The 115,343-nt window shown below is 42.7% G+C and carries 105 protein-coding genes, 5 tRNA genes, 1 pseudogene and 1 riboswitch (2 of these 112 cut by a window edge); of the genes and pseudogenes, 77 read left to right on the top strand and 34 right to left on the bottom strand.

What is annotated here, in order from left to right:
• The 4 genes from CDG62_RS18310 to CDG62_RS18295 all read left to right on the top strand — a co-directional run.
• A protein-coding gene (locus CDG62_RS18310; RefSeq protein WP_087528380.1) for a trimeric intracellular cation channel family protein crosses the window boundary here: on the top strand, positions 1-231 show its final stretch. Its footprint begins 414 nt before the window's first position; only the last 231 of its 645 coding nucleotides appear in the window; the start codon falls outside the window, past its left edge; it ends in the stop codon at positions 229-231.
• A 104-nt stretch (positions 232-335) separates the two neighbouring features.
• Positions 336-1,655, top strand: coding sequence for an MFS transporter (locus CDG62_RS18305; protein WP_087528379.1), 1,320 nt, complete (start codon positions 336-338; stop codon positions 1,653-1,655).
• Positions 1,656-2,177: 522 nt separating this feature from the next.
• On the top strand, positions 2,178-4,397 hold the full coding sequence (gene parC / locus CDG62_RS18300) for a DNA topoisomerase IV subunit A (RefSeq protein WP_087528377.1): 2,220 nt from the start codon (positions 2,178-2,180) through the stop codon (positions 4,395-4,397).
• 148 nt (positions 4,398-4,545) lie between these two features.
• A complete protein-coding gene (locus CDG62_RS18295) occupies positions 4,546-6,225 on the top strand; it encodes an AMP-binding protein (RefSeq protein WP_087528376.1) in 1,680 nt (559 codons plus the stop codon).
• Between the two features lie 47 nt (positions 6,226-6,272).
• On the opposite strand, the gene CDG62_RS18290 is transcribed toward CDG62_RS18295, so the two are convergent.
• On the bottom strand, positions 6,273-6,653 hold the full coding sequence (locus tag CDG62_RS18290) for a hypothetical protein (RefSeq protein ID WP_062033321.1): 381 nt from the start codon (positions 6,651-6,653) through the stop codon (positions 6,273-6,275).
• Between the two features lie 107 nt (positions 6,654-6,760).
• Here CDG62_RS18290 and CDG62_RS18285 point away from each other — a divergent pair, with 107 nt between their 5' ends.
• Both CDG62_RS18285 and ppa read left to right on the top strand, forming a co-directional pair.
• Positions 6,761-7,165, top strand: coding sequence for an MAPEG family protein (locus tag CDG62_RS18285; protein ID WP_005401007.1), 405 nt, complete (start codon positions 6,761-6,763; stop codon positions 7,163-7,165).
• 117 nt (positions 7,166-7,282) lie between these two features.
• Entirely contained in the window at positions 7,283-7,807 is a 525-nt protein-coding gene (ppa, locus tag CDG62_RS18280; RefSeq protein WP_004692877.1) for an inorganic diphosphatase, read from the top strand.
• A gap of 104 nt (positions 7,808-7,911) precedes the next feature.
• Here ppa and CDG62_RS18275 read toward each other — a convergent pair whose 3' ends face one another.
• Positions 7,912-9,258 carry an OprD family outer membrane porin gene (locus CDG62_RS18275; protein ID WP_087528398.1) on the bottom strand — a complete coding sequence of 449 codons (1,347 nt, stop codon included), beginning with the start codon at positions 9,256-9,258 and terminating at the stop codon, positions 7,912-7,914.
• A 459-nt stretch (positions 9,259-9,717) separates the two neighbouring features.
• Between CDG62_RS18275 and CDG62_RS18270 the strand changes: the two genes are divergently transcribed.
• Entirely contained in the window at positions 9,718-10,488 is a 771-nt protein-coding gene (locus CDG62_RS18270) for a TorF family putative porin (protein WP_087528375.1), read from the top strand.
• Positions 10,489-10,833: 345 nt separating this feature from the next.
• Positions 10,834-11,577: a TorF family putative porin gene (locus CDG62_RS18265; RefSeq protein WP_087528397.1), complete on the top strand. Its 744-nt coding sequence runs from the start codon at positions 10,834-10,836 to the stop codon at positions 11,575-11,577.
• Positions 11,578-11,648: 71 nt separating this feature from the next.
• On the opposite strand, the gene CDG62_RS18260 is transcribed toward CDG62_RS18265, so the two are convergent.
• Positions 11,649-13,136, bottom strand: a complete 1,488-nt coding sequence (locus CDG62_RS18260; protein WP_087528374.1) for a YifB family Mg chelatase-like AAA ATPase — start codon at positions 13,134-13,136, stop codon at positions 11,649-11,651.
• Between the two features lie 65 nt (positions 13,137-13,201).
• Positions 13,202-13,429: an accessory factor UbiK family protein gene (locus CDG62_RS18255; protein WP_087528396.1), complete on the bottom strand. Its 228-nt coding sequence runs from the start codon at positions 13,427-13,429 to the stop codon at positions 13,202-13,204.
• Positions 13,430-13,703: 274 nt separating this feature from the next.
• On the opposite strand from CDG62_RS18255, the gene glnK reads away from it, so the two are divergent.
• The 7 genes from glnK to CDG62_RS18220 all read left to right on the top strand — a co-directional run bounded on the left by glnK (position 13,704) and on the right by CDG62_RS18220 (position 19,905).
• Positions 13,704-14,042 carry a P-II family nitrogen regulator gene (gene glnK / locus CDG62_RS18250; RefSeq protein ID WP_004281042.1) on the top strand — a complete coding sequence of 113 codons (339 nt, stop codon included), beginning with the start codon at positions 13,704-13,706 and terminating at the stop codon, positions 14,040-14,042.
• A 59-nt stretch (positions 14,043-14,101) separates the two neighbouring features.
• Positions 14,102-15,505, top strand: coding sequence for an ammonium transporter (locus tag CDG62_RS18245; RefSeq protein ID WP_010325684.1), 1,404 nt, complete (start codon positions 14,102-14,104; stop codon positions 15,503-15,505).
• Between the two features lie 151 nt (positions 15,506-15,656).
• Positions 15,657-16,115 carry a transcriptional regulator NrdR gene (nrdR, locus tag CDG62_RS18240; RefSeq protein ID WP_004692852.1) on the top strand — a complete coding sequence of 153 codons (459 nt, stop codon included), beginning with the start codon at positions 15,657-15,659 and terminating at the stop codon, positions 16,113-16,115.
• Between the two features lie 14 nt (positions 16,116-16,129).
• The gene (gene ribD, locus CDG62_RS18235; protein ID WP_087528372.1) at positions 16,130-17,233 is read left to right on the top strand and encodes a bifunctional diaminohydroxyphosphoribosylaminopyrimidine deaminase/5-amino-6-(5-phosphoribosylamino)uracil reductase RibD; all 1,104 of its coding nucleotides are present in this window, start codon (positions 16,130-16,132) and stop codon (positions 17,231-17,233) included.
• Positions 17,230-18,528 (top strand): DNA adenine methylase, encoded by a 1,299-nt coding sequence (locus tag CDG62_RS18230; protein ID WP_087528371.1) that lies wholly within the window; start codon positions 17,230-17,232, stop codon positions 18,526-18,528. Before ribD ends, CDG62_RS18230 begins: the two co-directional genes overlap by 4 nt.
• 23 nt (positions 18,529-18,551) lie before the next feature.
• The gene (locus CDG62_RS18225; protein WP_087528370.1) at positions 18,552-19,211 is read left to right on the top strand and encodes a riboflavin synthase; all 660 of its coding nucleotides are present in this window, start codon (positions 18,552-18,554) and stop codon (positions 19,209-19,211) included.
• Positions 19,212-19,356: 145 nt separating this feature from the next.
• Positions 19,357-19,905 (top strand): VTT domain-containing protein, encoded by a 549-nt coding sequence (locus CDG62_RS18220; protein ID WP_087528369.1) that lies wholly within the window; start codon positions 19,357-19,359, stop codon positions 19,903-19,905.
• 85 nt (positions 19,906-19,990) lie between these two features.
• On the opposite strand, the gene CDG62_RS18215 is transcribed toward CDG62_RS18220, so the two are convergent.
• From CDG62_RS18215 to CDG62_RS18205, 3 genes are read right to left on the bottom strand one after another with little or no spacing between them, the layout of a single operon-like run.
• Entirely contained in the window at positions 19,991-20,626 is a 636-nt protein-coding gene (locus tag CDG62_RS18215; protein WP_087528368.1) for a hypothetical protein, read from the bottom strand.
• 31 nt (positions 20,627-20,657) lie between these two features.
• Entirely contained in the window at positions 20,658-21,065 is a 408-nt protein-coding gene (locus tag CDG62_RS18210; protein ID WP_087528367.1) for a DNA polymerase III subunit chi, read from the bottom strand.
• A complete protein-coding gene (locus tag CDG62_RS18205; protein WP_087528366.1) occupies positions 21,058-22,506 on the bottom strand; it encodes a leucyl aminopeptidase in 1,449 nt (482 codons plus the stop codon). The genes CDG62_RS18210 and CDG62_RS18205 overlap by 8 nt, the downstream gene beginning before the upstream one ends.
• Before the next feature lie 158 nt (positions 22,507-22,664).
• Between CDG62_RS18205 and lptF the strand changes: the two genes are divergently transcribed.
• The 4 genes from lptF (at position 22,665) to CDG62_RS18185 (ending at position 27,703) form a co-directional block, all read left to right on the top strand.
• The gene (gene lptF / locus CDG62_RS18200) at positions 22,665-23,765 is read left to right on the top strand and encodes an LPS export ABC transporter permease LptF (RefSeq protein WP_087528365.1); all 1,101 of its coding nucleotides are present in this window, start codon (positions 22,665-22,667) and stop codon (positions 23,763-23,765) included.
• A gap of 2 nt (positions 23,766-23,767) precedes the next feature.
• Positions 23,768-24,838, top strand: a complete 1,071-nt coding sequence (lptG, locus tag CDG62_RS18195; protein ID WP_087528364.1) for an LPS export ABC transporter permease LptG — start codon at positions 23,768-23,770, stop codon at positions 24,836-24,838.
• 123 nt (positions 24,839-24,961) lie between these two features.
• A complete protein-coding gene (gene gpmI, locus CDG62_RS18190; RefSeq protein WP_087528363.1) occupies positions 24,962-26,509 on the top strand; it encodes a 2,3-bisphosphoglycerate-independent phosphoglycerate mutase in 1,548 nt (515 codons plus the stop codon).
• Positions 26,510-26,527: 18 nt separating this feature from the next.
• Positions 26,528-27,703: a S41 family peptidase gene (locus tag CDG62_RS18185; RefSeq protein WP_087528362.1), complete on the top strand. Its 1,176-nt coding sequence runs from the start codon at positions 26,528-26,530 to the stop codon at positions 27,701-27,703.
• Positions 27,704-27,707: 4 nt separating this feature from the next.
• Here the strand turns inward: CDG62_RS18185 and CDG62_RS18180 are convergent, their stop codons facing one another.
• The 3 genes from CDG62_RS18180 to CDG62_RS18170 all read right to left on the bottom strand — a co-directional run bounded on the left by CDG62_RS18180 (position 27,708) and on the right by CDG62_RS18170 (position 31,370).
• Positions 27,708-29,072 (bottom strand): sigma-54-dependent transcriptional regulator, encoded by a 1,365-nt coding sequence (locus CDG62_RS18180; protein ID WP_265936539.1) that lies wholly within the window; start codon positions 29,070-29,072, stop codon positions 27,708-27,710.
• 72 nt (positions 29,073-29,144) lie between these two features.
• Positions 29,145-30,713, bottom strand: a complete 1,569-nt coding sequence (locus CDG62_RS18175; protein WP_087528360.1) for a sensor histidine kinase — start codon at positions 30,711-30,713, stop codon at positions 29,145-29,147.
• A 21-nt stretch (positions 30,714-30,734) separates the two neighbouring features.
• Positions 30,735-31,370, bottom strand: coding sequence for a response regulator (locus CDG62_RS18170; RefSeq protein WP_004692836.1), 636 nt, complete (start codon positions 31,368-31,370; stop codon positions 30,735-30,737).
• Positions 31,371-31,585: 215 nt separating this feature from the next.
• Here CDG62_RS18170 and CDG62_RS18165 point away from each other — a divergent pair, with 215 nt between their 5' ends.
• On the top strand, positions 31,586-32,641 hold the full coding sequence (locus tag CDG62_RS18165; RefSeq protein ID WP_162904050.1) for a serine hydrolase: 1,056 nt from the start codon (positions 31,586-31,588) through the stop codon (positions 32,639-32,641).
• 85 nt (positions 32,642-32,726) lie between these two features.
• Here the strand turns inward: CDG62_RS18165 and thrC are convergent, their stop codons facing one another.
• Together thrC and CDG62_RS18155 are read right to left on the bottom strand one after the other, a co-directional pair.
• Entirely contained in the window at positions 32,727-33,866 is a 1,140-nt protein-coding gene (gene thrC, locus CDG62_RS18160; RefSeq protein WP_004692833.1) for a threonine synthase, read from the bottom strand.
• 65 nt (positions 33,867-33,931) lie between these two features.
• Entirely contained in the window at positions 33,932-35,236 is a 1,305-nt protein-coding gene (locus CDG62_RS18155; protein ID WP_086209769.1) for a homoserine dehydrogenase, read from the bottom strand.
• A 178-nt stretch (positions 35,237-35,414) separates the two neighbouring features.
• Between CDG62_RS18155 and CDG62_RS18150 the strand changes: the two genes are divergently transcribed.
• Positions 35,415-36,505 (top strand): IS4-like element ISAba1 family transposase gene (locus CDG62_RS18150; protein WP_085940648.1). Its coding sequence is split into 2 segments (ribosomal slippage): positions 35,415-35,955 and positions 35,955-36,505, totalling 1,092 coding nucleotides; the frame shifts between segments, so codons are not numbered across the junction.
• Positions 36,506-36,554: 49 nt separating this feature from the next.
• Here the strand turns inward: CDG62_RS18150 and CDG62_RS18145 are convergent.
• The gene (locus CDG62_RS18145) at positions 36,555-37,364 is read right to left on the bottom strand and encodes a DsbC family protein (protein WP_087528571.1); all 810 of its coding nucleotides are present in this window, start codon (positions 37,362-37,364) and stop codon (positions 36,555-36,557) included.
• A 126-nt stretch (positions 37,365-37,490) separates the two neighbouring features.
• The gene (gene xerD / locus CDG62_RS18140; protein WP_087528572.1) at positions 37,491-38,408 is read right to left on the bottom strand and encodes a site-specific tyrosine recombinase XerD; all 918 of its coding nucleotides are present in this window, start codon (positions 38,406-38,408) and stop codon (positions 37,491-37,493) included.
• A gap of 180 nt (positions 38,409-38,588) precedes the next feature.
• Between xerD and CDG62_RS18135 the strand changes: the two genes are divergently transcribed.
• The 5 genes from CDG62_RS18135 to ftsW all read left to right on the top strand — a co-directional run bounded on the left by CDG62_RS18135 (position 38,589) and on the right by ftsW (position 43,706).
• Positions 38,589-38,849 (top strand): FeoA family protein, encoded by a 261-nt coding sequence (locus CDG62_RS18135; RefSeq protein WP_010325703.1) that lies wholly within the window; start codon positions 38,589-38,591, stop codon positions 38,847-38,849.
• Positions 38,846-40,705, top strand: a complete 1,860-nt coding sequence (gene feoB / locus CDG62_RS18130; protein WP_087528573.1) for a ferrous iron transporter B — start codon at positions 38,846-38,848, stop codon at positions 40,703-40,705. Before CDG62_RS18135 ends, feoB begins: the two co-directional genes overlap by 4 nt.
• A 27-nt stretch (positions 40,706-40,732) precedes the next feature.
• Positions 40,733-40,984, top strand: a complete 252-nt coding sequence (locus CDG62_RS18125; protein ID WP_087528574.1) for a DUF6587 family protein — start codon at positions 40,733-40,735, stop codon at positions 40,982-40,984.
• Positions 40,985-41,143: 159 nt separating this feature from the next.
• The gene (murD, locus tag CDG62_RS18120) at positions 41,144-42,490 is read left to right on the top strand and encodes a UDP-N-acetylmuramoyl-L-alanine--D-glutamate ligase (RefSeq protein WP_087528575.1); all 1,347 of its coding nucleotides are present in this window, start codon (positions 41,144-41,146) and stop codon (positions 42,488-42,490) included.
• A gap of 19 nt (positions 42,491-42,509) precedes the next feature.
• Complete coding sequence (ftsW, locus tag CDG62_RS18115; protein ID WP_087528576.1) at positions 42,510-43,706, top strand: putative lipid II flippase FtsW; 1,197 nt, start codon at positions 42,510-42,512, stop codon at positions 43,704-43,706.
• A gap of 216 nt (positions 43,707-43,922) precedes the next feature.
• On the opposite strand, the gene gluQRS is transcribed toward ftsW, so the two are convergent.
• The 6 genes from gluQRS to CDG62_RS18085 all read right to left on the bottom strand — a co-directional run bounded on the left by gluQRS (position 43,923) and on the right by CDG62_RS18085 (position 50,372).
• On the bottom strand, positions 43,923-44,843 hold the full coding sequence (gene gluQRS / locus CDG62_RS18110; RefSeq protein WP_228254413.1) for a tRNA glutamyl-Q(34) synthetase GluQRS: 921 nt from the start codon (positions 44,841-44,843) through the stop codon (positions 43,923-43,925).
• 2 nt (positions 44,844-44,845) lie between these two features.
• Entirely contained in the window at positions 44,846-45,373 is a 528-nt protein-coding gene (dksA, locus tag CDG62_RS18105) for an RNA polymerase-binding protein DksA (protein WP_004692816.1), read from the bottom strand.
• A 209-nt stretch (positions 45,374-45,582) separates the two neighbouring features.
• A complete protein-coding gene (gene cpdA, locus CDG62_RS18100; protein ID WP_087528578.1) occupies positions 45,583-46,380 on the bottom strand; it encodes a 3',5'-cyclic-AMP phosphodiesterase in 798 nt (265 codons plus the stop codon).
• Positions 46,381-46,390: 10 nt separating this feature from the next.
• Positions 46,391-47,011, bottom strand: a complete 621-nt coding sequence (locus CDG62_RS18095; protein WP_087528579.1) for an NUDIX domain-containing protein — start codon at positions 47,009-47,011, stop codon at positions 46,391-46,393.
• A 75-nt stretch (positions 47,012-47,086) separates the two neighbouring features.
• Complete coding sequence (gene thiC, locus CDG62_RS18090; RefSeq protein WP_087528580.1) at positions 47,087-48,979, bottom strand: phosphomethylpyrimidine synthase ThiC; 1,893 nt, start codon at positions 48,977-48,979, stop codon at positions 47,087-47,089.
• Between the two features lie 144 nt (positions 48,980-49,123).
• Positions 49,124-49,251, bottom strand: a riboswitch (TPP riboswitch).
• A gap of 68 nt (positions 49,252-49,319) precedes the next feature.
• Entirely contained in the window at positions 49,320-50,372 is a 1,053-nt protein-coding gene (locus CDG62_RS18085; protein WP_213070684.1) for a hypothetical protein, read from the bottom strand.
• 279 nt (positions 50,373-50,651) lie between these two features.
• Here CDG62_RS18085 and CDG62_RS18080 point away from each other — a divergent pair, with 279 nt between their 5' ends.
• Positions 50,652-51,980, top strand: a complete 1,329-nt coding sequence (locus CDG62_RS18080) for a TolC family outer membrane protein (RefSeq protein ID WP_087528581.1) — start codon at positions 50,652-50,654, stop codon at positions 51,978-51,980.
• 89 nt (positions 51,981-52,069) lie between these two features.
• The gene (gene phoU, locus CDG62_RS18075) at positions 52,070-52,786 is read left to right on the top strand and encodes a phosphate signaling complex protein PhoU (protein WP_004692799.1); all 717 of its coding nucleotides are present in this window, start codon (positions 52,070-52,072) and stop codon (positions 52,784-52,786) included.
• A gap of 500 nt (positions 52,787-53,286) precedes the next feature.
• Here phoU and CDG62_RS18070 read toward each other — a convergent pair whose 3' ends face one another.
• Positions 53,287-53,559 (bottom strand): oxidative damage protection protein, encoded by a 273-nt coding sequence (locus tag CDG62_RS18070; RefSeq protein WP_087528582.1) that lies wholly within the window; start codon positions 53,557-53,559, stop codon positions 53,287-53,289.
• Positions 53,560-53,571: 12 nt separating this feature from the next.
• A complete protein-coding gene (argH, locus tag CDG62_RS18065) occupies positions 53,572-55,005 on the bottom strand; it encodes an argininosuccinate lyase (protein ID WP_004692796.1) in 1,434 nt (477 codons plus the stop codon).
• Here argH and CDG62_RS18060 point away from each other — a divergent pair.
• The 30 genes from CDG62_RS18060 (at position 54,996) to CDG62_RS17910 (ending at position 84,504) form a co-directional block, all read left to right on the top strand.
• Positions 54,996-56,150, top strand: a complete 1,155-nt coding sequence (locus CDG62_RS18060) for a sensor histidine kinase (RefSeq protein ID WP_162904049.1) — start codon at positions 54,996-54,998, stop codon at positions 56,148-56,150. The two genes, argH and CDG62_RS18060, sit on opposite strands and share 10 nt — an antisense overlap.
• A 51-nt stretch (positions 56,151-56,201) precedes the next feature.
• Positions 56,202-56,942 (top strand): LytR/AlgR family response regulator transcription factor, encoded by a 741-nt coding sequence (locus tag CDG62_RS18055; protein WP_078390091.1) that lies wholly within the window; start codon positions 56,202-56,204, stop codon positions 56,940-56,942.
• 120 nt (positions 56,943-57,062) lie between these two features.
• Positions 57,063-57,983, top strand: a complete 921-nt coding sequence (gene hemC, locus CDG62_RS18050; protein ID WP_087528584.1) for a hydroxymethylbilane synthase — start codon at positions 57,063-57,065, stop codon at positions 57,981-57,983.
• Between the two features lie 12 nt (positions 57,984-57,995).
• The gene (locus tag CDG62_RS18045) at positions 57,996-58,775 is read left to right on the top strand and encodes a uroporphyrinogen-III synthase (RefSeq protein ID WP_087528585.1); all 780 of its coding nucleotides are present in this window, start codon (positions 57,996-57,998) and stop codon (positions 58,773-58,775) included.
• Positions 58,772-59,614, top strand: coding sequence for a hypothetical protein (locus CDG62_RS18040; RefSeq protein ID WP_087528586.1), 843 nt, complete (start codon positions 58,772-58,774; stop codon positions 59,612-59,614). The genes CDG62_RS18045 and CDG62_RS18040 overlap by 4 nt, the downstream gene beginning before the upstream one ends.
• A 4-nt stretch (positions 59,615-59,618) precedes the next feature.
• Entirely contained in the window at positions 59,619-60,812 is a 1,194-nt protein-coding gene (locus CDG62_RS18035) for a heme biosynthesis protein HemY (protein WP_087528587.1), read from the top strand.
• Positions 60,813-60,819: 7 nt separating this feature from the next.
• Entirely contained in the window at positions 60,820-61,248 is a 429-nt protein-coding gene (locus tag CDG62_RS18030; RefSeq protein WP_087528588.1) for an acyl-CoA thioesterase, read from the top strand.
• A gap of 152 nt (positions 61,249-61,400) precedes the next feature.
• The gene (locus CDG62_RS18025) at positions 61,401-61,724 is read left to right on the top strand and encodes an H-NS family nucleoid-associated regulatory protein (protein WP_004692786.1); all 324 of its coding nucleotides are present in this window, start codon (positions 61,401-61,403) and stop codon (positions 61,722-61,724) included.
• A 197-nt stretch (positions 61,725-61,921) separates the two neighbouring features.
• Positions 61,922-62,632 (top strand): type II secretion system protein N, encoded by a 711-nt coding sequence (gspN, locus tag CDG62_RS18020; RefSeq protein WP_087528589.1) that lies wholly within the window; start codon positions 61,922-61,924, stop codon positions 62,630-62,632.
• Positions 62,632-63,456 carry a type II secretion system protein N gene (locus CDG62_RS18015; RefSeq protein ID WP_087528590.1) on the top strand — a complete coding sequence of 275 codons (825 nt, stop codon included), beginning with the start codon at positions 62,632-62,634 and terminating at the stop codon, positions 63,454-63,456. Before gspN ends, CDG62_RS18015 begins: the two co-directional genes overlap by 1 nt.
• A gap of 39 nt (positions 63,457-63,495) precedes the next feature.
• Entirely contained in the window at positions 63,496-65,847 is a 2,352-nt protein-coding gene (gene gspD / locus CDG62_RS18010) for a type II secretion system secretin GspD (RefSeq protein ID WP_087528591.1), read from the top strand.
• Positions 65,848-65,934: 87 nt separating this feature from the next.
• The gene (locus CDG62_RS18005; RefSeq protein ID WP_087528592.1) at positions 65,935-66,678 is read left to right on the top strand and encodes an FHA domain-containing protein; all 744 of its coding nucleotides are present in this window, start codon (positions 65,935-65,937) and stop codon (positions 66,676-66,678) included.
• An 85-nt stretch (positions 66,679-66,763) separates the two neighbouring features.
• On the top strand, positions 66,764-67,432 hold the full coding sequence (locus CDG62_RS18000) for an HAD-IA family hydrolase (protein WP_087528593.1): 669 nt from the start codon (positions 66,764-66,766) through the stop codon (positions 67,430-67,432).
• A 111-nt stretch (positions 67,433-67,543) separates the two neighbouring features.
• Complete coding sequence (trpE, locus tag CDG62_RS17995; RefSeq protein ID WP_087528594.1) at positions 67,544-69,037, top strand: anthranilate synthase component I; 1,494 nt, start codon at positions 67,544-67,546, stop codon at positions 69,035-69,037.
• 98 nt (positions 69,038-69,135) lie between these two features.
• Positions 69,136-69,211, top strand: a tRNA-Thr gene (locus CDG62_RS17990).
• A 53-nt stretch (positions 69,212-69,264) separates the two neighbouring features.
• Positions 69,265-69,348 (top strand) — tRNA-Tyr (locus CDG62_RS17985).
• A gap of 41 nt (positions 69,349-69,389) precedes the next feature.
• A tRNA-Gly gene (locus tag CDG62_RS17980) sits at positions 69,390-69,465 on the top strand.
• 17 nt (positions 69,466-69,482) lie between these two features.
• Positions 69,483-69,557: transfer RNA gene (locus tag CDG62_RS17975), tRNA-Thr, on the top strand.
• Positions 69,558-69,703: 146 nt separating this feature from the next.
• Complete coding sequence (gene tuf, locus CDG62_RS17970) at positions 69,704-70,894, top strand: elongation factor Tu (RefSeq protein WP_010325730.1); 1,191 nt, start codon at positions 69,704-69,706, stop codon at positions 70,892-70,894.
• A 48-nt stretch (positions 70,895-70,942) separates the two neighbouring features.
• Positions 70,943-71,018 (top strand) — tRNA-Trp (locus tag CDG62_RS17965).
• A gap of 76 nt (positions 71,019-71,094) precedes the next feature.
• The gene (gene secE / locus CDG62_RS17960) at positions 71,095-71,535 is read left to right on the top strand and encodes a preprotein translocase subunit SecE (protein WP_004692774.1); all 441 of its coding nucleotides are present in this window, start codon (positions 71,095-71,097) and stop codon (positions 71,533-71,535) included.
• Positions 71,536-71,542: 7 nt separating this feature from the next.
• On the top strand, positions 71,543-72,076 hold the full coding sequence (gene nusG, locus CDG62_RS17955) for a transcription termination/antitermination protein NusG (RefSeq protein ID WP_004692772.1): 534 nt from the start codon (positions 71,543-71,545) through the stop codon (positions 72,074-72,076).
• 118 nt (positions 72,077-72,194) lie between these two features.
• On the top strand, positions 72,195-72,623 hold the full coding sequence (gene rplK, locus CDG62_RS17950; RefSeq protein WP_004668262.1) for a 50S ribosomal protein L11: 429 nt from the start codon (positions 72,195-72,197) through the stop codon (positions 72,621-72,623).
• 3 nt (positions 72,624-72,626) lie between these two features.
• Positions 72,627-73,322, top strand: a complete 696-nt coding sequence (gene rplA / locus CDG62_RS17945) for a 50S ribosomal protein L1 (RefSeq protein ID WP_010325731.1) — start codon at positions 72,627-72,629, stop codon at positions 73,320-73,322.
• A gap of 301 nt (positions 73,323-73,623) precedes the next feature.
• On the top strand, positions 73,624-74,130 hold the full coding sequence (rplJ, locus tag CDG62_RS17940; RefSeq protein ID WP_087528632.1) for a 50S ribosomal protein L10: 507 nt from the start codon (positions 73,624-73,626) through the stop codon (positions 74,128-74,130).
• Between the two features lie 48 nt (positions 74,131-74,178).
• The gene (gene rplL, locus CDG62_RS17935; protein WP_004692767.1) at positions 74,179-74,544 is read left to right on the top strand and encodes a 50S ribosomal protein L7/L12; all 366 of its coding nucleotides are present in this window, start codon (positions 74,179-74,181) and stop codon (positions 74,542-74,544) included.
• 302 nt (positions 74,545-74,846) lie between these two features.
• Positions 74,847-78,935 (top strand): DNA-directed RNA polymerase subunit beta, encoded by a 4,089-nt coding sequence (gene rpoB / locus CDG62_RS17930; RefSeq protein WP_087528631.1) that lies wholly within the window; start codon positions 74,847-74,849, stop codon positions 78,933-78,935.
• A gap of 156 nt (positions 78,936-79,091) precedes the next feature.
• Positions 79,092-83,291 carry a DNA-directed RNA polymerase subunit beta' gene (gene rpoC / locus CDG62_RS17920; RefSeq protein WP_087528629.1) on the top strand — a complete coding sequence of 1,400 codons (4,200 nt, stop codon included), beginning with the start codon at positions 79,092-79,094 and terminating at the stop codon, positions 83,289-83,291.
• Between the two features lie 167 nt (positions 83,292-83,458).
• Positions 83,459-83,998: a hypothetical protein gene (locus CDG62_RS17915; protein WP_087528628.1), complete on the top strand. Its 540-nt coding sequence runs from the start codon at positions 83,459-83,461 to the stop codon at positions 83,996-83,998.
• 149 nt (positions 83,999-84,147) lie between these two features.
• Positions 84,148-84,504 (top strand): hypothetical protein, encoded by a 357-nt coding sequence (locus CDG62_RS17910; protein WP_004692761.1) that lies wholly within the window; start codon positions 84,148-84,150, stop codon positions 84,502-84,504.
• Positions 84,505-84,552: 48 nt separating this feature from the next.
• On the opposite strand, the gene CDG62_RS17905 is transcribed toward CDG62_RS17910, so the two are convergent.
• A complete protein-coding gene (locus tag CDG62_RS17905; protein WP_087528627.1) occupies positions 84,553-85,038 on the bottom strand; it encodes a DUF4442 domain-containing protein in 486 nt (161 codons plus the stop codon).
• Between the two features lie 116 nt (positions 85,039-85,154).
• Between CDG62_RS17905 and CDG62_RS17900 the strand changes: the two genes are divergently transcribed.
• The 5 genes from CDG62_RS17900 (at position 85,155) to htpG (ending at position 90,942) form a co-directional block, all read left to right on the top strand.
• Entirely contained in the window at positions 85,155-86,039 is an 885-nt protein-coding gene (locus tag CDG62_RS17900) for an alpha/beta fold hydrolase (protein ID WP_087528626.1), read from the top strand.
• A gap of 101 nt (positions 86,040-86,140) precedes the next feature.
• Positions 86,141-87,511: a Na+/H+ antiporter family protein gene (locus CDG62_RS17895; RefSeq protein ID WP_087528625.1), complete on the top strand. Its 1,371-nt coding sequence runs from the start codon at positions 86,141-86,143 to the stop codon at positions 87,509-87,511.
• Positions 87,512-87,828: 317 nt separating this feature from the next.
• The gene (locus tag CDG62_RS17890) at positions 87,829-88,416 is read left to right on the top strand and encodes an OmpW/AlkL family protein (RefSeq protein ID WP_087528624.1); all 588 of its coding nucleotides are present in this window, start codon (positions 87,829-87,831) and stop codon (positions 88,414-88,416) included.
• A 163-nt stretch (positions 88,417-88,579) separates the two neighbouring features.
• Positions 88,580-88,924, top strand: coding sequence for a lysozyme inhibitor LprI family protein (locus CDG62_RS17885; protein ID WP_087528623.1), 345 nt, complete (start codon positions 88,580-88,582; stop codon positions 88,922-88,924).
• A 98-nt stretch (positions 88,925-89,022) separates the two neighbouring features.
• A complete protein-coding gene (gene htpG / locus CDG62_RS17880) occupies positions 89,023-90,942 on the top strand; it encodes a molecular chaperone HtpG (protein WP_087528622.1) in 1,920 nt (639 codons plus the stop codon).
• A 180-nt stretch (positions 90,943-91,122) separates the two neighbouring features.
• Here the strand turns inward: htpG and CDG62_RS17875 are convergent, their stop codons facing one another.
• The 4 genes from CDG62_RS17875 to CDG62_RS19400 form a co-directional block, all read right to left on the bottom strand.
• Positions 91,123-92,274, bottom strand: coding sequence for a hypothetical protein (locus tag CDG62_RS17875; RefSeq protein WP_087528621.1), 1,152 nt, complete (start codon positions 92,272-92,274; stop codon positions 91,123-91,125).
• Between the two features lie 77 nt (positions 92,275-92,351).
• The gene (locus CDG62_RS17870; RefSeq protein WP_119496098.1) at positions 92,352-94,469 is read right to left on the bottom strand and encodes a hypothetical protein; all 2,118 of its coding nucleotides are present in this window, start codon (positions 94,467-94,469) and stop codon (positions 92,352-92,354) included.
• Between the two features lie 10 nt (positions 94,470-94,479).
• The gene (locus tag CDG62_RS17865) at positions 94,480-94,659 is read right to left on the bottom strand and encodes a hypothetical protein (protein ID WP_159152926.1); all 180 of its coding nucleotides are present in this window, start codon (positions 94,657-94,659) and stop codon (positions 94,480-94,482) included.
• Positions 94,660-94,934: 275 nt separating this feature from the next.
• Positions 94,935-95,093 (bottom strand): hypothetical protein, encoded by a 159-nt coding sequence (locus CDG62_RS19400; RefSeq protein ID WP_162904048.1) that lies wholly within the window; start codon positions 95,091-95,093, stop codon positions 94,935-94,937.
• Positions 95,094-95,545: 452 nt separating this feature from the next.
• On the opposite strand from CDG62_RS19400, the pseudogene CDG62_RS17860 reads away from it, so the two are divergent.
• Positions 95,546-95,746, top strand: a pseudogene (locus tag CDG62_RS17860) (dodecin family protein).
• A gap of 97 nt (positions 95,747-95,843) precedes the next feature.
• On the opposite strand, the gene CDG62_RS17855 reads toward CDG62_RS17860, so the two are convergent.
• Positions 95,844-96,533, bottom strand: coding sequence for a DsbA family oxidoreductase (locus CDG62_RS17855; protein WP_087528618.1), 690 nt, complete (start codon positions 96,531-96,533; stop codon positions 95,844-95,846).
• Positions 96,534-96,769: 236 nt separating this feature from the next.
• Between CDG62_RS17855 and CDG62_RS17850 the strand changes: the two genes are divergently transcribed.
• The 3 genes from CDG62_RS17850 (at position 96,770) to CDG62_RS17840 (ending at position 98,567) form a co-directional block, all read left to right on the top strand.
• Positions 96,770-97,285 (top strand): hypothetical protein, encoded by a 516-nt coding sequence (locus CDG62_RS17850; RefSeq protein ID WP_087528617.1) that lies wholly within the window; start codon positions 96,770-96,772, stop codon positions 97,283-97,285.
• A gap of 147 nt (positions 97,286-97,432) precedes the next feature.
• Entirely contained in the window at positions 97,433-98,182 is a 750-nt protein-coding gene (locus tag CDG62_RS17845; protein WP_087528616.1) for a hypothetical protein, read from the top strand.
• 112 nt (positions 98,183-98,294) lie between these two features.
• Positions 98,295-98,567: a hypothetical protein gene (locus CDG62_RS17840; RefSeq protein ID WP_087528615.1), complete on the top strand. Its 273-nt coding sequence runs from the start codon at positions 98,295-98,297 to the stop codon at positions 98,565-98,567.
• Positions 98,568-98,624: 57 nt separating this feature from the next.
• Here the strand turns inward: CDG62_RS17840 and CDG62_RS17835 are convergent, their stop codons facing one another.
• Positions 98,625-99,323, bottom strand: coding sequence for a hypothetical protein (locus CDG62_RS17835; RefSeq protein ID WP_087528614.1), 699 nt, complete (start codon positions 99,321-99,323; stop codon positions 98,625-98,627).
• 284 nt (positions 99,324-99,607) lie between these two features.
• Here CDG62_RS17835 and tehB point away from each other — a divergent pair, with 284 nt between their 5' ends.
• Positions 99,608-100,480 carry an SAM-dependent methyltransferase TehB gene (gene tehB / locus CDG62_RS17830; protein ID WP_087528613.1) on the top strand — a complete coding sequence of 291 codons (873 nt, stop codon included), beginning with the start codon at positions 99,608-99,610 and terminating at the stop codon, positions 100,478-100,480.
• A 24-nt stretch (positions 100,481-100,504) separates the two neighbouring features.
• The gene (locus CDG62_RS17825) at positions 100,505-100,837 is read left to right on the top strand and encodes a hypothetical protein (protein WP_228254412.1); all 333 of its coding nucleotides are present in this window, start codon (positions 100,505-100,507) and stop codon (positions 100,835-100,837) included.
• Here CDG62_RS17825 and CDG62_RS17820 read toward each other — a convergent pair.
• Complete coding sequence (locus CDG62_RS17820; protein ID WP_087528927.1) at positions 100,805-101,737, bottom strand: IS5 family transposase; 933 nt, start codon at positions 101,735-101,737, stop codon at positions 100,805-100,807. The two genes, CDG62_RS17825 and CDG62_RS17820, sit on opposite strands and share 33 nt — an antisense overlap.
• A 109-nt stretch (positions 101,738-101,846) precedes the next feature.
• On the opposite strand from CDG62_RS17820, the gene CDG62_RS19715 reads away from it, so the two are divergent.
• On the top strand, positions 101,847-102,686 hold the full coding sequence (locus tag CDG62_RS19715; protein WP_228254411.1) for a hypothetical protein: 840 nt from the start codon (positions 101,847-101,849) through the stop codon (positions 102,684-102,686).
• A 50-nt stretch (positions 102,687-102,736) separates the two neighbouring features.
• Here the strand turns inward: CDG62_RS19715 and fadA are convergent, their stop codons facing one another.
• Together fadA and fadB are read right to left on the bottom strand one after the other, a co-directional pair.
• Positions 102,737-103,909, bottom strand: a complete 1,173-nt coding sequence (fadA, locus tag CDG62_RS17810; protein ID WP_086209718.1) for an acetyl-CoA C-acyltransferase FadA — start codon at positions 103,907-103,909, stop codon at positions 102,737-102,739.
• Positions 103,910-103,921: 12 nt separating this feature from the next.
• Positions 103,922-106,075 carry a fatty acid oxidation complex subunit alpha FadB gene (gene fadB, locus CDG62_RS17805; protein ID WP_087527071.1) on the bottom strand — a complete coding sequence of 718 codons (2,154 nt, stop codon included), beginning with the start codon at positions 106,073-106,075 and terminating at the stop codon, positions 103,922-103,924.
• A 478-nt stretch (positions 106,076-106,553) separates the two neighbouring features.
• On the opposite strand from fadB, the gene lpxO reads away from it, so the two are divergent.
• From lpxO to pgsA, 6 genes are all read left to right on the top strand, one after another.
• Positions 106,554-107,468: a lipid A hydroxylase LpxO gene (gene lpxO, locus CDG62_RS17800; protein WP_087527070.1), complete on the top strand. Its 915-nt coding sequence runs from the start codon at positions 106,554-106,556 to the stop codon at positions 107,466-107,468.
• 220 nt (positions 107,469-107,688) lie between these two features.
• Positions 107,689-108,096, top strand: a complete 408-nt coding sequence (locus tag CDG62_RS17795) for a PH domain-containing protein (RefSeq protein WP_087527074.1) — start codon at positions 107,689-107,691, stop codon at positions 108,094-108,096.
• A 142-nt stretch (positions 108,097-108,238) separates the two neighbouring features.
• Positions 108,239-108,583: a DUF2185 domain-containing protein gene (locus CDG62_RS17790; RefSeq protein ID WP_087527069.1), complete on the top strand. Its 345-nt coding sequence runs from the start codon at positions 108,239-108,241 to the stop codon at positions 108,581-108,583.
• 161 nt (positions 108,584-108,744) lie between these two features.
• Positions 108,745-110,544, top strand: a complete 1,800-nt coding sequence (uvrC, locus tag CDG62_RS17785; protein WP_087527068.1) for an excinuclease ABC subunit UvrC — start codon at positions 108,745-108,747, stop codon at positions 110,542-110,544.
• A 113-nt stretch (positions 110,545-110,657) separates the two neighbouring features.
• Positions 110,658-111,452 (top strand): thioesterase family protein, encoded by a 795-nt coding sequence (locus CDG62_RS17780; protein ID WP_087527067.1) that lies wholly within the window; start codon positions 110,658-110,660, stop codon positions 111,450-111,452.
• Between the two features lie 108 nt (positions 111,453-111,560).
• A complete protein-coding gene (gene pgsA / locus CDG62_RS17775; protein WP_086209710.1) occupies positions 111,561-112,148 on the top strand; it encodes a CDP-diacylglycerol--glycerol-3-phosphate 3-phosphatidyltransferase in 588 nt (195 codons plus the stop codon).
• Between the two features lie 50 nt (positions 112,149-112,198).
• Here the strand turns inward: pgsA and CDG62_RS17770 are convergent, their stop codons facing one another.
• Positions 112,199-114,001, bottom strand: coding sequence for an ABC transporter ATP-binding protein (locus CDG62_RS17770; protein WP_087527066.1), 1,803 nt, complete (start codon positions 113,999-114,001; stop codon positions 112,199-112,201).
• A gap of 128 nt (positions 114,002-114,129) precedes the next feature.
• On the opposite strand from CDG62_RS17770, the gene CDG62_RS17765 reads away from it, so the two are divergent.
• On the top strand, positions 114,130-114,762 hold the full coding sequence (locus tag CDG62_RS17765) for an alpha-ketoglutarate-dependent dioxygenase AlkB family protein (protein WP_087527065.1): 633 nt from the start codon (positions 114,130-114,132) through the stop codon (positions 114,760-114,762).
• A gap of 7 nt (positions 114,763-114,769) precedes the next feature.
• On the opposite strand, the gene CDG62_RS17760 is transcribed toward CDG62_RS17765, so the two are convergent.
• Positions 114,770-115,343: the 3' portion of an IclR family transcriptional regulator gene (locus tag CDG62_RS17760; RefSeq protein WP_087527064.1), read on the bottom strand. The gene runs 197 nt beyond the window's last position; only the last 574 of its 771 coding nucleotides appear in the window; the start codon falls outside the window, past its right edge; the stop codon is at positions 114,770-114,772.

The raw sequence follows: 115,343 nt of genomic DNA, 5'->3' as shown, positions 1-115,343 counted from the left end.
GACGTCCCTTTGGTGTTCCGCCGTGAACTGTATGCCAGTATTTCTTTTGTCGCGGTGATTTTCTATTGGGGCTGTATTCAGCTCGGTTTGTCACTTGAGCTGACCGTGATTTCGACTTTGATCTTTGGTTTTAGCTTACGTTTAATCGCGATTTACTTCGGCTTAGAAATGCCGAAATTCATTTATAAAGACGACGATGAGCAATCTGCTTCCTCGAAAGATGCGAGCTAAAATAGCAGTGATTTGACTGCCTTATTTGTATAAAAAAAGCACATAATGATAAAGCCTGTTGAGAAAGCAGCCTGCTATCTTTTTCCCGCTTTAGAGGCCGAGCTATGGATTTAGTTTCTCGCATACAACGCTTACCGATTGGTAAATTTCACTACACACTATTGTGGGTCATTGGCTTGGGCTGGATGTTCGATGCCATGGATACGGGGCTGATTTCTTTTATTTTGGCAAAAATGGCCGAAGACTGGCACATGAGCCCAACCGAGAAAGGTTGGGTGGTCTCAATTGGCTTTGTCGGAATGGCGATTGGTGCAGTGTGCTCGGGCGGTTTAGCCGACCGTATCGGACGTAAAACAGTTTTTGCTGCAACATTAGTGATTTATAGTTTGGCGACTGCGGCCTGTGCCTTTGCCCCAAACTTAACGTGGTTATTGGTGTTTCGTTTCATTGTGGGTCTCGGTTTGGGTGGACAGTTGCCAGTAGCAGTGACCTTGGTCAGTGAATATATTCCTGCACAGGTGCGTGGGCGTTTTATCGTACTGTTAGAAAGTTTTTGGGGCTTAGGTTGGTTGTGTGCTGCCTTAGTGGCGTATTTTGTGATTCCAAAGTTTGGCTGGCATATGGCTTTTTTGATGGGCGGGATTCCCGCACTGTATGCTATTGTCATTTGGTTAAAAGTGCCCGAGTCAATTCCTTATCTCATCAACCGTGGTCGAATTGTAGAAGCGCACGCTTTGGTGCAGCAGATTGAACGTCAATGTGGCGTTGAAGTCGTTGAACATATCATTGTCAAACCTGTGGCAGAAAAAAAGAATGTGTCTTTTACTCAGCTTTGGTCGGGTGCATTTGCACGTAGAACTTTGATGTTATGGCTGATTTGGTTTGGCATTGTGTACTCTTATTATGGCATTTTTACGTGGTTGCCAAGTTTACTGGTGAAGCAGGGGTATAGCATTGTTCAGTCTTTTGAATATGTACTGGTGATGATTTTGGCACAGCTTCCAGGCTATGTGGCCGCAGCATGGCTGGTCGAAAAACTTGGACGTAAAGCAACCTTAGCTGGTTTTATTGGCATGTGTGCAGTTTCGGCCTATTTCTTTGGTCAAGCTGACACTGTGAGCATGATCATGTTCTGGGGTTGTTTGATGTCATTCTTTAATCTCGGTGCATGGGGTGTGTTGTATACCTATACCCCAGAGCAATATCCAACCAATATCCGAGCTTTTGGCTCGGGCTGGGCATCGGCCATTGGTCGTATGGGCGGTATTGTCGCACCGATGGTGGTGACGCATATGATGGTACAGAGTAATGGATTTAGTGCGATTTTCATGATGTTTACCGCGGTATTGCTTGCGGTGGCAGCAGTGATTTTAATTTTGGGTGAAGAGACCAAAGGCAAAACATTGGAAGAAATTGGACTGTAATTTAGTTCATGCTGAAGATTGAGGGGCAGATGTGCTGAGACTCTTAGTCTTCAACAAAATTCAAGATAAAATCTAGATAATGGATCTGACCAATAACCAGATCCAACTGAACAATAAAGAAATTGAATCTGCTTAACCAATATGTGGCCTATCAACGTTGCATTTTGATAAATGAAGATCTTGTTAATGATGAGACCTTTTAAATATTCACTGCTTGATTGATGCAATATACCTGATTCGTTGTATCGCTGAGGATGATAGGATTTTTTGTCGATCGTATCGATCAAGTTAAGTGGGCTAAAGTTGCTTAACCATTATCATTGATGCGCAGAGATGAACACGGCTACTGAACTTAAAAATAATTAGTTGCTCATTTTAAAAAAAATGGATAATTTTACGACACTAGGAACATCTAAAGACGCAATTTGTCGTAGTGGTGTACGCTTTCACTTGTATAGGCAGAGCCTGCGACATAGCATAAGAACTTAAACAAAAAACGATTAATTAGGATGACAGGTTGTTATGACGAACCTTGCGCATCAAGCGACAGAAAACCGTTCCGTAGCAGAATTTACTGAACAAGCATATCTCAATTACGCCATGTACGTGATCATGGATCGTGCCTTACCGCATATCAGCGATGGTTTAAAACCTGTACAACGCCGTATTGTGTATGCCATGAGTGAATTGGGGCTGAAACACAGCGGTAAACCCAAGAAATCTGCGCGTACCGTCGGCGATGTGCTCGGTAAGTATCATCCACATGGTGATTTGGCCTGCTATGAAGCGATGGTACTGATGGCACAGCCTTTTAGTTATCGTTATCCGTTTATTGAAGGTCAAGGTAACTGGGGGTCGCCCGATGATCCGAAATCGTTCGCGGCAATGCGTTATACCGAAGCCAAACTTTCACAGTATAGCGAAGTGCTTTTGTCTGAACTGGGACAGGGGACTTGTGATTGGCAGGACAACTTTGATGGTTCCTTAAAAGAGCCAGTGACTTTACCTGCACGTATTCCGAATATTTTGTTAAATGGCACCACAGGCATTGCAGTTGGTATGGCTACGGACATTCCTCCGCACAACCTGCGTGAAGTCGTGAAAGGCACTATTGCCTTAATTCGTAATCCAAATTTAAGCGATGAAAAAGTTGCAGAATACATTCCTGCACCCGATTTGCCGACCAAAGCAGAAATTATTACGTCACCTGAAGAGCTGTTAAAAATACAAAGTACAGGTCGGGGCAGTTACCGTATGCGTTCGGTGTATCACATTGAAAAAAATGAAATTGTGATCACGGACTTGCCTTATCAAGTGTCAGGTTCGAAAGTTATTTCGCAAATTGCAGATCAAATGCAGGCGAAAAAACTGCCTTTGGTGAGCGATGTACGAGATGAATCGGATCATCAAAACCCAACCCGTTTGGTGATTGTACTGCGCTCAAATCGGATTGATGCTGAAGCGGTGATGAGTCACCTTTTTGCAACAACCGATTTAGAGTCGAGCTATCGTGTCAATATGAACATGATTGGTGCGGATGGCCGTCCACAAGTGAAATCAATTCGTCGTATTTTGTTGGAATGGATTGAAATTCGAAAGGAAACGGTTACCCGTCGCCTACAATATCACCTGAATAAAATTGAAAAACGCTTACATATTTTGGGCGGTTTGATTATTGCCTATTTAAATATTGATGAAGTGATTCGTATTATTCGTGAAGAAGAACAGCCCAAAGCGGAGTTGATGTCACGTTTTAATATTGATGATATTCAGGCCGAAGCCATTTTAGAACTCAAGTTACGTCATTTGGCCCGACTTGAAGAAATGGAAATGCGCCGTGAGCAAGAAGATTTAGAAGCCAAAGCTGCACTGATTCGTGAACAGTTGGCCAATCCTGAGTCTTTAAAAGCTTTGATCATCAATGAACTCAAAGATGATGCGAAAAAATATGGTGATGACCGTCGTTCACCAATCGTACATCGTGCAGAAGCGACGGCGATGAGTGAGCAAGATTTCATGCCTGCTGATCCTGTGACTGTGGTGTTGTCTGAAGCAGGGTGGATTCGTTCAGCCAAAGGTCATGAAGTTGATGCTGAAAACTTGAATTTCCGTGCAGGCGATCAATACCTCAGTCATGCACAAGGCAAATCGAATCAGCGCGTGTATGTGCTAGATGAGTCAGGGCGTAGTTATGCCCTAGCCATTAATAGCCTGCCTTCCGCGCGTGGTCTGGGCGAACCGTTGAGTTCAAAATTATCTCCAGCCAGTGGCGTTGGATTTAAACAAGTCTTCATTGCTGATGATGAAGCCGAAGTCATAGCGCTGAGCAGTAAAGGGTACGGTTTTAAAACACAGGCAAAACAGTTAGATACCAATGCAAAAGCAGGTAAAGCGTTCCTGACCTTACCTGAAAAAGCTACAGTTATGCCGTTAACCAGTGTTGATCAGGCCACCCATTTGGCGTTATTGACCTCAACGGGTCGTTTGTTGATTTTAGAGTTGTCAGAGTTGCCTATTTTGAATAAAGGTAAAGGTAATAAATTGATACAACTTGAAGAGAAAGATCAAATTGTATTCATGACAAGATTAACGCTAGATGAAATACTGCAAGTCGTTGCAGGACAGCAGCAATTAAAATTGAAGGGTGATGACTTGCAAAAATACATAGGTAAAAGAGCATCAAAAGGGCAGTTATTACCACGTGGTTATCAAAAAGCAAATAAACTGTTAGTTCAGAGATAAAACTAGCATCCATCGATCAAAATACGTTATATATGGTATGTATGTGGGAAATGGATGCAGTATTAAGCAACAGAAGTTAAATAAAGAGCGCTTAATATTGAGAACAATAGTTGAAATTTAAGGATTACTGATAGGAGAATCGGGCGATATGGAAAAAATTTGGTTCGCAGAATACCAAAAAACGGGGATTCCAGAGACTGTAGAATTGCCACCAGAAAACACATCATTAGTCGATGTTTTTGAACGAAATTTCCAAAAATTTGGCTCTCGTGATGCTTTTATCTTTATGGATAAAGTGCTCACTTTTAATGAGTTAGAAGAAGCAAGCCGTAAATTTGCAACGTATTTACAAAGTTTGGGTCTAGCAAAAGGCTCACGTGTCGCTGTGATGATGCCGAACGTTCTTCAGTATCCTATCGTTGCTTTGGGTGTATTCCGTGCAGGTTTAGTACTTGTTAACGTCAATCCACTGTATACCGCGCGCGAACTTGAACATCAGTTAAATGACTCGGGTTCAGAAGTTTTGGTGATCATTGAAAACTTTGCCTCTGTTTATCAAGCGATTAATGGTAAAACGCCAGTTAAACATGTCGTGATTGCCTCTGTAGGTGACATGTTAGGTGCATTAAAAGGCACACTGGTGAACTTCGTATTACGTTCTGTGCGTAAGCAAATTCCAGCATGGAATATTCCTGGCCATATTCGCTTTAACGCAGCCATGTCGAAAGTCAGCGCGAGTAACTATAAGCGCCCGAACTTAACGTTAAGTGACACAGCAGTGCTTCAGTATACTGGCGGCACTACAGGGGTATCTAAAGGTGCAGAACTGACGCATCGCAACCTTGTGGCGAACATGTTGCAGTGTGATGGTATTTTCCAAAGTAAATTTGGTGCACAAGATGGTCAGCCTGATGACCGCATTTTCTGTGCATTACCGCTATATCATATCTTTGCATTCATGGTTTGTGCGATGTACGGCATGTACAAAGGCCAAGCCAACGTTTTGATTCCAAACCCGCGTGACTTACCTGCGGTGATGAAAGAATTACGTAAATATCAACCGTCATTCTTCCCAGCAGTGAATACACTATTTAATGCTTTAGTGAACAATGAAGAGTTTAAGCAACTCGACCACAGCAAATTGAAAATGGCGATGGGCGGTGGTATGGCTGTGCTTCCTTCTACAGCAGAAGCGTGGAAGCGAATTACTGGAACCAACATCATTGAAGGTTACGGCCTATCTGAAACTTCACCTGTGGCAACAGCAAATCCGCCAGCGTCAGAAGAGTTCAGTGGCACGATTGGTATCCCATTGCCACTAACTGAAGTTGCAATTTTGGATGATGACGGCAAGGAAGTTGCACTGGGTGAACAAGGTGAGATTTCAATCCGTGGTCCACAAGTGATGCGTGGCTATTGGAACCGTCCAGATGAAACAGCTAAAGTGATGACTGAAGATGGTTTCTTCCGTACGGGTGACATTGGGATCATGGACCCTCGCGGCTATGTAAAAATTGTAGACCGTAAGAAAGACATGATTTTAGTGTCAGGCTTTAACGTTTACCCTTCAGAAATTGAAGAAGTGGTTTCAAAGCATCCTAAAGTATTGGAAGTGGCTGCTATTGGTGTACCTGATGAAAAATCAGGTGAGGTACCAAAACTATTTGTGGTGAAGAAAGATCCATCTTTAACTACAGAAGAAGTATTAGCATTTGCGAAAGAAAACTTAACGGGTTACAAACGTCCGCGTTATGTTGAATTCATGGATGAGTTACCGAAATCAAACGTAGGTAAAATCCTGCGTAAAGATTTACGTAAAACAGCTTAAGTTCAAATAAAAAAAGCGCCGTCAGGCGCTTTTTTTTATGTTCGCATTTAATTCTTCATTAACCAGCGGTCGATATAGGGACGGCCAATGCCCAAAATGCCAACAAAGGTCAGCATCGTACCGCACTGACGACTAAAAGCTGGAAAAGCAAAACTACCAAAGCTCAGTATATTATCGATCAGACAATAGACGGTCACTGCAAGTAACCAAGACCATAGGTTTTGACGTTTAATCCCGACCATCCAAAATGCAATGATCAGCATGACCAGTGTGCCAAGGGTCGAACCAATATTCATATTGGCACAAATGACCGCCAATAAAAATGCCGTAACAGGAAGCACAATTTTTAAAACACGATCCACTTGGCGTTGATGTTGACGCTGAATTTCGAGCACGTCGAACATTTCTTTTTGATCAGGGCTAGCCATGCTGGAGTCTCATCGGGAAATTATAAAAACACTATAATTTAACCAAATTTATCCTCCGAATGCCATGCTATGATAGCTTTTGAAATGATCTTGATGAGAAAAAACCAATGCAAAGCATTAGCGGGATTATTTATCTCATTTTAATTGCTTGTTTACTGCCTTACGTATTTACAATCATTGCTAAAAAAACAGCAGGATTTCGCGCCAAGGATAATCAACATCCGCGTGAATTTCTCGCCAAGACGACTGGTCTGGCAGCACGTGCTAATGCAGCACAGCAAAATAGCTTTGAGAGTTTACCGTTATTTATTGCAGCCATCTTAATGGCTGAGTATATGGTGATTCCGCAAGTAGTCACCATGACTTTTGGTATTGCCTATCTTGTCTTTCGAGTGGTGTATGGTATTTGCTATTTAGCCAACTGGTCAACGCTTCGTTCGATCGTTTGGCTCTTATCACTATTGTGTCCTATTTGTTTATTATTGTTGGTCATTCGACTGACGATGGGCTAAGTGCGAAACATACATATTTTCACCCAGTGGATGTATAATCGCAGAAATATTTTTTCTCAAAAACCGTTATAATCGATGCGGTTTTTTAAAAGATTTAACTTGTTAAAGAGTGATGTTATGAGCTACAGCAATATCCCTGCGGGTAAAGATGCACCGAACGATATCTACGTGATCATCGAAATTCCTGCAAATGCAGCACCAATTAAATATGAAATTGATAAAGATTCGGATGCACTTTTTGTAGATCGTTTCATGGGTACTGCAATGTTCTACCCAGCAAACTATGGTTATGTGCCAAACACCTTGTCTGAAGATGGTGACCCATTAGACGTGCTTGTAGTAACGCCACATCCAGTTGAACCAGGTTCAGTGATTCGTTGCCGTCCTGTAGGTAAATTGAACATGGAAGATGATGGTGGTATCGATGCGAAATTGATCGCAGTACCACACGACAAATTAACACCAATTTATAAAGACGTGAAAGAATATACCGATCTTCCACCTTTACTGATTCAACAAGTTGAACACTTCTTCGCGCACTATAAAGACTTAGAGCCAGGGAAGTGGGTTAAATTAACAGGTTGGGAAGGTTCTGAAGTTGCGAAGCAAGAAGTGCTTAAAGCAATCGAAGCAGCAAAATAACCCCGTCTGTGAAGCCTCAATTGAACTGTGTTTGATTGAAGGCTTCAATAAAAAACCTGCACAATGTGCAGGTTTTTTTTATTAGATTAGTTTTTCCGTAGAAATTAGAAGAATTTCACAGGAATGTCTAACCAAATACGCCATTCGTTGGTGTCACCGATGTAATTGCCTGCTTGGTACTCATCGCTTGCACGGTAGTAAGAGTGACGTAAACGTAAGCTCGCATCTTTGGCAAAACCAGACTGGACTGTATATTTTACTTGGTTAAAGAATTCACGCTCTGTAGCATTGTCTACAATCAATTGTGAACGGTTGCTTAAGTCTGCAACATCAATATCCCAACCATAAACATATGCAGTCGTCCAGCTTAAACCAGGAACATTCAAACCTGCGAAGTCATAAGTATATTGAAGTTGTACTGATTTTTCATCGTTACCAATGAAGTCTGAAAGGTAAGAGTTTGGTAAGTAAATAGTCTGATGACCGTCACCCACACCTTTACCTAAACCATAGTCATAACCAGTATTACCCGTGTTTTGTTGGTAAGCCATCATGACATTATGGTTACCTGTGTTATAGGTTCCAGAAATAGCCCAAATATTGTTGCTTAAGTCGGTTAGATCACTGGTCGTATGTGAGTATGTATACGCACTACCATCAGCTTTAGTATCCCATTTTGTATGGTAACCACTGAAGTCATAGGTCAATGAGCTATTGTTCGCAAGCGCTTGTTTATAGTTGGCATTCACATAATGACGATCTAAACGATCCTTGATATCAGTACCAAAATAAGATGCATTGAGTGCATCATTAAATTTATATTTTGCACCCCAAACGACAGCACGATCTAATTCATTGCCATCACTTTTGATTTGGTCTGAATATTGGTTCTTGGTAAATTTACCCGCAGTTAACTCAAGACCGTTAATTTCACGGCTTGTTGCTAATACACCTTCAAAGTATTCAGGGACTAAACGTGCAGTGTTACTTGCTAATACAGGTAGGTCGAGTACTTGAGTACCATAACGCACTTCAGTATTTGAAATACGAGCTTTGACGATACCACCACCACGAGCCCAGTGGTCATATGCAGAGCCATCTGGGTGCTGAGGAATCATGCCATTACCAGCATTATCGTTATCACCAAGTTTGAATGAAGCATCTCCGATGATACCAACACCAAAACCAACAATACCTTTGGTATAACCAGACTCAATTTTAACCATTGCTGTTTGAGCTGCAGAACTTGTGTCGTCTACTTGCTTTTCTAAGCCAGTAGTATTGTCACGGTAGTTGGTTTTATCACGACTTAAATAACCAGTACGGAATAACACTGATCCTTCAGCGTCCTCAACGAAACCTTTAGATTCACTTTGCTCACTCGCAAAAGCTGTTGAGATGAGGGCAGTTTGTACTAAAACTGCTAATGCTAATTTTTTTGTGTTTTGCATTGGGGAGCGAACCTTATACAAATTGCATGGAAAGAGAGCAGCAATTGTATAAGTAATCGCTAAAAAATTGTCATTTTTATTTAACATATTCAACTAAAGTAATGCATTTTTTTGTAAGTGATGTGTTTGAAATATTTTAATTTTGGTTAAAATGTTCGGTTTACTAAAATAAATCTTTATAAAACATTGAATTATTTTTCTATTCTTAATTCTATTTTTTAATATGTATCGCAAAATATAATATATAGGTTGTGAGGTTTTTTCCGCCTATGAATCAAAGCGTTCGACTACTTCTTGGCTTCTGGGATCAGTTCAAAAGATCCAATAGTGAGATTGGCAAACGATGAATTACACAGCAGTTGCCTAATTAAAATTGACCTATTGTTAAAAAATAGCTTTAAAATTTATGTGTATGGAGTCAGTAAATGATTCATGTCTAAAGAAATTTTGAGAGCTTAAATGCATAAGAATTCACATAAAATTGCACTATTTTTAATTTTTTTCACTGGCAGTATTTCGGCCAACGCAACTGAGCCACAGCAACAAAGCTCACAAGGAGGACTCAGTGGGAGCCTTGCTGTGCTCAGTCAGTATATCTATCGTGGCGGTATTGAAAATGACCAGCCGACCCTGCAAGCAGGGCTTGAGTATGAACATACATCGGGGTTATATGCTGGTTATTGGGGTTCGACATTAAATTATGATGCAGCGGATGTCAGTAAAGATCACGGTGTTGAGCATGATTTTTATGTGGGTTATGCAGGTACACTCAGTCCCGATTTAAGCTACCGTTCGCATATTGTGACTTATTTATATAATGATGGCGGCTCGGTTTATAGTGAAGATCGAACAGAACGGCGAAGTACAACTGGAGCGGAATTTGTAAATAGTTTGAGCTATAAAGACTTTGATGTAGGCGTCACTGTGGCTTTAGTGGATGTGAGCTATGCCAATGCAGGCGATACCTATTTAAGCCTTGCACATCATTATGCACTTCCCCAAAACTTTCAATTCAATAGTTCAATTGGTGCATCGGTTTATCGTCAGCATGATGATGCCATACTCACTACAGAGAAGAATTTTACTGTTAATGAACTTCGTTTAGGCCTAAGTAGACCCTTTGCAGAGACAGGTATAGAGATGTCTGTAGATTACATTTATGGCGTACATAATCGTATGGCAGAGGATTTGGATGACCATCTGGTGCTGGGTTTAACTTATAACTTCTAAATGTTGTAGATATGAAAAGTGCGTCCGGATTGATTGGGGTGCACTTTTTTTATGCACTAAAAAACGTGCGCACTAAAGATGAGTCTCAAAATAGCGCATATTGTAAACAATTATGTTTGCTTGATGAGCTTGACTTCAATTCTTATTGAAGATGTTTAACGATCAAGCTGAGGGTGAGATTTATTTTTTATTTTTTATATAAATTAAATAAAAACAATAATTTAAATTTATATCGCGAATAGTGTATTTGATATTGAATTGAATGTGGCATAGCTATTGCTAATACCTACATGAGTTTATCGAAATAACCAAAAAACGTCGGATACGATGTGGGGGAATCAAACAATGAAATTTGCACTTAAAGCATTATCTCTAGCTGTGGTGGCTTCAGCTTCTACATTCACTTTCGCAGATGAAACAACTTCAGCACATTCTGTTTCGGGGAATATTGGCGTTTTTTCAAGCTATAACCTACGTGGTATTACCAATACGCCTGAAAATGAAGATGCAACTATTCAAGGTGGTTTGGACTATAGCCATGCATCGGGCTTTTATGCGGGTTGGTGGGGATCAACACTCGGTTATTCATTGGTAGAAGAAGGGCGTGATGCATTTGAAAATGACTTCTATGCAGGTTACAACGGTTCGATAAATGCTGATTTAGGCTATACCATTGGTACAACGTATTATTATTACTATGAAACTGATAATACGGATACCAATGGTTTTGAAACCATGTTGGGTTTGAAATACAAAGATTTTGGCGTAACGGCACAAACTTTACTTGAAGATACAACATGGGGAAATGCGGGTGATACATATATTAAAGCAACTTATAGTTACCCACTGCCAAATGACTTCAGTTTAGATACAGCTTTAGGTTTATATGCTTATCAAGATTCTGGTGATTATGAGGAAGCTTTGGGTACAACAGAAAGTTTTGGTTTCCGTCATTTTGACATAGGTGTTAGTAAGCCATTGGCAGATACAGGTCTAACGGCAAGTATGAATTACACATTAGGTGGATATGACCGTGCAGACGTGAAACAAAAGAACAAAGTTGTATTTGGTTTGAAGTATGCATTCTAAGTTTCACTGAGTTTCAAAATAAAAAACCCAATCAAATAGATTGGGTTTTTTATTGTATAGCTATTGGGTACTTAGTTGCTTTGTCCCCGATAGGACAGTGCCTCGGTCAAATGTCCCGTGTGGATATGCTCTGACTGGGCCAAATCTGCAATGGTTCTAGCCACCCTTAAAATACGATGATAACCCCGAGCAGACAAATTTAAACGCTGCTGTGCTTTTTCAAAGATTAAAGCTGCTTGCCCATCTAGCGGTGCGAATTGTTCGAGTTGTTTGGGTGATAAAGCCATATTGAGACAAGCTTGGCGTTGCATTTGCCATTGATACGCTTGAATCACGCGTTCACGTACAGTTGCTGAGTCTTCTACGGCTTGTGTGTCTTGCAACTCAGAAGCATGTAAGGGTGGTACATCGATATGTAAATCAATTCGATCCAGCAAAGGCCCAGAAATACGGTTCTGGTAGCGCTTAATTGCCTCAGTTGAGCATTGGCAACGGCTATCTTGATTAAAAGCATAACCGCAGGGGCAAGGGTTCATTGCAGCAATCAGTTGAAAATTTGCAGGAAAGGTGATCTGCCGTGAAGCACGTGAAATCACAATCTCTTTAGCTTCAATGGGTTGTCTTAAAACCTCCAAAACCTTGCGGTCAAACTCTGGTAGTTCATCTAAAAACAGCACGCCTTTATGTGCCAAAGTAATTTCACCAGGTTTGGGTTGTGACCCACCACCGACTAAGGCAACCGCAGAAGCTGTATGGTGCGGTGCACGAAATGGCCGCTGCCCAAAAGGATGTTGATGATTGGCCACCGAGTAAATACTCGCCACTTCCAAATTCTCATGTGTGTTCAAGGGCGGTAAAATACTGGCTAAACGTGAAGCCAATAGAGTTTTACCTGTCCCTGGCGGTCCTTTAAACAGTAAAGAATGACCACCTGCTGCCGCAATCTCTAAGGCACGTCTTGGGCGCAGCTGTCCTTTAACATCGGCCAAATCAAATTTGTAGTGCTGAGAGGCTTGTAGAGCCGTGGGCTGAAACTGTTGGATGAGATGGTTTTGCGACAGATGCTCACAGACTTGTTTTAAATGTTGCGCTGCAAACACTTGAAAGTTGGGCAGTTGAGAGGCTTCTTGTGCATTGGCCTCAGGTAAAATCAGTTGATGTCCAGCTTGCTGGCAGGCAATCGCAATACTTAAAGTGCCCGAAATCGGTCGCAGTTGCCCATCAAGTGCCAATTCACCTATAAATTCAAAATTTTCAGTTCCTTGCTCAGGAAGTTGACCAGAGGCAATTAAAATACCCAGTGCAATAGGCAAATCCAACCGTGAACTGTCTTTGGGCAGGTCGGCAGGTGCTAGATTGATGGTGAGGCGTTTGGTCGGAAACTGAAAGCCACTATTGATAATGGCGGAGCGCACCCGATCTTTGCTTTCCCGAACGGCTGCTTCAGGAAGCCCCACAATGGTTAAAGAGGGTAATCCTTGGCTTAGATGAACTTCAACTTCAACCGAAGGTGCGTGTAAACCGAGCAAAGCTCGAGTGTAAATTTTGGCAAAAGACATCTTTTGTTCCATTATAGTGCATTATTTTAATTCGTTATGCGTCTTTTGTTGCACCAAACAAGTGCTCATTTTTTGTTCTGAATGCGTAACTCTAAAGCTTCCACTTGTTTCAATAAGTTATTTAAACGCAAATTGGCATTATTCAGTGCAGTGCGTTGACGTTCAATTTCATCTTTGGAAACCAAATCCATTTTGGTGACTGCTTCATTGAGCAGTGCGCGTAAATTATGTTCTAAGTCTTGTTTAGGTTGTTCGACTTGTTCCAGTATGGCTTGTAATAAAGTTTCAATCATTTCTATATCCAACAGTTGGAGAAGTGACAGCAGTGTACCATTGCTGCTTCGGACTCTATAGCCTTTCAGATGAAATATGATTTCATGGATTGTAAAAAATTCTAAATCTTCGACTAAAAAACCTGAATTTTGAAGCTCAAAACGCATTTAAATGTATAGAATAGGGTATAAAGAAAACTCATGTCAGACTTTCTTTTCCCCCCAACCTAAGAATTTTTGGCATGAAATTTGAACATAAAACCTTACTGGTGAAATAAGCCGAAGGAAAACAAACATGAAGCTCGTAACTGCAATTGTAAAACCGTTTAAATTGGATGATGTGCGTGAAGCACTGTCTGAAATTGGTGTTCAAGGGATCACGGTAACTGAAGTCAAAGGCTTTGGTCGTCAAAAAGGTCATACTGAACTTTATCGTGGCGCTGAATATGTTGTTGATTTCTTACCAAAAGTAAAAATCGAAATTGCGATCAGTGATGAAATGGTCGACGCGGTGATTGAGTCAATTACACGTGTTGCTAGCACAGGAAAAATTGGCGACGGTAAAATTTTCGTCACAAATTTAGAGCAAGTCATCCGTATCCGTACAGGTGAAACAGGTGCTGATGCCGTTTAATTTGGCATGAAGTTTGCTGAGTAACACATAACTCGCACAAATTAGGTTGGGGGATACGAATGAAAAAGATGTTATTCGCGCTGAGCTTATCTGGCGCACTTTTAGGGGGTTCTGTTGCTTGGGCTGAAGAAGCGGCAACAGCGCCAACTCCATCAGAACAAGTCACAGTGGTTGAAACAACTGATGTGGCTGCTCCAGCAGTACAAGCGGTTGAAGCCGTCGCTGCTCCAGTAGAAGCACCCGCACCTGCAGAAGAAGAACCAACATTAGACACAGGTGATACGGCGTGGATTTTAGTCTCCACAGCACTGGTTTTATTGATGACCATTCCAGGTTTAGCGTTATTCTACGGCGGTATGGTTCGTAAGAAAAACGTCTTAAGCACCATGGCGCATAGCTTTGTTGCTGCGGCAGTGGTGAGTATTGCATGGGTCATTATTGGTTATACATTGGCCTTTGGTGAGGGTAATGCCTTTATCGGTGGCTTAGATAAGTTCATGTTGACTGGGATTACCACAGACGCACTCACAGGTACGATTCCTGAAGTTCTATTCGTTATTTTCCAAATGACCTTTGCCATCATTACGGTTGCCATTATTAGTGGCTCAATTGCAGAACGGATGAAATTCGGCGCATTTATCGCTTTCATCTCGATTTGGGTTGTCGTGGTCTATGCACCAATTACTCACTGGGTATGGGGCGGTGGCTGGTTAGCAAATGATGGCGCACTCGACTTTGCCGGCGGTACCGTTGTACACATCAACTCAGGGGTGGCAGGTTTGGTTGCTGCATACATGCTTGGCAAACGTATGGGCTTAGGCCGTGAATCAATGGCTCCACATAACTTGGCATTAACTGTTGTGGGTGCAAGCTTGCTGTGGGTTGGCTGGTTTGGTTTCAACGGTGGTTCTGCATTGGGCGCAAACGGCTCAGCAGGTTATGCATTACTTGTGACTCAAGTAGCAGCAGCTGCAGCTGCAATTTCTTGGCTAATTACTGAAAAAGTTGCACGTGGTAAAGGTTCAGTACTTGGTGCTGCATCTGGCGCGGTTGCTGGTCTTGTAGTGATTACACCAGCAGCAGGTTTTGTAACTGTAGGCGGCGCGCTGGCGATGGGTTTAATCGGTGGTGTGGTGTGCTTCTGGGGTATCAGTGCATTGAAACGTGCTTTAAAAGCCGATGACTCTTTAGATGCGTTTGGTTTACATGGTGTGGGCGGTATCGTGGGTGCAATCTTAACAGCATTCTTTGCAAGCGATTTCATCATGGGTGACAAAGCACCAAGTGATGTGATGCATCAGCTTTGGGTTCAAGTTGAAGGGGTATTGGCAACGATCGCATACTCAGCAGTATTAACCTTCATTATCTTAAAAGTGATTGATTTGGTGATTGGTATTCGCGTTGAATCTGATGATGAACGTATGGGTCTGGACTTAAGCCAACATGGCGAACGCGTGGACTAATCAATAGAATAATAAATCAACAGTATAATCAATATATTGTGTGAAACAGCCCGAAAGGGCTGTTTTTTTTCTATATCTAGCGTAAAACTCTACAAAACACTGAATTTTTGCTACACTCTAAAACCATTCAAATTTGTTCAATTTAACCACTATGCATTGTCCATTTTGCAACGCCGAAGACAGTAAAGTGATCGACTCACGTTTGGCCGCTGAAGGTTGTCAAATTCGTCGTCGTCGTGAATGTATTAGTTGTGGTGAACGATTCACAACCTTTGAAAGTTACGAGGTGGTCATGCCTCGTGTAATCAAGTCGGATGGCAAAAGTGAACCTTTTGATGAAGCAAAATTGCGTCGTTCTTTGATGCATGCTTTACAAAAACGTCCAGTGACGCAAGAGCAAATTGAAACCGTCTTGAGCGATATTCAACTGCAAATTCGCCGTCTAGGTGAACGTGATGTGAAATCACGTACAATTGGTGAAATTGTTATGCAATCTTTATTTTCGTTGGATCATGTTGCGTATGTACGTTTTGCATCGGTCTATCAAGACTTTCAAGATGTCGATGCCTTTCGTCACCAAATTGAACAAATGCAACAACGTGAACATTAAGCGAGTTGGCATTCATGTCTGAATTACAGTCTAGTGCTTTACACGCCGACCAAGCTTGGATGAAACAAGCGATTGCTTTAGCTTTACAAGGTCAATATAGCACCAAGCCAAATCCAAATGTAGGCTGTGTCATTGTCAAAGATGGGCAGTTGCTGGGGACAGGTTATCACCCTAAAGCGGGTCAGCCCCATGCAGAAGTTTTTGCGATGCGCGAAGCAGGCAAGCAGACCCAAGGCGCAACGGCTTATGTCACTTTAGAACCTTGTGCGCATTATGGGCGTACACCGCCGTGTGCCAAAGGTTTGGTTGAGGCAGGTGTAGCGCGGGTTGTGATTGCCTGTCCAGATCCCAACCCCTTGGTGGCTGGTAAAGGGGTACAGATTTTAAAAGAAGCAGGCATTGAGGTCGATGTTGGCATTTGCCAAGCCGAAGCGCATCAACTGAATGCGGGCTTTTTAAAAGCCATGGCCACAGGTAGGCCTTATGTGCGTTTAAAAGTTGCCTCTAGTTTAGATGGTCGAACGGCGATGGCTTCGGGTGAGTCGAAATGGATTACTGGCCCAGCAGCACGGTTAGATGTTCAGCATTTTCGAGCCATTTCTGGTGTCGTGATCACAGGGATTGAAACCGTATTGGCCGATGATCCTCAGCTCAATGTTAGGCAGCTTCCGAGTGTTGCGGATCTGACAATGGTAGTACAACCGAAACGTCTGGTGTTAGACCGTCAAGGACGTTTGCCTTTGACGGCCCAAATTTTACAACAGCCTGATACCGTGATGGTAATGGGGCCTTATCGTCAAGTATTGGCTGATTTAGGCGTGCTACAGTTTGCTGTACAGCCTTTAGATCAGTTATTAAAGCAGTTGGTTCAATCACATCAAATTTATGATGTCATGGTTGAAGCGGGTGCAACGTTATCGACTGCTTTTTTACAAGAAAAGTTGGTCGATGAAATGATTAGTTATGTGGCACCGACCTTATTGGGTCAGTCTGCACGTGCAATGTTCAATGCTGAGTTTTCTCAGATGGCAGAGCAACTCCGCTTTAAGCTTATGGATGTCACACAATTGGGTGATGATGTGCGCTTAACGCTTATCCCTTCTCAAGAGTCATTATGAGTTCAGAGTCTACGGTTTATCATAAACGTCGTCACGCGGCACGTACCACCGATGAATATCTATTTCATCAACTTGTTCCTTATTTGGGGAATAAGCGCCGTCTGTTGCATCTGATTTTAGAAGCGCTTGAGAGTACAGGGACTTTAAACCGAGCAGATGGTCGTGCGCCCATTTTTGCTGACTTTTTTGCTGGTTCAGGCGTGGTCTCGCGTTTGGCGCGTCAAAATGGTTATCGCGTGATTGCCAATGACTGGGAACCGTATAGCCATGCCCTGAACCATGCTGTTTTGGCTTGTACCGAAGCGCCTGCATTTAAAGAGTTGGGTGGTTATCAAAAAGCCATTGATTATTTAAACCGTTTGCCTGAAGTGAAGGGGTGGGTGACGCATAATCTGTGCCCGCGAAATGATGAGATCTATGATCCAAGCCGAGATCGTTTGTTCTTCAAACGCCGCAATGGCATGCGCATCGATGCGATTCGTCAGCAAATTGCCACATGGCAGGCACAAGGTGCAATCGATGATGTGGAGATGTCTGCTTTATTAGCTCCTTTGCTTTATTCAGCCAGTTTTGTCAGCAATACTTCAGGTGTCTTTAAAAGTTTCCACCACGGCTGGGGGGGAAAAACACAAACCGCGCTAGAACGAATTGAATCTTTGCTGTGGTTAACGCCAAGTCGTTTTAGTGAAGTGGGTGATAATAAACAAAAGAACCCAATGGCTGAGATGTGGTGTGTCGATGCGCAGCATTTGGCAAATCAAATGAGTAGTTTTGAGGTTGATGTCGCTTATCTAGATCCACCTTATAATCAGCATGCTTACAGCAGTAATTATCATGTCTTAAATGCTTTAACCTTATGGGATCAGGTGGATTTACCGACACCAGACACCAAAGGCTTTAAAAGCGGAATTGACCGTGCATGGCGTAAAGAGCGTCCGAGTCCTTATAACTCGTCAAAGTATGCCAAAGAGGCATATGAAAAATTACTGTCTACCATTAATGCACGTTATATTCTGACCAGTTATTCAACCGATGGTAATATTGAAGCAGGGGACTTGCTCAAAGCCAATTTGGAGCGGGGGCGTGTGACCTTATTAACACAGGATGTACCGCGTTATCGTGTGAGTAAGCAGCGTCAGTCTGAGCGTGCGCGTGTGTTAGAGTTTATTGTGATCACTGATACGCATGCCAAGTCAGGCCCGCCAATTCGTCAATTGCTTGGACAGTTGTACCATTATGCCGAATTGGGTGGGGTGGATACATCTGGGGTCACGACACAGTTGGCGCTGTGGTAAAAATATAGAGGTAGAAATAAGCAATGTTTACAGGGATCATCGAAAGTCTAGGCACAGTTGAAAGCGTACAAAATGTCGGTGGTGATGTGCGTTTGCGCATTGGTACAAATCTTGATATGTCAGATGTACATTTGGGTGACTCGATTGCCACCAATGGCATTTGCCTCACGGTGATTGACTGGGGTGAGCACTGGTATGCGGCCGATGTCTCACGTGAAAGTTTGAACCGGACCACACTAGCCCACTGGAAAGTGGGGCAACGTGTTAATGTGGAAAAGGCCATGTTGCCCACTACACGTTTTGGTGGACACATTGTGTCTGGTCATGTCGATGCTGTGGGAGAAATCACCGTTGTACGTGAGGATGCACGCTCGCTTTACTTTGAAGTGACTGCGCCAGCTGAGATTGCACGTTACTTAGCAGAAAAAGGCTCGATCACAGTCGATGGGATCAGTTTAACCATTAATCATTTGCGTGGGTGTATTTTAAGCCTCAATTTAATTCCGCATACGGCTGAACGAACCAACATTGGAACGTGGAAGGCAGGTAGTCAAGTGAACCTTGAAGTAGATGTGTTAGCACGCTACATTGAACGTTTGATGATGGGTGATAAAGCTGCAGAAACTCCCTCACAATCTAAAATTAGTTTAGACTTTTTGGCACAAAATGGTTTCTTGAAATAGAAAAATCGTTTAGATTGCAGCAAGAATAGACAAAAGATGAGCTCCCTATTTGCCCAAAATGAGGGAGTTTTTCTTTTGAAATGAATAGGTAAGCAATTGAGTATGATGAAAGATAGTACGCAGTTCATTGCACGGATCGGTGACAATGATTGATTTTTTTCTCCATCTAGAACAATTATTGCCCGTACTGCTTGCAGAATACGGCCTTTGGATTTATGCGATTCTTTTTCTGATTATTTTTGCAGAAACGGGTTTCGTTTTTATGTTCTTTTTGCCAGGCGATAGTTTACTGATTGCTATTGGTGCCTTATGTTCTAGCTCGGATTTAATTCATATCCATACCATGGGTATTTTGATGATGATTGCTGCGGTATTGGGTTATATCGTCAATTATTATACTGGTCAGAAGCTGGGCTTTAAATTTGCCCATCAGCATTCGCGTTGGTTGAAACCCGAATATATGATGAAGACCAATCAATATTTCTTAAAGCATGGCGGTAAAACCATTTTAGTGGCACGTTTTATTCCTTTTGTACGTTCTTTCGCGCCTTTTGCTGCGGGTGCAGGGCATATGAGTGTGGCGACTTTTATGTGGTACAACGTGACCGGTGGCCTGATTTGGATTGGTAGTTTGTTGGCGATTGGCTATGGTGTGGGCAATACCTTATCGTTTATGGTTGATGTGTTGGTTTGAGCTTGAGACAGACCACGTCAGCCGAGCAAAGTAGGGGGGCATAAAAAAACTCACCGAAGTGAGTTCAAGTGGAAGCCAAGGCTTGTTAAGCAGAGTTGGATACCACTCCATCAGAAAAGTCTGAATTTTTCAAAATATAGTCAATTTCTTCTTGAGCCGCGGCTTGCAGCTTACTGCGGTAGCTGGCTACGGACTCTTCAATTAAGGTTTCCGCTTCAAGCTCTAAACGTAAACGCACACTTTCTAACTCCGACAAAATTTGTGAGTCATCAATGCCAAATTTACCTTTGGCATAGTCCAGAGCTTGTTCAGGTGTTTTCTCGTAGCGTGCGGTGTAGCTCGAAATTTCCTGATCGACACTTTGACGCATCACATTTAAAGCTTGGGTTTGCTCATTGAACTGACGGATTTCGTCTTTTTTGAGGCTTTCTGCATAAGCTTCCTGCGCTGCGCGTTTGTCTGCCAGTGATTTTTCCAACGCTTGTTGTTTACGAATTCGCGCTTCTTCAATCAGTTGTGCTTTCAGATCAGCATACGCTTGTTCAATTTTTTGGGTCGAGACGGCTTGAGCGCGTTGGTCTTGTTCAATCCAACTGTGTAAACCTGTTTCAGGTTTGAGTACATCGCAGACGCGACTCAGGTCATCAATAAAGGCCTGACGAACAGCATCAGGTACATTTAACCAGCGCTGTTTAAAATCTGGACCAACATTCAATGCCACTACGCATCTCCTTATTTAGACGGGGAATCAATTAAAGCTTGAAGGTTCGTGCTTCAACCCCGAGACGTCTATATTGTTTAAATTTTTCACGACCTTGTTGTTTGGCCGATTCGTTATTTTCAATAATTTCTATAATGTGGCTAAATTTTTCGAACTGTTCAAGAGCTTGATCGTTAAAATTGAACACAATCCAGTCGGATTGCTCAGGCAACTGGGCTGAGATACAAATGCACGCATCGATTTGATCAATACCATGCGGAATAAAGCTGGTGTCATCAAAACTCCACAAACGTTCATCCAATTGCTGTTGTAGTTCAGGGTCGCTTGCATACAGCCAGATTCGCTCTGGCTGACGCAAGATTTTTCGACATAAACGACAAGCACTTTCGACTTGTCGTTCAGGACTTTGTTCAAACAGGTAAAAGCTAATATTAGCCATTAGATTGCGCACGGTTGGCTAAGAATTGCATCAATAAGGGTACTGGGCGGCCGGTTGCCCCTTTGTTGGCGCCCGAGTTCCATGCTGTACCTGCAATGTCTAAGTGCGCCCAACGGTAATCACGGGTGAAGCGTTGCAAGAAGCACGCTGCAGTTATGGCACCAGCTTTAGGCCCGCCAATGTTGGCAATATCTGCAAATGGAGAGTCTAACTGTTCTTGATAGTCATCAATCACAGGCATGCGCCAGACGCGGTCAAAGCTATTTTGACCAGCTTCAGACAGTTCGGCCGCCAGTTTATCGTCTGGAGTAAACATACCAGTTAAGACTGAACCAAGTGCCACGACACAGGCACCTGTTAAGGTTGCAATATCAATGACCAGTTCAGGGTTAAAGCGTTTTACATAGGTTAATGTGTCGCACAGCACCAAACGACCTTCTGCATCGGTATTTAAAATTTCAACGGTTTGACCGCTCATGGTGCTCACGATGTCACCCGGACGTGTAGCTTTGCCTGACGGCATATTTTCAGCTGCAGCAATCGTACCTACGACATGAATGGCTAAACGTGATTCACATAGAGCACGGAGTGTCCCCAGAACCGATGCTGCACCACACATGTCATATTTCATTTCATCCATACCAGCACCCGGTTTCAATGAAATGCCACCAGTATCAAAGGTGATTCCTTTACCGACCAAGACCACTGGGGCTTCAGTACGTTCAGCTTGATACTCAAGTGTAATGATACGGCCTGGGCGGTCTGAACCTTTGCTCACAGCAAGGAAGGAATGCATGCCCAGATCTGCCATTTGCTGCTCATCAAGGACATTAACACGGAGTAGGTCAGGATATTGGGCTGCCAGTTCTAAGGCTTGCTCTGCCAAATATTCAGGGAAGCAGATATTGCCCGGACGGTTGCCTAAGTCACGAGCAAAGCTTTGACCAGATTGCACGGCTTCAATCAATTTAAGTTGTGCAGCATTCAGCGGCGACTCGGCGGCAATCAGACTGATCTGTTCAAGTACGTTGTCGGCCTTTTTCGATTTGAATTCATCAAAAGCATATGCCGCTTGCGTCAAACTGAGGGCAAACAAATAATGGAGTTCGGCTGGAAGGGCTGAAAGGTCAAGGCTGATATGTTTGAATTTTTTTTGTGAAGCTTTGATAATGGTTTGAGCAATTTTCGCCAGCTTTGCCGTTTGTAATTCAGTGGCTTTACCAACACCGACCAAGGCTGCATTGGGGTTTGTAGGAATTTGACCAATCAGGCTCAAGGTTTCATTGAGAGCAGCTTTAAACTGAGTCGCCTCAAATAAGTTGTTTAAATCATTAATTTGATAAGTATTTGCAAGGTATTGCGTGTTTTCAGAATCTACTAATATCAACAAAAATTGGCTAGACGTATTCTCTGTGAATGACGTATTAATAGAGAGTTTCATAAGTTTTATTTAAGCCTTATAAAGTTTGAAAATGATTAAACCACTGAAACATTAACATGAATAGAGTTGCAAAGTGCAACAAGAGTACAGGTTTTATATTTTCACTATTCGGGTAAACTAGCGCTAGTTTTTATTCACCTATTTTTGGAAGAATTAATTTGATTATTCGGCGTTATCTGGTCAAACAAGTGGTGTCGACATCCTTGGTTGTGATCGCCTTATTGACCTTGATCATGATGGGCGGTCGTTTGATCAAGTATTTTGGCGTAGCCGCGCAGGGTCGCTTAGATGCAGGTATTTTATTTAGCATTATTGGCTATCGTTTGCCTGAATTTTTAACGCTGATTCTTCCTCTAGGCTTTTTTATTGGGCTGATGCTGGTTTTTGGTCGTTTGTATGTCGATCATGAAATGGCGGTACTCAATGGTAGTGGCGTCAGCCGTAACCAATTGGGTCGACTGCTGATTCCTATGACTGTAGTGTTTCTCGCTGTTCAGGCCATGCTGATGCTATGGATGGCGCCGTGGGGTGTTCGTCAGTTTGAACAACTTACCACCAGTCAGGCGGTGCGTACCGGTTTTGATTTGGTTCGACCCAAAGAGTTTATTTCATCAGGACCTTATACCATTTATGCGGGTGACTTATCCGAAGACCGTAAAAACCTTAAAGACATCTTCTTCTATCAACGCGCTGAAGCAGAAGGTAAGCCTGATGTGATGATTTTGGCCAAAGAAGCCACGCGTGTTGAAATTGAAAATGATCCAGCCAATGTAGTGGATTTGGTGCAAGGTCGCCGTTATGAAATCTATCCAGGGCAGCCACGTTATAGCCAAGCCGAGTTTCAGTCCTATCGGCTACGCTTAGAAAATGATAAAGAAGCAAAGTTTGAAAGTGCCGATGTTGAAGCATTGTCCACCATGAAACTTTGGGATAATCGTCATGATCCTGTTGTGGCGAGTGAATTGGGCTGGCGTATTTTTGTACCATTTGCCATTGTAGTGGCGTTACTCCTCGCTGTGGCTTTATCTGAAGTGAGCCCACGCCAAGGCCGTTACTTAAAGCTGTTTCCTGCATTGCTTATTTTTGCCAGTTTAATCGTGGCGCTGATGGCCATTAAAACCCGAGTCAGTAAAGAAGAAATGGGGATTTGGGCTTATCCATTGATCTTGGTGATCTATGCGATAGCAGCGGCTTTGTTTTCTCGTAAACAAAAGCTGGGCCCGAAAATTAAGAAAACATTACAACGAGCGGGGTCTTAATCATGTTCGCACGTCGTATAGTCGCAAAACATGTGACCAAAACCACCGCGATGGCGATGCTGGGTGCTACCGCTATTTTATCGGTCTTGCAAATTCTATTTACCTATTTGGGTGAGCTAGGCTCCCTTAAAGAAGGTTATGGTGCTTGGGATGCTTTACGTTATGTACTGTGGGGAGCACCGCAATATCTCTATGAGATTCTACCGATTGCTGCGCTAATTGGCTCGGTACTGGGCCTCGGCACTTTGGCTTCAAACAGCGAACTGATAGTGATGCGCTCGGTGGGGGTGAGTCTCTGGCGAATCGTCGGCTGGGTGATTCGTTCAGCTTTAATTTTGGTGGTGCTGTCATTTGCTTTAAGTGAATGGGTGATTCCATATACCAATGAGCAAGCCAAAGGTGTGAAAAGCCATCGAACAGCGGCTGAGCTTGGTGAAGTACGTGGTTACTGGACACGAGAAGGGCAGCGTTTTATTTATGTCGATTATGCCAACTCTCAAGGTCAGCTGAAAAATGTGCAAGTGGTCGACTTTGACAATAATGCTCGTTTGAAAGGCGTTTTAAATGCTGAGCAAGGTCAGTTTGTACAAGATGGCCATTGGATCTTAGAAAATACTGCCCAAGTTGATTTACTACCGACAGGTAACGCCACGGCACAAAAGTCCGCTGAAACGCCTTTGGCACTTGCACTGCAACCGAAATATGTGCACATGGTGACGATTGATCCAGAAGACCTTTCACCCAGTCAATTGGTCAGTTTCATGAGCTATATGCATGAATACAGCCAAGTGCCTAAAACTTATCAGTTGGCTTTTTGGCAGAAAGTGGCGTCTCCATTTGCCTTGATTGCTTTGGTGTTGATTGCCTGTTCCTTTATTTTTGGCCCACTGCGCCAACAATCGATGGGCTTTCGTTTGGTCATTGCATTGTTTACAGGCTTAGGTTTCTTTTACCTGCAAGACTTCTTGGGGTATGCAAGTTTGGTTTATTCACCTTCACCCGCATGGTTTGTTTTTGTGCCTATTTTACTGATGTTTGTCGCAGGTGGTTATTTATTACAACGTGCGCGATAACTGTACGATATTGAAGAAAACAATGCGGATGATGGTGTTAAACCATCATGCCTGCATAGAGTCTTGACCGAAAATTCGGTAAGATAGAGCGATGAATTTGTAGACAAAAAAAGAGTGTTTATTATGGCGGATGCAACTGCTGGCAAAATCCCTCACGTACTGGTCATTATGGATGGTGTGGGACACCGTGAAGCGATCGAAGACAATGCTTTTTTAGCAGCAAATCGACCGAATTTAACAGCGATTGAAGCAAAGCATCCGCATAGCTTAATTTCAGGTTCTGGTGAAGACGTGGGTCTGCCAGATGGCCAAATGGGCAACTCTGAAGTGGGTCATATGAACTTGGGTGCAGGGCGTGTGCTTTATCAAGACTTTACCCGAATTACCAAAGACATTCGTACGGGTGCTTTTTTCGAACATGAAGTTTTGGTTGATGCTGTTGAAAAAGCCAAAGCAGCGGGTGGTGTGGTACACATCATGGGCTTGTTGTCTGAAGGTGGGGTACATTCACACGAAGATCATATTGTGGCTATGGCTGAACTTGCGTTAAAACGTGGTGCAACCGTGTACCTTCATGCCTTCTTAGATGGTCGTGATACGCCGCCACGCAGTGCTCAACCCTCTTTAGAAAAATTAGATGCATTGTTTGCTCAATATCCAAATCAAGGACGTATTGTCAGCTTGATTGGTCGTTATTTTGCGATGGATCGTGACAATCGTTGGGACCGTGTAGAGCAAGCTTATCGTTTACTCACAGAGTCTGAAGCTACACGTACTGCGGCTACGGCAGTTGAAGGTTTGGAACTGGCTTATGCAGCAGATGAGTCTGATGAATTTGTCAAAGCAACACGCATTGGCGATGCCGTAAAAGTTCAAGACGGTGACAGCATTGTCTTTATGAATTTCCGTGCGGATCGTGCGCGTGAAATTACCAAAGCGTTTGTTGAAAAAGATTTTGCAGGCTTTGAGCGTAAAGTTGTACCCAACTTATCGAAATTTGTGATGTTGACACGTTACCAAGCCAGTATTGATGCGCCTGTGGCATATATGCCTGAAGCATTAAAAAACTCGATTGGTGAATATCTTTCAGACCTTGGTAAAACCCAATTGCGTATTGCTGAAACTGAGAAATACGCACATGTGACGTTCTTCTTCAGCGGTGGTCGTGAAGATGAATATCCAGGTGAAAAACGTATTTTGATTCCTTCACCGAATGTTGCGACTTATGACCTCAAGCCAGAAATGAGCGCATATGAAGTAACCGATGAATTGGTGGCTGCGATTAACTCAGGCGAGTTTGATCTGTTGGTGGTGAACTATGCCAACGGCGACATGGTTGGCCATACGGGCGTGTTTAATGCTGCGGTGAAAGCAGTGGAAGCCGTTGATTTATGCCTAGGCCGTGTCTATGAAGCGGTGATGGCACAAAAAGGTCATATGTTAATTACGGCTGACCATGGTAATGTTGAACAAATGCAGGATTATCATAGCGGTCAGGTACATACTCAGCATACCACAGAGCTCGTGCCGTTCATTTATGTAGGACCAACGCAAGCAACCATCGCTGAAGGTGGCGTATTGGCTGATGTCGCACCAACGCTACTCAGCTTAATGCGCATTCCTGTTCCTACAGAAATGCAAGGTCGTAACTTAATTACATTAGACGTATAAATCAATTTGGGTGGGTAAATGGCGAAAGCATCGTGGACTTCAATAGGTGTAGTGATTGCTTTAGGTCTGAGTCTGATCCACCCGATGGGTGCTGTTGCAAAAACAGCGGCAGCACCCGCTTTTGATGATGAATTGGAACAGGGCTATGTTGAGGTTCCAATAGAATCCATTCAACAATTTGTGCAAATTTATGGTTTAGTCAAAGATAATTATGTGGCTGAACGCAGTGATGAAGCACTCTTTCAACAAGCAATTAAAGGTTTAGTCAGTGGCCTAGACCGTTATTCTCGTTATTTATCTCCTCAAGAATATAAACAACTAGTGCAATATACCGAAGGGGACCTGGCTTCAGTTGACTTCAGTTTAGAGTTCGATACTCGTTTACAGCAATGGCAAATTCGTGGATTAAAAGCTGATTCAGATTCCAGCAAATTGGGCTTAAGAAATGCTGATGCCGTTTTTAAAATAGATGATCAAGAATTACGTAAACTCAATCAGTCACAAGTCAATGATTTACTCAGTGGGGCGATTGGTAGTACCGTTAGTCTACAATTAAAAGCCAATGCCACGCCAATCAATGTAGTCAGAACCCGAAAAGTTGAAACCGATATTCAGGCGCAACTGTTGAATAACCAAGTTTTGGTGCTCAAGGTGCGGGTGTTCCAACAAGATACAGCCAATGAAATTCAGCAACTGATTGAAGAGCATCAGTCTTCGCGTTTAAAAGCGGTCTTGATTGACCTCAGAAATAATCCCGGCGGGTTGTTGTCTGCCGCAGTTGAATCTGCTGATCTATTTTTAAATCAAGGCGTCATTGTTTCAACGAAAAGCCGCTCTGAGGGTGATCAGCAGTTTCAGGCCTTACCAAGCTTTGAGTTTCAAAACTTGAAAGTAGGAATTTTAATTAATGATCGCTCTGCATCAGCGGCAGAAGTATTTACTGCAGCGCTCAAGGAACATGGGCGAGCATGGGTGATTGGTGAGAAAAGTTATGGCAAAGGGGTCGTACAGAAACTTTTTCCACTGTCCAATGGTGCAGCTTTGCAAATGACCGTGTCTCACTATTACACGCCAACTGGTCAGATGATTGAAGGGGTGGGAATTGCGCCAAATCAGTTTTATCGAATGCCACACGAACTCAAAGACGAAAGCTATGTTGAACATGTGGCAGAGATTTTGATTAACCGTCGTTAAGTCTTTAAACGGAATCGTCTTCGCCATCGAGTCCGAATTTTTTCAAGCGATAACGTAAAGAACGGAAAGACATGCCGAGCTTTTTAGCCGCCAGTGTTCGGTTCCAGTGGGTGAGATTGAGTGCATTCATCAAAATTTCTTTTTCAATTTTTTCTAAATACAGCTCTAAACCTTCTTCAGGTAATTTGCGTGAAGGCACAGGGCTAAGTTGATCAGTACCAATCGCACCCTGTTGTGTGGCATTAGTATAGCTGGCTTGTGCTATTGGTCGCAGAGGGGCGGTTTGCAAGTGCGTTAAGTCAATACTGCTTTCATCACTTAAAGTGATGGCACGTTCCATCATATTGCGCAGTTCACGCACATTACCCGGATAATATTGGGCCAATAAAAACTCACGTGCACGTTCACTTAGGGTTTTGACCGGGATGTCCCACTCTTGACAGATTTTTTGAATGAAATGCTGTGCCAAAAGAATAATGTCATTGCCGCGCTCACGTAGGGCAGGCAGTACAATGTCCATAACATGGATGCGGAAATATAAGTCCTGACGGAATTTACCTTGTTGTACAAGTGCTTCTAAGTCTTGATGGCTGGCACTAATCACACGGAAATCAACATCAATTTCGGTGTCACTACCAATGGGACGAATACGCTTTTCTTGTACTGCACGTAAGAGTTTAACTTGCATGGTTAGTGGCAGTTCTGCAATTTCATCTAAAAATAGACTGCCACCATGTGCAGAGAGAATCAGCCCTTGTTTGTCTTGGGTTGCCCCTGTAAAACTACCTTTACGATGTCCAAATAGTTCACTTTCCATCAGTTCTGTCGGGATAGCACCACAATTAATGGCAATAAACGGCCCTTCATTACGGTTGCTCAGGCGATGTACCAGATTCGCCACCACTTCTTTGCCAGTCCCCGATTCACCTGTAATAAAGACAGGGGCTTGTGAGCGGGCAATTTTTTTCAAGGTCACACGAAGCTGTTGAATAGGAAGGGATTGACCAATTAACAGTTTGTGTTCAAGCGTATCTTCTTGAATATGTAGCTGGCTGATAGGCTGGTTAAAGGCTTTTTGTAAAAGTTGTTCTAAATGCTTTTGGTTGATCGGTTTGCTGACAAAATCAAAAGCTCCGGCTTTAAGTGCGGCAATCGCGACATCCATGTTGCCATAAGCAGTTAATACAGCTACAGGTAGATTAGGATAATTTTGAGCAATAAAATCGACCAAGCTCAGGCCATTACCATCAGGTAAATTAAGATCGGTTAGACAGGCATCGTATTGATGCGTTTTCAGGGCTTGAACCGCCTCTTGTAAACGATAGGCAATATGTGTATCAATCCCCATTCGACTTAAAGACATTTGCATTAGGGTACATAAGTCTTGTTCATCATCCACCAATAAAACAAGTGGTTTTTTTTCCACGTTTAACCCCAAAAATTACACGTCATTGTTTATACGAGGGCATTCAATCCGAAAGCATGCCCCTATTTTTTGTTCTACATAGTATAGCTTAGCTTGGTTGGCTTCGCAGAAACTATGGGATAAATATAATCCTAACCCAGTTCCATTGATTGAGGTACTAAAAAACGGTTGAAATAGGCTGGTTTGGTCCTGAGTGGCGACCCCTTCACCAAAATCGCAGACCTCAATATGGACGAGGTTTTTGTAGCTATAGACACGAATTTGAATGTGATCGGCTTCATCTGCATTGTGTCGAATAGCATTTCGAATGAGGTTAATCAGCACTTGCCTCAGTTGTTGTTCATCAAACTGAATCTGAGCTTGATCGGAAATGCGGTAATCAATTTGATCTTTGACATCGGGCAAATCTTCAACGATAAAACGTTCTAAAAAAGCGGCAACATCAATCAGGGTCGGATAGGTTTCTTTACTGCGTGCCATGCTCAGTGTATCACCAATAATTTTATCAATCCGTGAGGCTTGTTTGGTAATCATGTTCTGCAACAGTTCTTGTTGTGGATTATTCGCTTGCATTAGTTCATTGGCTTGCGTGATGGCTGCCAGTGGATTGCGAATTTCATGTGCAATGCTGGCAGAAAGTTGACCCAGTGCAGCCAGCTTGAGTTGTTGTACACGTTGATTAATTTTTTGTGCATCTTGTAGGACGAATAAGGTTAGTGTCTGATTCGGTATTTGTAGTTTTTGAATTTCGATCTGAATTTGAAAGCGACTCAGTTGCGATGTGAATTGGAACTTTTCTCCATTCTTAAGTTGGTCGAATTTGAGGAGTTCAAATAAATCAGGTTGCGCTTTGTATAAGGGGTATTTGTCGTAGGCATAAATTGGTGAGATGCCCAATAATGTACATGCGGCAGGATTACTCAGCACCATGTGGCAGTTTTCATCGAGCACCAAATAGCCGAGCTCGGTTTGCTCTAAAATATAACGGTTAATGTTTTGCAGTTGGTCCAGTTCTTGGGATTGATAGAAGTTTAAGTTTTCAAGGACTTGAAAGCGTCGTACTGCAATTTGTCCAGACCCATAAACCACAAAGAACAAAAAGGCGAGCACGGCACTATTGCCGATGGTATTCAGTGAACTAATTGAAAATAGCGTTCCAATAAAGTGCTGATAAACTAGTGTTATTACAGCAATCAACGTAATGACGAGCGCTTTTTGTTTATCGACCAATACACAAGAAGCAAAGATCGTGATCACAAACAATAAGCTTAACTGTAAGTTCGGACCATCGGTGGCAAAAGTGAGTAAGCTAAGGCTAATAACATCGATGATAAACAGCAAGGTGAGCTGAAGTGATATGCGTTTGCGCACATTCTTGAGGCCCAATAGCTGAAAGGCACTGATAAAAATAAAGCCAATCAGGACAGAACGATACAGTATGGGATACTGATAAGTTGAAAATAGCTGTTCGTAAGTCAGCAGATAAACCAACAACAAACAACAGCCAATAAACAGTCGATAAGATGCATACCAAACACCTAGACGGTATTGATTTAACTGAATATTGGTTGAGTATTTCAGCATGCGGGTATTAGTCTGCGTGCATTAAGGTTTGATTAAACCATAACGAATAGCGAGGTGGGTCAGTTTCACATCACTGTCGATGTTGAGCTTTTCAAAAATTCGGTAACGGTAGGTATTGACTGTTTTTACGCTGACAAAAAGCTTGTCAGAAATTTCCTGTGCACTGATGCAATTCACGACCATCATCGCCACCTGCATTTCACGTTCAGATAAAGCATCAAAAGGCGAGGTTTGAGTATCAGACAAATAAGAGCTGGCCAGTTGTTCAGCAATGTCAGCGCTGAAATATTTGCCGCCTTGCATGACTTTATTGATGGCGCGTACCATTTCAGTCACAGGTGCACCCTTGGTAATGTAGCCTTTGGCGCCAGCTTTGAGTAACAGGGAAGGATAAGGTTCTTCTGCTAGGCCACTAACCGCCAATACTTTGGTTTCGGGTGCGGTTTGCAGTAAGCGGCGTGTGGTTTCAACTCCACCAATGCCTGGCATGTTGACGTCTAACAGAACCACATTTGGGTGATGTTGACGGACGAGGTTAATTGCTTCTTCACCAGATTCAGCTTGGCCAATGACTTGAACATCGGCATGGTCCTCGAGCATTCGACAAATCCCTGTACGTACTAACTCATGGTCATCTACCACTAAAACTGTGATCACCTAGCTCTTCCTCACTATAAAAAACATATTTTTTGTTACATAAAGCAAAATAAGCTTGCAATGAAACGACAAAATTAGCAATCCTATTCTTAGGCTTATTTGAAAAGATATGCACGCTGTCGACAGCAATGCTGTTCGCATTGTGTACAAATGTAAGGCATATTGGCGTGAATACGCAAATGTATCTTATGGGTTATGAAGTTGAGTGAAGAAAAGTGAAAAAATCAAATAAATTTTTAATGCATCTATTGGGATGGTCGATTGTAACGACGGTCAGTACCCATAGTTTTGCAGATTTGGTGATGAACCCGGACTCGGGGTCTAGTCAAGCAAGCATGAGCTGGTCTGCTGCAGATGCAGAACAGCTTCTGAATGATCAGATGATGGAAGATCCTGAAGAGTACGCTCCTCAGGGTTCAACAAAAGTCACCACCAGTATTCGTAGTTCCAACGGTGTGGTGACGAACAACAGTACCTCGAAAACGGTACAAATTTTCGATACGTCGAAATATTCCAACCAACCTAGTGTGAATGCTCGTGCAGCTCTGGTGATGGATGGCAATACAGGTGAAGTGCTGTACAGTAAAAACAGTAATACCGCGCTACCGATTGCTTCGATTACTAAACTGATGACGGCAGTGGTGATTTCAGATGCGCGTTTAAATATGTCTGAAAACATTACTTTACAGCAAGCAGACTTTTCGTGTTCAGGCTGTAAAAGTTCAAGCTCGTCACTGCGTGCAGGGGATAGTATGAACCGTGCAGAGGCGTTGTTATTTGCATTAATGAAGTCAGAAAACCCAGCAGCGGCTGCGCTTGCACGGACGTATCCGGGTGGACGTTCAGCTTTTGTCGCTGCGATGAATGCCAAAGCAAAATCTTTGGGCATGAGTTCAACGCATTATATGGAGTCAACAGGTTTACATCCGGGTAATGTCGCTTCAGCACGTGATTTGGGTATTTTGGTCAATGCCGCATCTCAGTATGGTCTGATTCGTCAGTTCTCAACCACCGCAAGCTATGACTTTAACTTGGGTTATCGTGTATTGAAGTCAAACAATACCAATGCCTTGGTTCGTAATGGTGGTTGGAATATTAATATTTCAAAAACAGGTTTCATTAATGAAGCCGGTCGTTGTGTGGTCATGCATACCACTTTAAATAACCGTCCAGCAGTGGTGGTATTATTGGGCGCAGATTCATCTGCAGCACGCACCAATGATGCAACGCGCCTAATGAACTGGGCAAGCCAATTACCAAAACGTATTTAACCCGACTTTGTTTTTGTTCACTCAACAACAAAAATTGAGTCATAAAAAAGCCCTGCATCTGCAGGGCTTTTTTTTCTTCTTTCAATTACATGTTTGAAAGAATTGAATCGCGAACTTGTTCTAAAGTTGCATCGATTGAAAGCATGACCGCATCAGAACATTGTTTGATCGCAGTATCAGGGTCTTTTAGACCATTACCTGTCACGGTACAGACAATCACAGAACCTTCCGCAATTTTACCTGCTTTGATGTCACGGATTGCACCGCCAATCGATGCTGCAGAAGCAGGTTCTACAAAGACACCTTCATACATTGAAAGTAAACGCTGTGCTTCTAAAATTTCTGCATCAGTCAGTTCATCGAACCAACCTTGAGAGTCACGAACCACCGCTTTAGCATGGTTCCAGCTTTGTGGATTACCAATACGAATTGCTGTTGCAACTGTTTCAGGGTTCTCAACGGGTGCACCACGTAAGAATGGTGCAGCACCAGCTGCCTGATAACCGACCATGGTTGGTAAGCCTTCAGGTTTTGGGCCTGTGAATTGATCAGTTTCAGCATCGTAAATCACTTGCTCAAATTGATCTGCAGGTTGATTGGCAACTGCTTCGGTATAACCCATCCAGTGTGCAGTAATGTTTCCTGCGTTACCTACTGGTAGGCAGTGGTAATCTGGTGCACGACCTAACTCATCGACGATTTCATAAGCAATGGTTTTTTGACCTTGCAAACGGTATGGGTTGATAGAGTTTACGATCGTTACAGGTGCTTTATCGGCAATTTCTTTGACCAAACGCATACCGTCATCAAAGTTACCGCGGATTTGCATAGTAATCGCACCATACATCATCGCTTGTGCCATTTTACCCATGGCAATTTTGCCTTCAGGGATTAAAACGAATGCTTTGATGCCAGCACGTGCAGCATAAGCTGCTGCCGCTGCAGAGGTATTCCCTGTAGATGCACAAATAATCGCTTTTGAGCCTTCTTCAACGGCTTTAGTGACTGCCATGGTCATACCACGGTCTTTAAATGAACCAGTCGGGTTTAAGCCCTCGTACTTCACATAAATTTCAACATTTTTGCCAATTAAACGTGGAATGTTCTCAAGTTTAATCAGTGGCGTATTACCTTCACCCAAAGAAATAGCGCGAGTAGTTGCAGACACTGGTAAACGGTCGCGATAACGGTCAACTAAACCAGTATAACGATTGGCATTCGACATGATGATGTTCCAATTGTGTGTAGAGCTTGGTGAGGGGGAGAACAAGTGTCTTTCCCTCAACCCGATTAATTATCAAGCGATTCTAAACGAATTCGCACGATTTCGCCATGAATGACGGGTAAGGCTTGAATTTGAGCAAGAGCCTCATCCATTTTTGATTCTTTGACTGGATCAGTCAAAATCACGATTGGAATCAGGTCTTTTAAGCGAGATTGCTGCATGATGGCATCAATACTAATACCAGCACGGCTTAGAATTGTGGTGACATCGGCCAAAACACCTGTTTGATCTTCAGCATTAATACGGATGTAATAGCCTGTGGTCATTTCTTCACGTGGCAGAATAGGTAAGTCTGCTAATGCTTCAAAAGCCAATTGCGGAATTGTTCCTGCACCATCTTCGGTATAAGAAATGTCACGGACAATATCAATCACGTCTGCAACCACGGCAGAAGCGGTTGGACCTGCACCTGCACCTGCACCGTAATACAATGTTGGGCCGACAGCATGTGCTTGAACCAATACGGCATTCTTCACACCGTTCACATTGGCAATCAATTGCTCTTCAGGAATCAACGTTGGATGTACACGGAGTTCAATGCCGTTTTCAGCACGACGGGCAATACCCAAGTGTTTGATACGGAAACCCAGTTCTTCAGCATATTTTACATCTTGCGCAGTGACCTTGCTGATGCCTTCTGTAAAGACTTTATCGAATTGAAGCGGGATACCAAAGGCAATAGATGCCAATAGTGTCAGTTTGTGTGCAGCATCAATGCCTTCAACGTCAAAGGTTGGATCTGCTTCGGCATAGCCGAGTTCCTGCGCTTCTTTGAGCACATCTGCAAAAGCACGACCTTTTTCACGCATTTCAGTCAGGATGAAGTTTCCTGTCCCGTTGATAATACCTGCTAACCAGTCTATACGGTTGGCAGCTAAACCTTCACGCATGACTTTAATAATCGGAATACCACCTGCAACCGCAGCTTCATAGGCGATTTGCACCGCATTGTCATCCGCTAGTTTGAACAGCTCATTACCATGTTCAGCCAGTAAGGCTTTGTTTGCTGTAACGACTTGCTTACCGTGAAGAATGGCTTCCTTAATCACTTCATAAGCAGGGTGGATGCCACCCATAACTTCAACCACAACGTCGACATCAGGCTGACGCACAATATCTAACAAATCTGAGCTTTGTTTAATACTTGGATCAAGCTCTAAATCTGGACGTGGACGACGTGTGCCGACATAAGTAATTTGAATTTCTCGACCGGTGCGACGTTTAATCTCAGCAGCATTTTCTTTTAGTAGTTTAAGGGCACCACCACCCACAGTACCAAGACCGAGGATTGCCAGACGAACTGGTTTCACGTCACACTCCAATTTACTTATAAATATTAAATCAAGCTTAGATCATAGCTAAAAAAACTGTGAGACTCTAGGAAAGAAATAACTTTATGTTTAACTATAAATATTAGCTCTGTACACGACAAAAATAGATAACTCATTGAAATAATGTCACAATAATTGTTTTCTAACGACGAATACTATGACACATCTCAATGAGTTATATCTTATCTTAAACAAATCTCTAAAATGGAACAAGTCACATTTAAAGTGCTTTGCGCTCATCATGCTTGTGATTATTTTAAAGCAAACATGTAATCTTTCTTCTGCATCTAAAGCCTTGCCCATCAAGTGTTTACCACAATCATTTTATCGACGTATGCAGCGCTTCTTTGCAGGTCAGTATTTTGATTATCGTCAAATTTCTCAGTTGATTTTCAATATGTTTTCATTCGACCAAGTGCAACTGACTTTAGATAGAACCAATTGGAAATGGGGAAAACGAAATATTAATATCCTGATGCTCGCAATCGTTTATCGTGGAATAGCGATACCTATCCTTTGGACATTGCTTAATAAACGTGGAAATTCAGATACGAAAGAGCGTATTGCTTTGATTCAACGCTTTATAGCCATTTTTGGTAAAGACCGTATTGTGAATGTGTTCGCAGACAGAGAGTTTATCGGTGAGCAGTGGTTTACATGGTTAATTGAACAAGACATCAACTTCTGCATTCGTGTTAAAAAAACTTCATTGTCACCAATCATTTAGGAAAGAATCATAAAATTAGTGATTTATTTCGCCATCTTAAAGTTGGTCAAATTGAATGTCGTAAACGACGGATTTTGGTTGGTCGGGTGAAACTATATATAAGTGCACTACAGTTAGAAAATGGAGAGCTTTTACTCGTCGTTTCTCCTCAGTTTAATGCCAATGCTATTCAGGATTATGCATTACGCTGGGAAATTGAAACCTTATTCAGTTGTCTCAAAGGACGCGGGTTTAATCTTGAAAATACGCGCTTGACAGACCCTAGACGAGTGAAAAAATTGATTGCGGTGTTAGCTATAAGCTTCTGTTGGTGTTACTTAACGGGTGAATGGCAACATAATCAAAAAAAAGCGATAAAAATAAAGAAGCATGGACGACTCTCAATGAGTTTATTTCGCTATGGTTTAGACTATGTTCAAATGGCGATTCAGCGTTTAATTGGTTTTGGGAAAAAAGAAGAGTTTAAGGAAATTTTGGCAATTTTAAGAAAGCAGAATCCTGATAGGATAAGGGTTCTGTGAAATTTGTCGTGTACAGAGAAATATTAGTTAAATAACAAATAAAAATTAGTTATTTAAGTCGATTTAATAATTCACTTGGTGTCAAATAGCCACCGAGATATTCACCATCTTCGTTATAAATCGCAGGCGTACCATTTACGCCCATGTTTAGACCTAATTGGTATTGATCCCGCACTGGATTTTTACAGGTTGCAGGTGGCAGTTGAACACCTGAAATGGCTTGATCAAACGCAGCTTGACGGTCTGCACTACACCACACGCTTTCCATAGCAGGCATGAACTGCTCGCCACGTGGCCATGCAATGTAACGCACCTCGACACCTTGAGCTGTGATTTCAGGAATGTGCTCATGCAGTTTATGGCAGTAAGGGCAGCTGGCATCGGTAAAGACATAAACCACATGCTTGGTCTTGCCTTTGGCTTTGTAAACCAGCAGGTCTTCGGTTTTGAGCCCAGCTAGAAGCTTTTTGTTGGCTTCAGCTTGCAGGTTGTCACTGACGTTGTGGAGGGTTTTATCGCCCAAACGAATCACATCACCTTGGATAATATATTTACCATCTGCAGTGGTATAAACCGAACTCATCCCTTCAAGATTGACCCAAAATAAATTTGGCACTTCAGTGGTTTTGATATCGATGATTTTGGCATTGATATTGGCTGTTTTGAAATGATTTTGAAGGGTATCAATTAAACGTTGCTTTGCATTACGTTCCGTCAAAGTCGACGCTTCACCTGTTGCTGGTGCGCTTGCCGTTAAAGAGTCTTGTTTTTTTTCTTCAGTGTTATTTGAGCATGCTGTAAATAGAACACTTGAAGCAATGGCACAGGCAATGAACAATGGTTTACGGGTAAATAACATAGATAACCCTTTTTCTTTTAACTTTATAAAAACAGAGCGCCAAGCATAGCAAAAAAAGTACGGAACCCGGTAATACTTCGTAGTCTTCGTACTAAAACAGCGTTAAATATATGAATGATAAAAGTCTTAAGCCCTTGGGTGATGGCTGGCGTGCAGTTGTTGCATACGCACTTGTGCGACATGGGTATAAATTTGTGTTGTGGACAGGTCGCTATGTCCTAGGAGCATTTGCACTACACGCAAGTCCGCACCGTGATTGAGTAAATGCGTTGCAAAAGCATGTCGTAAGGTGTGTGGAGACAGTTCAGCTTGAATCCCTGCTTGTAAGGCATAGCGTTTAATAGCGTACCAAAAATTTTGCCGACTCATAATGCCCCCATGTTGAGTGAGAAACAGATAGTCGGTTGCAGATTTATATAATTGTGGACGTGATTCAATTAAGTATTTTTCAACCCACTCCACTGCGATTTGCCCTAAAGGCACCAGTCTCTCTTTATTACCCTTACCCGTAATTCTTAAATAGCCTTGTTTTAAATTGATTAAGTCTAGGCGTAAGTTCAGTAGCTCAGATACGCGTAGCCCACAGGCATATAACACTTCAAACATGGCACGATCACGAAGTCCAAGAGCGGTTTCAATATCTGGAGCTTGAATTAAGGCATCTACGTCTTGCTCAGACAAATCTTTAGGCAGTGCGCGGCCAATTTTGGGTGTTTTATGCAACGCGACAGGGTTGTCTGAGCGCAGTTTTTGTTCCCGTAGAAACTTAAAAAAAGAACGCAGAGCAGACATACAGCGCGCAATGGAGCGCGGGCTTTTTCCTTGCTTGGTGAGGGTTAATAGAACATCGGCGACATCGTCACTGCTCCATTCAGGCATGCTCACCTGACTACACTCGCTACACTGCAATAAGTCAGAGAGATACGCATTTCGGGTGTGTGGGCTGACGGTTTGTGCGATGAGATAATCTTTAAAGCCGTGTAAAAAACTGAGCTGAGTTGGAATTTGAACAGGCGCAGGCACACGCGGTTTTTTATTTAACATAAGCTCTCAAGTACACCATCATGGAAATACAAAAAACAAGGAATAGGGATTTTATTCAATGTAGTGTAATCATTCTCGCTTGTCGATGTGTTATAAAAGATGCGAATCATTATCGAATCTGATTTGGTAATTATTCTCATTTGTTTGTATACTGTTCAAAATATTAAAGGGTTGGATGCGGTGCGTTTATCTGATTTAAAAGTCAAACAAACTGCCATCATTAACAAAGTGAATCATACTTTGGATGGCGAAGCTCAGACTGATTTGGTGGCTAGTCGTCTTGAAACATTAGGCTTTGTCGCAGGTACAAAAGTACAGGTGATTACCAAAGGTGTTTTTGGTGGCGATCCAATTTTAATCCAAGTGGGTTTTACACGTTTCGCCTTAAGAAAAGTTGAAGCTGAAAAAATTGAAATTCAAGTCGAAGGAGCACCTAGATGAGTGATGCCTTGCGTGTTGCCCTTGTAGGTAATCCAAACTGCGGTAAAACTTCGTTATTTAACCATCTCACTGGAACACGCCAAAAAGTAGGTAACTATGCGGGTGTAACGGTTGAGCGTAAAGTTGGTCAATTTACGCTTCCTTCTGGTCAAGCGGTTCGCGTTTTGGATTTGCCAGGGACGTATAGCTTAGATGCGACCAGTCCTGATGAGATGATTACCCGTGACGTGGTGATGGGGAAAATTGCAGACGAAGGTAAGCAAGATGCTTTCTTATGTGTCGTTGATGCAACTAACCTCAAACTGCACCTTGGTTTAGTGATTGAACTGATTGCATTGGGCCGTCCAATGTTAATCGTTTTAAACATGATGGATGAAGCACGTCGCCGTGGCATGCAAATCAATACCCAAAAGCTTTCTGAGCGCTTGGGTGTGCCGATTGTTGAAACGGTTGCGGTGCGTAATTCAGGTATTGAAAGCCTGCTTAGCGCTTTAGAGCAGGGCAAATATGCCGTGCCTTATACTGAGTTGACGGGCTTAAAAGGCGACACTGCGCATGAGAAAGTCGAAAATGTATTACATGATGCTGTGCAGTACGTCGATGAAGAAGATAAGCGAACTGATTTTCTGGATAAGATTTTCCTACATCCAGTTTTGGGTTTAGTCAGCCTTGCAGTGATGATGTTTATTGTCTTCCAAGCTGTTTTTGCTTGGGCAGCACCGTTTATGGATGGGATTGAAACCTTCTTTGGTTGGCTAGGTGAAACTATTGGTGCCTCCATTAGCCACCCTTTACTTAACAGTTTGGTGGTGGACGGGATTATTGCGGGTGCGGGTGGTGTCGTAGTGTTCTTGCCGCAGATTTTAATTCTGTTCTTCTTTATCTTGGTATTGGAAGAGTCGGGTTATTTACCACGTGCCGCGTTTTTGTTGGATAAGCTGATGTTTAAAGCAGGTCTTTCTGGGCGTGCCTTTATTCCATTGTTGTCTAGCTTTGCTTGCGCAATTCCGGGCATCATGGCATCGCGTACCATTAGTGATCCGCGTGACCGTTTAACTACGATTTTTGTCGCACCACTCATGACGTGTTCAGCACGTTTACCTGTGTATGCCCTGCTAATTGCTGCTTTTATTCCTGAACAAACTGTTTGGGGGATCTTCAATCTGCAAGGTTTGGTGTTGTTTGCTTTATATATGGCTGGGATTGTGAGTGCACTGTGTGTATCTTTTGTTCTGAAATTCTTCCATAAAGACAAGTCACAACATATGTTGATGATGGAATTGCCAAGCTATCGTTTCCCTGACTTAAAGAATATTTGGATTGGTTTACTTGACCGTGCCAAGATCTTCTTGCGTCGTGTGGGTGGCATCATTTTCGCGTTGTCTATTTTGTTGTGGTTCTTGTGTACTTTCCCACAAGCTCCTGAAGGTGCGACTTTACCTGAAATTGATTATTCATTTGCCGGTATGCTCGGTCATTTACTGCAACCGATTTTTGCGCCGCTGGGCTTCAACTGGCAGATTTGTATTGCCTTGATTCCAGCCATGGCTGCTCGTGAAGTAGTAGTGGCAGCTTTAGGTACGGTATATGCCTTATCTGCTGTCGATGAAGATGCCATGTCACAAGGTTTGGCTTCACTGATCAGTAGTGGCGGAGAGCTTGGCTGGTCGGTGGCGACTGGTCTGTCTTTATTAGTGTGGTTTATTTATGCGCCGCACTGTTTGGCTACATTGGCGACGGTTAAACGTGAAACAGGTTCATGGAAAACTGTGAGTTTTATGACCATTTACTTGTTTGGTTTGGCTTATTTAATGTCATTCCTGACCTATCAAATTGCAACGCATTATTTGGGCTAATTAGCGTAAGTAGGCGAGGAGATTGAGATGATTGAAGTTCTAATTGTTGCTGCTCTAGTGATCTGGAGTGCAGTAGTGGTATTTAAGAAAGTATTTCCTCAGACATCAGGTTCAGTTTTCATGTCCTTGGCTGAGCTATGTGAGGCACGCGGTTGGACGCGTTTAGCAACGTGGTTAAAACCGTCAATGGCTGGTGGCTGTGGCGGAAACTGTGCTTGCCCAGCAACAGAGGACAGCAAGGCGAAAAAGCCTGAAGTTCAAGCAGTGAAGTGGAAATAAAGCGATTTTTGTTCACAAATAAAAAAGCCGTCCAAGAGGGACGGCTTTTTTACGCACTGACACAAAAAAAGTGCGGGAAAGTCAAAACAGAAAAAGCATTCAAAACAGCAAAGTGCTAACATTTCCGCAGATAAATCTCAGACCAAGCATGGGGCGAAAATGTTAATACAACGTGGTGGACTTAAGGTCGTTGCAGGACTCGGTATTTCAGGTGTTGCAGCGGTCAATTTTTTACATAACCAAGGCTACCGCGTTGCAGTAACGGACTCCCGATCGACCCCGCCCGGTCATGACCAAATTCCAGCAGAGGTACAAACCAGTTTTGGTCAGTTTGACGCAGAACTGTTGTTGTCTGCTGAAGAAATCGTTATTAGCCCTGGACTCGACCCGAAACTACCTGAAATTCAAGCTGCGATTGCCAAAGGCATTCCTGTGGTGAGTGAGATTCAAATCCTACGCCGTGCAACCGATAAACCGATTATGGCGATTACAGGCTCTAATGCAAAAAGTACCGTGACGACCTTGATTGGGCTGATGGCGGAACATGCAGGTGTGAAAGTTGCGGTGGGGGGCAATCTTGGCCGTCCAGCTTTAGACTTAACTAAGGATGATCCAGACCTATATATTTTGGAGTTATCCAGCTTCCAGTTAGAAACCACATCAAATTTACAAGCTGAAGTTGCGGTGGTGCTAAATATGAGTGAAGACCATCTTGACCGCCATGGCGACATGATGGGCTATCACACCGCGAAGCATCGCATTTTCCAAGGCGTGAAAAAAGTTGTTCATAACCGTGATGACTCTCTCACTCGTCCTTTGGTACCTGATGCTACACCAATGCAAAGCTTCGGTTTAAATGCGCCTGATATGAATCAGTACGGTGTGTTAAGAGATGATGATGGTACGATTTGGTTGGCTCGTGGCCGCACACGGTTATTGAATAGTGCAGAGATGTATATTCAAGGCACACACAATGTGGCCAATGCTTTGGCCTGTTTGGCTTTGGGCGAGGCAATTAACTTGCCGCTTGAGTCGATGTTGGAAACGCTGAAAAGCTTTAAAGGCTTAGAGCATCGCTGTGAGTTTGTGAAAGAGGTTGAGGGTGTCCGTTACTATAATGACTCTAAAGGCACCAATGTCGGCGCAACTTTAGCTGCAATTGATGGCTTAGGTGCAGCAATTGCGGCCAAAGGTGGCAAAGTTGCGATCATTTTAGGGGGGCAAGGCAAAGGGCAAGACTTTACTGCTTTACGTGAAGCTTTGAGCAAATATGTGAAAGTGGCGGTATTGATTGGTGAAGATGCAACGTTAATTGAAAAAGCCGTGGCAGGAACGACGACTTTACTGCATGCTGATACTTTAGAGCAGGCGGTTGCACTTTGCCAGCAACATACCCAAGCCCACGATGTCGTGTTATTGTCACCTGCATGTGCAAGTTTTGATATGTTCAGTGGTTACCCACAGCGTGGACATCAGTTTGTCGCTTGTGTGCAAGAACTCCACTAAAAATAATAAGGAAATTGAGATGGCTGAGATTGCTCAGACAACGATCAATAAAATTAACCAGTTTTATAGCCGTTGGGCACCGCGTGTACCCAGTGAAGTAACACCGCGTAATGTGTTGATCTTTTGCGTGATTGCGTTGTTGTGTTTAGGTTCGATCATGGTCGCATCTGCGTCGATGCCTTATGCTGAGCGCCTTCATGAGAATTCATTTCACTACGTGTTGCGTCATGGTATTTCTATTGTTGTGGCGGGTGTTTTAGCCTACGCCGTTTATCGAGTGCCACTCAATGTCTGGTTTAACAATACTTTTCCGTTGTGGATCTTAACCATTTTACTGCTGGCTGCGGTACTGGTTGTTGGTACAGAGGTGAATGGTTCGACCCGCTGGATTCGTGTTGCGGGCTTCACCTTACAGGCATCTGAGGTTGCCAAAGTAATGATGGCGATTTTCACGGCGGACTATGTGGTACGTCGTGCTGAAGAGGTAAGGAACAACATTAAGGGCTTGGTCCGTCTCGGCATCATTATGTTGTTGACGGTGGGTTTGATTATCGCGGAGCCTGACTTGGGTGCAACCGTGGTGATTAGTTTGATGATGCTGGGTATCTTCTTCCTTGCTGGCGCGCCGTTGATTCAGTTTGGTATGGCTTTTGGTGCAATCTTTGCAGCTTTTGTCTTTTTGATTGTGTTTGAGCCTTACCGTTTTGAGCGTCTCATGTCTTTCTCAAATCCTTGGGAAGACCCACTAGGTACGGGTTACCAGCTTTCCAATGCCTTGATGGCGTTTGGGCGTGGTGAATGGTTTGGTGTAGGACTTGGCCACAGTGTACAGAAAATGGCGTATTTACCAGAAGCTCATACTGACTTCATGCTGGCTATTTTAGGGGAAGAGTTTGGCTTTTTCGGAATTACGACAGTCTTAATTTTGTCCTTTACCATGTTGGTGTGCTGTATCAAAGTGGGTCATCGTGCGCTGAAAAACCAGTACCTGCGTGCCGGTTATTTGGCTTATGGGGTGTCGATTATTTTCTTACTGCAAATTTTGGTCAATGCAGGTATGAATATGGGGATGCTGCCAACCAAAGGTTTGACTCTACCTTTTATTAGTTATGGCGGTTCATCACTGATTATGTGCGCAGTGATGATCAGTTTGATTTTAAAAATTGATGCCAGTACACAAAGCACGAATCCAACCAAAGAAGAATCCAGCTTCTAAGCGGGTTTTTCTTTCATCACGCTATCCGCAGGCGAAACTCACTTTTCGTTATGTGGATAGCGTTTGAGTCCTTCCGAAATTTGATTTCTCAGCGGCGTATCTATCATTCTTTTATGATAGATATAACTGTAATGGTTTAAATCTGTTTTGAATTTGCTTTAATTGAAGCGTTGAAAACTATGCTCTTAGTGTTGAGTTTCTGCCGTGGTGGTTTTGCTATACATAGGTGCCGTGCAGGGTGGTGCAATGCGGGATTAGCGAAACATCCCATTGTGCGATGGCTTGTTGCAACATTCGTTCAGGGTGGTCTAGTTCGACAATTGGCTGATTTAAAGCGCATATTGCCTGAGCGAGTAGTGCTGGTGCTTGGTTAAGATCGAGTGCATGTGCCATGTTTTGTTTAGACAGTTTTTGCCCTTGATCATTCATGGCTAAAGGCAAATGCATATAGTTAAGACGTGGGTAATCTAGCAGTTGACCTAAATAAATTTGACGCTCGGTATTATCTAAAAGGTCTGCACCACGAACCACGTGGGTGATACCTTGTAGGTAGTCATCCACTACGACTGCTAATTGATAATTGATAATGCCATCGCGGCGTTTCAGTACAAAGTCACCGAGCTCATGTGCCAGTTGTGAGCAGTGTCTGCCTTGCAGAGCATCATCAAAACAAATCTTGATATCTTTCACTTTGACGCGAATAGCTTGTTGCTCAAAAGGCAGAGCAAGGTGACGGCAGGTACCTGCATAAATGTGATTAGAACCAAGCATTTTGCGGGTGCACTGACAGGCATAAACAAGTTTGAGTTGATGTAGTTGTTGGATCACGTCTTCGTATAGATCGAGACGATCTTTTTGGAAAATGATCTCCGCATCGGGCTGAAAGCCGAAAGCCTCGATACAGCGCAAGATATGGCTTTCACTGCCGGGGTAAATACGCGGGATGTCGGTATCTTCAATACGAACTAACCATGTACCTTGATGTGCTTTTGCTTCGCAATAACTGGCAATAGCTGTGATGAGGGAACCAAAATGCAAAGGGCCGGTTGGCGATGGCGCAAACCGACCCACATAAGCCATCCTGTTGTCCCCCTTCTTTTGTAAAGGAGGGGTTGGGGGAGGATTATTGAATAACATGATTAACCGTTATTTTGCTTCTCTTTGATTTCTGCCAGTGTTTTGCAGTCAATACATAAAGTCGCTGTTGGACGAGCCTCTAAACGGCGCAGACCAATTTCGATACCACAGGTTTCACAGAAACCATAGTCATCGTTTTTAATCGCTTCAATTGATTGTTCGATTTTGCGGATGAGTTTACGTTCACGGTCACGTGTACGTAGTTCAATTGCAAACTCTTCTTCTTGTGTCGCGCGGTCATTCACATCAGGCAAAGCGGTGTTTTCGTCTTGCATGGTGTTGAGTGTGCGGTCAACTTCTGACATCAACTCTGCTTTCCATGCCAACAAAATTTGGCGGAAGTGCTCAAGCTGACCTTCAGACATGTATTCTTCATTTTTTTTCGGCTGATAAGGTTCAATACCAAATAAGCTTGCAGTAGAACCACCGTCAGTCGCTTTAGGCTTAGTTTTGCGCACACGTTTTGTAGATTTTTCATCTACAACATCAGTTTGTTCGTCTAAGACAGTATTTTGGTTGTCATTCGCCATTTAGGGCAATCCTCATCATATACGTATCTTTAATACGCAAAAAATATGGTGATATGCAAGTGTTTTTATCCACCCTCGAGGAGATTCACCCTCGGGGGTCGTCATCATATAGACTTTTTAAGTATTTTGATAGTCTTTGATGTTTGGATTAAATTGATCACTTTTTCGTAAGAGCAACTAAGGTAATTGAAAACGATAAAAATGAAAAGTTAATAACCTGAAATTTCAACATTTATTTTTTGCTGTGCGTGTAAGACACGTTCTACGTGGGTTTCATGGCTGCCATCTGCGTTTAATTGTAAAATACGATAACCAGGTGCCTGCTCATCTAAGGCGAAATGATCGCTTAAAGGCTTAAATTGGACACTGGTTGACGGTGTCGAGTAAAACTGAATACCATGCCATTCACGCCATGATTCTTGATGGACATGTCCCGACAGCACAATTTTGACATTGTGGTATTTGGCAAGAACCGCAGTGAGGTCTTGGGTGTTCTTGAGTTTATGTTGATCAATCCATTTTGACTGCATTTCAAAAGGATGATGATGACAGGTAATCACAATATGTTGCTGAGCAAATTCTTGTAGGATCTGTTCTAGTTGCTTCAATTGTGCTTCATCCACCCAGCCATCGATTTTACCTTTGACGGCACTATTGAGCAAAACTATGCTCCAAGGGCCAAAGTGAATCACATGAACTTTGTTTAGTTGCTGATGAAAAGGGAAGTGTTCGGCATTGTCATGATTGCCTGGAACCTGATAAAACGGCGTCTTTAAACTCTGCATAAAGTCTAAATAGCGTTGATAGGTTCGAGGCACAGGAACTTGTGCCAAGTCACCCGTATGGATGATGGCATTCAGTTGTGGGTGACGCTCAACAATATGTTGCATCACATGATGAAAGCTTTGCTCTGGATTCATACGTACAAATTCCAGATGATCTTGATCCATCAAGTGTGTATCTGAAATTTGGATAATGGTCCAACTTTTTTCATTATTTAAAGTCATGCCTGACCCCTTAGACATTCCTTGTCGTTTTAATCTGTTGTTGTAGCCATTGCAAGGCCATTATGACAGGCGCATTTCTGAGCCGACCATTGGAAAGTAATGTATCGATCTGCGCATAATCAATCAGGTGTAATAAAATATTTTCACCTTCATCGGGCATGCCAAATACGCCACCTTGTTCGGGTAAATCGGCCGCAGCACTATACAGATGAAACAGTTCCGCACAAGCACCCGCAGAAGGATAAAAGCTAAACAGATGCTGTAAGTGTTCAATCTGACAGCCTGATTCTTCTAATGCTTCACGGCGAATGCAGCTTTCAGGTGATTCATCACCATCTAATACTCCGGCAATAATCTCCAATTGCCAAGCTGAATCTTGGTCATCCATCGCACCAATACGAAATTGTTCAATCAAGGCAAATTTTTGTTGTGCATCATCATAAATTAAGACACCCGCCGCTTCAGGGCGCTGAATAAGCTCACGTGAGATCACAGAGGTGTACTCAGTTTGATTAAACAGGCGATGACGTAAATTTACTTTTTCTACTTGAACAAAACCCTGAAAAACAAAGGCTCTGTCTACAATTTGGACATCTTCACGGTGATATGTAGCTTGCTTAATTATGTTCATAAAGCGCAATCAGGATGAAATTTATCATTTCATCCTAACTGAGAATCACATGATTACAAAAGGTTTTTTATCAACTTACACTTTTTGGTACAAGTTTTGTCCGGTTGCATGGAATTGTTTTTTCATGCTATTGAGACCGTTTTCGACCTCTTCTTGCTGAATTTTATTCAGCGTAGCATTTTGCTGGTTTTGTGCATAATCACGCACGTTTTGGGTGATTTTCATCGAGCAAAACTTGGGACCACACATTGAACAGAAGTGCGCAGACTTGTGCGCTTCCTTCGGCATAGTCTCATCATGCATGCTACGCGCCGTGTCTGGGTCAAGGCTTAAATTAAACTGATCTTCCCAACGGAATTCAAAACGCGCTTTAGATAAAGCATTGTCACGGACTTGCGCACCGGGATGACCTTTGGCTAAATCTGCTGCATGTGCTGCAATTTTATAGGTGATGATGCCATCTTTGACGTCTTTTTTGTTCGGTAGACCCAAGTGTTCTTTTGGCGTGACATAACACAGCATGGCAGTTCCATACCAACCAATCATTGCCGCACCAATCGCGGAAGTAATATGGTCATAACCTGGGGCAATATCTGTGGTCAATGGCCCTAAAGTGTAGAAGGGAGCTTCTTGGCAGACTTCAAGTTGTAGATCCATATTTTCTTTGATCATATGCATAGGCACATGCCCTGGACCTTCAATCATCACTTGCACATCATGTTTCCATGCGCGATGGGTCAGCTCGCCTAAAGTGCGCAATTCAGAGAACTGTGCTTCGTCATTGGCATCTTGGATACACCCCGGACGTAAGCCATCGCCGAGGCTGAATGACACATCATAGGCTTTCATGATTTCGCAGATTTCATCGAAATGTGTATAGAGGAAGTTTTCTTGATGATGAGCTAAACACCACTGTGCCATGATCGAACCACCACGAGATACAATACCGGTGAGACGATTTGCTGTCATCGGTACATAACGTAATAAGACACCCGCATGGATAGTGAAATAATCTACGCCTTGCTCAGCTTGCTCAATGAGTGTGTCTTTGAAGATTTCCCACGTCAGGTCTTCTGCCACCCCATCAACTTTTTCTAAAGCTTGATAGATAGGTACCGTACCAATTGGAACAGGTGAATTTCGGATAATCCACTCACGAGTTTCATGGATATTTTTACCGGTCGATAAATCCATGATGGTGTCTGCACCCCAACGGGTTGCCCACGTCATTTTTGCGACTTCTTCATCAATTGAAGAACCGAGAGCCGAGTTACCAATATTAGCATTGATTTTCACCAAGAAATTTCGACCAATGATCATTGGTTCAATTTCAGGGTGGTTAATATTGGCAGGAATAATCGCACGCCCTTCAGCCACTTCTTTGCGCACAAACTCAGGTGTGATTTCCATCAGGTTATGCGCACCAAAGTTTTGCCCTGCATGCTGACGCATATCCACGCCTTCACGTTGGCGTTGGTTTTCACGAATCGCAATGTATTCCATTTCAGGCGTAATGATGCCTTGTTTGGCATAATGCATCTGCGTGACATTGTGACCTGCTTTGGCCCGACGTGGTTTTTGAATATGCGCAAAGCGAATATCAGCAGTACGAATATCCCGTAAACGCTCTTGACCAAAGCTTGAGCTGAGACTCTCTAACATTTCGGTATCGTTGCGCTCTGCAATCCAGTTTTCGCGGACATTCGGTAGACCTTTGTTCAGATCAATACTGACATTGGTATCGGTATACACACCAGAGGTGTCATAGACCATCACTGGTGGATTGTATTCACCACCTAAGCCTGTTGGGGTTTCGGTTAGTTCAATCTCACGCATAGGGACTTGAATATCTGGGCGTGAACCTTGGATATAAACTTTTTTAGAGGCAGGCAAGATGCGGGTGAGATCTTTTGCATCTTGTTCATGTTGTGCTGAAATTTCAGCGGAAAGATTCGTTAACTGGTTCATTGCAATGATCCTTATGAATGACATCAACGAATCAAGCACGACCAAAAACGATGGCAATTGAAACTATTTCTGTGTGTTGTTGATTTGGTGATACAAATGCAACGGATGTATTTCTACTGGAAATAGTTCAATGAAAGGCGTTCAGTTTTTAGATGGCTTGATTCCTACGCAGGTCTTAACCTGATCAGGTTCAACGGTACTCAGCTTCAAAACTTTATTGAAAAGTCTTAGCTGATCTCAGCGAGCAGTTACTCGCGCTCCGTCAAGCGATACATCATCTTAACATGCACTGCTGTTAAAAACAGCGACCTTTTTATTCAAAGTGTGAAGGGATATCTGTTCAACGTTCTAAGCAAATGGCATCGCTTAAACAGTCTTTGCCATGGTCAGGTTGGACTATACGCAGTTGGATAAAATGCGCTAATTGTCTTTGTAATAGTTGATCTGCACCGAGGCGCTGTGCGTGAGCAGAAGCAGGCAAGATGATTTGAGCTGCTCTTTGTTCAGGACTGAGCTCCACAAATTGTAAAAATGAGCGCGCTTGATCCGTTACAACTGAATTTTTTAATGCGGCAAGGCGTTCAATTTCTTCCAAATAGTTGCTTTGCACGGTATAGCCGTCGTAAACGCGTTGAGTATCGAGGCCGATAAACAAGAGGGTGCTATATAGATTCAACAGATGGCGTGCATCTTGGTGGTAGCTACTTTTCGGGTATTGCTGTAAATAGCTTTCCCAATACAGCGCACGATCTACAATTTCTTTGGCATCAATTTTGACCTGATTTCCTATCACGGCAGGGTATTGATTTTGTGCCGCTAAATGTTCAATAAACGCTTGCTCCGCGACAGGTAGATAAGGTGCAAAAATTTTGGCTAAATACTCAGGGCTACGGCGGTAATGCACTTGTCCTTCGCCTGCATCAAACAACTCTACATAAGACTGCCCTTGGTGTTTGATGAGGTATTGGTCACGAATGGTAAGTTGCTCAAAAAGACTTTGTTGAATGGTCGGATGTTGCGCCATTTCTAGAGCATAGCTTTCAAAAGCACGCTGCTGTTGCGGTGTACGTTCAACCGCTAAAAAGTCACGGTACATTTTATTGGATAAACCCAATAAATGCTTTTGTTGTGGAAAACCGAGTAAAGGCAAACACAGCTTAAGATCTTGATTGATTTGCTCTAGAGCAAAAGTCGTACGTTGTGCATCTATTTCCGACATGTTTTTGTCAATTTTTTGGCACAAGTCGGTTAAGTCTAAGGTTTGAGTCGAAGACGCTTCAATTTGTGCAGGCTCTTGAAAGCTCACAGGTTCAGGTTTCTGACAGGCAACCAACAGCGCGCACATGAAAATCAGTGCATAAGGTTTAAGAAAAGATAAAGAAGAATGATTCACAGCGACTCGATCAAAAACTCAGTTCAGCGACAACATGGTAGAGAAACTCCTTTTCTCGGTACCTCATTTTATAGGGCGAATGGAATTTTTAATGTGTAGTATTGTGAATGAGTTTGTTTAACTTGCTGTGATACTGTTTAATATTTACTTCATAATGAACAAATTAGTGCGAGCTATTGTAACTAGTGCAATAAAAAATATACGAAAAAAATGACGACTCGTTTTAGTATAGCGTTGCTCAGAACGAGGCCAGTGGGGCGGAAAGGTTGACTGAAAACAATGAAGATTAAATGTATCCTAGCCAGCTGTATGTTGTTTTTCGCGCCGTGGAGTCATGCCTTGGATTTGGTCGAAGCGTTACAGCGCGCCAAAGTCAATGATCCCAGCTGGCAAGCGAATTTACTCCAATATGAAGCCGATCAACTCAATTTAGGCATTGCACAAGGCAACTTACTACCTACCATTAGCCTGTCTGGCAATGTGACTAGAAAAAACCAGCCTGTGGGGCAGGTGAGTTCTGCTCTCTCCCTGCCTGATACGACCACCACTAAACAAGTGGCGGTTACGGCGCGCCAACCTCTATTTCGTTGGGATGCGTGGGAGGGGCTGAAGCAGGTCAAGACTTCTCTTAGTTTAAGTGAAGTCAATTTACAGCTACAGCGTCAGGAGCACATTTTAGCGGTGACGGAAGCCTATTTTAATGTACTGCGCCAACAAAGCTTAACCGCAGCCAATTTACAAGAAGAACAAGCCTTACTTGAACAACTGAATATGATGAATGCCAAACTCAGAGAGGGTTTGGTAGCAAAAAGTGATGTGAGTGAAGCCAATGCACAATACCAAAGCGCACAGGCCAACCGCATTGCGACGCATGTACAACTGGTCTTGGCGCAGGAACAACTGGCGCAAATTATCGGGCCGTATCAAGAGAACTTGGCAGTGCTACGTGAAGACTTTCAGTTTCAAAAGCCTTATCCCGAAGAGCTTTCGGCATGGACCCATTTAGCTCTTGCACAGAACTTAGGCATTCAGCAGGCACGATTACAACAGCGCTATGCTGAAGATCAAATACGAGTTGAACAAGCTGCGTTGTATCCGCAAATTGAAGCTGTAGGGAGCTATGGTTATAGTGAGCAGACGCCTGACAATATTATGTCGTCCAAAGGCAACTTTGATCAGATTGGTATTGAGATGAATTGGAATGTTTATAGCGGTGGGCGAACCAAGAAGTCGATTCAAAAAGCTGCTGTCAACGTTAAAAAATCTGAAGCTGAACTAGATGCCGCTATCCGTAAAGCCAATACCGAGGTGAAAAAGTCTTATTTGCAAGTGGAAACGGATCAAGCCAAGTTGCAAGCACGTAAAGCTGCCATGGAATCATCTAGTCTCGTCTCTCGTGCCTCACAAGCGCAGTATCAAGAGGGTTTAAAAACCATGGTTGATGTTTTACTGGCACAGCGCAATGCCTTTTCAGCCAAGCAAGACTATGTTAATACCAAATATGATTACCTGATCAATGTCTTGCATTTAAAGGCATCTGTGGGTAAGTTGACTGAACAAGATATTCAAGAAATGAATGCATGGCTGGTGGACAAAGCACGTTCATAAATGGGCGTTGTCATCAAATCTTCACAATTGCTATGCTTTAATATCGCTCAATCTTTAGTCCCTCATGATGTTGCTGTGGAGTACGTCCTTTGCCAAATAGTCCTGTTTTAAACCATCACATTTCTTCGCAATTCAATGAAGATTTGCAGGATGTGAACACCAAATTTATGACCATGGGTGGTTTGGTAGAGCAACAAGTGGCAAATGCAATTCATGCGCTACTCGACACCGATGCCAACTTGGCGGTCGATGTTCAGTTTAAAGACAATGCGGTGAATCAGCTCGAACGTGAAATTGATGAAGCCTTGACGTTGATTTTGGCACGTCGTCATCCTGCCGCGATTGATTTGCGTATGGTGATTGCGATGTCGAAAGCCAATACCGACCTAGAGCGTATTGGTGATGAAGCGGCAAAAATTGCTCGTATTGCGCAAAGTTTATGTGAAGACGGTGAATCTCCTCGCGGTTATATGGAAACGCGTCATATTGGCAACCAAGTTCGTGTCATGATTCATGATGCCCTAGATGCTTTTGCACGTTTAGATGCAGAACAAGCGCTACGTGTGATGATGGCCGATGCCGATATTGACCGTGAGTATCAGTCTGCAACGCGTACTTTGATGACGTATATGATTGAAGATCCGCGTCATATTGCCCGTGTGATTAATGTGATGTGGGTATTGCGTTCATTAGAGCGGATTGGTGATCATGCGCGTAATATCTCTGAGCAAGTGATTTATATGGTGAAAGGCTTGGATGTGCGTCATACCAGTTTTGAAGAAGTTGAAAAGCATATCCAAAAATAAAAAATAGTGATCTTATTTTTCAAGCACAACTTTGGTTGTGCTTTTTAATGGTTGCTTAATTTTTGGATAAAAAAAATCTCAGACTTTGGGGGAAATCTGAGACTAAAATTGGGGGGATATTTATCGTTATAGATAAGAGGTTTCCCTCTATCCTTGTATGCCATTATAGGAAAGATGTTTTTCTGCGTCATGTAGGTTCTTGTAGTGTAATGTTGAGTTTTGCAATGGTTCTGTAGTGCTATGTTTACACTTAATTATTTAGATACAAATAACAGCTTTATAGTGTAATTGAGTCATCAACATGTCACCTATCTTGAGTTTGGTTATATCTGTGATTGCCCGAACATCTTACGAATAAAAAGAAAAGCCCCGATGTCGGGGCTTTTAAATGTGAAACTGTGTGCTTCGCTTTCTTTAGATAATTTTCAGAGCAATACTCTATTGGTCACAGCAAACATAGCTTTTCGTCTTGCAGCGTGGCGGAGCAGTGCTCAACTTTATCAGGCCTCAGGCTTTAAACCTTCTGCTTTTTCTAAGCTTTCATCATTATTAAAGAACTTCTCACGTTGTTCTTCAAGAAACTTTTTCGCATCAGGTTCAAACACATTTAGGCGCTTTTCATTGATTAAAGTGGTTTGGTGCTTTAACCATTCTCCCCAAGCTTGCTTGGAGATGCTTTCAAAAAGCTCTTGACCTTTTACACCTGGAAATGGTGCAAAGTCTAAACCTTCCATTTCTGTTTGATATTTACGGCAAAAAACTTGTCGAGTCATATCTAGACGTCCTTATTGAGCATAAAGTTTTTCTAAACGCGCATGGGCACGTTCAATGGCAGCTTCTACTTGCGCAGGTGCAGTTCCACCAATGTGGTTACGTGCATTGACTGACGCCTCAAGGGTCAGTGCTTTTTCAAACACATCCGCTTGTATTAAGTCAGAGAACTGTTGAAGTTGTTCTAAAGTTAATTCAGAAAGATCTTTTGACTCTTGAACACCTAAAGCAACAGCTTTACCCACAATTTCATGTGCATCACGGAAAGCCACGCCATTTTTTACAAGGTAATCAGCCAAGTCCGTTGCGGTTGAGAAACCACGAAGTGCTGCCTCGCGCATGATGTCGATATTTGGCACCAAAGCTGGAATCATGTCAGCAAAAGCCATGAGCGAGCCACGTACAGTATCAATCGCATCAAACAACGGTTCTTTGTCTTCTTGGTTGTCTTTGTTATATGCCAACGGTTGACCTTTCATGAGTGTTAACAAACTCATCAAATCGCCATAGACACGGCCTGTTTTACCACGCACTAACTCAGGCACATCTGGGTTTTTCTTTTGTGGCATGATGGATGAACCCGTACAGAAACGGTCTGGAATGTTTACAAACTTAAATTGAGCAGATGTCCACAGAATCAGTTCTTCTGACATACGTGATAAGTGCATCATGATCAGAGAAGCCGCAGCATTAAATTCAATACCGAAGTCGCGGTCAGATACTGCATCGAGCGAGTTTTCAGAAACAGCTTCAAAACCCAGTAACTCTGCTGTAAAGGCACGGTCGATTGGGTAAGTCGTACCCGCCAATGCTGCTGAACCTAAAGGCATACGGTTAGTACGTTTACGACAGTCGATAAGACGCTCAGAGTCACGGACTAACATTTCAAACCATGCCAACAGGTGGTGACCAAAAGTCACTGGCTGTGCCGTTTGTAGGTGGGTGAAGCCCGGCATAATGGTGTGCGTGTTTTGCGCAGCAATACTCAAAATACCTTTTTGTAATTTTTTCAGTAATTCTAAAATGGCATCAATTTCATCGCGGACATAGAGGCGAATATCGGTTGCCACTTGGTCATTACGACTACGACCGGTGTGGAGCTTTTTACCTGTGATGCCAATCCGTTGAGTCAAACGTGACTCAATATTCATATGCACATCTTCTAGGTCAATACGCCATTCGAACTGACCCGCTTCGATTTCAGCTTGAATGGTGTTTAAGCCATTGATGATGTCATCGCGTTCTTGTTCAGTCAGAACGCCAACTTTAGCAAGCATGGTCGCGTGAGCAATAGAACCTGCAATATCTTGTTTATAAAAGCGTTGGTCAAATTGTACAGATGCTGTAAATTCAGCAACAAAGGCATCAGTAGCTTCAGAGAAACGACCGCCCCACATACCCGAAGTTTGGGCTTGTGACGGATTTGAGGAATTAGAAGATGTGGTCATGTCGGCTCAATAAGATAAAAAGCGGTAGAACTCGGATGAGTATAACAAATTCAAGACAACTTGCCGAAGTTCAAGATGCGCAAAGTTTAACTTCCAGTATGGCTAAGCCAAATATCTCTTATTTATTTAGCAAAATCGTGCAATGGCCACATTTGTTGGAACTATTTGTGGGGGGGAATTTGTTGGCCATGCTGTTGGCTTTGGCCGAGGCACAATCTTGGTCAAACTTGGTCTTTGAGCATGTGCTGGGCTATATGCTGTACATTAATTGGGTTTTACTGTCATTTGCTGCGCTAATGGAATATGGACAAAAAAAGTTGCAAGATTTGAGTCTCGGTATGACTTTATTGTCAGGATTTTTTCTATTGCAGATCATTGTGTTGGTGACCACGCTCAGCCTTAATATACTGATCTTCTTTGGCATCAATTTTAGTCTCAAAGGTTTGAATTCAGCTATTTTATGGAATGATGTGGCTTTGCATCTGGGTTATGGTCTGCTGTTGGGGGCTTTTTGTTTTCGCTATTTGTACCTAAGAGAGCAATGGTTTAGGCAGCAAAACAGTGAACTGAATGCACGGGTGCAGGCGATGCAAGCCCGTATCCACCCGCATTTTTTGTTTAATAGTTTAAACAATGTGATTAGCTTGATCGCGATTGATCCAGATAAAGCTGAACAGATGTTGCTCAATCTATCGCGTCTGTTTAGAGCCAGTTTCCAAGAGTTAAAACTGGTCAAGCTCAGTGACGAAATTGAGTTGTGTCAGCGTTATTTGGCGATTGAGCAAATTCGTTTGGGAGATCGTTTACAGGTTGAATGGAAAATCGAGCATGCCGAATTGTGTAAGCAGGTACAAATTCCACTCTTAACTTTACAACCTTTACTTGAAAATAGTATTTTTCATGGTGTTGAAAAATTTTTAACTAAGAGTACGATAAGTGTACTGATTGAAATATTGCAAAATCAAGTTAATATCGTCATAACCAACCCATTTACAAAGGAAACAATTCATAAACGACAAGGACATGGTATTGCCATTGAAAATGTGAAGCAGCGTCTAGAAGCATATTTTGGGCGAACTGTGAGCTTTCAAACCTATGCAGGGGAGGGAATGTATACCACTGTTGTGCAGTATCAATATAAATAAGCCGCAGTGAACCTATAAAAATAAACAAGGTGACTGTTGGGGAGGAGATAAATGGACATCCTAATTTGTGATGATGAGCCTTTAGCAATCGAACGTTTGTCTAGATTGGTGAGTCAGCTCGGACATCAAGTGGTGGCAACAGCCTCACATGGTCAACAAGCAATTGAATTAACTCAACAATATGAACCAGATGTGGTACTTTTAGATATTCAAATGCCAGAAATGGATGGGTTGACCTGTGCGCATTATTTGCGACAGCTTGAACCGATGCCTGCTTTGGTGTTTTGTACAGCTTATGATGAACATGCGCTTGATGCATTTAAGTCACATGCTGAAGGTTATTTATTAAAACCAGTGATGCAACAGGAATTGCAACAGGTGCTTGGTCACCTCACTAAATTAACCCAAGCTCAAATGAGCGAGATAAAACAAAAAGAAAATATGGACGAATTTAACGTAAAGCGACATCAAATCGCAGCGAAAACCTATCGTGGTGTGGAATTGGTGCCCATTGAAAATATTTATTATTTTTTGGCGGATCAAAAATATGTCACGGTACGCCACAAAAACGGCAGTGTCTTAATTGATGAAACCTTAAAAGACTTAGAACATGAGTTTGGGGATGCCTTTATTCGGATCCACCGTAATGCTTTGGTTTCCGTTCACTTTTTAGAAGGACTCGAAGTGGTTAATTCGGGGCAGTATCAAGTGCGTTGCCGTGAGTTAGATGAACGCCTAGCGGTGAGTCGACGGCATTTGCCTGGTTTGCGCGAGCGCTTACATAAGCTTTAGCACGTCAATGCAATGACTCTGTTGCTGACGATGAGACGGGACGCTTTGGGCTGAATACATTTCCAATGAGGGAAATTCAGTTTAAGATAGTTTCATTCTTATTGGCACATACTAAAATTTATGAAAACCCTAAAGATCGCTACTCGACAAAGCCCGCTTGCTCTTTGGCAAGCTGAACATATTCGTGCTCGTTTAGAAGCACTGCATGCGGGGCTCACAGTAGAGTTGGTGACTTTTGTTACCCAAGGGGACAAAATTTTAGATACGCCATTGGCAAAAATTGGTGGCAAAGGTTTATTTGTCAAAGAGCTTGAAGCAGCGTTATTGGATGGTCGTGCCGATTTGGCAGTGCATTCGATGAAAGATGTTCCAATGGCTTTGCCTGAAGGGTTATCACTGGCTGTCATTTGTGAGCGTGAAGATCCTTTAGATGCCTTTGTGTCGAATAGTTACGCGAGTTTTGATACATTGCCACATGGGGCGAAGGTTGGCACTTCGAGTTTACGCCGTAAATGCCAAATTTTAAAACAACGACCTGACCTAGAGATTATCGACTTACGTGGCAACGTGGGAACGCGTTTATCTAAGCTAGATGCGGGTCAGTACGATGCCATTATTTTGGCCAGTGCTGGATTAAAACGCTTGGGTTTGGCAGAGCGTATTCGTCATACCATTCGACCGGAGTTTAGTTTGCCTGCCGTGGGTCAGGGCGCTTTAGGGCTAGAATGTCGTGCGAATGATCAAGCGGTATTGGATTTAATTCATCCTTTATTACATGTAGAAACCGATACCTGTGTTCGCGCTGAACGTGCTTTCAATGCTTATCTTGAAGGTGGATGTCAGGTACCTATTGCAGGCTATGCCACTTTAGCAGACAACCGCATTCAGCTCGAAGGGCGTGTGGGGAGTGTCGATGGGCAAACGCTCCTCAAAGCACAAGTGGCGGGTGATGCCGCGGAAGCCGAGCATTTGGGCGTTGTCCTTGCACAAGAGTTATTGGCTCAAGGTGCTGGTGACTTACTCAAAGCCTTTTATCACTAATATTTCTTAACGATGCTGTTTATTAATACGCGCCCTGTTGATCGCGCGGCAGGCCTCACTCAGGTGCTGGTGCAACAGGCTGTTGAAGTCTATCCATTGCCGTTACTGGAGTTGTTGCCCAGAGCGTGGAGTCATGATTTGGCACGCTTGTATCAGCAGCTAGTGTACGCCCAAGTGATTGTGGTGGTCAGCCCTAGTGCTGTGCAGTTTGGTATGGCACATTTGCCGCAAAGTGGTTTAACGGTGTCTGATTTACAGCATATTCAATGGATTGCAGTCGGACAAAAAACAGCACAGGCTTTGGCTGAATATGGCTTGGACAGTGTGGTGCCTGAGGTGGAAACCTCCGAAGGGATGTTACAACTGCCTGTTTTGCAGAACTTAGCCAGTGATGCGAGTATTGCATTTTGGCGCGGAGAAGGTGGGCGTCAGTTTATGATGGACACCTTAATGCAACAGAGCCGTCTTATACTGAACTTTGTTTTGTATGAGCGCCATTGTCCCAATGAAACGATGCGGCAACAGGCTGAATTGATTCAATGTTTATCAGAACAGAAGGACTATGTCACACTGATCAGCAGTGAGGCCAGTTGGCTGAATTGGTTAGCCCTATTGGATTCAAATATTCAGCTCCTGCAAAAAGGACACTTTTTGGTGTTAGGTGAGCGTTTGGCACAGATATTGAAACAGTATCAACAGCAAATGCATGTGCAGTTTAAAATGAGTGTACTGAAAGATTTAAAGACAGCCACGATTGTACAGTTGTTACAAAGTGAGCAAGGGAACGCATGAAGAAGATTCTTATCATTGTATTGATGGCTGCATTGGCGTGGATTGCAAAGCTAAGTTATGACGTGTGGGGGCTGAGTGCACAGCAAGTCACTTTGCTCAATGAAATGCACCAAATTGAACAGCGCAGTGCAAATTTAAACGATCAAGTCGTGGCTCTACAGCGTCAAAAAGAAACTTTGAAACAAGCCCCTGCAATAGTGAATTCGATAAGTAGCCAACCTACCGAGTTGGTGGTTGAGGGTATTGATCCTATTTTGTTTATTAATCAACAGTTGGACTTGGTTGAGTTTGCCTTAAAGCAACAGCAGTATGTGGTGGCCACCGATAAATTGGCTTTTTTAGATATGCAACTGGAAAAATACAACTTGGCTGTGGCGTTGAAGCAAAGTTTGCATCAGGTGATAGCACGAGATATGCAAACTATTCAGAAATTTGTGGCTGAGCGTAATGAGCAGCAAGCGCTGATTAATCGTCAGCTGCAACAGATTGATCAGGCCTTAAATCGAGAAATACAACAACCTCAGTTAAACACCACGCGCGATACGTCCGAACCCTTTTGGAAGCAATGGTTGAGGCTCGAACCTGCGCAAGCACCTGCAACAGCGTTAATGCAACGACAAATTGTGCTGAAAGAAGCACAGTTACGTTTATTGTTGGCACGCCAAGCCTTAGCTGCAGGGCAATATAGCGAATATCAAAAAGACTTAACCGAAGTGATGCTGTTGATCCAACAACTTCCAGACCCTAAAGCCAAAGAGCTACTAAAACAGCTGAATAAGCTGAAAACATTGGTGGTTGTTCCAACGCCTATTTTAAGTACGCGTGCGTTGCTGGGGTAATGGAATGAAACAAATACTGATTGCTTATGGCTTGGTGAGTTTAATTGCAATTGCCGCGCTGAGTGTCTTGAGTTATGGGCATGGTGCAGGTTATGTCTATGTGTTTTGGCATGATTGGCAGTTACAAACCAATCTTTGGGTCGTATTTATTGCTCTAGCGGTGCTTAGTTTTAGCTTGCATTTGGTTTGGTTGGGGCTAAAACGTTATCTCAGTCGAGAAAAACGCAAAGCGGAAACTGTTTTTGATTTTAAAAATTTACATCCCTACGAGCAATTGGCTGTGATCTGGTTGTTAGATGCAGGTCGAGATCAGCAGGCCTTTATTCAAAATGCCTTCGCGCAGTCGGGCTTGCTCAAAAGTATTATCGATGCACGTTTATATCTGATGAAGGAGCAGTTCCCTGAAGCCCTAAGCGCCTTGAGCCAAAGCAATGCCATGGCTTTTGAGTTGGCCGAACTGCAGCGCATTGAGCTTTTCTTGGCACAAGAAGATGCAGAACAAGCGTTAACTCATCTAGAGTTTCTCAATCAACATGAACTTTCACCTTGGCTTAAAGACGTGCAAGCCGCTTATGAAGCTTGTTTAAAAGAGCTATGGGGACGTTTTGCGATTCAATTTCCATGGCTGTATTTACGTTCAACCCAATATGGTCATTTAGATCAAGATGTGAAAAAAGCATGGCTGAAGCGTTTATTGATAAAATTTGATCAAGCCAATTATGAAAATTTAGAGGATTTAAAACAACGTTATTTGGACTTGTCTGATCAGATTTTCAGTCGCAGTTATGATGTTCAATTGCTGTGGCTTAAGTTGTTAGCACGTATACCAGACATGAGTGAACAGCACCAATATTTGTCGATTTATTTGCTCAATCAGCAGTTTAATTCGGAAGTGTTTTATTTGTGGTTCCAGCAGCAACTATTGAAACAGCAACCCGATTATGTGGACTTACAGCAACACATAGAAGCATGGGAAGCGAAGTATATGAGTGTGCCAGTTTTGAGTTTTGCTAAGTGGCATATTTATACTGCTTTAGGCATGCAAGAGCAGGCAGATGCGTTATTAAGTTTATATCCCGATAATGTATTAATGAACTATTTAAGAATCAAATCGACCTTAAATGGCGATGAGGATTTAATTAAACAGTTAAATTTAATTTTTGAAAATAATGCAAATTTTGTAGAAATGAAAATATAGGTGCATAATGCAGAGCGTTTTAGATTACCCATTGGTTTATACTCAACACGTGGCTTGGGGAGATATGGATGCCTTTGGTCATGTTAATAATGTCATGTATTATCGTTATGTTGAAAGTGCGCGTTTGGCTTATATTGAACATACGGGTATTTTATCTGCGGATGTACTAACTGTTGTTGCATCAAATCAGTGCAAATATTTAAAACCAGTATTTTATCCAGACCAATTAAAAATTAGTGCGCGTATTGAGGAACTCAGAAACAGTGCATTTCGTATGCACTATTTATTATGGAGTGAACAGCAACAAGCATTCGTTGCGGAAGCAGAAGCAGTCATTGTTTGTGTCGATAAAACCAATATGCAGAAAACATTAATTCCTGAGCTGGTGCGTAAAAAACTCAAGGAATTTGAGTTAACGGTCGGTCACCAAATATAAAATACCTTTTTATTTATTTTAAAAGTCGCTAGACTATATAAATACTGTCTAAGTATTGTTGTTTAAGTCATGGATGAGTTGAGTCTTTGGTCTAATCAAAATATTATTAAATAGACTCAGTAAATAAAATGTTGGTTAATGGAGTTAATGTAATGCCAGATATTAGTAATTTATCCGTAGAAGAGTTAAAGCGTCTACAAATCGAAGCGGAAGCTTTAATTGCATCTAAAAAAGATCAAGCAATTGAAGATGCTTATACCCAAATTAACGCGATTGCGGAAAATGTAGGCTTAAGCATTGAACAAATTTTAGAGTTTGGCGCGACTAAGCGTAAAAAAGGCACACGTAAGTCGGTTGAACCACGTTACCGTAACAAAGGCAATGCTGCGGAGACATGGACTGGCCGTGGTAAGCAACCACGTTGGTTAGTGGCTCAGTTAGAAAAAGGTGCGAAGCTTGAAGATTTTCTAATCTAAGTCATCACCTTGTCACAGATGTGACATAAGCTCAAAAAACCAAGCATCATCTGCTTGGTTTTTTTTATAGTTAAAGTTTGGTGTTGTTGTAAAATTATGCATAATGTCTATCAAAGAAAGACAAGAAATGAAGCAAGGAAGAATAATTGAAAGTTCGTGGTGGGAGAATCACAAAACCTAAATACATCACGTGGTGGATGTTTGCAGTCGTTGCCTTTTTAATTTTTGTTTTGCTGCAAATTCCTGCGGCATGGCTGTTTGCAAAATTTTATAAAAACAACCAAGTTTTACACAACGTCAGCGGTAATATTTGGCATGGACAGGCCGATTGGCAAACTGGAAAATTGCGTGGAACTGTCCTTTGGACCACCCGACCTTTAGATTTACTGCTCCTTCGTGCAGGTGCGAATCTTGAAATTTATAGTGCCAATACTAAGCTTGAAGGCGTTTTGGCTTATGGGTTTGGAAAAAAAATAATGGTGCGTGATTTAAACGGACAAATTGCACCCGAAACGTTAAAGTCGTTGGCCAATTGGCAATGGCCGAGTAATGCGATTCAGTTACAAAAAATTGATTTTAACTATAAAAAAGAGCAAGGATTTGATCAGGTGGATGGGGGAATACAATGGGCAGGTGGCGAACTCATGTATATCTTTGCGCAGCGCCCGCAACAAATGCAGATTCCATCGTTGGCGGGTCGTTTGTCGCAGGAGCAAAATAAGCTGATGATCGATTTGCGCGATCAACGACAACAAAAACTGATGAATCTGACCATCGACCCAAGCTTGATGCTAGATGTGCAATTAACCCAGCGTCTCATGTTGAATGTCCCGTCATATCAAGGCAAAGCAGGTCTAGATAATTATGTGGTGAGTTCACGTCAGCCTTTACTCAGTGGAGGCTTTTAATGGGTTTTGATCTGCAAAAATTACCAGAGCTGAATCAGAAACAGTTTGAGCGCGTAGCACCCCTGTGTTTAATGCTTTTGATCTTGGCGCTATGCTGGAAGTTGGCTGGCTTGTTTTGGCTTTGGGTGGCACCACCACAAGTTATGCAAATGCCGCGCGTTGAATTGGGTTCACAGCAACCCCAAGTTCCGCATATTACCAATTTTGCGCTATTTGCAGAGCAAAGTAAGAATCCCGCAGATGATCAGCTCAATTTACAGCTACAAGGGGTGGTGGTTGGACAACCCAGTCAGTTCTCATCTGCTGTGATTAAGGCAAATAATGTGGCAGAGCGCTATCGGGTCGGGGAAAACATCGAAGGCAGCGCTTATTATTTGTCAGAGGTGTATTGGGATCGCGTGCTTCTCAAAAATAACAGTGGGCAAACCCGAGAATTGTTTTTTCAAGGGATTGATAATTTAGATCAGCAAATTGTGCCCCCTGTAACAGCACCTGTTGTAGCTCCTGCTGTGAGTCAAGAGCAGCAAGCATTAGGTCAAGCAGTACAGAACTTACAACAAGATCGTGAGCAATATTTAAAAGATTTGGGTGTAAATACCAATAACACGGGGCAGGGTTATCAAGTCACTGAGCAAACACCGGCTGCACTACGAAGCCGTTTAGGCTTGCAGGCTGGAGATCAGATTATGTCTTTAAATGGTCAAACGATCGGACAGGGGCAAAACGACGCGCAGCTGTTAGAACGTGCGCGCCGTGAAGGACAAGTAAAAATAGAAGTGAAACGTGGTGATCGTATCATTACGGTACAACAGAATTTTCAGTGATCGAGCATCACCAATATTAGTTAGGAATGACTTGGATTTATGGCTTTATTGAATCACCGCCCTGTTTGGGCACTGACAATCGCAGCACCTTTGCTTGCCATGGTGAGTACAGCCAGCTATGCACAAACATGGAAAATTAATCTGCGCGATGCAGACTTAACTGCATTTATTAATGAAGTTGCAGATATTACGGGGAAAAACTTTGCAGTTGATCCACGGGTACGCGGCAATGTCACGGTGATTTCAAACAAAGCGTTGAATAAGCAAGAAGTCTACGACTTGTTCTTAGGGGTCTTGAATGTCAATGGTGTAGTCGCGATTCCTTCTGGTCGGACCATTAAAATTGTGCCTGACAGTAATGTTAAAAGTTCAGGCATTCCCTATGATATTCGTCACCGTGCCACAGGCGATCAGGTTGTGACGCGAGTGATTTGGTTGGAAAACACCAATGCCAATGATTTGATTCCTGCATTGCGTCCATTGATGCCGCAGTTTGCACATTTATCTGCAGTGAATGGCACCAATGCACTGATTGTTTCCGATCGTGCTAGCAATATTTATCAGCTTGAAACCATTATCCGTAATTTGGATGGGACGGGACAAAATGACATCGAAGCGGTGTCGTTGCAATCGAGTCAGGCTGAGGAAATGATTGGGTTACTGGAAAGTATGAGCGGAACGGGCTCAATCAAAGATTTAAAAGGTTCCAGAATACGGATCATTGCAGATAACCGTACCAATCGGATTATTTTAAAAGGGGATACCGCGACACGTAAACGTATTCGCCAAATGATTGAGATGCTGGATGTGCCTGCTGCGGAGCGTTTGGGGGGCTTGAAAGTGTTCCGCTTAAAATATGCCAGCGCCAAAAGCTTATCCGAAATTTTACAAGGTTTGGTCTCAGGACAGGCTGTTAATTCTAGCGAGCTTAATGACAGTAATAACAATAGTAATTCCAGCTATAACCAAAATAATAGTTCCAGTGAAGGTTCATCTTCACAAATTTCCACACCCAGTATTAATTTAAATAGCCAGTCCAATCGCAATCAGAACAACATCACCAGCTTTAACAGCAATGGGGTGAGTATTATTGCCGATAGTTCGCAAAATGCGTTGGTGGTCAAAGCAGACCCTCAGTTGATGCGTGAAATCGAGTCAGCTATTCAACAGTTAGATACCCGTCGTCAGCAAGTCCTGATTGAGGCGACTATTCTCGAGGTGGAGGGTAACGATGCCGACCAATTGGGCGTACAATGGGCGATGGGTGATTTAAGTAGTGGTGTTGGAATTATCAATTTTGACAATATCGGTTCGAGTCTCAAAAGTATTGCTGCAAATTATTTAACGGGGGGCGGGGCAGGGGCTGCAAGTGCAATCGGTGCAGGTGGCTCACTGATCCTTGGGGATTATAAAGAAGGCAGTGATGGCTCGCGTCAGTTATATGGTGCGATGATTCAGGCGCTAAAAAGTAATACCAAGTCGAATTTGCTGTCTACTCCATCGATTGTCACTATGGATAATGAAGAGGCCTATATCGTCGTGGGTGAAAATGTGCCCTTTGTAACAGGCTCAGTTTCTACCACCTCTTCAGGTACAGCCAACCCCTACACTACCATTGAGCGTAAAGATGTAGGTGTAACGCTTAAGGTAGTGCCGCATATTGGTGAAGGTGGAACCATTCGCTTAGAGATTGAACAAGAAGTTTCAGATGTCAAAACCAATAAAGGTGAAGCACAGGATTTGGTCACCAGTAAACGCGCAATTAAAACTTCGGTCTTGGCGGAACATGGCAATACCATTGTTTTAGGTGGCTTGATTTCGGATAACACGGCTTATTCACGCCAATCTATTCCAGGCCTTGGTGCAATACCAGGGTTGGGGCGTTTATTCCGCTCAGATGGTAAGTCAGATCAGAAGCGCAATTTGCTGGTTTTCATTCATCCGACGATTGTGGGAGATGGAGAGTCTGCGCGTCGCCTTTCTCAACAGCGTTACAGTCAGCTTTATAGCTTGCAGTTGGCCATGGATAAAGATGGTAGCTTTGCTAAATTGCCTGAAAATGTCGATGATGTCTTCCAACAGCGTTTGCCTGTGACATCAACCAAGCCGGCCTTGCCACAATCGTATCAACAAGTGCCAAGCAGTCCAACCACAACCCAACCGATGGTTGAAACAACGCCTGTGGCCATTGAGCCTGCGATTCGTAAACAGCCGATTGCTAATGTTCCTAAAAATACCACCTCGCGTCAGCTATACCCAACGGTTTATTCTCAGCTAGGCTTGAACCTGATGATGCAAAATGTTCAAGGTGGTCGCTTGGCACAGGCGGTATCGACAAGCTATTCCATCCCTGAGCGATATACTGAGAATGTCTCGATAGGTGCAGCCTAGCTGTCCTGCCATTCATCTGTAAGAGGAGGTGAAATGGTAAAGAATATTCTCTGTGTTATCATAAATCAGCACATAGAGAGATAAGTCATGACTTGGAAAATACAAGCAATTACTGGCGAATTAACGGGTCAGGAAATTAGCATTGACCGTGATATGTTGGTCGGTCGTCATCAAACGGCGGATATTTTATTACAACAATCTGAAATTTCGCGTAAACATGCGGCCTTTTTACTGAAAGACCAGTCTTTGTGGTTACAAGACTTGGGTTCTTCAAATGGCACATATGTGAATGATGTGCAAATTGCGGCAGAAACGTTGTTGAAGCAGGGTGATATTGTCCAGTTTGCAAGCTTAAAGTTTTCAGTCTTTGAGCCTGCTAAAGCGCTAGAAAACGTAGTGGAATCGTTAGAAGCTGCAACTTTGGGTGCAACTGTGGTTGATGCGCCGATTAACCAACCATCTGAAGCGGTGGCAGCTTCAGAAACGGCCCAAGCGGAAGTGAGTGCTGACAAGCCTGCTGTGGAGCCAGAACAGCCGAAAACGGCAGCACAGCATATGAACGATCAGGGCATGCCTGAGCTAAAAGAACGCGATGGTAATGTGAGTTTAACGCGTGATGGTATGCCACAAAATGTCGGTATTCCGAAACCCGCTCCTATTCCAGCAGGGGGGGATTTGAATGCGCCTAGCGCACCTCAGGTTGAGAACAATGAGGTTCCAAAAGTACAGGTTACGCAAGAGCTTGAAACTCAGAAAAATGCCTCGTTGGGGTTAATCTCGATTATTGTCTTGATTATTTTAGCGATTATTGCTTGGCTGATGTTCAAATAAAATGCAGATCGCACTACAATCAAGGCATGCACAAGCATGCCTTGATTGTTTTTGGGCAGTACATGATAAAAATGGGTGAGGGCGAATGAATATTGCAAATGTGGCACAGCGAGAGGTTTTACTTTTCGATCTAGATGGAACCTTGGTTGATTCAGCAACAGATTTACATCGTGCCATGAATATGAGTCTGAATGCTTTGCAACTGCCTACTGTTACTGAGGCACAGGTACGGATCTGGGTGGGCAAGGGAACGGCGCTGTTTTGTCAAAGCACCTTGCAGTATTTAACGGGTAAAGTTGATCCTGCCCAGCAACAACAATTATTGGATACATTTTTAAAAATTTATAATGCTGACCCATGTGTAGAAACTCGACCTTTCGATGGCATTCTTGAATTTTTAGAATGGGGCTTGGCACAAAAGAAAACCATGATTTGTGTGACCAATAAACCTGAATTGCCTGCACGTGCTATTGTCGATCACTTAGGCATGAACCATTATTTTGCGGATGTCATCGGTGGAGATCGTTTCGAAGAGCGCAAACCTCATCCGCGTCAATTGTTACATTGTGTTGAGCAATATGCACAAAGCAAAGATCAGGTCTTAATGATTGGGGACTCATCCAATGATGTTGAGGCTGCACGCCGTGCGGGTATTGATTGTGTTGTGGTCAGCTATGGCTATAATCATGGTGAAAATATTTTAGACTGTCAGCCACAGCAAGTGGTGGATAATCTGTGTGAACTGATTGGGTAACTTTGTAAACGAAGGAATGAACATGAGTAAACATATGGTTTTTCGATGGCGAAACTCAAAGCACTAATTTTAAAAACTGATCACGCCATATTGAAAAAATAGAGAACACTCATGACAACGCAAACTCAATTTGATCAACTCAAAACAGCAGGTTATAACCTGATTCCAGTCTATCGTCAGCGCTTAGCCGATACCGAGACACCATTGTCTGTCTTTGCGCGCTTGAAAGAGCATAAGCAAGCTTATTTGTTTGAATCTGTGGAAGGGGGGGAGAACTGGGCGCGCTACTCGATTATTGGTTTAGGTGAATCTACAGTTTTCTCGTGTAACGCGGGTGAGCTAACCATTCAACAAGCCGACGGCACCATAGAAAAACAACTTTGTACAGATCCGTTCCAATTCATCCGAGATTTTCAATCGCAATATAAAGTACCTACCCAAGTGGATTTACCTGCTCTGCCAAGCTTTACAGGGGGCTTGGTGGGTTACTTTGGTTATGATGCGGTACGTTACATTGAACCGCGTTTAAATAACGCGCCAGAAGCAGACCCAGTGGGTTTGCCTGATATTTGGATGATGCTGTCTAAAACAGTGATTGTGTTTGATAACTTAAAAGATACGCTATTTCTGATCGTGCATGCTGATGTGGTTGACGCGGATGCGTATAAACAAGCTCAGCAGCAACTGGATGCATTGGAAGATTTGCTTGCAACGCCCATTAGCCTAAAAGCCACGCCACATACTGCACCGCATTTTGAGTCACTCACGGGCAAAGCAAAATTCTTAGAATCGATTGAAACGGTGAAAGAGTATATCCGTGCAGGCGATGTGATGCAGGTGGTGCCAGGGCATCGCATGGTCTCTGACTTCGATGGTGAACCTTTGCAAGTCTATCGTGCGTTACGTCATTTGAACCCATCGCCTTATTTGTTCTTGGTGCAAGGACAAACTTTGGAAAACAATCAGCCTTTTCATATTGTCGGTTCTTCCCCAGAAATTTTATCGCGGCTTGAAAATGGAATTGCAACCGTGCGTCCGCTGGCAGGAACGCGACCGCGTGGTAAAACCAAAGAAGAAGATTTGGCGCTTGAGCAAGACTTGCTGTCGGATGAAAAAGAGATTGCTGAACATTTAATGCTGATTGACTTGGGTCGAAATGATGTCGGTCGCGTCTCGAAAATTGGCAAAGTGCAAGTGACTGATCAAATGGTGATCGAACGTTATTCGCATGTCATGCATATTGTTTCCAATGTGCAAGGTGAAGTTCGTGATGATGTGGATGCTTTGGATGTTTTTAAGGCAACTTTCCCTGCAGGTACACTTTCAGGTGCGCCAAAAATCCGTGCGATGGAAATTATTGACCAAGTTGAGCCCGTAAAACGTGGAATTTTTGGTGGTGCTGTTGGTTATTTAGGCTGGCATGGCGAAATGGACATGTCGATTGCGATTCGTACCTGTGTTATTCGTGAAAATAAGGTCTATGTTCAGGCAGGAGCGGGGCTTGTTTATGACTCAAATCCTGAATCTGAGTGGAATGAAACCCAAATAAAAGCTCGCGCAGTGATCAAAGCGGTTGAATTATCGTCAAATGGATTGATTTTGTGAGTTTTTGACGTTTTTTTTGAAAAAAACACTTGCAAGGATTTTGAGTTTTGCTAAACTGCACACCGTTCCGATACGAAACGTACGAAACACTAAGAAGCGCCGGCATAGCTCAGTTGGTAGAGCAACTGACTTGTAATCAGTAGGTCCACAGTTCGAATCCGTGTGCCGGCACCATCTTAGAAGGTTGAATAGTTGAGTAAAGAGCGACACTGAAGTAAGTGTAAAATGGTGAGGTTCCCGAGCGGTCAAAGGGGGCGGACTGTAACTCCGCTACGAAAGTTTCGAAGGTTCGAATCCTTCCCTCACCACCAATTTTAAGGCTTCAAGAAAGTGGTCTTTGTACCAACATCGTGCGGGAGTAGCTCAGTTGGTAGAGCGGTAGCCTTCCAAGCTACATGTCGCGAGTTCGACCCTCGTCTCCCGCTCCATTTGAAGTTTTATATTTGCTCTTATAGCTCAGTGGTAGAGCACTCCCTTGGTAAGGGAGAGGTCTCGAGTTCAAATCTCGATAAGAGCTCCAGATTACAGTTTAGTAGAATTTCTACAAATTTTTAAAGAAGCAGGCTTATTAGTCTGCTTTTCAAGTATTTGGTGTTTGATTTTTTAGGCGATGTGTCGATACTGAGTTGTTTATACCTGTGTTCGACGTAAACGAGGAATATGAACATGGCTAAGGCTAAGTTTGAACGTAATAAGCCACACGTTAACGTGGGCACAATCGGTCACGTTGACCATGGTAAAACAACTTTAACAGCTGCAATTGCAACTGTATGTGCGAAGAAATTCGGTGGTGAAGCGAAAGACTACGCTGCAATTGACTCTGCACCAGAAGAAAAAGCACGTGGTATTACAATTAATACTTCACACGTAGAATACGATTCTCCAACTCGTCACTACGCACACGTAGACTGCCCGGGCCACGCCGATTATGTTAAAAACATGATTACTGGTGCTGCTCAGATGGACGGCGCGATCCTTGTATGTGCTGCGACTGATGGTCCAATGCCACAGACTCGTGAACACATCCTTCTTTCTCGTCAGGTGGGTGTACCTTACATTCTTGTATTCCTTAACAAGTGTGACCTTGTTGATGATGAAGAACTTCTTGAATTGGTAGAAATGGAAGTTCGTGAACTTCTTTCTACTTATGACTTCCCAGGTGATGACACTCCAGTTATCCGTGGTTCAGCTCTTCTTGCACTTAACGGTGACGCTGGTCAGTATGGCGAAGAAGCAGTTGTTGCTCTTGTTGACGCGCTTGACACTTACATTCCAGAGCCAGTACGTGCAATCGACCAAGCATTCTTAATGCCAATCGAAGACGTATTCTCTATTTCTGGTCGTGGTACAGTAGTAACTGGCCGTGTAGAAACTGGTATCGTGAAAGTAGGCGAAGAAGTTGAAATCGTTGGTATTAAAGATACAGTTAAAACAACTGTAACTGGCGTAGAAATGTTCCGTAAACTTCTAGACGAAGGTCGTGCGGGCGAGAACTGTGGTGTTCTTCTACGTGGTACTAAACGTGAAGACGTACAACGTGGTCAAGTACTTGCTAAACCAGGTGCAATCAAGCCACACACTAAATTCGATGCAGAAGTATACGTACTTTCTAAAGAAGAAGGTGGTCGTCACACTCCATTCCTTAACGGTTACCGTCCACAGTTCTACTTCCGTACAACTGACGTAACTGGCGCGATCAAATTACAAGATGGCGTTGAAATGGTTATGCCAGGTGACAACGTAGAAATGTCAGTAGAATTAATCCACCCAATCGCAATGGACCCAGGTCTTCGTTTTGCGATCCGTGAAGGTGGTCGTACAGTTGGTGCTGGTGTAGTTGCTAAAGTAACTGCATAATTATAAAATAAAATTACAAATTGGGGTTTCGACTCCAATTTGTTTTGCAGGTCAGTAGTTCAATTGGTAGAGCGTCGGTCTCCAAAACCGAATGTTGGGGGTTCGAGTCCCTCCTGGCCTGCCAACTTTTTTATAAAAGACGCTTGATGTCGGCAAAACTGGTCATATAATAAGTCGCGAAACCTACGACGAGTACAAAAATGTCGAATGAAAAATTACGCGACGCACAAAGCGACGCGGCAATCCCTCAAAGAAATAATTCTGCTGAAGTAGTTAAATCTGGTTCTCCCTTAGACGTCGTCTTATGGATTATCGCATTGATTTTATTAATTGGTGCGACCATGGTGAATCAACACCTACCAGCGTATTGGGCACCAGCCAACGATATCTGGGTGCGCGTTGGGGTAATTTTGGCTTGTATCATCGTGGCATTCGGTTTATTATATGCCACCCATCAAGGCAAAGGCTTTGCTCGTTTGTTGAAAGACTCACGAATTGAGCTGCGTCGAGTGACTTGGCCAACGAAGCAAGAGACCATGACCACATCTTGGCAGGTGCTTGCGGTTGTAGTTGTTGCATCCATTTTATTATGGTGTTTTGACTATATTTTGGGCTGGTTAATGAAGTTTATTATCGGGTAAGAGAGCTATGAAACGTTGGTACATTATTCATGCCTATTCAGGTTATGAAAAACAAGTGATGCGTTCACTTAATGATCGAATCCAGCGTAGCGCTGTAGCCGATAGCTTTGGTGAAGTTCTTGTTCCTACCGAAGAAGTGGTAGAAATGAAGGATGGTAAGAAGCGTAAATCTGAACGTAAGTTCTTTCCAGGCTATGTGTTGGTCGAAATGGAAATGAATGATGAAACTTGGCACATTGTTAAAGAATGTCCAAAAGTTTTAGGTTTTATTGGTGGTACGGCTGAGAAACCGGCGCCAATTACCCAACGTGAAGCAGATGCGATTCTTGCTCGTGTACGCAATACTGGTGAAGCACCACGTCCGAAGACGATGTTTGAACCAGGCGAAGAATTACTCGTAATTGACGGTCCATTCACAGACTTTAAAGGTGTGGTGGAAGAGGTTCTATACGAAAAGTCACGTTTAACGTTGACCATTAATGTATTTAATCGACCAACTCAGGTTGAGCTGGAATTTCGCCAAGTCGAAAAATCAGTTTAATTGGAAGTGGTTGAAAAACGCCTGACTTATTTATAAGTCAGGCATTGTTGTTGTAACGGTATCGTTACTTAGAAAATGGGGAGCCTTCATCGGCGTTTGTACCCAGAGGTAATTTGAAATGGCTAAGAAGATTGACGGCTATATCAAGCTGCAAGTTCCAGCTGGTAAAGCGAATCCATCTCCACCGATTGGTCCTGCATTGGGTCAACGTGGTGTTAACATCATGGCATTCTGTAAAGAATTCAATGCTGCGACACAAAAACTTGAAGTTGGTTTGCCAATTCCAGTCGTGATCACTGTGTACAACGACAAGTCGTTCACATTCATCATGAAAACTCCGCCTGCATCTATTCTTCTTAAGAAGGCTGCTGGTATCCAAAAGGGTTCTGCTGTACCTAACAAAACTAAAGTTGGTAAGTTGACTCGTGCTCAATTGGAAGAAATCGCGACTACTAAAGAACCAGATTTAACTGGTGCTGATTTAGACGCACGTGTTCGTACCATTGCTGGTTCTGCACGTTCTATGGGCTTGGAAGTGGAGCTATAAGACATGGCAAAGTTAACTAAACGTCAAAAAGCCATTGCTGCTGCTATTGAAGCAAACAAAGTTTACACTTTAGAAGAAGCAGTAGCTGTTCTTGCTGGTCTTCCTGCTGCGAAATTCAAAGAATCTTTGGATGTTGCGGTAAACCTAGGTGTTGACCCTCGTAAATCTGACCAAGTTGTTCGTGGCGCGACTACACTTCCTGCAGGTACTGGTAAAACTGTACGTGTAGCTGTGTTTGCTCAAGGCGCTGCTGCTGAAGCTGCGAAGGCTGAAGGCGCGGACGTAGTTGGTTTTGATGACCTTGCTGAAAGCATTCAAGCGGGTAACCTTGACTTTGACGTAGTAATTGCTGCTCCTGATGCAATGCGCGTTGTGGGTAAGTTGGGTACGATTCTTGGTCCACGTGGCTTAATGCCAAACCCTAAAGTGGGTACTGTAACTCCTGACGTAGCTGGTGCAGTTAAAAATGCAAAAGCTGGTCAAGCACGTTACCGTGTAGACAAAGCGGGTATTATCCACGCTGCGATTGGTCAAGTAGATTTCTCTGCTGAAGCTGTTCGTCAAAACGTTGAAACTTTGATTGCAGACTTGAAAAAGTTAAAGCCTGCGACATCTAAAGGTGTATACATCAAAAAGATCACTTTGAGCTCAACTATGGGCCCTGGTCTTGTTGTTGATGTAAACAACGTTTCTAACTAAGTTTTACTTAGACAGAATTTTAAAGCCCTGAGTAATGTTTGAAGCACTGCTTCAAACATTACGCAAGAGAAACCGGTCTCGGACAACTTGCAAACTTAGGCAAACTTTGAATTGGTAAATCTAGATTTATCAGCGTCAAAGACCTCAGGCGAGAGTAATTTCGATTACTCTCTTAATTTCCCAGCCTGAGTAGACGCGGTGGTGTGATTTGTTCATCCTCCGCGTGTAAGTTCAGTGATGAACTTGCGAATTGGGAGTGTACTTCGCGTAAGTACATAAATCACCGTTAGGAGGTTTTACAATGGCTCTTCTTATCGAAGGCAAAAAACAGATCGTTGCTGAAGTAACTGAAGTTGCTTCTACTGCGTTTGCTGCTGTTGTTGCTGACTACCAAGGTTTAACTGTTGAGCAATTAACTGCTCTTCGTGTTGAAGCTCGTAAGTTAGGTGTTGCTACACGTGTTGTACGTAATACTTTGGCTAAACGCGCTCTTCAAGATACGCAATTTGCTATCTTGAACGACAACCTTGTTGGCCCAACAATTTTAGCTTTCTCAACTTCTGCAGATGATATGGGTGCTGCGGCACGCTTATTCGAAGAATTTGCGAAAACTAACAAAGCATTTGAACTTAAAGCTGCTGCATTTGAAGGCAAACTTTATCAAGGCGCAGAAGTTAGCGTTATCGCGAATCTTCCAAACCAAGAGAAAGCGCTTACTATGCTTGCAAATGTTCTTCAAGCTCCTATTTCGAAATTGGGTCGCTTACTTACAGCGCTTCAAGAGAAAAACGAGTCAGAAGCTGCATAAGCTCAAACTTAAACACACATCATTTAATACCCATTTGGAGTTACTCTCATGGCTTTAACAAACGAAGAAATCTTAAACGCAGTTGCTGAAAAAACTGTTCTTGAACTTGTTGAACTTATTTCTGCTTTCGAAGAAAAATTCAACGTATCTGCTGCTGCTGTAGCTGTAGCTGCAGGTCCTGCTGCTGCTGCTGCTGAAGAGCAATCAGAATTCAACGTTGAGTTGACTTCTTTCGGTGCGAACAAAGTAGCTGTGATTAAAGCAGTTCGTGAAATCACTGGTCTTGGCTTGAAAGAAGCTAAAGACATGGTTGAAGGCGCTCCTTCAGTTCTTAAAGAAGCAGTTTCTAAAGAAGAAGCTGAAGAACTTAAGAAAAAACTTGAAGAAACTGGTGCGACTATTACTATTAAGTAATGTTACCAGGGGGGGGAATATTAATTTCACCCCAAAAATTGGCTGATGGCTCTTGGGTCATCAGCCTTTTTGCGTTACAATAATCGGCTCGATTTTTGTTTGCTTGGTGGAAAATCCATCAAATTAAAATAAAGAAAAGAATCAAACGCTTACCAATATTTTTCAAATTTAAAAATATTGGTAAGCGTTTCAATACCACTGAAAATTGCAGCATTTGTAAAAAGTGGTGGCCATATCGGCCTGCGTAATTCCTTCTGAGCCCGTTCTGCAGGCGGGCTCAGTTTACTTTCCGAGGACTCCAGATGGCATACTCATATACCGAAAAGAAACGGATCCGTAAGAATTTTGGTAAATTGCCTAGTGTTATGGATGCTCCGTACTTGCTCGCGATTCAAGTCGACTCGTACAGAACATTTTTACAAGATGGCAAATCACCAAAAAACCGCGAAGATATCGGTCTGCAAGCCGCGTTTCGTTCAGTTTTTCCTATAGAAAGTTATTCTGGCAATGCTGCTTTAGAATTTGTTGAGTATAGTCTTGGTAAGCCTGAGTTTGATGTGCGCGAATGTATTCTTCGTGGCTCAACTTATGCAGCACCAATGCGCGTAAAAATTCGTTTGATCTTAAAAGATCGCGAAACTAAATCAATTAAAGACGTGCGCGAGCAAGAAGTGTACATGGGTGAAATGCCACTCATGACCGATAACGGTACATTTGTTATTAATGGTACTGAGCGTGTAATCGTATCTCAATTACACCGTTCACCAGGCGTATTCTTTGACCACGATAAAGGCAAAACCCACTCTAGTGGTAAAGTGCTTTATTCTGCGCGTATTATTCCTTACCGTGGTTCATGGTTAGACTTTGAATTTGACGCAAAAGACCTTGTATTTGTGCGTATTGACCGTCGTCGTAAATTACTCGCGACTGTGGTTCTTCGTGCTTTGGGTTATAATAATGCACAAATCTTAGACTTGTTCTATGAAAAAGTACCTGTATACCTAGACATGGGTAGCTACCAGATTGACCTTGTTCCAGAACGCTTACGTGGCGAAATGGCACAATTTGACATCGTAGACAACGATGGAAAAACCATTGTTGAGCAAGGCAAGCGTATTAACGCGCGTCATGTACGTCAAATGGAAGCTGCTGGCCTAGAAAAGCTTTCGGTACCTGATGAGTACTTGTACGAGCGTATTACTGCAGAAGACATCCCACTTAAAGATGGTGATGTGATTGCAGCAAATACCTTGTTAAGCCATGAAGTGATGGTGAAATTGGCTGAAGGTGGTGTTAAACAATTTAACATTCTATTCACCAATGACATCGACCGTGGTCCATTCGTTGCAGATACTTTACGTGCCGACACCACGACAGGTCGTGAAGAAGCATTGGTAGAAATCTACAAAGTAATGCGTCCAGGCGAGCCACCAACGAAAGAAGCGGCTGAAAACTTATTCAACAACTTGTTCTTCTCTTCTGAACGTTATGACCTCTCTCCAGTGGGTCGTATGAAGTTCAACCGTCGTTTGGGTCGTCCTTACGAAGTGGGTACGGATCAGAAGTCTCGTGAAGTTGAAGGCATTTTGTCGAACGAAGATATCACTGATGTACTCAAAACATTGGTTGAAATCCGTAACGGTAAAGGTGAAGTCGACGATATCGACCACTTGGGTAACCGTCGCGTGCGTTCAGTAGGTGAAATGACTGAAAACCAATTCCGTGTTGGTTTAGTTCGTGTAGAACGTGCTGTTAAAGAACGTTTAAGCCAAGCTGAAACAGATAACTTGTCTCCGCAAGATTTGATCAATGCGAAACCAGTGGCTGCTGCAATCAAAGAATTCTTTGGTTCAAGCCAGTTATCTCAGTTCATGGACCAAAACAACCCATTGTCTGAGATTACGCACAAACGTCGTGTATCAGCGCTTGGTCCTGGTGGTTTGACACGTGAACGTGCGGGCTTTGAAGTACGTGACGTACACCAAACTCACTACGGTCGTGTATGTCCAATTGAAACGCCGGAAGGTCCAAACATTGGTTTGATCAACTCGCTTTCTGTTTATGCGAAATGTAACAATTTCGGTTTCTTAGAAACACCATACCGTAAAGTTGTGGATGGTCGTGTAACGGATGAAGTTGAGTATTTATCTGCAATTGAAGAAGTAGGTACTGTGATTGCACAGGCCGATTCTGGCGTAGATAAAGACGGTAACTTAACAGAAGAATTTGTTTCTGTACGTCACCAAGGTGATTTCGTACGTATGCCGCCTGAAAAAGTGACGCATATGGACGTTTCTGCACAGCAGGTTGTTTCTGTTGCTGCATCACTAATTCCATTCCTTGAACACGATGACGCCAACCGTGCATTGATGGGTTCAAACATGCAGCGTCAAGCTGTGCCTACATTGATTGCTGACAAACCGCTTGTAGGTACAGGCATGGAAGCAAATGTAGCGCATGACTCTGGTGTGTGTGTGATTGCGGGTCGTGGTGGTCGTATCGAGTTTGTCGATGCTTCACGTGTCGTGATTCGTGTCAACGAAGACGAAATGGTTGCAGGCGAGGCAGGTGTAGATATCTATAACCTGATCAAATATACACGTTCGAACCAAAACACTTGTATTAACCAAAAAGTTCTTGTGAAACTTGGTGATAAAGTCGGTCGTGGTGATGTATTGGCTGACGGTCCATCAACAGATGGCGGTGAGCTTGCACTCGGTCAAAACATGCGCGTTGCGTTCATGACGTGGAATGGTTACAACTATGAAGACTCGATCTTACTTTCAGAGCGCGTACTTCAAGAAGACCGTTTAACGTCAATTCACATTCAAGAATTGTCGTGTGTTGCTCGTGATACGAAGTTAGGCGCAGAAGAAATTACTGCGGATATTCCTAACGTAGGTGAAGCTGCACTGTCTAAGCTTGATGAATCAGGTATCGTATATATCGGTGCTGAAGTGACTGCGGGCGATATCCTTGTAGGTAAAGTAACGCCTAAAGGTGAAACGCAGTTAACACCAGAAGAAAAATTGCTTCGTGCAATCTTCGGTGAAAAAGCAGCTGACGTAAAAGACTCATCTTTACGTGTTCCATCAGGTACGAAAGGTACAGTGATTGACGTTCAAGTGTTTACACGCGATGGTCTTGAAAAAGACGAACGTGCGCAAGCAATTGAAAAAGCTCAGCTTGATTCATATCGTAAAGACTTGAAAGAAGAATACAAAATCTTCGAAGAAGCAGCACGTGAACGTATTGTTCGTTTGTTGACAGGTCAAGAGTCTAACGGTGGTGGTACAACTAAGCGTGGCGATAAGCTTTCTGCAGACGTATTGTCTGGTTTAGAGTTGGTTGATTTACTTGAAATCCAACCGACTGATGAAGCTATTGCAGAGCGTTTAACTCAAATTCAAGTGTTCTTGAAAGAGAAGAGCTTTGAAATTGATGAGAAGTTTGCAGAGAAAAAACGCAAACTTTCTACAGGTGATGAATTAACAACAGGTGTATTGAAAGTTGTTAAGGTTTACTTGGCTGTTAAACGTCGCATCCAACCGGGTGATAAGATGGCGGGTCGTCACGGTAACAAGGGTGTTGTTTCTAACATCTTACCTGTTGAAGACATGCCGCACGATGCCAATGGTGTTCCAGTCGATATCGTATTGAACCCACTGGGTGTACCGTCACGTATGAACGTGGGTCAGATTCTAGAGACTCACTTAGGTATGGCAGCGAAAGGTCTTGGCGAAGAAATTGACAAGATGTTAAAAGCGCAACGTACTGTACTTGAGCTTCGTGGCTTCTTAGACAAAATTTATAACAAAGTTGGTGGCGAGCAAGAAGATCTTGATAGCTTAACTGATGATGAAATTTTGGTGCTTTCGGGTAACTTGCGTGCAGGTGTTCCACTTGCAACACCTGTATTCGATGGTGCTGAAGAATCACAAATTAAAGACTTGTTAGAGCTTGCGAACATTTCACGTACTGGTCAAACAGTATTGTATGATGGTCGTACGGGTGAGCAGTTTGACCGTCCTGTAACTGTAGGTTACATGTACATGTTGAAACTGAACCACTTGGTAGACGACAAGATGCACGCGCGTTCTACTGGTTCTTATTCATTAGTAACTCAACAGCCGCTTGGTGGTAAAGCACAATTCGGTGGTCAGCGTTTCGGTGAGATGGAAGTCTGGGCGCTTGAAGCATATGGCGCAGCTTACACGCTTCAAGAAATGCTTACTGTTAAGTCGGATGACGTTGAAGGTCGTACCCGTATCTATAAGAACATTGTAGATGGTAACCATTATATGGACCCAGGTATGCCTGAATCGTTCAACGTATTGACCAAAGAGATCCGTTCTTTAGGTATCAACATTGAACTGAAAAATGGTGACTAAGAAATCTTCCCTAACCCCTCTTTGAGAAAGAGGAGAGAAAGTCCCCCTTTGTAAAGGGGGGCTTTGGGGAATTTTTCGAGATTCCAAATTTCAGTAAAAACAATATTTGTGACCCAGTTGTGTAGTGAAAGTCTCCACAACACACGGAGAAAAAAATTGAAAGACTTGCTCGATATCATGCGCAAAAAGACGGATTCAGACGGTCATGCTCCAGTTGAGTTTGATCGCATCCGTATCGGTCTTGCGTCACCAGAAATGATTAAGTCATGGTCTCATGGTGAAGTTAAAAAGCCTGAAACCATTAACTATCGTACGTTCAAACCAGAACGTGATGGTTTATTCTGTGCCAAAATTTTTGGTCCAGTCAAAGATTACGAATGCTTGTGTGGTAAATACAAGCGTATGAAATACAAAGGCGTCATTTGTGAAAAATGTGGCGTTGAAGTAACAACTGCGAAAGTTCGTCGTGAGCGTATGGGTCACATCGAGCTGGCGTCTCCAGTTGCACACATTTGGTTCTTAAAATCACTTCCGAGTCGTATCGGTCTATTATTAGACATGACTTTACGTGATATCGAACGTGTATTGTATTTCGAATCTTACGTGGTTACTGACCCAGGTATGACTCCATTTGAGAAATACCAACTTTTAAACGATGAAGAATACTTCAATGCTTTAGAAGAACACGGTGATGAATTCACTGCGAAAATGGGTGCAGAAGCTGTTCAAGACTTGTTAAAAGACATTGATCTTGAAAACGAAATTTCACGTTTACGTGAAGAAATTCCAAACACAACGTCTGAGACGAAGCTGAAAAAAGCGTCTAAGCGTTTGAAGTTGATGGAAGCGTTTAAAGAGTCAAACAACAAGCCAGAATGGATGGTGATGAATGTACTTCCAGTACTTCCACCAGATCTTCGTCCGTTAGTACCACTGGAAGGTGGTCGTTTCGCGACTTCTGATTTGAACGACCTTTACCGTCGTGTGATCAACCGTAACAACCGTTTGAAGCGTCTTCTTGACCTTGCAGCGCCAGACATTATCGTACGTAACGAAAAACGTATGTTACAAGAGTCTGTTGATGCATTGCTAGACAACGGTCGTCGTGGTCGTGCAATTACGGGTTCGAACAAGCGTCCGCTTAAATCTTTGGCAGACATGATCAAAGGTAAACAAGGTCGTTTCCGTCAAAACTTACTTGGTAAGCGTGTTGACTATTCAGGTCGTTCGGTAATTACTGTAGGTCCTACTTTACGTTTGCACCAATGTGGTCTTCCGAAGAAAATGGCACTTGAACTATTCAAGCCGTTTATTTTCGCGAAACTACAAGCATCTGGCCAAGCAACAACCATTAAAGCTGCGAAGAAAATGGTTGAGCGCGAAACGCCAGAAGTTTGGGACGTTCTTGCTCACGTGATTCGTCAACATCCTGTGATGTTGAACCGTGCACCGACACTTCACCGTTTGGGTCTTCAAGCATTTGAACCGATCCTGATTGAAGGTAAAGCAATCCGTCTTCACCCGCTCGTTTGTGCTGCGTTTAACGCCGACTTCGACGGTGACCAAATGGCGGTACACGTACCATTAACTCTTGAAGCGCAGTTAGAAGCGCGTGCGTTAATGATGTCGACCAACAACATCTTGTCTCCAGCGAACGGTGAACCAATCATCGTACCATCTCAGGACGTTGTCTTAGGCTTGTATTACATCACTCGTGATGCGATCAATGCCAAAGGTGAAGGCATGGTATTTGCAGATACTCACGAAGTTAACCGTGCATTGGCAACAGGTCAGGTAAATCTACACGCTCGCGTAAAAGCACGTGTACACCAAACTGTGATTGATGAAAATGGTAACCGTGAACAGCAAACCATTGTTGTGGATACAACACCAGGTCGCTGCTTACTTTGGGAAGTTGTGCCAGAAGGTATGGATTTCCAACAAATCAACGTTGAGATGACCAAGAAAAACATCTCTAAATTGATTAACTCTTGCTACCGTAAATTAGGTCTTAAAGATACAGTGATCTTTGCTGACCAATTGATGTACTTAGGTTTCCGTCAAGCGACACGTTCAGGCGTATCGGTAGGTATGGAAGACATGGTGATTCCACCTGCGAAGTACTCAATTATTGAAAAAGCGGAAGTTGAAGTTCGTGAAATTGAGCAACAGTTCGAACAAGGTTTCGTAACTGCGGGCGAACGTTACAACAAAGTTGTCGATATTTGGGCACGTACAAACGACCAAGTAGCGAAAGCGATGATGGACAACTTGTCTTTTACCACTGTTAAAAACAAACAGGGTGAAGATGAGAAGCAAAAATCATTCAACTCGATCTATATGATGTCTGACTCAGGTGCCCGTGGTTCGGCAGCTCAGATTCGTCAGTTAGCGGGTATGCGTGGTTTGATGGCGAAACCAGATGGTTCGATCATTGAAACCCCAATTAAAGCAAACTTCCGTGAAGGTTTGACAGTACTTCAGTACTTCATTTCAACACACGGTGCACGTAAAGGTTTGGCCGATACAGCACTGAAAACAGCAAACTCAGGTTATTTAACACGTCGTCTTGTAGACGTAGCGCAAGACTTAGTAATTACCGAGCCTGACTGTGGTACTTTGGGCGGTCTTGTCATGACTCCGTTCATTCAAGGTGGTGACGTGATCGAGAACTTAGGTACTCGAGTACTGGGCCGTGTTGTTGCTGAAGATGTGAAGAAAGCAGGTTCTGACGACGTTATCCTGCCACGTAACACTTTGATTGATGAGAAACTTGCAAACTTCTTAGAAGAGCAAGGTGTCGATGAAGTTAAAGTACGTTCAGTGGTTGCGTGTGAATCTACATTCGGCGTATGTGCGAAATGTTATGGTCGTGACCTTGCACGTGGTCATCAGGTGAACCCTGGTGAGTCTGTAGGTGTTATGGCTGCACAATCGATTGGTGAGCCGGGTACACAGTTAACAATGCGTACCTTCCACGTAGGTGGTGCTGCAAGCCGAACGTCTGCTGCAAACAGCGTACAAGTTCGTAACAAAGGTACCGTACGTTTCCACAATGTGAAAACAGTACAACATGCCAAAGGTCACTTGGTATCGACTTCTCGTTCAGGCGAAATCGGTATTGCAGATGATTTAGGCCGTGAGCGTGAGCGTTATAAACTGCCATACGGTGCGTCTATCTTGTTGAAAGATGGTGAAGCTGTAGAAGCAGGCGGTATCGTAGCGACTTGGGATCCGCACACCCACCCACTTGTAACAGAAGTTTCAGGTAAAGTACGTTTCAGTCAAATCGCTGATGGCGTCACTGTTACCTCTAAAACTGATGATGCAACAGGTATGACCACGATTGAAATCTTACCTGTGACTGCACGTCCTGCATCTGGTAAAGATTTACGTCCTGCTGTTGTTCTTGATACGACGGATGGTGGTGAGCAGTTCTACTTCCTACCACAAAACACGATTCTTTCTGTCCGTGATGGCGAAACAATCGGTGTGGGTGACGTTATTGGTCGTGTACCACAAGAAACTTCACGTACGCGTGACATTACCGGTGGTCTACCGCGTGTAGCTGACTTGTTCGAAGCGCGTAAACCAAAAGAGCATGCAATTCTTGCTGAAATTTCAGGTGTTGTAAGCTTCGGTAAAGAGACTAAAGGTAAGAACCGTTTAGTGATTACTCCAGATGATGGTTCTGAGATTTACGAAGAACTGATTCCTAAATGGCGTACCATTAACGTGTTCGAGGGTGAGCATGTCAACCGCGGTGAAACCATTTCTGATGGTCCACAAAACCCGCATGACATCTTGCGCTTGAAAGGTGAAGTTGCATTAACCAACTACATCGTGAACGAAGTTCAAGACGTTTACCGTCTGCAAGGTGTAAAAATCAACGACAAGCACATTGAAGTGATCGTACGTCAAATGTTGCGTAAAGTTGATATCACTGATGGCGGTGATACAAGCTTCATCAAAGGCGAGCAAGTGGATTACATCCGTGTAATGCAAGAGAACCAAGCCGTTCTTGCGCAAAACAAGTTCCCTGCGAAGTTTGAACGTCAACTGATGGGTATCACGAAAGCGTCGCTTTCTACTGACTCGTTCATCTCTGCTGCATCGTTCCAGGAAACTACACGTGTGTTGACTGAAGCGGCTGTAACAGGTAAAGAAGATGATTTACGTGGCTTGAAAGAAAACGTAGTTGTAGGTCGTTTGATTCCTGCAGGTACAGGTCTTGCGTATCACTTAGAGCGTCGTCGTCAAGAAGCTGAAGCTGCAGAGCATGAGCTTGTAAATGACTTCTCTGATGTGGATCAAGCATTAAGCCAAGCATTTAGCGATGAGTTTAACGGTCTGTAATTGACCTTTAAATGAATGAAAAAGCCACCTTTGGGTGGCTTTTTTTTGTCCTTTTGTTACAGAAGCGGTTTTGAGCTTTAATAAATTTCACATTTTTCCTATATTAAAAATATAAGTACACAAATCTCCTGACTTTACTAACGATTAAAAAATAGAGGTGGTTCCACATGAAATTGACATCAAAACTATTGGGCTTAAGCATCTTCGCTTTTGTGAGCCAAACGATGGCAGCACCGATGCCGAATACCATCACCGTGGAGGATAAGGCGGTTGTACCGATTGTCAAAACACAGATTATTCGGAGTGTTGCAGGTCAAGACCCTGTACGAACGACCGAAGCGACTATTTTTGAAGTGAAGAATGGTGGTAAAGATATTGTGGCGCGTGAAGTGGTTCTCGAAGAAAATGCTAGCCAATTTTCAGATAAAAAAATGTCTGCACCAATGGTGCAAAAGGGTAGTGTAATTGTCCCGACATCTAAAGTTGAAGTGAAATCGACCTTGAGTCAAGGTGGTGTCGTCCTTGCAGAAGGCAAGCAAGTTGATGCACAAGGACTTGAGTTTAAGAAAGGGCAGGAACCTGTACGTAAAGAGCTGAAACTGGATCAAGTGAAGGATCCGAACAGTAAAGAAAGTGTAACGCGTGCGGTGCTCCAAGAAAATGGCACCACCACAAAAGATGTGGTTGTAGTGAAAGAGCCTGAATAAGCTTGAATTGAATGCGGTATGAGGCCCTCTAAGGAGGGCTTCTTGCTTACAAATTTTCAGCAATAGCACCTGTAACCGTAACATTTCACAGGTTTTAAGTACATACGGATCCTTTATGCTGTAAGAAATAGCCAATAAGGACAAATCTCATGAAAAAGTATATGAGTATTATTGCAGTGGCATCTCTTTCGACGATGCTGTTGGCAGGTTGTGAGAATATGAGCGCTTCTGAGCAACGTATTGGGACAGCGGCTTTAGGTGGTGCAGTAGGTGGTGCTGCGGGGAATAGTCTCGGTGGCGGTGTAGGTGCAGCCGTTGGTGGTGGTGCAGGTGCGGCTGTGGGCAGTAAAGCTCAAGGTGGCTCAAACCGTAGTGCAACCTATAGTGGTGTTGGTGGTGCGATTGGTTCAGCAGTGGGTAAAAGTGTGTTTGGTGGTAATACCGGTGCCGCGATTGGTGGTGCCATCGGCGGTGGTGCAGGCGCTGCAATTGAAGAACGTAAATAGTGTTTTAAGTTCAAATTTCCAAAAAAGCACTTCATGGAAGTGCTTTTTTTATTGTTGTGCTGGTTTAGGTTTTTTACGACGGATATATAAAGTCTTTTCCACTTCTGCAATTCGAATGCCAGCTTCATCATAAATATTTAAGGTATAAATACGATGTACGGGGGCATAGTTGTCGGCCAGTTGTTTCACGGTCGCTATTTCTTGGGCATCGAGGTGAAAGTCTGCATAGACTGTACTGCGCCCCGGGCTGAGAAATTGGATGGAGGCTGCTTTGTCCCAAACAATATACTTGTTGCCTAAGTGGTGCATCAGCAGGGCCATATAAAAAGGGTCGACCATCGCATATAAGCTCCCGCCAAAATGTACGCCGACAATATTTCGGTTTTGACGAGTCAGGGGCATTTTGACGCGGATGTGGTAGTGTTTAAGGTCAAATTTTTCAATTTGAATCCCTGCACCTTTAAAGGGGGCGAAATGATTGAGAAAGTATTTCGCGACAATCGGCTGTGTCACAAGTTTTTTTAAAATGCTCATTTCGGTCAATGGTATCTGTTGAACTTCTATCCATACTAGAGAAGATCAAATCAATTGGCATTGATCGTTATGCCACTAAAGTATAAAAAACAGTCAATAACAATAAGGAGCTGAATATGGAGCAACAAAGTTACTGGGTACAAACCACAGATCAGCAACGACTTTATGTGAAAACATGGGGCAATGCGAATAATGTTGCACTGGTCTTAGTCCATGGCTATCCAGATAATCAAGAGGTCTGGGAGCCTGTAATTGGGCATCTGGTGCAAGATTATTTTATTGTAACCTATGACGTTCGAGGTGCAGGTATGTCGAGTGTGCCGCGTCGTACACAGGCCTATGCCTTGCCTCAGCTATCGCTCGATTTGGAAAGTGTAGTGAATAGTGTGATCCCACAGCGTAGCTTTCATCTGGTTGCGCATGACTGGGGTTCGATTCAGTCATGGGAGTCCGCGACTGAGCCAAAATTTAGAGAGCGTATGCTTTCATTTACCACCATTTCAGGCCCATGCTTAGACCATGCCGCATTTTGGATGCGTGAACAGTTCGCACAACATAAGTCTCAATTTTTTAAGCAGTTAACGAAGTCTTGGTATATTGCTGCCTTTCAGTTGCCTTTTTTAGCACCGACTGTATGGCAGTTTTTTAGTCCTAAGCATTGGGGCAAAGTTTTATCACGTTTAGAAGGATGTTCAGACTTACCGCTGAATCATCATATTGCTGCTGATGGTAAACATGGGGTCGCGCTCTACCGCGCTAACTTTATTCCACGCCTGACGAAACCTCGAGAACGCTTTGCTATTTGTCCTGTTCAGGCGATTGTGTTGGAGCAGGATCAGTTCGTGAGTCCAGCATTAGTCGATGAAATGCCGAAGTGGGTCGAAGATTTTCAACAGGTGAATGTGAACGGCAACCATTGGGCAATTTTGAGTCAACCTGAGATAATTTCTAAAGAAATCAAAAGGTTTGTTCAGAACTGGCGTTGTGTTGAAGCCAGTTGAAATGATCGGTGAAAGAGAAAGGCGCAGGCGACCTCTAAGGGCAGAAATTTCTGGTTATTTTCTGATAAAATGCGCCTTTCTTCCAAGTCACTCTTTTCACTATGTTCGCAATTCTTGCCGCTATTGGGGTCATGTTTGGACTTTCATTAGCTCGTGTGCCTGTGGTATTTGCATTAATTATTGGTGCTGTCACAGGTGGTTTATTGGCTGGTTTAGGGCTACACGGTACCCTCGAAGCATTTAATAATGGGCTTGGGGGCGGCGCAAAAATTGCGTTGGCTTACGGGGTTTTAGGTGCATTTGCTTTGGCTTTGGCACGTTCAGGTTTACCTGACTTGTTGGCCTATAAGCTTATTAAAACATTGAAAGGTTCGAGCAATGAAAAGGCACAAAATCGGGTTAAATATCTGATTTTTATAACCGTCGCGTTAGCAGCAATTTGTTCACAAAACGTCATTCCTGTACATATTGCGTTTATTCCCGTCCTGATTCCTCCTTTATTAAGTGTGTTTAACCATCTTCAACTAGACCGTCGACTAATTGCTTGTGTTCTAACCTTTGGCTTGGTTGCCACTTATATGTTGGTACCATTTGGATTTGGTGCGATTTTCCTGAATGACATTTTAGGTCAAAACATTAATACTTTTGGGCAACCCTACGGCTTTAAAATCAACTATGCCGATATTCCTTCTGCAATGGCCATTCCTGTTTCTGGTATGTTTGTCGGTTTATTGGTTGCGGTATTCTTTAGTTACCGTAAGAAGCGTGTATATGAAGAAGTACATGTGGAACCAATGCAGCAAAGTATTTCTTCTGAACTTGATACCACTGCTGAGAAGTCTAAGCCTGAAATCTCAAAGTTTACGTTGTCGATGGCCCTTATTGCGGTAGTAGCAACGCTTTGGGTGCAAATCGCATCAGATTCCATGATTTTAGCTGGTTTGGTTGGTGTTGCGATTTTGAGCTGTGCAGGCATTTTTAAATGGAAAGAAGCCGATGATGTGATTATTAGCGGTATGCGAATGATGGCATTAGTTGGTTTCATTATGATTGCAGCACAAGGTTTTGCATCTGTTATTTCTGCGACCAATCAAGTGCCAGCATTGGTAGAAGCATCAGTACAATGGATTGGTTCTAGCCAAGGACTTGCTGCATTTTGGATGCTATTGATTGGCTTACTGATTACCTTAGGAATTGGTTCTTCGTTCTCTACCATTCCCATTTTAGCAATTATTTATGTGCCTTTGTGTATCCAGTTTGGTTTCAGTCCAGCTGCAACCATTGCGATTATTGGTACGGCTGCGGCACTCGGCGATGCAGGTTCTCCAGCTTCTGACTCCACTTTGGGACCGACTTCGGGTTTGAATATGGATGGCCAACATGATCACATGAAAGACAGTGTGATCCCGACCTTTATTCACTTTAATATTCCGCTCATGATTTTCGGTTGGATTGCGGCGATGGTTTTATAATTTAACCCCCAAATTATTATAAAAAGGCGATTTTAAAATCGCCTTTTTTATTATTTATTCAGATTAAAATAATCGGATTTATAATGTTAATTCGGATTAAAAAGGTTGGAATTAAAATATATTTATTTTTGATTTTTATCATTAATTTAAAACCAACCAAAATGGTATATTTAATATTTAAATCAATTTAAAACAACAGCTTAAAAAAAGTATTTAAAATACATTATTATTATAATTGCATATTAATTACACTCTTGTTTATGATGAATTAATGTTAATTTTTATATTAATTATTTTACAAACAGAGGTTGTTTGAAATGTTGAAGCAAGTTGCTCTAATTACATTAATGGGTCTTTCTGCATCTGCTGCAATGGCTGGTCAATGGCAAATCAAAGTCGGTGGATCTGCAATTGCACCAACGCAAGATACAACAGTTTCTGCATTGGGGAATGCGAAAGTTGAAGCAGATAGTGAACTTGCATTTACGCCATCGGTTGAATATTTCTTTAATGATAATATTTCTGCGGAGCTACTGCTAGCAACGCCAATTAGCCACGATGTACTCATTAATGGTGCAGAAGCAGTAAAAATTAAGCATTTACCGCCTACCTTAACAGCAAAGTATAACTTTAAAAACTCAACAGGATTTACGCCTTATATCGGTGTCGGTGCAACCGCATTTATTGCATGGGATGAAGAAGGTGTGAAAAGCGTAAAAGAAGATTTCGGTTATGCTGCACAAATTGGTTTTAATTTCCAACCTGCCGATGCGAAAAACTGGGGTGTGTTTGCGGATGTCCGTTATGCAGATTTGAACCCAGAAGTAAATGTAGATGGCACAACGAAGTTCAAATTAGATATCGATCCAGTGATTTATACACTCGGTTATAGCTACAAATTTTAATAATTAAAAGTAGCTTTTTAAGAACCTCATCACTGATGGGGTTTTTTTTATGCAAAGACTAAAGTTGAATAGTGATCAACGCTGAAATAAATCACGATGGTTCAGTACATTAAAAGAAAATCATCTATAGAATGGATGGAAGTAGAAGAAGAGAGTTATAAAAATGAAATCTATGCTCGGGACCAGTTTAGTTTGTGCTTTGGCTTGGAGCATGCATGCGCAAGCAGCCAGTTTTAATTGTGATAAAGCAAAAACGACGACAGAGCACGCGATTTGTGAGCACCGCCAAATCAACGATGCTGATGTGAAAATGGCCACCACCTATACTATTCTAAAACGTCTTGTTCCGATGGGGACACGTGGCATTATTCAGGATGACCAAGTGAAATGGTTGAGTCTCCGTGACCGTTGTGGTGCTTCACAAAAGTGCCTTATGGATGTGTATAAAATGCGCCAGCAGCAGTTAGAACTGAATCTAGATCGTATTTATCGTCAGGGCCCATTTTAAAAAAAGCAAAAAAACTTGCGATTGCTATTGAAAAATGTACCGCTCACTCCAATTCATTAAGCATTCTCTATAAGACTTAATACATTAAGGAGCGATTGATGAGCGAGCAAAACGCACATAAACATAGTTTCCAAGCTGAAGTGGCTCAGCTATTACATTTAGTGACGCATTCACTGTACTCGAATCCTGACATTTTCCTACGTGAATTGATCTCAAATGCGTCTGATGCCTGCGATAAATTGCGTTTTGAAGGCATTAATCATCCTGAATATTATGAAAATGACCCAGACCTACATGTGCGCGTCAGCTTTGATGAAGTCAATCAAACACTGACCATTTCAGATAATGGGATTGGTTTAACTGAACAAGAAGCGATTGACCACTTAGGTACGATTGCTAAGTCTGGAACCAAGGACTTTATGTCTAAGCTCACAGGTGACCAGAAATCAGATGCACAACTGATTGGTCAGTTTGGTGTCGGTTTCTACTCGGGCTTTATTGTGGCTGACAAAATTACCGTAGAATCACGCCGTGCAGGTATGGGTGCTGATCAGGCGGTGCGTTGGGTCAGTGCGGGCACAGGTGAGTTCGAAGTCGAGCAGATCAACAAAGACAGTCGCGGTACCGATATTATTTTACATTTGCGTGAAGATGCGTTGGACTATTTACAGTCGCATAAAGTGAAGCAAATTATCAATAAATACTCGGATCACATTAGCCTGCCAATTGAGATGCAAAAAGAGGTTTGGCAGCAAGAAGAAGCGGTCGAAGGCGAAGAACCAAAACCGGGTCAGTATGTGAAAACGGGTGAGTGGGAAGCGATCAACTCAGCCAGTGCCCTGTGGACACGTAATAAAAATGAAGTGACTGAAGAGCAGTACGTCGAGTTTTATAAGAATCTTAGTCATGATTTTGAAGCTCCACTGGCATGGGCGCATAACCGCGTTGAAGGCAGTACCGAATATACGCAGTTGTTGTATGTACCGAGTAAAGCTGCTGCGAATATCTTTACCCGTGAAGCCAAAGCGGGGATTAAGCTCTATGTAAAACGGGTCTTCATTATGGATGACGCGGATAACTTGATTCCAAACTATTTACGCTTTGTCCAAGGGGTGGTCGATAGTGCCGATTTACCACTGAACGTTAGTCGTGAGTTGTTACAAGAAAGCCGTGATGTGAAAACTATTCGTGAAGGGAATGCACGTCGTGTATTGACCATGTTGGATGGTTTAGCCAAATCGGAAGATGAAAAGGATCAAGAGAAGTTCACAACCTTCTACCGTGAATTTGGTTCAGTGTTGAAAGAAGGTCTAGGCGAAGACTTTGGTAATCGTGAGCGTATTTTAAAACTTTTACGCTTCTCAACCTCAAACAATGATGCGGTGAGCACTTCTTTGCAGGACTATAAAGCGCGTATGCCTGAGGGGCAAAAAGCAATTTACTATGTGACTGCAGATAGTCTGAATGCCGCGAAGAACTCGCCACAACTTGAGTTATTTAAGAAAAAAGGCATTGAAGTCTTACTCATGGCAGACCGTGTCGATGAATGGGCAATGGAATTTGTCCATGAGTTTGATGGCACACCAATGCAAAACGTGGCCAAAGGCGCAGTCGACTTAGGTGATTTACAAGATGCCGAAGAAAAGAAAGCACTTGAAGCAGCCGCAGAGCAGTTTAAACCGGTGGTTGAAAAATTGTCTGACTCATTGAAAGCAAAGACCAAAGAAGTACGTGTGACCACGCGTTTGGTTGATTCGCCTGCATGCTTGGTCACAGGAGAGGGAGAGCTTTCGCCACAATTGATTCGTATGTTGCAGCAAGCGGGCCAGGCTGTACCTGAAAGCAAGCCGATTTTGGAAATTAACCCAGAGCACCCATTGGTGAGAAAATTAGAAAATTCAGCGCAGTTTGATGACTTGGCCAATGTGATTTTTGACCAAGCCGTGATTGCTGAAGGTGGCTTACCTGATGATCCTGCTGAATATATCAAACGGATTAACAGCTTATTACTTCAATAAATTAATATGTGCTTAAAAAAAGCCTATCTCTAAGATAGGCTTTTTTATGTCAAAGAGTTGGATTAAGCACCTTAAAGGCTGTTGAACGTATCGATTAAATCGGTGGAAAAGAAGCTGATGTGGATATCCGTGGATAAGTTAGAACTTATCCACAGTTCAGCCTAAAGATTCACCACGGCCTTAAAATAAAGCTTCAAAACGTACCAAGGCACTGACGTAATGGCTACGGTCTTCACGGTGATCGTTAAAATAATTTAAATCACCTTGGATATAGAACCACTCTCTTAAGAACGGTTGGCGCCACGAGACAAAAGGCCCCCAACGGTTCAAGCGCAGGTCATCATTGTTGTAGAAACCACCGGTGTAAATGCCATAGTTAAAACGATTGCCATGAAAGAATTGGTGTTGTCTAAAGCTGTAGTTATCCCAGAGCAGATCATCATCCTGATCGTCTGCATAGGTCAGACTGAACTGATTGGATAAAAAGGGTTGATTGGGTCGCGCATGCGTCAGCTCTAGGTTAGTACGTAAGTAATTTTCACTGTCGATACCATAACGATAAATCTGTTCAGCATAAGCGCGAAAATCATTGTCGAGTTTCCATTCTTTCGATAACTCGATACGTGCATAGATATCATCCCCTGAACGTACTCCCAAGTCGAAATCGGTTTCAAAAGGCAGGCGATCTGACAGTTGTGACCATCTTAAGGCCAGTGAACTATTGGCATCACGGGTTTGACGACGGTCAAATGATTTATCGTTATTTGTACTGGGTGGATTTTCATTGCTAATCGCAACATTATTTTGCAGTTCGTTATCTAAAGAGTCATCCCCAAACACCACGCTGAGTTTATGTTCTAAGGTTGGAAGCTTAACCCGACCCCGAATCCGCGGTTTTACATCGTATTCATCATGTTTATTCCAACGGTTATCGACCAAGACCCGTAAGGTGGCTGTGGCTGGTTTTTTAGGATCGGTTTCACCAAACCAATTGTCCATTTTGGCGGCTGTTCGGTCTGCCCAGTTTCGAACTTCTTTTTGCTGGCGGTCGACCCACGTGCGTTCTTCAGTGAGGTCTGTCGTGGGCACAATCAGCTCGTTCGATTCTTTAGGTAGAACGGTTGGAAGTGAGTCGATCCACTGCGGAATTTGGTACAAAAGTCCATTACCTTTGGGGGGCGATGCGATTTTGTCAATTTCAGCCACGTCGTGAGGTGGCACAAAATGGTCTGTGCTGTTGGTATTGCTTTCCGCCCAAGCCACGTTGACGTATGCACCTAAACTTAGGCAGAAAAATAAAGAGATAGATCCCACATGTTGAGTTCTTAGCATGCTTTCGTACTTTATTGTTCTTCGATGTTTTAGTGTTGTAAATTTCACATAAGAACACAAGTAGAAAATACAAAACTCTACAACTCGCTACTCAGTTGTTTTTGAATAGAATCAAATAATTGAAACACGGTGATAGGTTCAGGCAAAGCTGAGATCGTATTTTGAATCAACTGCCAACTAACACCGTGTTGTCGGTCTAAGACCAAGCACGGATAGGCGATCTCGTTACGTGAAAGCTCGACCCGCTTTTGGCCATGAATCACTCGAATCTTTTGTCGCTCTTTTAACACTAAAATGGGGGTATTTATATCAGCGGCGCTTTCTTCAAAATGAATAAATTTTCGGCTATTGAGTAAATCGGCCAGAATAAATGGGTGATAGTCCTCAATATGCCATACCAGTTTGGCCTGTTGGGTATACAGCTGAAACAGCGTAAACACATCATGCATGTGACCCTGTAGATGGTCCCATTCAATTTCGCGGAGGGCTACGATTTGATGCTGACCACTCTGGGCAAATTGTTGGCTCAACCGAATGGCTTCCGTGGGACTCTTAGCACCGAATAGGCCCAGATACTTAATAAACCCGCCGTGATGATTAGTCTGTTCTGCCAAATAGATGGGATAGTCCAACCAATGATCGAGTTGGTCGCTGTGGATCACAAAATCGATATTTTGATTAATCTTAGTGTGTCCTGAAATGTCGAGGCCATACAGCTTAGGATCTAAGTTTGGTTGATGTAGCGTGTGTAATTGCGCTTGATATTGTCCCAGATGGATCTGTGTGGGTAGTATGGATTGCGGCGCAGCAAGAGCCATTGTTTCTGAGCTGTCGGTATGGCTATCCTGCACAGCAGGGCACGGTGCTGTTGTCTCGATTTCAAGTAGATTTTGCTGATGAGGTACAAATGAAATGTCTGTAAGTTGTGGTTCAGCTAAGATCGATCGCCTTTGGATAAAGTCCTGAATGGCAAGCGTTGAAATAGATGCACTTGGCTTAAGGTCAAATTGAATGGGTGCAACAGCATCGATTATAGACTCTTCCTGAGGCGGACATAATGCATCACTTAAAAGCGGCAGATTGCTGAGAATCGAATGATTTTCTAGTAATACTTCGGGTTGAAGACCTAAATCTGTTTGTACAATATCAACCAGATTTTCAAGTTCCTTATCTCGCTTGATGCTTGGCTCAATAGCATTAATTGAGATCACTTCTTCTACAGTACTTTGGTTAAAAGAGCTGAGTTCCGTTTCTTCAATTTGAGTTGCATTTGGGCTGCTGTCAAATGTAGGTTGTATTTCCGTCTTAAAATGAAGTGATGCTTTAGACTCAGATAAAACCAGACCAGAATCTGGGTTGGCTTCGGGGAAGAATGATTCAGACTCTTGGGTTTGTTCAGCCGATGTATCATCTTTTGTAGCAATACTTAAAAGCTCAATACCCGTGAAAACAAAAGCATTGCTAACCACATTATTCTGTGCATGCCCGATGGCAGTTTTTTCATCGAATATTGTTGCAACAGGGACGATAAACTGATTTTCTGCAACTTCTGCAACTTCTGCAACTTCTGCAACTTCTGCAACTTCTGCAACTTCTGCAACTTCTGCAACTTCTGCAACTTCTGCAACTTCTGCAACTTCTGCAACTTCTGCAACTTCTGCAACTTCTGCAACTTCTGCAACTTCTGCAACTTCTGCAACTTCTGCAACTTCTGCGGATGTTTCAGGTGTCGTGAGAAAAGGGACGTTCTCGGGATGTTGAGCGCTTTGTGCATGGCTCAAGAACCATTGGTAAACGTGCTCAAACTTCATGTGCCATGGGCTACTAGATAGTCTGGTTGGAGTATTTTGAAAAGCAATTTGCCAACCTAAACCTGATTTATATAAAACCCCCCATGCGAATGTCGTCTGTTGTTTTAAGGCATCAGTTAAAGCAGACTCGTATTGAAACAGTCCAATATAGGTATGCTGATAGGGGCTTTTTTGTATCCAGCGTTCAGCCGCAGCCTGAGGCTGAGTTAGTGCTTTATAGGCTTCGAGTTGTTTTTGAAAAATGGGCTCATCACAGAGTGCAAAAATTTCACGGATACGCTTTTTGGAGCGCGCAATTTCAAAAAAAGACAGAGATTGATGTTCCAAACCATCAATCAATTGATGCAGTTCTTTGATCAGCAGTGCTTTTTCGATTGCTTTCATGCGCTGAACTCTACAGTTGTTTTTGTGCTTGTTCCAAATAGCTTGCTAAAACCATATTGATGGCCAGTTCAAGTAATTTATATTCGGCTGAAGTCGGCTGCGTATACTGCTGTGCAAAAGCAATCAATTGATCAAGGTCAATGGCTTGGGGGGGAATACGGCCTTGGATGAGGGCTTGTAAGTTTTGCATAGGCATGTGCTATTGAGTGCATTTAATTTATTGGTTTTGGAGTTTAGTCTTCTTGTTTGATCATAATTAGAAAAGAATAAATAGGCAAAAATTATTCTGCACTTGATACGAGAAAAGGGTAGTAAAAAATGTAAATAATTTCGATTTCAGCACAGATTGAATTAAATATTTTTGCCCTAGAGGGGGCATAGCTGAAATTTTTTGTCAGTTCTTTGCAATTTTGGGCAAAAAAATAGGCAATCAACATTGCCTATTTTTGACCAAGTCAACGCAAATTACGCTCCTTGATGTGGTGCAGCAGGAGCATCAGCCGTTGCTGTTTGAGTTTCTGCTGGTTTTTTTACAGGAAAATTTGGAACAAAAACAACTTGTGCAGAAACAGTTGCAGAAAGAGCCATTACAGCGACAGCCAAAGCATATTTAACAGCGTTCATGATATTTCCTCTAAAAAGGAGGTCTCACTTAGGAGACTGGGAGTTTTAAAAAAGATAAATTTCGCATGAATAATATCAAAAAATGATCGATTTAAGCTCTGTTTTAGGACAGTAAAAGATGAATGGTGAGTTCATTTGTTGTTAAAAAACAATAAATTAGAATAAATACTCTAGTCTTGTATAGAGTTTTTACTCAGTTCTAAGCTGTTTAAATTTAAAGTGAAAATTTAGATTTTCAAGTTTAAAATGAATCCTGAAAGTAGGCATTTTTGTCTGAATCGAGACCTGGAAAGGGCTTGGATTTACATGATTATTTGGTTAAATATTCATCAATTTAAAATTTTTTGATTGTGCATACTGTGTAGGGTTACTGTGAAAAGCTTAGTTATCTATTTTTTGGTCAAAAAAAATCCAAGATGAATAGGCAAAAAATAATAGCTGAGGACAAACAGATAGCGATTGCAAAAGTGATAGAAGGCAATTCGAGTAGTGCCCAAAGTTTTGAAGATGTGATTCAGACTGGGGTCGAAAAAGTCACTAAGACCATGAAAAATGCTCAAGGTGCATGAATTAATCAACAAAAAGTGGTGATTAAGGACAAGCAAATTGTAGAATATCGAGTTAACTTTAAAATTAGTTTCTTGGTCGATTAAACACAAGTCCGTTTTTTAAAACCTATAAAAAATCCCCGCGGATCGGGGATTTTCTCATCTATGGATAGGGCTCAGTTAAAGTCTAAATCCAGTATCCTTATGATTGTTTTGGTATTTCACAAGACTCATCTGAACACTGTGCCGCATTATTTTCTTCTGTTGGCATTTGTGCTTTTTCAAGGACTTGTAAGAATACTTCACGCGGCTGTGCACCCGCTAAAGCCACTCGCTGATCAAAAACAAAGAAAGGTACACCCGTTACTTTCAGTTGTTCACGTGCCACTTCTTGGTCAAACTTCACGAAATCTGCATATTCGTCAGAATCCAGCACATCATCTACTTCAACTGGGTTTAAGCCAATACGCGAGGCCACGTCTTCAATGGTTTCACGTTCACCAATCGGTAAGCCTTGTGTCATATAGCTAAAGAAAAAGGCTTCTTTTGCTTCATTACCTAAACCATGGCTTTGAGCGAGGTGAATAATACGGTGTGCATTGAAACTGTTGCCTGAGTTGGCATTTTCCCAGTTAAATTCAATGCCTTCCTCCGCAGCCATTTTGGCAATATTACGTTGCATCTCTTCAACTTCAGCCACTGTGCGACCGTATTTTAGTGCAAGACGTTCAGAGTTCGACATTTCTTGGCGTACTGGAGCATCTGGATCCAGTTCAAAACTGTGCCAATGCACTTCCAATTCCACACCGGCTTGTTCAGCCGCCGCTTCTAAACGTTTTTTGCCAATATAACAAAAAGGACAAACAACATCTGACCAAATATCTACGCGCATGGGATTTCTCAAAAATAGTAAAAAGAGCAATTAAGGAAATGATGGGGATGAGTTATAAAATTTAAAGCAGGCCCATTAAAAAAAGCGGTTTCGCTATGGATTCAATCAGTTGAATCCTCTGGGCTTGACCGCTTATCTGACAACTACGCAGCACAAAGATCGAAAAATATACAATAGAGAGAAGGCGCTCAGTGTGAGCATGCCTTTTTATATCTCTTATCGTTTGGGATTGTTCTATGAAATTTTTAAATTCTCTTCCAGTTTTTTGTTGCGCTCTGCTTTTTATGCCGACTTTACTGCAAGCCAATGGTGAGATTGTGAGTCTACCCACTTTTAAAACCATGGCGGAATCAGAGTTACGTGCTGAAACGGGCGTGATTCCTTATCAACAGGATGAAAATATTCGTAAAGCCTTGCAGCACCGTATCGTTCAGTTACAGGATGATGCACAGTCTTTTGTGGTCGATCCGACCATTACTCAAAATATCGATATCTTGCCACCTGCGGTCACGGCAGATCTGAATTCTGTGCCGCCCTTATTACGTGAGCATGTTTTGAACATTGCCGCTGGTTTGCAGTCGTCTAATCCTACTGAAGGTTTATATATTATGTTGCAGCCATTTGGCATAGACCGTAACGCGACCAATGTACAAATTGCCCGTGAACAAATTTCGATTGGGCAGGTTGATCGGAATTTTATGCAAGGGATTCAACAGAATAGTCAGCAACCAAGAATAGCTCCAGCGAAGTAACACTGCCTTATTGGTTTATCGCCAGTGCATTCCTCCTCCTCTTGGGGAGTGTACGGCTTTAGCATCCTCAAATATCGACAACATGTTGAAATATTGATCATGTGCCTTTATTTGCTATGATGAAAAGAAATGAAGAGGAAGCTGAACATGCGACGTATCGTGTTGATTTTAGTTCTGGCGACCAGTGCCGTTTTTGGTTGGATGTTTTATCAGTATGCTCAACAACAAAAAGAGCAGCAGCAGCTACAACGCTATGAAACGGTGCTGTATGAAAAGACTGAACAAATTTACCAACAAGCTCAAGATTGGACCACACCAATTCAAGTCGATGTAAAAGACCCACGTCTGACAGGCGACTACAAAATTATGGCGGAGTTTGTGCTCAGTCATATGCTGAAAAATGCTGAAGCGCGCAATCAATATCTACGAGATCTAAAAGCTTTAAATTGGGATCAATTTTTAAATATTGATCGATTAAGCAAAGACAAAAAGAACAATTATGCTGAAACGGAGCAAATGCTGAAAGACGTACATACTGTTGTCGATAGCTATGCACAGCAGGTTGAACAACGTCAAAAAGAGGCCATTGCTCAGGCCAAAGATTTAGCAATATCTTCGCGGTTCCGCCATCAACTGACCGACAGCATGAAAGCCAGTGAAAAAAGCCATGAAGCTACCCGCTTATTTAGTTTAGAACAACAGAATTTAGCCAAGGCGGATCAAATTTTCTTGGTACTGAAAAATAACCAATGGGAAAAGAAAAATAATACCTTTATGTTTTATGAAGATGCCCCACTACAGCAGTTTAATGCACTGTATAAAGAGATTTTGGAACTGAATAGCCAAATGCAGCAGGTCGAAAAACAGACCCAAAAAGAGGTGGAACAAAAGTTATAACATAGGGCAAAGATGACAGTTTTGTAAGCAGGCTGTCATCTGCTGTTCAAAATAGCTTGCTAGATTAAAGTTATCACAACGATGACGACTTTTCAGTGCAGGCAGGTGAGTCATGAGAACCATACATGTTTTTGATGATATTCAGCATGTGTATAGTGAGTTTGTAGAAAATAAAAACTATCCAAAATTAGAACGTTTAAGCAACTGGGGGAAGAATCGATTTTTCTTCAACCAATATTTCAAAATGATCGAAGACTGGCACCACACCGAACAAATCGTGATTCAGTTCAACCAACAGTATTTCAGTCTAGATACGGGCAGCGCACCTGACTTTATGGACAAAGAAAAGTATATGGCTTGGTTGATGGGTGAGCTTTTAAGTTAAATCCTTCACAAAAAAGCACAGTGCCCGATTCGTTCTAGGCGCTGTGCTTTTATGGGTTTAATCAAAAATTTTATCGGCTGCTTGGAAGGGTAGACTGACCACGTCGATTGCTACGGCAAAAGGCAACAGCACTAATTTTTCAAAAGGATTCATGCCTGACTTGGATTTATAACTTTCCTCTTGATGGGTATAAATGCTGACCTGATAAGGCTTACTCAAGGCTTTTAAAGACGCTAAATTATTCGCCGCAGGATAAACCACACCTGCCAGTTTGACCTCAAAACAGAAACGCTGCGCAAACATGCGTTCATCACTGGAACTCGAACATTCCTTCGCACCATTTTCAATAAAAAATTCCAGATCTTTTTTGCTGATGTCTTCTTTGAGTTTCACATAAGACAATGGCAGTGTCCCTGTAAAATGACCATCATTCTTTTCTGAGTAGAAGTTTAGTTCTCGGGTGACTTGAATATTTTTCGGGTCCAGTTTCCCAATCAAACTGACAAATTGAGGCCCGCCTTGGGTCAATACATAACTTTTTTGTTGCCCTGCAATCACTAAACTATGCGCAGGTAAATTTGGCAGAGGCTGAGCTGGTTTGCCAAAAGCGACCACTTGGTCTTCGATCAAGGTGACTTTGTTGGTACGGGTATAGGTTTTATTGTCTTTGGTCATCAGGGTTTTGGTGGCACAGCCTGTGAATAATGTTCCTATGACGCCTAAACAAATGATGGTTTTTAAAGGTGATGCAAACATCGATAGACTCCGAATCATTTGAAATATAGCTAAGCTGAATTTTTATTGTCTTTAAGCCTATCATTAAAATGTTCAAAAAGGCGTCAAAGCTCAAAAGTTTAAAGTAATGAGAGTTTTACGAGTCGCTCAATGTAGGGGAGCGAAGGATTTTATTTCTTATCCATCTGCTGTTTCTAGATAACGAATGAATGTTCATTTGAGTCTGAACTGGATATGATCATACAAGCGTTCAATAATAAACGATGGACTAGCAAATACGTCATAACAAGGTGGGAAATCGGCTGATGGAAAACTTGATTTGTTATAAAGAACTGCCTGTGTGGACTGCGCAGACCATTCCACAAGGGTTTAAAAATCAACACAATACCAAAGCGGGCACGTGGGCCAAGCTAAAGATTTATCAAGGTGAACTAAGCTTTGCTTTTTTAGATGAGGCAGGCCAAGTGCAATCTGAGCATCTATTTACACCTGAGCAACAGCCACCGTTTATTGCACCTCAAGCATGGCACAAGATTGTTTCGACCAGTGATGACATAGTGTGTCAGTTGCAATTTTACTGTACTCCGCAGGATTATTTTTATAAGAAATATCAGCTTTCACCTACGCATTCAGAAATTTTGGCGACTACGCCGTATTTACACGGTGGTCGGGCTTTGGATGTCGGCTGTGGGCAGGGGCGAAATTCGCTGTATTTAAATCAGCAGGGTTTTGAGGTAGATGCTTGGGATGTGAATCCGCAAAGTTTACAAAAATTACAGCAGATTATCGACGCCGAAGGTATTCAAAAGATTCATCTGCAACAGCGCGATCTCAATGCTGACCCAAACATTACAGGTACATACGACTTTATTTGCTGTACGGTGGTGATGATGTTCTTGCAGGCGCCAACGGTAAAACCGTTGATTGCGCAGATGCAGCAAGCCACAAATGCAAATGGGTTTAACTTGATCGTATGTGCGATGGATACCGATGATATTCCTGCGCAGGCTGACTTTCCATTTGCGTTTAAAGCAGGAGAGTTAAGTGCGCTATACAAGGGTTGGAATATTGTGAAATACAATGAAAATGTCGGGGAGTTGCATCGGGTTGATAAGCAGGGTAATCGGATTAAACAGCATTTTGCGACATTGTTGGCGCAGCGTATTATTGGCCAATAGGTTTTACTTTAGGTGGGGGAAATAATGGGTGAAAAATTTGAATTTGAGATTCAAGAATCTTTAGATACTATAAATAAAATTCTTGGAATTGCAGAAAAATATGAGAGTCAAAGTGATTTTGATGGGCTACTAGCTAAGAACCTTTTAGCTCTTCACTCGATTATAAATGATAGTTCTTTTGTTAATAGGCTGAATACCCAGCTAATTACATGTCGAAATTATCGAGGATTGAAGTTAATGAGAGCTTGGGACGGTGGATTTGCAAGCTTTAGGGCTTTGTTGCATAAAGCCCTTAAAGATAGAGCTTTCCTAAGTTGCTCAAATTTAAGTGACAACTTGGGTATGAGGTCGGCCTAATTCTGTAAATCTATTTAAAATGGCTATACGAGCATGTACCTCGTTGACTTGGCTTTGAAAGTTCCTAGCACTGAGTTTATCGCCTAATAATTTGATGCAGTGCATCTTGGTTTCAACCAGACTTCGCTGATGGTAGCCCGACCATTTTTTCCATAGTGTCCTGCCTAAACGTTTAACAGTGCGAAGTAATTCATTTCGCTCTAGCGAATGAACTTTTTTATCTTTCCAAGGCTTGGCATTTTTTCTAGGTGGAATCACTGCATGTGCTTGCCGATCTGCAATGACCTGTCGGCATTGCTTGGTGTCATAAGCGCCATCGGTATATACGGAGTCAATCTGCTCATCCAATGGAATCTGATTGAGTAAATCCCCAAGCACCTGTGAATCACTTACATTGTTGGTCGTGAGCTGAACGGCTCGTATTTGCAGGGTTCTAGCATCTATACCAATATGAAGTTTACACCATTGGCGACGATATTCAGACTGATGCTTTTTACGTTTCCATTCACCTTCGCCCAAAAACTTTAAGCCAGTAGAGTCTACGAGTAGATGAAGCCCATCACTGTTTTTCTGATAACTAATTGCAATATCAATATGCTTTTGTCTTCTACAAAGCGTACTGTAATCTGGTGCTGTCCAATCTAATCCACAAAGTTTAATTAAGCTTTGAACAAAGCCAGTGACCATGCGTAAAGTAAGTCTAAATAGAGATTTGATCATCAAACAGCATTGAATCGCTATGTCGGAGTAGGTTTGACTTCGACCTTGTTTGCCTTGAGGTTCTGCATACCATTGTGTTTTTGGATCGAACCAAATGGCAATATTCCCACGATTAATGAGAGCTCGGTTATATGCGGGCCAATTGGTTGTGCGGTAGATTTTGTGTGTAGGCTTCTTCATTTGGAAATTATATTGCTGAAGAAGCCCTTAAGAACAGCTTTGTGCAACAAAGCCAAGCTTTAGTAAAGATGATGAAGTTATTCGTTTACATAGGCTGGCTTTATTTTTAGTGATTTATCTAAGAGAATTAAGTTTTAGAGGGAATTATAGTATAGATGAAAGGGATGATTTTTATTCATTAAATGAATTGATTAGACGAAATAGGAAGGAATTTTTTGAAAAATCTTCATGGTGTATAAATTTATTAGATGATCTGCCAACGCTCATCATGCAAGAAGAATTCCATTCTGATCATGCTAGAGCTTTATCAAATGCAATCAAAAGTACAGATATTAATAAGGTTGAAGAATTTATACGAACAAAAAATGAGTCTATATCTAAAATAGATACATGGAATAATGAGTTTCAAGAGAAAAAGTCGGCTGTAGAAGTTCTTAAAGATAAGTTAGATACTTATCAGACAGCTTTTAATTTTGTAGGTCTATATCAAGGTTTTTCAAGCCTTCTCAAGAAGAAAGTCGATGAACTTGATAGTTTAAAAATTCAGTATTTTTTTATAGGGCTTATCATTATATCAATACCCCTTTTAGAACTGGCATGGGTATTTGATAATTTAAATAGTATAGATTCAACGAAAGTGTTATTTATTGTTTTTCCAACACTAACGCTTTTATTCGTTCTTTTTTGGTTTTTTAGAATTGTTTTACACAATATCAAATCGGTCAAATCTCAAATCATGCAACTCGAATTACGTATGACATTGTGTCAATTTATTCAAAGCTATGCAGAAAAATCGAAAGAGCTCAAAGAAGCCAATAAAGAAGGTTTTGAAAAGTTTGAGAATATTATATTTTCCTCCATTGTTTCTTCAGATGAAAATATACCCTCAACTTTTGATGGGATGGAGCATGTCTCAAATTTATTAAAAAACTTTAAATCAAACCCTTAAGAAACCCCGCACTAAGCGGGGTTCTTTGTATCTCAGTATTTAACTAAATATTAAACACGTTCGATAATGGTTGCGATACCTTGACCAAGGCCGATACACATGGTCGCAAGACCGATTTGTGTATCTTGTTGTTCCATCACGTTCAACAACGTCGTTGTAATACGCGCACCAGAGCAACCCAATGGGTGACCAAGAGCAATCGCACCACCATTTAAGTTAATGATGTCTTGCTTCTCATACACGCCTAAGCCTTTCATGACTGATAAGCCTTGAGCAGCAAATGCTTCGTTTAACTCGATGGTTTGGATATCTGCCATCGTTAAGCCAGCACGTTTAAGCGCTTTTTGAGTTGCAGGTACAGGACCATAACCCATGATCGCAGCGTCACAGCCTGCAACCGCCATAGAGCGAATCACAGCACGAGGCTTAAGACCTAAAGCTTGAGCACGTTCAGCAGACATCAACAACATTGCAGATGCACCATCAGACAAAGCTGAAGAAGTCGCAGCTGTTACTGTACCGCCTTTCGGGTCAAATACAGGACGTAAACCTTTGAATGCTTCAAGGTTTGCATCTGGACGAATCACTTCGTCGATGTCGCACAGGATTTTGAAGCCATTAGCATCATGACCTTCAACACCTACGATTTCATTTTTGAAACGGCCTTCTTGCGTTGCAGCCCAAGCGCGGCGGTGAGATTCAACACCGAACGCATCTTGTTCTTCACGTGAAATGCCGTTCATACGACCTAACATTTCAGCCGTTAAGCCCATCATGTTAGACGCTTTTGCATAGTGCTTAGACGCTTCTGGGTTCAGGTCGATGCCGTGCATCATCCCTACGTGACCCATGTGCTCTACACCACCAATGATGAAGATATCACCTTGGTTGGTTGCAATCTGTGCAGCAGCGGTGTGAAGCGCTTGCATAGATGAACCACAAAGACGGTTAACCGTTTGACCTGCCACAGTTTTTGGAAGGTCAGCCAATAAACCAATGTTACGGCCAATGTTCATACCTTGCTCTAGAGTCTGGTTTACACAGCCCCAGATCAAGTCTTCAACTTCATTGGTGTCAAACTGGTTACGAGCAACTAAAGCACGAACCAATTCAGCCGATAAGCTGTCAGCACGTACATTGCGGAACATACCGTTTTTGGTTTTACCCATTGCTGAACGTACGCCATCAACGATGACAACGTCACGTGGATTTAAAGTAGCCATTCACGTTGCTCCTTAACCGTAGAATTTTTTGTTGTTAGCAGCCATGTCACGCAACATTTGCGGCGCTTCATAAGCCTTACCTAAGTGTGCATATTTGTCGCAAAGTGCAACGTATTCAGCAACACCTGTTTGGTCGATGTAACGGCATGGACCACCACGGAATGGAGGGAAACCTACACCCATAATCATCGCCATGTCTGCTTCAGAAGCAGTCGCGACGATGTTGTCTTCTAGGCAACGAACAGTTTCGTTACAGAAAGCCAGCATCATACGGTCAATGATTTCTTGAGCATCGAATTCGTGTTTTTCAGCAGTCGCAACAGAAGCCAGAAGTTCATAAGCTACTGGATCGACAGTTTTGGCTTTTTTGCCTTTCTTGTCGAGTTCATACTTATAGAAACCCACATCGTTCTTTTGACCAAGACGTTTGTTTTCGTACATGGTTAAAGTCGCGCCTTTGAAATCTGGCTTCATGCGGTCAGGGAAGCCTTCCGCCATCACTTCTGCACCGTGAACGCCCGTGTCGATACCAACAACGTCGATGAGGTAAGCAGGACCCATAGGCCAGCCGAATTTTTCCATCACTTTGTCGACTTGTTGGAAGTCAGCACCGTCTTTCAATAGAAGGTCGAATGCACCAAAGTAAGGGAACAATACGCGGTTAACCAAGAAGCCTGGGCAGTCATTCACTACGATTGGAGTTTTACCCATTTTCTGAGCAAGCACTACAGTCGTTGCAATTGCTTCAGCAGAAGTTTTCTCACCACGAATCACTTCGACCAATGGCATCATGTGTACTGGGTTAAAGAAGTGCATACCGACGAAGTTTTCAGGACGTTGTAGGTTTTCTGCCAAACGTGTAATTGAAATCGTAGACGTATTTGAAGCAATGATCGTGTTGTCACGAACATTTTTCTCTGTTTCAGCCAGTACAATGCCTTTTACTTTAGGGTTCTCAGTCACCGCTTCAATCACGATGTCCACTTCTTTAAACTCGTCATAGCTTAAAGTTGGACGGATGCGCGCAAGTGTTTCACCCATTTGAGCAGGCTTCATTTTCTTGCGTTCAACTTGTTTAGTCAGTAAGCCATTTGCTTCTTTCATACCTAAAGCAAGTTGTGGATTACCAATGTCTTTCATGATAATTGGTGTGCCTTTGCTTGCCGCTTGGTAAGCAATACCGCCACCCATAATACCAGCGCCTAGAACTGCCGCTTGGTTTACTGGGTGCGCACCTTTTTCATATTTCTTCGAAGTTTTCTTCACCACTTGGTCATTGATGAATAGACCAATTAATGCACCTGCTTGTGGTGTAATCGCTGCTTTTGCAAAACCTGCTGCTTCAGCTTGAAGTGCTTCATTACGTGGAAGGCTTGCACCGGCTTGTAATGAGTCAAGAAGTAGCTTAGGCGCAGGGTATTGAGCAGGATTTGCTTTTGCAAGAACTGCACCTTTCGCCGAGTTGAACGCCATCATTTGCTCGATTTGGTTCAATTTAACTGGGTCCAGTTTTTCTTGGCGTTTTGCTTTCCAGTCTACACGGCCAGCAAGGGCTTGTTTAACCAAGTCAATTGCAGCGTCTTGAAGTTTGGCGGCAGCAACCACTGCATCCACAGCACCATCTTTTAGTGCAGCAGCTGGTTTTTTAGGATTAGCCATTGCCATCCATTCAACCGCATTATCGATACCAATGAGACGGCTTAAACGAACCGTGCCACCGAAACCAGGGAAGATGCCGAGTTTGATTTCAGGAAGACCGACTTGAGCCGCTTCTGACATCACACGGTAGTCACACACAAGGCACATTTCAAAACCACCGCCCAATGCCATACCATTGATCGCAGCAACTTTAGGAATCTCTAAATCTTCAAAACTATTGAAGATGTCGTGAACAGGCAATGCCCAATCCACAATCGCTTGTTCGCCTTGAGCGAAGTTTGCACCAAATTCAGTAATATCTGCGCCAACGATAAATGTAGATTTAGCCGAAGTAACGATTAAACCTTTGATGTCACCATTTGCTTTAACAGCGTCAATTGCAGCTTTGAAATCTTCAATCGTTGCACGGTTAAATTTGTTGACCGACTCACCTTGTAAGTCAAAGCGGAATTCTGCAATTCCGTCCGAAAGCATTTGGACGGTAATGGCATTGCCAGCGTGGATCATGCCTGATCTCCTTTATTTTGGAGGACTTCTAAGTTGATGTTGTGAAGCGAGTACGTCATTCCTACGTACATCTATGCTTCGCCAATCTTACGATAACTATATCGAAAAAGAACATAACAAGTTGTATCAAGCCGTGACGCAAGGGTCATCTATTTTTATTCAATTATTTCGTGTGCTTGTGTGATGTATTTTTAATGGATGTGCATTAAATATTGTGAAGTTTTTGTTTCATTTAAGATTTTTTAGGGATGAGTGATCAAAAAATGATGAGATAGCGCCCTTATATTTCAAGTCAATCTTTGTGGCAGTTTTGGCAATTTAGTCAATGCTGCACTAGTAGGTAAACCCAAACATAATGAAAACTTGTGATGAAAAGCTGGAAATAGGACGTACTTTGCAGCCTATGTTACAATTCACAGTCTAGACCGAATATTGGTCTTTTTTGTTATTTTGTTTTCTTTAGTTTCCAGGTTTTCATATGATTAAGTGGATCATTCTGGCGATTTTTATTCTTTCTGCACTTTATATTCAGCAACGTGGGAAGGTTCGTCACTCGTTTTATCGTCAATTTTTCGATCATTCAACGATTCTTGCACCGATTAACTACCTCATGTACATGTTTTCAAAGGTGCCGAATCAGCCATATATCGATACCCAGCATTTTCAAGACTTAAAAGTGTTGGATGAAAACTGGGAAATGATTCGTGATGAAGCAAAAGTTTTATATGAAAAAGGCGGAATTAAAGCATCGAGTAGTTATGATGACTTGGGGTTTAATTCCTTTTTCAAAACAGGCTGGAAGCGTTTTTATCTGAAATGGTATGACTCTGCGCATCCGTCAGCTGCTGAGCTTTGTCCAAAAACGACGGCGTTGCTGAAAACCTTGCCGACCATTAAAGCCGCGATGTTTACTGAACTTGCACCAGACAGCCGTTTGGTTCGTCACCGTGACCCCTATGCGGGTTCATTGCGTTATCACTTGGGGTTGATTACACCGAACGATGATCGTTGCTTTATTGATGTGGATGGTCAGCGCTATTCATGGCGAGATGGTGAAAGCGTGGTCTTTGATGAAACTTATATTCACTATGCAGAAAATAAGACTGATCAAAACCGCATTATTTTCTTTGCTGATGTCGAACGTCCGTTGAAGACACATTTTATGGAACGTTTTAATCACTGGTTTGGTAAAAAAGTCATGACCGCTGCCAGCTCTCCAAATGAAGCAGGCGACCAAACGGGTGGGCTGAATAAAGTCTTTGGTTATGTCTATCAAGTACGAATCAAAGCCAAAGCCTTGAAGAAAACTAACCGCCAACTGTATTACTTTTTAAAGTGGTTCCTGATGCTCGGAATTTTCTTCTTGATCTTTGTTCGACCTTATGTGTTTTAAAGTACATGAAACGCCCTGAGGGGCGTTTTTTATTTAGGTAGAAAATGGGGGAGCTTATTTGTTATTTTGATTTTTCTACTTATTTCTAGACTTGCAGTGGATTCGAACCACACATGGCTTTATGCTTTATCTGGTTACAACTAAAAACAACATGAGCGCGTATCTGTTTCATTTATTTAAGATCGCAACTTATAACTTAGATAAAGCATGGGGGTTCAAGGTGCAAAAGTTTCGTTCGAAGATGGACTGGTGGTTTCTGGGATTTATTATTGCCATGTCAGGCCTGTTGGCCCAATTGATTTTGACCACCTATGGCAAAGGCATTTTGATGCAAAATCTCTTGTTCGTTGTGGTCTATGTCTTGACTATTGTTTTGCTGTGGTGGCCGTTGTGGAGTACTCGCTATGTGGTCGATCAGGAGCAACTGACAATTCGCAGTCTCTGTTTTAAATGGATCATTCCCTTAAGCGCGATACAGTCAGTTTCTGAAACCGATAATTCGATCAGTTCACCTGCTTTGTCTTTAGACCGTCTAAAGATTGAATACTTGAAAGAGGGCCAAATCAAAACCATTTTGGTGTCACCGAAAGACAAAGTAGCATTTAAAGCGTCGTTAAAACGGTCATAAATATCGTCTTAGGCATGTTGTATGCTTTATGGGTCTAAGCGAGTGAATGCCTTGCTCAAATATGTCGTGGGGGAATAAAGTAAAATAAACTTGAGTCCTGTTCACCCCTACAAACCTCTACTTGCCGTTGAAGGGTATGCTTATGAAGTCGTATCAGTTGAGTCTGACACAAATTCAAACTTTAGTGCCACATATGGGAAATTGTATCGCTTCAGATATGATTACGGTGCAAGGCCTAAAAGTGGCCTATATGTACCGCGCAGAAGCACAATCTAGTGATGAAAGTGGTTGGGTTTTTTTATCAGGTGAAGAAGGAGATGACTATATTGAAGACCCTGACAATTTAGGTTTCTATGAGGTCAATGTGATTGCCAATTATGATGCGGACATCATTGCTCACTTAAATGCGCCTGCGGGAAGTCACTTTGCCCGTAATGAGCAAGGTGTGTTTGAACGGATTGATTTTGAAGCGATGGATCTGGAGTAAGTTTTCAACCTCAGTATCAACGTCTTATACTGGCCAAACTAGCTTTTAGATACACTTGTCATGTGTTTGAAATGCATCAGACATGCCCAATCTAAAAGACAGATCAATGGTTAAGCCTAAGCAAAACAGTTGACGGCGAGCCGAGAACATTAGGGAACCCTGTGAACGAAAACGCACGAGAACATATCGAAAAAATTTTAGCCAATATGACCACATTACCAGGCGTTTACCGCATGCTTGGTAAAGACGGTGAACTGCTATATGTAGGCAAAGCGAAAAATTTAAAAAATCGTGTTTCCAGTTATTTTGTCAAAACCATTGAGCATCCGAAGACGCAAGCTTTGGTGGCGCGTATTTATGACATCGAAACCTTAGTCGTTCGTTCCGAAACCGAAGCGCTGCTGCTTGAACAAAACCTGATTAAGCTACATCGTCCACCCTATAACATTATGCTCAGGGACGATAAGTCCTATGTCTATATCTTTGTTTCTGCCGACAAACCGTATCCACGGATTGCATCGGGTCGGGGCAAAGGCAAACACCAAGTTGGGAAGTTCTTTGGACCGTATCCGAGTGCATATAATGCACGGGATACTTTGTTGGTTTTGCAAAAATTGTTTAATGTTCGCCAGTGTGAAAATAGCTATTTTTCGCAGCGTAAGCGTCCTTGTTTGCAATATCAAATCAAACGTTGTTCAGCGCCGTGTGTGGGACTCATTAGTCCCGAAGAGTATAAAAATGATGTCGATAACTCGATTCGTTTTTTACAAGGGGACACCAAAGAGCTGAATCAAGAACTGATTGCGAAAATGGAGCAAGCAGCCGAAGCCTTAGAGTTTGAGAAAGCGGTGTTTTACCGTGACCGTATGGCGCTACTGCGGGATGTTCAGTCACAACAGGCCATTTATAAACTCAAAGGTGAAGCCGATATTTTAGCGATTGCTTATCAGGCAGGGGTGACTTGCGTGCAGATCATGCATGTGCGCAACGGCAAAATGTTGGGAGGTAAAAGTTATTTTCCAGATATGCTTGGAGATGATTTAGGGCAAATGCTGGCCGACTTCATGGCGAACTTCTATTTCCAAGTGGCAGATGAAGTGCCGAACGAATTGATTGTGAATGTTGAACTGCCCGATCGAAAAGAACTGGAACAGGCGCTACAACAACAGTTTGATAAGAAAGTACAGATTAAGCATAGCGTGCGTGAGACACGTGCAGAATGGTTAGAACTGGCACAAATGAATGTGCAGCATGCGATCAAAGGACAATTGGCCAATCACTTTGAGCTGAATGAGCGTTTCCATCAACTTGAACAAGTGGTCGGGCGTCCGATTGATCGAATTGAATGTTTTGACATCTCACATACCATGGGCGAAGAAACCGTGGCTTCGTGTGTAGTATTCGATAGTGGCGGCATTCGTAAGCGCGATTATCGTCAGTTTTCAATTCAAGACATTACTGCGGGTGATGACTATGCTGCAATGCGTCAAGCGCTGACTCGTCGTTATAAAAAAGCCATGTTGCCTGATTTACTTTTGATTGATGGTGGTAAAGGGCAGTTGCATATGGCGATGGACGTCATGCAAGAGCTGGGTTTAGAAGCCTTTATGGTTGGGGTGTCAAAAGGCGAAGGACGTAAACCGGGCCTTGAGACCTTACACTTTACCGATGGAACAAAAATTCAGTTGCCTGAAGACCATAAAGCATTGCATTTGATACAACAGGTGCGTGATGAGGCGCATCGCTTTGCGATTACTAAACACCGCGCCAAACGTGATAAAAAGCGGGGTTCATCCATTTTGGAAGTGATCCCAGGTTTGGGGCCGAAACGGCGCCGTGATTTATTGACTCACTTTGGTGGGATTCAAGGGGTGTTGAAAGCCTCCGAAAAAGACTTAACTCTAGTCCCCGGTTTGGGTGAAGTGATGGCCCGTACTATTTATAAAGTTTTGCATGAGTAGAACAGCATCCACTGCGATGGCAAAAGTGCTTATTGACCCATGGGTCATTGATCATTCACATTGGTTGAATTGTGTTGTAAAGATATGGATGGAATTTAAAACAAGGATGCCACATGTCGCTTCAACACATTTATCAAGCTTTAGCAGAACAAGAATGGATTGATATACCCACAGGTTGGTTGCAAGGACGCACGATTTATGGGGGACTAGTCGCAGGTTTAATGATGCAAAAAGCATTGTTGACTGTTGCTGATGATACGAAACATTTACTCAGTTGTAGCGTAACTTTTGTTGGGCCAATACAGCAGGGCAAAGTTCGTTTAACCAGCGAGATTCTACGTCAAGGCAAGTCAGTGACTACTTTGGAAGTACGCTTATGGCAGGATGATGCGGTTCAAAGTATTTTAGTGGCAAGCTTCGGGACTCAGCGTGAATCGAGTATTCATGTGCATCAAGAACCTGTAGCGCCAACGTTTCCATCGGTTGAAGGTCTGACAACCGCACCGCATCATCCACTTGCACCCGAGTGCTTTAGGCAGCTGGATATGGTGTGGGTGACAGGGCAGTATCCGTGTACAGCCAGTCCAAAACCTGACTTTTCAGGCTGGTATCGTTTTAACCCCAATTTGCATGAAAATCGTGACATGACTGTGGCAGACTTGATGGTGTCGATGGACATTTGGCCACCAGGCGTCTTGCCCATGTTTAAAACGATGGCACCTGCAAGTTCGTTGACCTGGCATTTGACCTATGTGCATCCGCTGAAAAATCAGTTACATGATTGGATGAAATTTCAAGTTGAAACGCAATATGCAGCAGACGGCTATTCGACGGAGTCTGCTTATTTATGGGATGCAGAAAACCGTTTAATCGCCATCTCACGGCAAACAGTAACCGTGTTTGCCTAGTGACACTGTACCTCAATTCGTATAAAGTGAGGCCTAATTACGATGAGTCGCATGCGAAAATAGATCGATGGTTTCATCGCGCATGAAGGGGAAAAATTGGCGGTGTCTATGACAGCAGGTCGAATCCTGAATATTCCAAACATCTTGACCTTGGCGCGTATTGCCCTAATTCCGGTCTTCTTATTGGTGGCTTATTGGCCTCCTGTAATGGGTATTGCTGAACACGCTGGCAATATGTCTCGTCATATTTTATTGACGTCTATTTTTGTTGTTGCTGCGGTGACAGATTGGTTCGATGGTTATTTGGCGCGGACTTTAAATCAGACTTCTGCATTTGGACGTTTCTTAGACCCTGTGGCGGATAAGCTGATGGTGGCAGCTGCACTGATTGTATTGGTGCAGTGGAAACCTGAAATTTCGATGGCATTTGCGGCGATTGTGATTATTTCCCGTGAAATTACGGTGTCAGCACTGCGTGAATGGATGGCGGAATTAGGTGCACGTACCAATGTAGCCGTATCTACGGTTGGAAAATATAAAACCGCTTTTCAGATGATTGCAATTACCGTGTTCTTACTGAATTGGCAACCGCTTGAAATGTTGGCTTATGCATTGTTGTATACCGCAGTAATTCTGACTTTGTGGTCGATGTTTATTTATCTCAAGGCAGCTTGGCCATATTTAAAACAGCCTTAATTGAGATGTCACAAAGCTCCTGAGGGAGCTTTTTTTATATCGAAGAGAAGTTAACTATGCGTTTCTTCCTCAGTATCATCTTCAAACGTTTTGGCAATTTTTTCAATATTTAGGCTCTTGGCCATCGCATCAAAAATTTCTTTATAAACGCCTTCCTGACGGTACAGTGCTTCATGTTCTCCATGTTCAGCAATATAGCCTTCTTTCATCACATAGGTATAATCAGCATCAATAATTTGCGACAAACTATGTGAAATAATAATCACCGTTCGCCCTTGTTTGATCTGATCGAGGCTATGTTTAATCTGCTCGCTAGCAATCGCATCGAGGCTGGCGGTTGGCTCATCTAGAAAAATAATCGGTGGGTTTTTGAGGAACATGCGTGCCAGCGCAATGCGTTGTTGTTGCCCGCCTGAGAGCATCAGGGCATCGGATTGATAGGTTTCGGGCAATTGAAGAATTTGCTTGTGAATGGACGCTTTTTCTGCGGCAACGTAGACTTCATCATCTGTGGCATTGATTTTTCCATAACGAATATTGTCTAAAATACTGCCTTGGAAAATGTGATTTTTCTGTAAGACGAGACCAATGTGATCACGTAAATAGGCGGTGTTTATGTCTTGTAGATCAATCCCATCGAGCTCAATTTTTCCTGCATCAGGCTGATGAAACTTATCCAATAAGCTAATTAAAGTGGATTTGCCTGCGCCCGATAAACCGACCAACGCTGTGATTTTATTCGGTCGAATTTCCATGTTGATTTGCTTTAATGCATGATGACCATTGGGATAGAAAAAATCGACATGCTTTAAGGTGAACTTACCTTGAATTGAGGGTTTGAGCGTACCACTTTGCTCGATTTCATCATCGGCTTCTAAAATTTTAAAAAAGCTTTCAGCGTAAATCATCGCATCATTCACTTCATCATAAATACGGTGCAATGAACGAATGGGTGCGGAGACATTATTGAACAATAAAATATGAAACATGATCATCCCGATGCTCATCTGTCCATCGAGTACAAAGTACGCCGTGAGGATGATAATCAGCACAATCCCGATTTGTTCAATAAATGCCTTTAAGCCATCAAATAAAAAACTGAGCTGCCGTGTTTGCATCTGGTTTTCGGTCAGTGCTTTTTGCAGTTTCAGTTGTTTGGTGGACTCAATGGACTCTCGGTTAAAGGACTTAATCACGCTAATTGACTGGATAATACTGAGAATGCCTTGGCTCTTTTTTTCACGACCATCACGTAGATTGCGCCGCCATCCCCCCAGTTTCTTAGCTTGTTGGAAGGTCAGCCAAAAGTAAATTGGGATAATACAGGTCGCCACCAAACCGACATAAGCATTGGCATAGTACATCAGTCCCAGAGCCACAATCGCACTGCTAAAGAGCGGTAAAATATCAATAAAAAAGATTTGTATGAGACGGGTGAGCGAACCAATGCCACGGTCAATTCGCGTTTGTAGCTTACCCGCTTGGTTCTGATCGGCATTAAAAAAGGTCAAACGATAGTTCAGGAATTTTTCAATAATACTTTGCGCTAAGTCTTGTGATACCAGAATGCGCAGTTTTTCCCCATAAAACTTTTGACCAAACTGCACCAAGGCACTGATGATTTCTTTGCTGAGTAAAATCACAGAAATAGTGATCAAAATGTGTAGGCCTTCGGTCAGTCCTTGGCCTTGTTCGACCAGACGGTTGATACTGTCGACGGCATATTGCAAAGTCAGGGCATTGACCTGCGCGGTGAAGGAACCAATGAGCGTCAGGATCAAGGTCGCAATCACCAATATCCGATAGGGGTGGACAAAGGGGCGAAGCTTTTGAAACAACTGCCAAAGGTTCATACATGCTTCTTTTTATTGTGAAAGTTCACATGAGTGTATGCATAAGGCGGTTAGGCGACAAGCTGTGACTTTGTTTTGATTTGTGTCGTTCTAAATTCAGTTAAACTGTTTGCAGAGGAGGGAAAGTCATGACCTTAGATCTGTTTAGTCCTGAACCGCAAGCAAACGTGCTCCCATGTGATGGACAGGTGCAAGATTTGGGCTTGATTTTAACTGCGGAGCAAAGTGCGAAATATTTGGATTATTTTTTAGCGCATTTGGCATGGCAACCTGACGAGGTCGTGTTACATGGCAAACGTTATGTCACGGAACGAAAAGTGGTGTGGTATGGCGATGCTGAGTATCAATATCACTATTCGGGGAGTGCCAAGCAAGCACTGTTGTGGAATCCTGCTTTGTTTCGTTTAAAACAGCATATTGAGCAACTGGTGGGACATCCATTTAATTCATGTTTAGCCAATTTATATGAAAATGGTAGCCAAGCTGTGGGCTGGCATAGTGATGATGAACCTTCATTACGTTCGCCGCAGCAAGACAATGTGGTGATTGCCTCACTCAGTTTTGGTGCAACCCGTAAGTTTTGCTTTAAGCACAAGTTTAAACAGGAAAAAGTTGAGCTTATGCTACACAGTGGGCAATTGATCGTAATGCGTGGGCAGACTCAGCGCTACTGGAAACATGCGTTGATGAAATCCAGCAAAATCACTGAGCCACGACTGAATTTAACCTTTCGCTATTTCTATCCCGCACAGCAAGGCTGAATAAAATTTAGGTCTCAATATTATGCAGCAGATGGCATTTCTGTTCGATCTGTAAGGCGCTATGTCTTAATATTTCGACCATTTTTTTCAGATCGACAAATTCAAATCGGTTTTTCGAAGCCAATAAGGTCAGTGCCAACGGCGTATCTTTGGGTGAAAATTTGACAGGTACGGAAAGACTGGCAAGGTTGGGGTCAAATTCGCCATTGGAAAAATAATAGCCCTGTTTCTTAATGGCTTTCATTTTCTGTAAAAATTCGTCTTGGCTCGCGGCAAAATTGACCTCGGCCAGTTGAGTAGCAAATTTTTGATAATATTGAATAATTTTGGCTTTACTAAGCTGTGAAATCACCACTTTCGGCGATGAACCTAAATACACGGGACGTGGGCAACCGCGCCCATAGGAAAATATCTCAAGGTCTTTAAAAACTTCACCATACAGGTCAATACAGTGCTCTGCGTTGAGTTGGGTCAGGATGCAGCAAAACTCTGTTCGCTCAACAATGTCTTGCATAAAAGGAATGCTGATTTGTAAGAGAGGGTCTGTGGTGCGAGAGATATAGTCCAAAACGGCAATTTGA

It is taken from the genome of Acinetobacter sp. WCHA55 (assembly GCF_002165305.2).
Taxonomy (GTDB): Bacteria; Pseudomonadota; Gammaproteobacteria; order Pseudomonadales; family Moraxellaceae; genus Acinetobacter.
This window is presented reverse-complemented; position numbering and strand designations above follow the sequence as displayed.

Coding starts and splice junctions, on each gene's coding strand:
- CDG62_RS18305 (WP_087528379.1), top strand. CDS start 336: ATGGATTTAGTTTCTCGCATACAACGCTTACCGATTGGTAAATTTCAC.
- parC (WP_087528377.1), top strand. CDS start 2,178: ATGACGAACCTTGCGCATCAAGCGACAGAAAACCGTTCCGTAGCAGAA.
- CDG62_RS18295 (WP_087528376.1), top strand. CDS start 4,546: ATGGAAAAAATTTGGTTCGCAGAATACCAAAAAACGGGGATTCCAGAG.
- CDG62_RS18290 (WP_062033321.1), bottom strand. CDS start 6,653: ATGGCTAGCCCTGATCAAAAAGAAATGTTCGACGTGCTCGAAATTCAG.
- CDG62_RS18285 (WP_005401007.1), top strand. CDS start 6,761: ATGCAAAGCATTAGCGGGATTATTTATCTCATTTTAATTGCTTGTTTA.
- ppa (WP_004692877.1), top strand. CDS start 7,283: ATGAGCTACAGCAATATCCCTGCGGGTAAAGATGCACCGAACGATATC.
- CDG62_RS18275 (WP_087528398.1), bottom strand. CDS start 9,258: ATGCAAAACACAAAAAAATTAGCATTAGCAGTTTTAGTACAAACTGCC.
- CDG62_RS18270 (WP_087528375.1), top strand. CDS start 9,718: ATGCATAAGAATTCACATAAAATTGCACTATTTTTAATTTTTTTCACT.
- CDG62_RS18265 (WP_087528397.1), top strand. CDS start 10,834: ATGAAATTTGCACTTAAAGCATTATCTCTAGCTGTGGTGGCTTCAGCT.
- CDG62_RS18260 (WP_087528374.1), bottom strand. CDS start 13,136: ATGTCTTTTGCCAAAATTTACACTCGAGCTTTGCTCGGTTTACACGCA.
- CDG62_RS18255 (WP_087528396.1), bottom strand. CDS start 13,429: ATGATTGAAACTTTATTACAAGCCATACTGGAACAAGTCGAACAACCT.
- glnK (WP_004281042.1), top strand. CDS start 13,704: ATGAAGCTCGTAACTGCAATTGTAAAACCGTTTAAATTGGATGATGTG.
- CDG62_RS18245 (WP_010325684.1), top strand. CDS start 14,102: ATGAAAAAGATGTTATTCGCGCTGAGCTTATCTGGCGCACTTTTAGGG.
- nrdR (WP_004692852.1), top strand. CDS start 15,657: ATGCATTGTCCATTTTGCAACGCCGAAGACAGTAAAGTGATCGACTCA.
- ribD (WP_087528372.1), top strand. CDS start 16,130: ATGTCTGAATTACAGTCTAGTGCTTTACACGCCGACCAAGCTTGGATG.
- CDG62_RS18230 (WP_087528371.1), top strand. CDS start 17,230: ATGAGTTCAGAGTCTACGGTTTATCATAAACGTCGTCACGCGGCACGT.
- CDG62_RS18225 (WP_087528370.1), top strand. CDS start 18,552: ATGTTTACAGGGATCATCGAAAGTCTAGGCACAGTTGAAAGCGTACAA.
- CDG62_RS18220 (WP_087528369.1), top strand. CDS start 19,357: ATGATTGATTTTTTTCTCCATCTAGAACAATTATTGCCCGTACTGCTT.
- CDG62_RS18210 (WP_087528367.1), bottom strand. CDS start 21,065: ATGGCTAATATTAGCTTTTACCTGTTTGAACAAAGTCCTGAACGACAA.
- CDG62_RS18205 (WP_087528366.1), bottom strand. CDS start 22,506: ATGAAACTCTCTATTAATACGTCATTCACAGAGAATACGTCTAGCCAA.
- lptG (WP_087528364.1), top strand. CDS start 23,768: ATGTTCGCACGTCGTATAGTCGCAAAACATGTGACCAAAACCACCGCG.
- gpmI (WP_087528363.1), top strand. CDS start 24,962: ATGGCGGATGCAACTGCTGGCAAAATCCCTCACGTACTGGTCATTATG.
- CDG62_RS18185 (WP_087528362.1), top strand. CDS start 26,528: ATGGCGAAAGCATCGTGGACTTCAATAGGTGTAGTGATTGCTTTAGGT.
- CDG62_RS18180 (WP_265936539.1), bottom strand. CDS start 29,072: ATGCAAATGTCTTTAAGTCGAATGGGGATTGATACACATATTGCCTAT.
- CDG62_RS18175 (WP_087528360.1), bottom strand. CDS start 30,713: ATGCTGAAATACTCAACCAATATTCAGTTAAATCAATACCGTCTAGGT.
- thrC (WP_004692833.1), bottom strand. CDS start 33,866: ATGTCGAATGCCAATCGTTATACTGGTTTAGTTGACCGTTATCGCGAC.
- CDG62_RS18145 (WP_087528571.1), bottom strand. CDS start 37,364: ATGTTATTTACCCGTAAACCATTGTTCATTGCCTGTGCCATTGCTTCA.
- xerD (WP_087528572.1), bottom strand. CDS start 38,408: ATGTTAAATAAAAAACCGCGTGTGCCTGCGCCTGTTCAAATTCCAACT.
- feoB (WP_087528573.1), top strand. CDS start 38,846: ATGAGTGATGCCTTGCGTGTTGCCCTTGTAGGTAATCCAAACTGCGGT.
- CDG62_RS18125 (WP_087528574.1), top strand. CDS start 40,733: ATGATTGAAGTTCTAATTGTTGCTGCTCTAGTGATCTGGAGTGCAGTA.
- murD (WP_087528575.1), top strand. CDS start 41,144: ATGTTAATACAACGTGGTGGACTTAAGGTCGTTGCAGGACTCGGTATT.
- ftsW (WP_087528576.1), top strand. CDS start 42,510: ATGGCTGAGATTGCTCAGACAACGATCAATAAAATTAACCAGTTTTAT.
- gluQRS (WP_228254413.1), bottom strand. CDS start 44,843: ATGTTATTCAATAATCCTCCCCCAACCCCTCCTTTACAAAAGAAGGGG.
- dksA (WP_004692816.1), bottom strand. CDS start 45,373: ATGGCGAATGACAACCAAAATACTGTCTTAGACGAACAAACTGATGTT.
- cpdA (WP_087528578.1), bottom strand. CDS start 46,380: ATGACTTTAAATAATGAAAAAAGTTGGACCATTATCCAAATTTCAGAT.
- CDG62_RS18095 (WP_087528579.1), bottom strand. CDS start 47,011: ATGAACATAATTAAGCAAGCTACATATCACCGTGAAGATGTCCAAATT.
- thiC (WP_087528580.1), bottom strand. CDS start 48,979: ATGAACCAGTTAACGAATCTTTCCGCTGAAATTTCAGCACAACATGAA.
- CDG62_RS18080 (WP_087528581.1), top strand. CDS start 50,652: ATGAAGATTAAATGTATCCTAGCCAGCTGTATGTTGTTTTTCGCGCCG.
- CDG62_RS18070 (WP_087528582.1), bottom strand. CDS start 53,559: ATGACTCGACAAGTTTTTTGCCGTAAATATCAAACAGAAATGGAAGGT.
- CDG62_RS18060 (WP_162904049.1), top strand. CDS start 54,996: ATGTGGTCATGTCGGCTCAATAAGATAAAAAGCGGTAGAACTCGGATG.
- argH (WP_004692796.1), bottom strand. CDS start 55,005: ATGACCACATCTTCTAATTCCTCAAATCCGTCACAAGCCCAAACTTCG.
- CDG62_RS18055 (WP_078390091.1), top strand. CDS start 56,202: ATGGACATCCTAATTTGTGATGATGAGCCTTTAGCAATCGAACGTTTG.
- hemC (WP_087528584.1), top strand. CDS start 57,063: ATGAAAACCCTAAAGATCGCTACTCGACAAAGCCCGCTTGCTCTTTGG.
- CDG62_RS18045 (WP_087528585.1), top strand. CDS start 57,996: ATGCTGTTTATTAATACGCGCCCTGTTGATCGCGCGGCAGGCCTCACT.
- CDG62_RS18040 (WP_087528586.1), top strand. CDS start 58,772: ATGAAGAAGATTCTTATCATTGTATTGATGGCTGCATTGGCGTGGATT.
- CDG62_RS18035 (WP_087528587.1), top strand. CDS start 59,619: ATGAAACAAATACTGATTGCTTATGGCTTGGTGAGTTTAATTGCAATT.
- CDG62_RS18030 (WP_087528588.1), top strand. CDS start 60,820: ATGCAGAGCGTTTTAGATTACCCATTGGTTTATACTCAACACGTGGCT.
- CDG62_RS18025 (WP_004692786.1), top strand. CDS start 61,401: ATGCCAGATATTAGTAATTTATCCGTAGAAGAGTTAAAGCGTCTACAA.
- gspN (WP_087528589.1), top strand. CDS start 61,922: ATGTTTGCAGTCGTTGCCTTTTTAATTTTTGTTTTGCTGCAAATTCCT.
- CDG62_RS18015 (WP_087528590.1), top strand. CDS start 62,632: ATGGGTTTTGATCTGCAAAAATTACCAGAGCTGAATCAGAAACAGTTT.
- gspD (WP_087528591.1), top strand. CDS start 63,496: ATGGCTTTATTGAATCACCGCCCTGTTTGGGCACTGACAATCGCAGCA.
- CDG62_RS18005 (WP_087528592.1), top strand. CDS start 65,935: ATGACTTGGAAAATACAAGCAATTACTGGCGAATTAACGGGTCAGGAA.
- CDG62_RS18000 (WP_087528593.1), top strand. CDS start 66,764: ATGAATATTGCAAATGTGGCACAGCGAGAGGTTTTACTTTTCGATCTA.
- trpE (WP_087528594.1), top strand. CDS start 67,544: ATGACAACGCAAACTCAATTTGATCAACTCAAAACAGCAGGTTATAAC.
- tuf (WP_010325730.1), top strand. CDS start 69,704: ATGGCTAAGGCTAAGTTTGAACGTAATAAGCCACACGTTAACGTGGGC.
- secE (WP_004692774.1), top strand. CDS start 71,095: ATGTCGAATGAAAAATTACGCGACGCACAAAGCGACGCGGCAATCCCT.
- nusG (WP_004692772.1), top strand. CDS start 71,543: ATGAAACGTTGGTACATTATTCATGCCTATTCAGGTTATGAAAAACAA.
- rplK (WP_004668262.1), top strand. CDS start 72,195: ATGGCTAAGAAGATTGACGGCTATATCAAGCTGCAAGTTCCAGCTGGT.
- rplA (WP_010325731.1), top strand. CDS start 72,627: ATGGCAAAGTTAACTAAACGTCAAAAAGCCATTGCTGCTGCTATTGAA.
- rplJ (WP_087528632.1), top strand. CDS start 73,624: ATGGCTCTTCTTATCGAAGGCAAAAAACAGATCGTTGCTGAAGTAACT.
- rplL (WP_004692767.1), top strand. CDS start 74,179: ATGGCTTTAACAAACGAAGAAATCTTAAACGCAGTTGCTGAAAAAACT.
- rpoB (WP_087528631.1), top strand. CDS start 74,847: ATGGCATACTCATATACCGAAAAGAAACGGATCCGTAAGAATTTTGGT.
- CDG62_RS17915 (WP_087528628.1), top strand. CDS start 83,459: ATGAAATTGACATCAAAACTATTGGGCTTAAGCATCTTCGCTTTTGTG.
- CDG62_RS17910 (WP_004692761.1), top strand. CDS start 84,148: ATGAAAAAGTATATGAGTATTATTGCAGTGGCATCTCTTTCGACGATG.
- CDG62_RS17905 (WP_087528627.1), bottom strand. CDS start 85,038: ATGAGCATTTTAAAAAAACTTGTGACACAGCCGATTGTCGCGAAATAC.
- CDG62_RS17900 (WP_087528626.1), top strand. CDS start 85,155: ATGGAGCAACAAAGTTACTGGGTACAAACCACAGATCAGCAACGACTT.
- CDG62_RS17895 (WP_087528625.1), top strand. CDS start 86,141: ATGTTCGCAATTCTTGCCGCTATTGGGGTCATGTTTGGACTTTCATTA.
- CDG62_RS17890 (WP_087528624.1), top strand. CDS start 87,829: ATGTTGAAGCAAGTTGCTCTAATTACATTAATGGGTCTTTCTGCATCT.
- CDG62_RS17885 (WP_087528623.1), top strand. CDS start 88,580: ATGAAATCTATGCTCGGGACCAGTTTAGTTTGTGCTTTGGCTTGGAGC.
- htpG (WP_087528622.1), top strand. CDS start 89,023: ATGAGCGAGCAAAACGCACATAAACATAGTTTCCAAGCTGAAGTGGCT.
- CDG62_RS17875 (WP_087528621.1), bottom strand. CDS start 92,274: ATGCTAAGAACTCAACATGTGGGATCTATCTCTTTATTTTTCTGCCTA.
- CDG62_RS17870 (WP_119496098.1), bottom strand. CDS start 94,469: ATGAAAGCAATCGAAAAAGCACTGCTGATCAAAGAACTGCATCAATTG.
- CDG62_RS17865 (WP_159152926.1), bottom strand. CDS start 94,659: ATGCAAAACTTACAAGCCCTCATCCAAGGCCGTATTCCCCCCCAAGCC.
- CDG62_RS19400 (WP_162904048.1), bottom strand. CDS start 95,093: ATGAACGCTGTTAAATATGCTTTGGCTGTCGCTGTAATGGCTCTTTCT.
- CDG62_RS17855 (WP_087528618.1), bottom strand. CDS start 96,533: ATGCGCGTAGATATTTGGTCAGATGTTGTTTGTCCTTTTTGTTATATT.
- CDG62_RS17850 (WP_087528617.1), top strand. CDS start 96,770: ATGAAATTTTTAAATTCTCTTCCAGTTTTTTGTTGCGCTCTGCTTTTT.
- CDG62_RS17845 (WP_087528616.1), top strand. CDS start 97,433: ATGCGACGTATCGTGTTGATTTTAGTTCTGGCGACCAGTGCCGTTTTT.
- CDG62_RS17840 (WP_087528615.1), top strand. CDS start 98,295: ATGAGAACCATACATGTTTTTGATGATATTCAGCATGTGTATAGTGAG.
- CDG62_RS17835 (WP_087528614.1), bottom strand. CDS start 99,323: ATGTTTGCATCACCTTTAAAAACCATCATTTGTTTAGGCGTCATAGGA.
- tehB (WP_087528613.1), top strand. CDS start 99,608: ATGGAAAACTTGATTTGTTATAAAGAACTGCCTGTGTGGACTGCGCAG.
- CDG62_RS17825 (WP_228254412.1), top strand. CDS start 100,505: ATGGGTGAAAAATTTGAATTTGAGATTCAAGAATCTTTAGATACTATA.
- CDG62_RS17820 (WP_087528927.1), bottom strand. CDS start 101,737: ATGAAGAAGCCTACACACAAAATCTACCGCACAACCAATTGGCCCGCA.
- fadA (WP_086209718.1), bottom strand. CDS start 103,909: ATGGCTACTTTAAATCCACGTGACGTTGTCATCGTTGATGGCGTACGT.
- fadB (WP_087527071.1), bottom strand. CDS start 106,075: ATGATCCACGCTGGCAATGCCATTACCGTCCAAATGCTTTCGGACGGA.
- lpxO (WP_087527070.1), top strand. CDS start 106,554: ATGATTAAGTGGATCATTCTGGCGATTTTTATTCTTTCTGCACTTTAT.
- CDG62_RS17790 (WP_087527069.1), top strand. CDS start 108,239: ATGAAGTCGTATCAGTTGAGTCTGACACAAATTCAAACTTTAGTGCCA.
- CDG62_RS17780 (WP_087527067.1), top strand. CDS start 110,658: ATGTCGCTTCAACACATTTATCAAGCTTTAGCAGAACAAGAATGGATT.
- pgsA (WP_086209710.1), top strand. CDS start 111,561: ATGACAGCAGGTCGAATCCTGAATATTCCAAACATCTTGACCTTGGCG.
- CDG62_RS17770 (WP_087527066.1), bottom strand. CDS start 114,001: ATGAACCTTTGGCAGTTGTTTCAAAAGCTTCGCCCCTTTGTCCACCCC.
- CDG62_RS17765 (WP_087527065.1), top strand. CDS start 114,130: ATGACCTTAGATCTGTTTAGTCCTGAACCGCAAGCAAACGTGCTCCCA.